This window comes from Methylobacterium ajmalii (genome assembly GCF_016613415.1).
GTDB classification, from domain to species: Bacteria; Pseudomonadota; Alphaproteobacteria; order Rhizobiales; family Beijerinckiaceae; genus Methylobacterium; species Methylobacterium ajmalii.
In genome coordinates this window covers 25679-107273 of record NZ_JACWCT010000072.1, presented here as the reverse complement: position 1 = coordinate 107273, position 81595 = coordinate 25679, and the positions used below count along the sequence as shown (strand labels likewise).

At 72.2% G+C, this 81595-nt stretch carries 78 protein-coding genes; 47 read left to right on the top strand and 31 right to left on the bottom strand.

Annotated features, from left to right (window positions below; genetic code table 11):
* The 3 genes from HPY23_RS13965 to crtI form a co-directional block, all read right to left on the bottom strand.
* Window positions 1–736 (bottom strand): ABC transporter ATP-binding protein (locus HPY23_RS13965; protein ID WP_200649628.1); only part of this gene is annotated, 736 nt, incomplete at its 3' end.
* Window positions 737–814: 78 nt separating this feature from the next.
* The gene (locus HPY23_RS13960) at window positions 815–1237 is read right to left on the bottom strand and encodes a DUF2141 domain-containing protein (protein WP_060847668.1); all 423 of its coding nucleotides are present in this window, start codon (window positions 1235–1237) and stop codon (window positions 815–817) included.
* Entirely contained in the window at window positions 1234–2805 is a 1572-nt protein-coding gene (gene crtI, locus HPY23_RS13955; protein WP_060847667.1) for a phytoene desaturase family protein, read from the bottom strand. The genes HPY23_RS13960 and crtI overlap by 4 nt, the downstream gene beginning before the upstream one ends.
* Before the next feature lie 195 nt (window positions 2806–3000).
* On the opposite strand from crtI, the gene HPY23_RS13950 reads away from it, so the two are divergent.
* On the top strand, window positions 3001–3195 hold the full coding sequence (locus tag HPY23_RS13950; RefSeq protein ID WP_091888579.1) for a hypothetical protein: 195 nt from the start codon (window positions 3001–3003) through the stop codon (window positions 3193–3195).
* On the top strand, window positions 3176–3598 hold the full coding sequence (locus HPY23_RS13945; protein ID WP_175540014.1) for a type II toxin-antitoxin system death-on-curing family toxin: 423 nt from the start codon (window positions 3176–3178) through the stop codon (window positions 3596–3598). The genes HPY23_RS13950 and HPY23_RS13945 overlap by 20 nt, the downstream gene beginning before the upstream one ends.
* Window positions 3599–4070: 472 nt before the next feature.
* On the opposite strand, the gene HPY23_RS13940 is transcribed toward HPY23_RS13945, so the two are convergent.
* Entirely contained in the window at window positions 4071–4877 is an 807-nt protein-coding gene (locus HPY23_RS13940; RefSeq protein WP_091888575.1) for a TrmH family RNA methyltransferase, read from the bottom strand.
* Between the two features lie 28 nt (window positions 4878–4905).
* Window positions 4906–5367 (bottom strand): 3-hydroxybutyryl-CoA dehydratase, encoded by a 462-nt coding sequence (croR, locus tag HPY23_RS13935; RefSeq protein ID WP_060847665.1) that lies wholly within the window; start codon window positions 5365–5367, stop codon window positions 4906–4908.
* A gap of 390 nt (window positions 5368–5757) precedes the next feature.
* Between croR and HPY23_RS13930 the strand changes: the two genes are divergently transcribed.
* Window positions 5758–7428 (top strand): methyl-accepting chemotaxis protein, encoded by a 1671-nt coding sequence (locus HPY23_RS13930; protein WP_091888573.1) that lies wholly within the window; start codon window positions 5758–5760, stop codon window positions 7426–7428.
* 70 nt (window positions 7429–7498) lie between these two features.
* Here HPY23_RS13930 and HPY23_RS13925 read toward each other — a convergent pair whose 3' ends face one another.
* On the bottom strand, window positions 7499–8620 hold the full coding sequence (locus HPY23_RS13925; protein WP_091888610.1) for an alpha/beta hydrolase: 1122 nt from the start codon (window positions 8618–8620) through the stop codon (window positions 7499–7501).
* A 249-nt stretch (window positions 8621–8869) separates the two neighbouring features.
* Between HPY23_RS13925 and HPY23_RS13920 the strand changes: the two genes are divergently transcribed.
* A complete protein-coding gene (locus HPY23_RS13920) occupies window positions 8870–9490 on the top strand; it encodes a cation efflux transmembrane domain-containing protein (protein ID WP_091888571.1) in 621 nt (206 codons plus the stop codon).
* Window positions 9491–9517: 27 nt separating this feature from the next.
* On the opposite strand, the gene HPY23_RS13915 is transcribed toward HPY23_RS13920, so the two are convergent.
* Window positions 9518–10057 carry an RrF2 family transcriptional regulator gene (locus HPY23_RS13915; RefSeq protein ID WP_244537630.1) on the bottom strand — a complete coding sequence of 180 codons (540 nt, stop codon included), beginning with the start codon at window positions 10055–10057 and terminating at the stop codon, window positions 9518–9520.
* Window positions 10058–10331: 274 nt separating this feature from the next.
* On the opposite strand from HPY23_RS13915, the gene HPY23_RS13910 reads away from it, so the two are divergent.
* The 5 genes from HPY23_RS13910 to HPY23_RS13890 all read left to right on the top strand — a co-directional run bounded on the left by HPY23_RS13910 (window position 10332) and on the right by HPY23_RS13890 (window position 15905).
* Window positions 10332–10568 (top strand): DUF6894 family protein, encoded by a 237-nt coding sequence (locus HPY23_RS13910; protein ID WP_060847661.1) that lies wholly within the window; start codon window positions 10332–10334, stop codon window positions 10566–10568.
* Window positions 10569–10694: 126 nt separating this feature from the next.
* The gene (locus HPY23_RS13905; RefSeq protein ID WP_091888567.1) at window positions 10695–12557 is read left to right on the top strand and encodes a glycoside hydrolase family 15 protein; all 1863 of its coding nucleotides are present in this window, start codon (window positions 10695–10697) and stop codon (window positions 12555–12557) included.
* Between the two features lie 129 nt (window positions 12558–12686).
* Window positions 12687–14246 (top strand): methionine--tRNA ligase, encoded by a 1560-nt coding sequence (metG, locus tag HPY23_RS13900; protein WP_091888565.1) that lies wholly within the window; start codon window positions 12687–12689, stop codon window positions 14244–14246.
* Window positions 14243–15082: a TatD family hydrolase gene (locus tag HPY23_RS13895; RefSeq protein WP_244537629.1), complete on the top strand. Its 840-nt coding sequence runs from the start codon at window positions 14243–14245 to the stop codon at window positions 15080–15082. Before metG ends, HPY23_RS13895 begins: the two co-directional genes overlap by 4 nt.
* Before the next feature lie 13 nt (window positions 15083–15095).
* Window positions 15096–15905: an MBL fold metallo-hydrolase gene (locus HPY23_RS13890; protein WP_091888563.1), complete on the top strand. Its 810-nt coding sequence runs from the start codon at window positions 15096–15098 to the stop codon at window positions 15903–15905.
* Here HPY23_RS13890 and HPY23_RS13885 read toward each other — a convergent pair.
* The 4 genes from HPY23_RS13885 to HPY23_RS13870 form a co-directional block, all read right to left on the bottom strand.
* Window positions 15872–16237, bottom strand: coding sequence for a cupin domain-containing protein (locus tag HPY23_RS13885; protein ID WP_091888561.1), 366 nt, complete (start codon window positions 16235–16237; stop codon window positions 15872–15874). The two genes, HPY23_RS13890 and HPY23_RS13885, sit on opposite strands and share 34 nt — an antisense overlap.
* Complete coding sequence (locus tag HPY23_RS13880; RefSeq protein ID WP_060847656.1) at window positions 16234–16428, bottom strand: type II toxin-antitoxin system RelE/ParE family toxin; 195 nt, start codon at window positions 16426–16428, stop codon at window positions 16234–16236. Before HPY23_RS13880 ends, HPY23_RS13885 begins: the two co-directional genes overlap by 4 nt.
* A gap of 307 nt (window positions 16429–16735) precedes the next feature.
* The gene (locus tag HPY23_RS13875; protein WP_091888559.1) at window positions 16736–17857 is read right to left on the bottom strand and encodes a carboxylate-amine ligase; all 1122 of its coding nucleotides are present in this window, start codon (window positions 17855–17857) and stop codon (window positions 16736–16738) included.
* Window positions 17858–17934: 77 nt separating this feature from the next.
* Window positions 17935–18378: an RNA polymerase sigma factor region1.1 domain-containing protein gene (locus HPY23_RS13870; protein WP_091888557.1), complete on the bottom strand. Its 444-nt coding sequence runs from the start codon at window positions 18376–18378 to the stop codon at window positions 17935–17937.
* Window positions 18379–18549: 171 nt separating this feature from the next.
* Between HPY23_RS13870 and HPY23_RS13865 the strand changes: the two genes are divergently transcribed.
* From HPY23_RS13865 to HPY23_RS13845, 5 genes are all read left to right on the top strand, one after another.
* Window positions 18550–19947: a cytochrome P450 gene (locus HPY23_RS13865; RefSeq protein ID WP_091888555.1), complete on the top strand. Its 1398-nt coding sequence runs from the start codon at window positions 18550–18552 to the stop codon at window positions 19945–19947.
* A 578-nt stretch (window positions 19948–20525) separates the two neighbouring features.
* The gene (locus HPY23_RS13860; protein ID WP_244537628.1) at window positions 20526–21410 is read left to right on the top strand and encodes a carbohydrate ABC transporter permease; all 885 of its coding nucleotides are present in this window, start codon (window positions 20526–20528) and stop codon (window positions 21408–21410) included.
* Window positions 21407–22255 carry a carbohydrate ABC transporter permease gene (locus tag HPY23_RS13855; protein WP_091888550.1) on the top strand — a complete coding sequence of 283 codons (849 nt, stop codon included), beginning with the start codon at window positions 21407–21409 and terminating at the stop codon, window positions 22253–22255. The genes HPY23_RS13860 and HPY23_RS13855 overlap by 4 nt, the downstream gene beginning before the upstream one ends.
* Window positions 22256–22269: 14 nt before the next feature.
* On the top strand, window positions 22270–23613 hold the full coding sequence (locus HPY23_RS13850) for an ABC transporter substrate-binding protein (RefSeq protein WP_091888548.1): 1344 nt from the start codon (window positions 22270–22272) through the stop codon (window positions 23611–23613).
* A gap of 228 nt (window positions 23614–23841) precedes the next feature.
* Window positions 23842–24669 carry a phosphodiesterase gene (locus tag HPY23_RS13845; protein WP_091888546.1) on the top strand — a complete coding sequence of 276 codons (828 nt, stop codon included), beginning with the start codon at window positions 23842–23844 and terminating at the stop codon, window positions 24667–24669.
* Window positions 24670–24911: 242 nt separating this feature from the next.
* Here the strand turns inward: HPY23_RS13845 and HPY23_RS13840 are convergent, their stop codons facing one another.
* Both HPY23_RS13840 and HPY23_RS13835 read right to left on the bottom strand, forming a co-directional pair.
* Window positions 24912–25577: a 3-oxoacid CoA-transferase subunit B gene (locus tag HPY23_RS13840; RefSeq protein WP_060847650.1), complete on the bottom strand. Its 666-nt coding sequence runs from the start codon at window positions 25575–25577 to the stop codon at window positions 24912–24914.
* Between the two features lie 21 nt (window positions 25578–25598).
* Window positions 25599–26354 carry a CoA transferase subunit A gene (locus HPY23_RS13835; protein ID WP_060847649.1) on the bottom strand — a complete coding sequence of 252 codons (756 nt, stop codon included), beginning with the start codon at window positions 26352–26354 and terminating at the stop codon, window positions 25599–25601.
* Window positions 26355–26669: 315 nt separating this feature from the next.
* On the opposite strand from HPY23_RS13835, the gene HPY23_RS13830 reads away from it, so the two are divergent.
* The gene (locus HPY23_RS13830) at window positions 26670–28535 is read left to right on the top strand and encodes an AsmA family protein (protein WP_091888544.1); all 1866 of its coding nucleotides are present in this window, start codon (window positions 26670–26672) and stop codon (window positions 28533–28535) included.
* A gap of 20 nt (window positions 28536–28555) precedes the next feature.
* Here HPY23_RS13830 and HPY23_RS13825 read toward each other — a convergent pair whose 3' ends face one another.
* Window positions 28556–29326 carry an NAD-dependent deacylase gene (locus HPY23_RS13825; RefSeq protein WP_091888542.1) on the bottom strand — a complete coding sequence of 257 codons (771 nt, stop codon included), beginning with the start codon at window positions 29324–29326 and terminating at the stop codon, window positions 28556–28558.
* A 229-nt stretch (window positions 29327–29555) separates the two neighbouring features.
* On the opposite strand from HPY23_RS13825, the gene HPY23_RS13820 reads away from it, so the two are divergent.
* Together HPY23_RS13820 and HPY23_RS13815 are read left to right on the top strand one after the other, a co-directional pair.
* Window positions 29556–30332, top strand: coding sequence for a hypothetical protein (locus HPY23_RS13820; protein ID WP_060847646.1), 777 nt, complete (start codon window positions 29556–29558; stop codon window positions 30330–30332).
* A complete protein-coding gene (locus HPY23_RS13815; protein WP_091888540.1) occupies window positions 30323–30994 on the top strand; it encodes an HAD hydrolase-like protein in 672 nt (223 codons plus the stop codon). Before HPY23_RS13820 ends, HPY23_RS13815 begins: the two co-directional genes overlap by 10 nt.
* Before the next feature lie 33 nt (window positions 30995–31027).
* Here the strand turns inward: HPY23_RS13815 and HPY23_RS13810 are convergent, their stop codons facing one another.
* Together HPY23_RS13810 and HPY23_RS13805 are read right to left on the bottom strand one after the other, a co-directional pair.
* A complete protein-coding gene (locus tag HPY23_RS13810) occupies window positions 31028–32068 on the bottom strand; it encodes a sensor histidine kinase (protein ID WP_060847645.1) in 1041 nt (346 codons plus the stop codon).
* Complete coding sequence (locus HPY23_RS13805; RefSeq protein WP_091888538.1) at window positions 32055–33608, bottom strand: ATPase domain-containing protein; 1554 nt, start codon at window positions 33606–33608, stop codon at window positions 32055–32057. The genes HPY23_RS13810 and HPY23_RS13805 overlap by 14 nt, the downstream gene beginning before the upstream one ends.
* A gap of 518 nt (window positions 33609–34126) precedes the next feature.
* Here HPY23_RS13805 and HPY23_RS13800 point away from each other — a divergent pair.
* The gene (locus HPY23_RS13800) at window positions 34127–34330 is read left to right on the top strand and encodes a hypothetical protein (protein WP_060847643.1); all 204 of its coding nucleotides are present in this window, start codon (window positions 34127–34129) and stop codon (window positions 34328–34330) included.
* A gap of 58 nt (window positions 34331–34388) precedes the next feature.
* On the opposite strand, the gene HPY23_RS13795 is transcribed toward HPY23_RS13800, so the two are convergent.
* Window positions 34389–34850 (bottom strand): DMT family transporter, encoded by a 462-nt coding sequence (locus HPY23_RS13795; protein WP_060847642.1) that lies wholly within the window; start codon window positions 34848–34850, stop codon window positions 34389–34391.
* Between the two features lie 317 nt (window positions 34851–35167).
* Here HPY23_RS13795 and kdsA point away from each other — a divergent pair, with 317 nt between their 5' ends.
* The 3 genes from kdsA (at window position 35168) to HPY23_RS13780 (ending at window position 37790) form a co-directional block, all read left to right on the top strand.
* Window positions 35168–36043, top strand: a complete 876-nt coding sequence (kdsA, locus tag HPY23_RS13790) for a 3-deoxy-8-phosphooctulonate synthase (RefSeq protein ID WP_060847641.1) — start codon at window positions 35168–35170, stop codon at window positions 36041–36043.
* Between the two features lie 10 nt (window positions 36044–36053).
* Entirely contained in the window at window positions 36054–37256 is a 1203-nt protein-coding gene (locus HPY23_RS13785; RefSeq protein WP_091888536.1) for an MFS transporter, read from the top strand.
* Window positions 37257–37457: 201 nt separating this feature from the next.
* Window positions 37458–37790 carry a hypothetical protein gene (locus tag HPY23_RS13780; RefSeq protein WP_091888534.1) on the top strand — a complete coding sequence of 111 codons (333 nt, stop codon included), beginning with the start codon at window positions 37458–37460 and terminating at the stop codon, window positions 37788–37790.
* A 78-nt stretch (window positions 37791–37868) separates the two neighbouring features.
* On the opposite strand, the gene queF is transcribed toward HPY23_RS13780, so the two are convergent.
* Window positions 37869–38333: a preQ(1) synthase gene (gene queF, locus HPY23_RS13775; RefSeq protein ID WP_091888532.1), complete on the bottom strand. Its 465-nt coding sequence runs from the start codon at window positions 38331–38333 to the stop codon at window positions 37869–37871.
* A gap of 194 nt (window positions 38334–38527) precedes the next feature.
* On the opposite strand from queF, the gene eno reads away from it, so the two are divergent.
* The gene (gene eno / locus HPY23_RS13770) at window positions 38528–39808 is read left to right on the top strand and encodes a phosphopyruvate hydratase (protein WP_091888530.1); all 1281 of its coding nucleotides are present in this window, start codon (window positions 38528–38530) and stop codon (window positions 39806–39808) included.
* Window positions 39809–39859: 51 nt separating this feature from the next.
* Here eno and HPY23_RS13765 read toward each other — a convergent pair whose 3' ends face one another.
* On the bottom strand, window positions 39860–40777 hold the full coding sequence (locus tag HPY23_RS13765) for a DMT family transporter (protein WP_060847636.1): 918 nt from the start codon (window positions 40775–40777) through the stop codon (window positions 39860–39862).
* Between the two features lie 175 nt (window positions 40778–40952).
* Here HPY23_RS13765 and HPY23_RS13760 point away from each other — a divergent pair, with 175 nt between their 5' ends.
* The 12 genes from HPY23_RS13760 to HPY23_RS13705 all read left to right on the top strand — a co-directional run bounded on the left by HPY23_RS13760 (window position 40953) and on the right by HPY23_RS13705 (window position 50614).
* On the top strand, window positions 40953–41849 hold the full coding sequence (locus HPY23_RS13760; RefSeq protein WP_175540013.1) for a helix-turn-helix transcriptional regulator: 897 nt from the start codon (window positions 40953–40955) through the stop codon (window positions 41847–41849).
* A 43-nt stretch (window positions 41850–41892) separates the two neighbouring features.
* Window positions 41893–42204 (top strand): FtsB family cell division protein, encoded by a 312-nt coding sequence (locus tag HPY23_RS13755; RefSeq protein WP_048428464.1) that lies wholly within the window; start codon window positions 41893–41895, stop codon window positions 42202–42204.
* Between the two features lie 171 nt (window positions 42205–42375).
* Window positions 42376–43368, top strand: a complete 993-nt coding sequence (gene pdhA, locus HPY23_RS13750; protein ID WP_091751467.1) for a pyruvate dehydrogenase (acetyl-transferring) E1 component subunit alpha — start codon at window positions 42376–42378, stop codon at window positions 43366–43368.
* A 103-nt stretch (window positions 43369–43471) separates the two neighbouring features.
* Window positions 43472–44935 carry a pyruvate dehydrogenase complex E1 component subunit beta gene (locus HPY23_RS13745; RefSeq protein WP_091888528.1) on the top strand — a complete coding sequence of 488 codons (1464 nt, stop codon included), beginning with the start codon at window positions 43472–43474 and terminating at the stop codon, window positions 44933–44935.
* 5 nt (window positions 44936–44940) lie between these two features.
* Window positions 44941–45225: a DUF5076 domain-containing protein gene (locus HPY23_RS13740; RefSeq protein WP_060847633.1), complete on the top strand. Its 285-nt coding sequence runs from the start codon at window positions 44941–44943 to the stop codon at window positions 45223–45225.
* Between the two features lie 8 nt (window positions 45226–45233).
* A complete protein-coding gene (locus HPY23_RS13735) occupies window positions 45234–45827 on the top strand; it encodes a Uma2 family endonuclease (protein ID WP_048428460.1) in 594 nt (197 codons plus the stop codon).
* Between the two features lie 4 nt (window positions 45828–45831).
* Window positions 45832–47310 carry a 2-oxo acid dehydrogenase subunit E2 gene (locus HPY23_RS13730; RefSeq protein ID WP_091888526.1) on the top strand — a complete coding sequence of 493 codons (1479 nt, stop codon included), beginning with the start codon at window positions 45832–45834 and terminating at the stop codon, window positions 47308–47310.
* A gap of 70 nt (window positions 47311–47380) precedes the next feature.
* Complete coding sequence (locus HPY23_RS13725) at window positions 47381–47776, top strand: endonuclease domain-containing protein (RefSeq protein ID WP_091888524.1); 396 nt, start codon at window positions 47381–47383, stop codon at window positions 47774–47776.
* Window positions 47777–49213 carry a dihydrolipoyl dehydrogenase gene (gene lpdA, locus HPY23_RS13720; protein WP_091888522.1) on the top strand — a complete coding sequence of 479 codons (1437 nt, stop codon included), beginning with the start codon at window positions 47777–47779 and terminating at the stop codon, window positions 49211–49213.
* 102 nt (window positions 49214–49315) lie between these two features.
* Entirely contained in the window at window positions 49316–49585 is a 270-nt protein-coding gene (locus tag HPY23_RS13715) for a hypothetical protein (RefSeq protein ID WP_063920113.1), read from the top strand.
* 137 nt (window positions 49586–49722) lie between these two features.
* Window positions 49723–50202, top strand: coding sequence for a nuclear transport factor 2 family protein (locus HPY23_RS13710; protein ID WP_091888520.1), 480 nt, complete (start codon window positions 49723–49725; stop codon window positions 50200–50202).
* 103 nt (window positions 50203–50305) lie between these two features.
* Window positions 50306–50614, top strand: coding sequence for a phage holin family protein (locus HPY23_RS13705; RefSeq protein ID WP_244537627.1), 309 nt, complete (start codon window positions 50306–50308; stop codon window positions 50612–50614).
* 392 nt (window positions 50615–51006) lie between these two features.
* On the opposite strand, the gene HPY23_RS13700 is transcribed toward HPY23_RS13705, so the two are convergent.
* The 4 genes from HPY23_RS13700 to HPY23_RS13685 form a co-directional block, all read right to left on the bottom strand.
* Window positions 51007–51984 (bottom strand): phosphoribosylaminoimidazolesuccinocarboxamide synthase, encoded by a 978-nt coding sequence (locus tag HPY23_RS13700; RefSeq protein WP_091888604.1) that lies wholly within the window; start codon window positions 51982–51984, stop codon window positions 51007–51009.
* Between the two features lie 11 nt (window positions 51985–51995).
* Window positions 51996–54431, bottom strand: coding sequence for a DNA topoisomerase (ATP-hydrolyzing) subunit B (gyrB, locus tag HPY23_RS13695; protein ID WP_091888516.1), 2436 nt, complete (start codon window positions 54429–54431; stop codon window positions 51996–51998).
* Window positions 54432–54763: 332 nt separating this feature from the next.
* Window positions 54764–55726 carry an aldo/keto reductase gene (locus HPY23_RS13690; RefSeq protein WP_091888514.1) on the bottom strand — a complete coding sequence of 321 codons (963 nt, stop codon included), beginning with the start codon at window positions 55724–55726 and terminating at the stop codon, window positions 54764–54766.
* Between the two features lie 10 nt (window positions 55727–55736).
* A complete protein-coding gene (locus tag HPY23_RS13685; RefSeq protein ID WP_060847624.1) occupies window positions 55737–56378 on the bottom strand; it encodes an MBL fold metallo-hydrolase in 642 nt (213 codons plus the stop codon).
* A 155-nt stretch (window positions 56379–56533) separates the two neighbouring features.
* On the opposite strand from HPY23_RS13685, the gene HPY23_RS13680 reads away from it, so the two are divergent.
* The gene (locus HPY23_RS13680) at window positions 56534–56890 is read left to right on the top strand and encodes a VOC family protein (protein WP_060847623.1); all 357 of its coding nucleotides are present in this window, start codon (window positions 56534–56536) and stop codon (window positions 56888–56890) included.
* A gap of 247 nt (window positions 56891–57137) precedes the next feature.
* On the top strand, window positions 57138–57926 hold the full coding sequence (locus HPY23_RS13675; protein ID WP_091888512.1) for a DUF2189 domain-containing protein: 789 nt from the start codon (window positions 57138–57140) through the stop codon (window positions 57924–57926).
* A gap of 16 nt (window positions 57927–57942) precedes the next feature.
* Here the strand turns inward: HPY23_RS13675 and HPY23_RS13670 are convergent, their stop codons facing one another.
* Both HPY23_RS13670 and HPY23_RS13665 read right to left on the bottom strand, forming a co-directional pair.
* A complete protein-coding gene (locus HPY23_RS13670) occupies window positions 57943–59160 on the bottom strand; it encodes a serine hydrolase domain-containing protein (protein WP_175540015.1) in 1218 nt (405 codons plus the stop codon).
* Window positions 59153–59707, bottom strand: coding sequence for a GNAT family N-acetyltransferase (locus HPY23_RS13665; RefSeq protein ID WP_091888510.1), 555 nt, complete (start codon window positions 59705–59707; stop codon window positions 59153–59155). The genes HPY23_RS13670 and HPY23_RS13665 overlap by 8 nt, the downstream gene beginning before the upstream one ends.
* Window positions 59708–59830: 123 nt before the next feature.
* Between HPY23_RS13665 and HPY23_RS13660 the strand changes: the two genes are divergently transcribed.
* From HPY23_RS13660 to HPY23_RS13640, 5 genes are all read left to right on the top strand, one after another.
* Entirely contained in the window at window positions 59831–60781 is a 951-nt protein-coding gene (locus tag HPY23_RS13660; RefSeq protein ID WP_060847621.1) for an NAD(P)H-dependent flavin oxidoreductase, read from the top strand.
* A 102-nt stretch (window positions 60782–60883) separates the two neighbouring features.
* Window positions 60884–62122, top strand: a complete 1239-nt coding sequence (locus tag HPY23_RS13655) for a Zn-dependent hydrolase (RefSeq protein ID WP_091888508.1) — start codon at window positions 60884–60886, stop codon at window positions 62120–62122.
* Between the two features lie 94 nt (window positions 62123–62216).
* Window positions 62217–62834, top strand: a complete 618-nt coding sequence (locus HPY23_RS13650; protein ID WP_091888600.1) for a hypothetical protein — start codon at window positions 62217–62219, stop codon at window positions 62832–62834.
* Window positions 62827–63186, top strand: a complete 360-nt coding sequence (locus HPY23_RS13645) for a winged helix-turn-helix domain-containing protein (RefSeq protein WP_060847619.1) — start codon at window positions 62827–62829, stop codon at window positions 63184–63186. Before HPY23_RS13650 ends, HPY23_RS13645 begins: the two co-directional genes overlap by 8 nt.
* Window positions 63187–63219: 33 nt before the next feature.
* Entirely contained in the window at window positions 63220–63918 is a 699-nt protein-coding gene (locus HPY23_RS13640; RefSeq protein ID WP_091888506.1) for a di-trans,poly-cis-decaprenylcistransferase, read from the top strand.
* A gap of 75 nt (window positions 63919–63993) precedes the next feature.
* Here the strand turns inward: HPY23_RS13640 and HPY23_RS13635 are convergent, their stop codons facing one another.
* Window positions 63994–65094, bottom strand: a complete 1101-nt coding sequence (locus tag HPY23_RS13635; protein ID WP_091888504.1) for an HBL/NHE enterotoxin family protein — start codon at window positions 65092–65094, stop codon at window positions 63994–63996.
* 182 nt (window positions 65095–65276) lie between these two features.
* A complete protein-coding gene (locus HPY23_RS13630) occupies window positions 65277–66248 on the bottom strand; it encodes a hypothetical protein (RefSeq protein WP_139234993.1) in 972 nt (323 codons plus the stop codon).
* A 399-nt stretch (window positions 66249–66647) separates the two neighbouring features.
* On the opposite strand from HPY23_RS13630, the gene HPY23_RS13625 reads away from it, so the two are divergent.
* Window positions 66648–68603, top strand: coding sequence for a sigma-54-dependent Fis family transcriptional regulator (locus HPY23_RS13625; RefSeq protein ID WP_091888500.1), 1956 nt, complete (start codon window positions 66648–66650; stop codon window positions 68601–68603).
* Between the two features lie 487 nt (window positions 68604–69090).
* Window positions 69091–70908: an NAD(P)/FAD-dependent oxidoreductase gene (locus tag HPY23_RS13620; protein ID WP_091888498.1), complete on the top strand. Its 1818-nt coding sequence runs from the start codon at window positions 69091–69093 to the stop codon at window positions 70906–70908.
* A 59-nt stretch (window positions 70909–70967) separates the two neighbouring features.
* On the opposite strand, the gene ggt is transcribed toward HPY23_RS13620, so the two are convergent.
* Window positions 70968–72704, bottom strand: coding sequence for a gamma-glutamyltransferase (gene ggt / locus HPY23_RS13615; RefSeq protein WP_091888496.1), 1737 nt, complete (start codon window positions 72702–72704; stop codon window positions 70968–70970).
* A gap of 149 nt (window positions 72705–72853) precedes the next feature.
* Between ggt and HPY23_RS13610 the strand changes: the two genes are divergently transcribed.
* The 3 genes from HPY23_RS13610 to HPY23_RS13600 all read left to right on the top strand — a co-directional run bounded on the left by HPY23_RS13610 (window position 72854) and on the right by HPY23_RS13600 (window position 77239).
* Window positions 72854–73816, top strand: coding sequence for an MBL fold metallo-hydrolase (locus tag HPY23_RS13610; protein WP_236012925.1), 963 nt, complete (start codon window positions 72854–72856; stop codon window positions 73814–73816).
* A 134-nt stretch (window positions 73817–73950) separates the two neighbouring features.
* Window positions 73951–74721 carry an NAD kinase gene (locus HPY23_RS13605; RefSeq protein ID WP_060847614.1) on the top strand — a complete coding sequence of 257 codons (771 nt, stop codon included), beginning with the start codon at window positions 73951–73953 and terminating at the stop codon, window positions 74719–74721.
* A 145-nt stretch (window positions 74722–74866) separates the two neighbouring features.
* Window positions 74867–77239: a PAS domain-containing hybrid sensor histidine kinase/response regulator gene (locus HPY23_RS13600; protein ID WP_091888493.1), complete on the top strand. Its 2373-nt coding sequence runs from the start codon at window positions 74867–74869 to the stop codon at window positions 77237–77239.
* A gap of 24 nt (window positions 77240–77263) precedes the next feature.
* Here HPY23_RS13600 and HPY23_RS13595 read toward each other — a convergent pair whose 3' ends face one another.
* A complete protein-coding gene (locus tag HPY23_RS13595; protein ID WP_091888491.1) occupies window positions 77264–78526 on the bottom strand; it encodes a class I SAM-dependent RNA methyltransferase in 1263 nt (420 codons plus the stop codon).
* A complete protein-coding gene (locus tag HPY23_RS13590; RefSeq protein ID WP_091888489.1) occupies window positions 78523–79266 on the bottom strand; it encodes a TlyA family RNA methyltransferase in 744 nt (247 codons plus the stop codon). Before HPY23_RS13590 ends, HPY23_RS13595 begins: the two co-directional genes overlap by 4 nt.
* Window positions 79267–79377: 111 nt before the next feature.
* Between HPY23_RS13590 and HPY23_RS13585 the strand changes: the two genes are divergently transcribed.
* Window positions 79378–79920, top strand: coding sequence for a superoxide dismutase family protein (locus HPY23_RS13585; protein ID WP_060847610.1), 543 nt, complete (start codon window positions 79378–79380; stop codon window positions 79918–79920).
* A gap of 44 nt (window positions 79921–79964) precedes the next feature.
* Here HPY23_RS13585 and dxs read toward each other — a convergent pair.
* Window positions 79965–81595, bottom strand: a 1631-nt coding sequence (dxs, locus tag HPY23_RS13580; RefSeq protein ID WP_236017670.1) for a 1-deoxy-D-xylulose-5-phosphate synthase, incomplete at its 5' end; no start/stop codon positions are given.

Genomic DNA, 81595 nt, shown 5'->3' with positions numbered 1-81595 from the left:
CCGCCGGGCCCGCTGCCTCGGCCAGCGCCACCTCGTGCTCGGGCGGGCCGGCGCGCAGGCGCGCGAGCAGGTCGGCGAGGCGCCCGTCGAGGCGGATGCGCCCGTCCTGGAGCACCAGGACCCGCCCGGCGAGGCGCTCGGCCTCGGCGAAGTCGTGGGTGGCGACGAGCAGCGCGGTGCCGGTCTCCGGCAGGCGCTCGAGCACCGCGTGGATCGCCGCCCGGGCGGCCTGGTCGACGCCCTGCGTCGGCTCGTCGAGGAGGACGAGGGCGGGCTCGCCGAGGAGCGCCGCCGCGATGTTGGCCCGGCGCTGGTAGCCGCCGGAGAGCACGCCGACGAGGCGTGAGGCGACGTCGTCGAGGCCGGTCCGCGTCAGCGCCCGGGCCACCGCCGGCGCCCGCGCCGCCCGGGGCAGTCCCAGGAGGCGGGCGAAGACCTCGAGGTTCTCCCGCACGGTGAGGCGCGGGTAGAGGGCGATCTCCTGCGGCACCCAGGCGATGGCGCGCCGCACCGCGGAGGAGCGCCCCGGATCGCCGCCGGCCACCCGCACGCTGCCGCGCTCCGGCACGAGGCGGCCGGCGAGGAGGCGCATCAGCGAGGTCTTGCCGGCGCCGTTGGGGCCGAGCAACGCCACTGTCTCGCCGCGCGCGAACACGAGGTCGACGCGATCGAGGACGCGCCGGTTGCGATACGAGAAGGCGAGGTCGCGGACGGTCGCCGCCGGATCGGGTGTCATGGTCCCGACCACAGCAGAGCTTTGCGGCATTCCCGGGGAGGGACGCCGGTGCGCAGGAGGACCCACCCTGGACAGGACCTACCGGGCCGGCAGGGCGCGGGTGAGCCGCACCCGCAGCGATGCGCCCGGCTCGCCGAGGCGGAAGGCGGCGGCGGCAAAATCCGGGCGGCCGCGCCGGCCGGCGCCGTTCGAGAAGCCGTAGGGCTCGGTCGGCAGGCCGAGGGGCGTGCGGCCGAGGCGCCCATCGCCGTCGAGGTCCTGGAACGCCGCCACCGCGTAGCTGCCCGGCGGCACGTCGGTGAAGCCGAAGCGCAGGCTCGGGCCCGAGGCCGGCCCGTTCTGGCCGATGCGGCAGGCCTCCTCGGCGAGCGACCCGGTGCAGAGCGCGACGAAGACCCGGCCGGCGCCGGGCTCGACCCCGTCGACCTCGATCGCGAGGTCGGCGGCCGACGCCGGACCCGCCAGGGCCAGAAGCGCTACCAGCGCGAGGGGGCCCCTCACGAGGCCTCCCCGAGGCTCGGGGCGGTCGCGAGCGGCAGGCCGCGGGCCGGCACCGTCCCGAGCGCCAGGTCCTCGGCCATCAGCCGGGCGGTGATGCGGGCGCCCTCGTAGATCACCGGCAGGCCGGAGCCCGGATGGGTGCCGCCGCCCACGAGGTAGAGCCCGGGCCCGAAGCGGTTGTGGGGCCGGAAGTAGAGCATCTGCAGGAGGTCGTGCGACAGGTTGAAGGTCGCGCCCTCGTACACGTCGAACTCGTCGCGCCACTGGGTCGGGTCGACCACGCGCTCGTAGCGGATGCGGGATTCGATGTCGGTGAGCCCGAGCTTCTCCAGCCGCTTGAGCACCAGCGCCCGGTAGGACGGGCCGACGCTCGCCCAGTCGATCCCGGCGCGCAGGTTCGGAACCGGCACCAGCACGTAGAGGCTGGTATGCCCCGGGGGCGCCATGCCGCCGTCGGTGTAGCCGGCGTGCTGGACGTAGACCGAGGGCTGCATCGGCAGCACCCCGTCGGAGACCTCGCGGATGTTGCGGGCGTAATCCTCCGACAGCAGGATGGTGTGGTGGCCGAGGCTCTCCGGCATCGGACCCTCGATGCCGAGATAGAGCATGTAGGTCGAGCAGGAGAGGCGGGCCTTCGCCACCTTGGCGTCGCGCCAGCGCGGCCGGCGCGCCTCGGGGACAAGCTCGGGCACGACCTTGGCGAAGTCGCCGTTGATGACGACCGCGTCGGCGGCGATGCGCTCGCCCCCGGCCTCGACCCCGACGGCGCGCTTGCCCTCGAACAGCACCCGGTCGACGCTCGTGCCGAGCTTGATCTCGACGCCCATGCGGCGGGCGAGGCCGGCCATCGCTTCCGACACCGCGCCGCAGCCGCCCACCGGGTGGTAGACCCCGTGCTCGTATTCGAGGAAGCTCAGGATGGTGAACAGGCTCGGGCAACGGAACGGCGACATCCCGAGGTACTTGGTCTGGAACGAGAAGGCGAGGCGGACCCGCGGGTCCTTGAAGTAGCGCGCCAGGTCGCGGTCGACGGTGGCGTGCGGGCGCAGCAGCGGCAGGGCTGCCAGCATCGCCGGCGAGGCGAAGCTGCGAAGCGAGTCGCAGGCCTGCTGCAGCACCGGGATGAAGGCCGCGAGCTTGTGGCGGTTGTCCTCGAGGAAGCGGCGCACGTTCTTGGCGTCGTCGGGCGCGATGCGGGCGATCTCGGCCTCGAGCCGCTCCACGTCCGGCGTCGCCTTGATCTCGCCGCCGCCCTCGAAGACGAGGTGGTATTGCGGATCGAGCCGCTCGAGGGTGAGGTGGTCCTCCAGCCGCTCGCCGCAGGATTCGAAGATGTCGGCCAGGATGCGCGGATAGAGGAAGAAGGTCGGCCCGATGTCGAACTTGTAGCCGCCCGGCGCGGTCACCGTGCGGGTGCGCCCGCCGACGCACTCCTCCTTCTCGATCACCGTCACCTGCACGCCGTCGCGCGCGAGCATCAGCGCCACCGCGAGGCCGCCCGGCCCCGCCCCGACCACCACCGCCCGCTGCCCCGACAGGGTGCGGTACCCATCCCGCGGCTGCAACAACGCTCCACCTCCTGCCAGACCGAAACGCATGTCCGTGCGTACGGCCTAGTTGTGGTGCGCGACGGTGAGTCGGCAATGGTTGCGCATTGTCGCGGCGGGGTCAGACGGGGTTTTTTGCCGGGGTGTGGCGGGGCGTTGACGAGCGGTCCGCCAAGGCCCATGTCCGAGGGCCGAGAGGGATCAGCAGGACCGATCATGGAGCGCTCCGAGCATCGGGATAATCCGTCGGCCGAGCCGGATCGTGCCGACCTGCGCGAGGCGGTGGGGACAACGGCCCGCGCGCGTCGTCCCCGCAAGGCCCATCCGCCGGCCGAGCGCATCGACGTCGCCGACGTGCATCGTGAACTGATCGCCCGCTATCCGAAGATCCGTGCCAAGCTCGCCGAGTGAGCCGCCGGATGAGCTTCGGTGGCTCACGGCCGACGAGATTATCGCGATCAATGCCCGAGAGGTCGCTGCGACCGGCGAGCCGTTCGTCGTCCTCGATCGGGGTAAGCTCGACGGCGCGCTCGCACGCCCGCTGAATGCGATGCTCTACGACGGGGTGGACGACATCCTCGCCCTGGCCGTGTCGTTGCTGATGGCAGTCGCAAAAGCCCATGCCTTTGCGCAAGGCAATAAACGCACGGCCTTCTTCGCCATGGGTCTGTTTCTGCGAGCGAACGGCTACGACCTCGGCCTGCCCGACCGGGCGGCATTCGGCGAGATCATCACGGCGGCCGTCGCGGACGAGATCGCCCCGCAAGATCTGGAGGCTGTCCTGGATCGCTATGTCGGCCCCGCTGCAGAATAGGAATTTTCCGAAGAAGTGAGAACCGGCCCATCGATAGGAAAATTGGCAAATCCAAATACATAGAGTAGCATCAGGTTGCAGTTCGATCGGGTCTTGATATAATATAGCGATAGATCGCATCTGAAACGAGATCTATGATACCCTGTTCGATCGACTCGCCCTGTCGATCTGGTGCCGACATCGCCGCTTCGCTGCGTCATCCTGGGGCCGCGCAGCGGAATCCGGGATCCATAACCGCTGGCGGTGGAGGATCAGGCGATCAGCGTTCCGTCTCTTCCTGCTTCGTCGGCGATTATGGATCCCGGGTTCCCGGCTACGCCGGTCCCCAGGATGACAATGGAGGGTTCTGGATCCACTCTCACAATTAAACAGGCTCTGATAGGATATGTTGCCAGCGCATAGCCGTACGATGATCCGGCATATCGTTCGTCGAAACATGCTCCAGCGGATGAGATCAAGGAAAGCGTCGATCTCAACTCTGCATGCCTGCCAGCCGCCCCCCGCCCAACCGGTGCAACGCCACCGCCCCCGCCACCGCCACGTTGAGCGAATCGACCCCCGGCGCCATCGGGATCGCCACCCGGCGGGCGCGGGCCATCAGCGCCTCGGGCAGGCCGGGGCCCTCGGTGCCGAGCAGGAGGAGCGCCCGGGGCAGGGGCGGCAAGCGCCCGATATCCTCGCCCCGCGGCGACAGGGCGAGGGGCGTGAGCCGGTGGCGCTCGCACAGAGCGAGGAGGGCGTCGCCGGTGGGCAGCCGCGCGAAGGGGACGGTCAGGCTCGTGCCGGCCGAGACGCGGATCGCCTTGCGGTAGAGCGGGTCGCAGGTTTCCGCATCGAGCAGCACCGCGTCGGCCCCGAAGGCGGCGGCGTTGCGAAACAGCCCGCCGACATTGTCGTGGTTGGCAAGACCCACGAGGCCGACGAGCAGGGCCGGGCCCGCCGGCACCAGGGCGTCGGGGTCGGGTTCCGGCCCGCGCAGGCCCACCGCCAGGACGCCGCGATGGATCGGGAAGCCCGCCACCGCGCCCATCACGGGTTTCGCGGCGACGTAGACGGGCGCGTCGAGGCCGGCGAGCGCCGGCGCCAGCCCGGGCAGCCGCTCGGGCGAGACGAGCACCGACTCGACCCGGAACCGGGCGGCGCCCGAGAGCAGCACCCGCAGCACCACCTCGCCCTCGGCGATGAACCGGCCCTCGCGCCCGACGAGGTCGCGCTCGCGCATCTGCGTGTAGGCGGACAGGCGCGGGTCGGCGGGGTCGTCGACGGGGATCGGCGTCATGCGGTCCGGGTTCTGGCCCTTTTGGGGATCAGCCCTTGCGGGCGGCGAGCGGGTCGGCCTCGGCCCGGGTCGGTACCTTCACCAGGGCCTCGCCGTCCAGCACCGTCTCGCCGTTGACCGCGCAGGTGCAGGTCAGGCGGGCGCGGCGGCGCTCCGGCACCAGCTCGGCCACCTCGACGGTGACGTCCACCGTGTCGCCGATGCGCACCGGCGCGCGGAAGTTGAGGCTCTGGCTGATGTAGATCGCGCCCGGGCCGGGCAGGCGGGTGCCGAGCACCGCCGAGATCAGCCCGGCGGTGTAGAGGCCGTGGGCGATGCGGGTGCCGAACGGGGTGCGGGCGGCGAAGTGCTCGGAGAGGTGGATCGGGTTGCGGTCGCCGGTGATCTCGGCAAAGCCGACCACGTCGGAGGTCGCGATGGTCTTCGACAGCGTCTCGGACAGCCCGACGCTCAGGTCCTCGAAGTACAGCACGCGCAGTTCGGGCATCATCGGCGTCGCTCCCGGTGGACGTCTTTGGGGGCCGCGGCCGGGCGCGCGGGGCTCCGCCGTCCCGCCGGGTCCCTCGGGGTCGCACGGGACGGGGGCGGAAATCCACTGGCGAAAGGTCGGAAGGAGCGGCGCCGCGGCGGCGGCCGGGCCGGGCGCCCGCGCCTCACCGAGAGAAAGGCGCCCGGCCGTGCGGCGTTGCTGGCGCGGGTCCGTCGCGTTCCGTTTCGTCATCGGCCCGGGTCGGGCACTATCAAGCGAGAAAGAATTGATCTCGTCTTCGTCCCATCGGCTATGTGACTTCATTTTGGCGTTGCGATGCATTAATAAAATTTTAGCGATGCCGGCGCGACAAGAGCGCGGTCCGACGATCGCTCACCCACGGCTTGTCCCATGCGTCTGTCCCTGAAGAGCAGCCTCACCGGCCTGTTCGGGATCCTCCTGCTGCTGACCCTGGCCCAGGGCGGCCTCTCCCTGTGGAAGCTCGGCTCGATCGAGGCCCGCATCGCCACGCTCGCCGACGACGCGGTGCCCTCGATCAACGAGGCGCACGCGATCAACGCCCTGGTGATGCGGGCCCGGCTCTGGCAGTTCCGGTTCATCACCGCCGACGGCGAGGCCGAGAAGGCGCTCGCCGCCAAGAGCTTCTCCGAGATGGACGCGGCACTGGGCGAGCGGATGGCGCGCTACCGGGGGTTGATCGACTCGCCGGCCGAGGAGGAGATCTTCGGGAGCCTGAGCGCCAGGATCGCGGCCTTCCGGGCCGACTGGGCCCGCCTCAAGGGGCTCCCGAGCCAGGCCGAGATCGACGCCTACTTCCGCGGGCCGATGAACGCGACCTACCGCGCCACGATCGACACCGCCGGCAAGCTCGTCGCCCTCAACGCCGCCGCCGGCACCGCCGCCGGCGAGGCCGCCCGGACCGAGCGGGCCGAGGCCACCCGCAACGCCGTCGCGATGCTCGCGGTGTCGGTTCTCGTCACGCTCGCGGCGGTGCTGTTCTGCCTCGTGCGCGTCGTCCGGCCCCTCGGCCGCATGACCGGCGCGATGCGCCGCCTGGCCGAGGGCGAGGCCGCGACCGCGATCCCGGGCGCCGGCCGCCGGGACGAGCTCGGCGCCATGGCGGGGGCGCTCGCGGTGTTTCGCGACAACCTGGTCCGCACCCGGGCGCTGGAGGAGGAGACGGCGCTCGCCCGGGCCGGCGCCGAGGCGCAGCGCCGGCAGGCGACCCGCGCGATGGCGGACGCCTTCGAGCGGGCGGTCGGCGGCATCGTCGGCGCGGTCACGGCCGCCGCCACCGAGCTGCAGGCGACCGCCCGGACCATGACGGTCACCGCCCGGGAGACCGCCGGCCAGTCGGGCGGCGCGGCGGCGGCCGCCGCCCAGGCCGCCTCGAATGTCGGCATGGTGGCGGCGGCGGCGGAAGAGCTCGGCGCCTCGGTGTCTGAGATCGGCCGCCAGGTCGACGGCTCGGCCCGGCTCGCCGGGGCCGCAGTCCGGGAGGCCGGCGCGAGCGCGGCCCAGGTCCAGGCGCTGACCGAGGCGACCCACCGCATCGGCGACGTGGTCGGGCTGATCTCGTCGATCGCCGCGCAGACCAACCTGCTCGCGTTGAACGCCACCATCGAGGCCGCCCGCGCGGGTGCGGCCGGCCGCGGCTTCGCGGTGGTGGCCGCGGAAGTGAAGGAACTCGCCGGCCAGACCGCCAAGGCGACCGAGGAGATCACCGGCCAGATCGCGGCGATCCAGGCCTCGACCGGCCAGGCGGTCGGCGCGATCGGCGGCATCACCGCGCGGATCGAGGAGATCGCGGGCGTCGCCACCGCGATCGCCGCGGCGGTCGAGGAGCAGGGCGCGGCGACCCGCGAGATCGTCCGCAACGTCTCGGAGGCCGCCACCGGCACCGGCGAGGTGACGGCGAGCGTCTCCGGCGTCGCCCGGGCGGCGGACGAGACCGGCGCCGCGGCGAGCCAGGTGCTCTCGGCGGCCTCCGAGCTGTCGCGCCAGTCCGAGCAGCTCTCGGCCGAGGTCGCCCGCTTCCTCGACACGGTGCGGGCGGCCTGACGCCCGCCCGGGACCGACGCACCGGAAGGACCGCCCCGGAGCCCGGGGCGGTCCTTCGTCGTTTCCGCGCTCAGTTCAGCGCCTGCGGGTCGGCCTCGGTCAGGAAGGCGGCGACCTCGCGGAAGAACTGCATCCGGTTCTTCTCCATCATCACCGTGTGGGTGCCTTCGCCAAGCTCCACGAAGCGCTTGTAGGGCGTGCGGGTGAGGCGGGCGAAGTATTCCTGGGCCTGGTAGCTCGGCAGGTCGGCGTCCCATTCGGCGTGGATGACGAGGGTCGGCACCCGGATCTCGCCGGGATCGTAGAGCGGCTTGCCGGCCTGCCAGTACTCCTGCGAATCGGCCACCACCCCGTTCGGCGCCCGGAGCACCGGGGGCGTCTGCGCGGCTCCGGCGGCGTCGGTCGCGAAGGTGGCGTCGGCCCATTGCTCGAACCAGCCGGGCGGGATCAGGTCCGCCTGCTTGTCCGCCGGCACGCCCTTGAGCCAGCGCTCCCTCGCGCTGTCCCGGCTCACGCTCCGGTAGGCGCCGAGCGGCCCGCTCGTGCCGAGGAGCGAGGGCGTGCGCGACAGCCATTGCGGCGCGTAGAGGACGAGGCGGTTGACCGTGTCGTTGTGGGTGCTGGTGTAGAGCCCCATGGTCGAGGTGCCCCAGGACCAGCCCATCAGGTCGATCCTGTCGACCCCGCGCCGCCGGCGGATGAAGTCGACCGCCTGGCCGACCACCGCGGCGGCGTCCCCCGTGCGCATGAAGGGCTGGCCGTCGGCGGCCGGGCGGCCCATCGCGGCGGGGCGGCCCGAGAGGCCGTAGCCCGGCAGGTCGACGAGGTAGACGTCGAAGCCCTGGCCCGCGAGGTAGTCCATCATCGACAGGCCGGCGAGCGGCAGGTCGAAGGCGGTCGAGGCCGGGTAGGTCGCGCCGTGGACGTAGAGCAGGATGCGGTCGGGTGCGAACCGCTCGGTCCCGGCCGGGCGCTTGTTGCGCAGGTAGACCGAGACCCCGTCCTCCGGGCCGGGGAGCCGGAATTCCTCCATCGCCAGACGGGGCGGGGCCGCTTGCGAGGCGGCGGGCGCCGCCGAGGCCGCGGACCCCGAGAGGGTGCTACCCAAGGCGGCGGGTGCCGCCGCGAGCCCGCCGAGGACGAGGCGGCGGGGCATCCGCCCCGGGGACGGGGGCGGTGATGAATGCGGCATGGTCGTCTCCTCCTGGCCCGCCGCTTCCCGGTGGGTGCTGCCCACCGCGTCTCGGTGGGTGCCCACCGTGTCCCGGCGGATCTCCGCCTGTGGCCGGCGGCTGACGGCAGTGAAGCCGGCGCGGGGGCCCGGTGCAACCGCCGGCCCGGCATGGCACCGATGCGGCGTCGTGCGGCGCGGGCGCGCCCTGGCCGGCGCCGCCCGGCCGGGGCATAGACGACCGGCCGCCATCCGCGCGAGGCCCGCCCCGTGACCCCCTCCGACACCGATCCCGGCCTGCGCGCCACCGTGGGCCGCGTCGCCCTGCTCAATCTCGGCTATTTCGGGATCGAGGCGAGCGTGGCGGTGGCGATCGGCTCGGTGGCGCTGGTGGCCGACAGCGTCGACTTCCTGGAGGATGCCGCGCTCAACCTGCTGATCGTCGCCGGCCTCGGCTGGCGGCCGGCGGCGCGGGCCCGGCTCGGCGCCGCGATGGCCGGCATCCTGCTGCTGCCGGGGCTCGCCGCCGCCTGGACCGCCTGGCAGAAATTCGGCGCCTTCACGGCCCCGGATCCGGTGCCCCTGACCCTGACGGGGCTCGGGGCGCTCGCCGTCAACCTCGCCTGCGCCGTGATGCTGGCGCGCCACCGCGAGGGCCGCGGCAGCCTGACCCGGGCGGCCTTCCTGTCGGCCCGCAACGACGCGGTCGCCAACGTGGCGATCGTGGCGGCCGGGCTCGTCACCGCCGCCACGCTGTCGACCTGGCCCGGTTTCGCCCCCTGGCCCGACCTGGTGGTCGGCCTCGGAATCGCGGCGATGAACGCCGACGCCGCCTGGGAGATCTGGCAGGCCGCCGCCGCCGAGCGCCGCGCCGCCCGCGAGGCGGCGTGAGGCGGCGATCCCCGGGCCGACGGGGTGCTACGCGCCCGGCTCTCCCGCCCCCTCGGCGTCGCGCCCGATCAGGTCGCGCAGGGTCGCCCCGGTCGGGCCGGCCAGCACGTCCGCCAGGGTGAAGCGGTCGAGCTCGCGGATGAAGCTCCGCTCGGCCGCGTCCAGCGCGGTCTTCAGCAGGCAGCGCCCGGCGAGCGGGCAGGGGCCGCGGCCGCACTCGACGAGGCAGCCGAGGCCCTCCAGCTCCGCCACCACGGCGCCGAGCCGCACCTCGGCCGGCGGCCGGGCCAGGCGCACCCCGCCGGAGCGGCCCTGCCGGGCCTCGATGTAGCCCGCCCCCGTGAGCCCGCGCGCCACCTTCTGGAGGTGGTTCAGCGACACCCCGAAGGTGCGCGCGACGGCGGGCGTCGTCGTCCAGCCGCCGCCCTCCACCGTCCCGAGATAGAGCAGCAGGCGCAGCGACAGGTCGGTGTAGAGCGAGAGCCGCAGGGCGCGCTGTCCTTCTTCGTCGGCGACGCCGGCGGCGAGCCGCGGATCGCCGGCGCACCCGGCGGGCGGGGAAACCACCCGCGCAACCCTATCGCCGGCCAGCGGAATTGACCAGGGCGCCCCGGCTGCGGGTCGCATGGGGCCGGCATTCGCGCCGGTCGGGACTGTCTAAACGTGGTAATCCAAGTGCTTGTTTGTCCCGCGGGAAAATCAGCGTTCAATAAACATTTGCGAGGGCAGGCGATGACGTTGCGTCTTAAGTGAAGCCTCGAGGCGCCCCGATCGGCGAGACCGGTCGGCGGGATCCGGGATCTTCCGCCCGGCGGCCTTCTCGACACTCCAGGGGCCGCCGGTGCCGCGCTACTTCTTCGACATCAACGACCACGACCTGTCGCACCGCGACGACGAGGGCAGCGAGTGGCCGAGCCGCGAGGCCGCCCAGGCCCACGCCATGCGGGTCCTGGCCGACATCGCCCGCGACGAGGCCCGGCGCCAGGACCGGCTGCACCTGTTCGTCACCATCCGGGACGAGGTCCGGGCGGTGCTCGGCGTCGCGTCGCTGGCGGTGTCCTGCACCTGGGTCGACTGACCCGGACCGAGGGACCTTGCCGGACGGCCGCCGGGGCGTGGTGCGGCGCAAACCGTCGCGCCCCGAAACCCTGCCCCCGACGGGCCGTTACCCCCGCGCTTTAACGTGTGTTGAGTGCGAGGCGACGTGACGGACCGGCCGATCGAGGACTACGCCGTCATCGGCGACACCTGCACGACGGCGCTCGTCGCCCGCGACGGGTCGATCGACTGGCTGTGCTGGCCCTGCCACGACAGCCCGGCGGTGTTCCTGCGCCTCCTCGACGAGGACAAGGGCGGGGCCTGCGAGATCGTCCTCGACGACGTGCGCGAGACGCGCCGGGCCTACCGGCCCGGCACCACCATCCTGGAGACGGTGTTCGTCACCGCGACCGGGACGCTCCGGCTCACCGACTTCATGCCGCTCCACCCCCTGGCGGAGGTGCCCGACGAGGGCCCGGACGGCGCCCCCCACGGCCGGATCGTGCGGATCGCCGCCTGCGAGGCCGGGACGGTGTCGGGGCGCTTCCGGGTGCGCCCGACCTTCGACTACGCCCGCGACGGCGCCGTCCTCGAGCCCGAGGCGGGGGGGACGGTGCTGTGCCGGCGCCGCTCGAAGCCGGAGGGCGTGCGGGTCGCCGCCACGGTGCCGCTCGCGGTCCTCGGCGACCGGGTCGAGGCGGCGTTCGCCCTGAGGGCCGGGGAGGGGGTGTCCCTGGTCCTCGCCCATCGGAAGGACGACGACGGCGACATCGGGCACGCCGCCGCGAGCCTGTCGGCGACGGAAGGCTACTGGCACGAATGGTCCGGGCGCTGCACCTATGACGGGCCGCACCGCGACAGCGTGCTGCGCAGCGCGCTGGTGCTCAAGCTCCTGACCCACGCGCCCTCGGGTGGGATCATCGCGGCCTCCACCACCAGCCTGCCGGAGGCGGTGCCGGGCACCCGCAACTTCGACTACCGCTACGTCTGGATGCGGGACGCGAGCTTCACCGTCACGGCCTTCGTCAATCTCGGCTACGTGCGCGAGGCGGCGGAGTTCCTGCGCTTCCTGCGCGACGCCGACCACAGCCGCGGCCGCGACCTGGAACTGATGTACGGCATCAACGGGCGCGTTCCGGAGGAGGAGATCCTCGACCACCTGCGCGGCTGGCGCGGGGTCGGTCCGGTGCGGATCGGCAACGCGGCCTCGAGCCAGCACCAGTACGACATCTACGGCGAGTTCCTGGTGGCGCTCCACGCCTTCCTGGACGCCGTCGACTACGACCCGCCGGTGAAGGTCAACGACCATCTGCCCGAGGCGCTCGGCCACCTCACCGACCACGTCATCCGCTGCCGCCACGCGCCCGATCACGGCATCTGGGAGCTGCGCGACGAGACGCGCCAGATCCTCCACACCAAGGGCATGCTCTGGGTCGCCCTCGACCGGGCGGTGCAGATCGCCGAGGCCGTCGAGGTGGCGCCCCCCGAGCGGGTCGAGGAGTGGCGGCGCGTCGCCGCCGAGATCCGGGCCGAGTACCACGACAAGGGCTGGAACCCCCGCGTCGGTGCCTACACCCAGGCCTACGGCTCCGACGACCTCGACGCCGCGGTCCTGCGCACGGTGCTGTTCGGCGCCTTCGAGCCCGATTCGCCCCGGGTCGCCGCGACGCTCGAGGCGGTGAGCGCCGGGCTCGGCGACGGCGACCTCCTCTACCGCTACCGCAACGCCGACGGCTTCGAGCACCCGGAGGCGACCTTCGCGGCCTGCGCGTTCTGGCGCGTCGGCTGCCTGGCGCTCGCCGGGCGCATGGCCGAGGCCGAGCCGCTCTTCGCCCGGTTGCTGACCCGCGGCAACGATCTCGGGCTGTTCGCCGAGGAGATCGACGCGGGGTCGGGCGAGCAGCGCGGCAACGTCCCGCAAGGCTTCACCCACATGGCGATGATCAACCACGCGGTGCGCCTCGACCGGGCGGCGCGCCACCGGGACGCGCCGATGGACGAGCCGTTCCGCCAGGCCGTCGGGGCCTGACGCGCGGCGGAGCGGCGGGAACGCCCTCGCGGGGGGGTGGGCACCGCTGCCCGAATTTGCTCTAAGGCACGGACGGGCGCCGCCTCGCGGGCGGGCCCGATCCGACTCCTTCATACCGGGAAACCAGCCGTGGCGGGCGAGCCGTTCTTCATCACCACCGCCATCTCGTACCCCAACGGGGTGCCGCATATCGGCCACGCCTACGAGGTGATCGCCGCCGACGCCATCGCGCGCTTTAAGCGCCTCGACGGCTACGACGTGTTCTTCACCACCGGCACCGACGAGCACGGCCTCAAGATCCAGCAGACCGCCGCCAAGGCCGGGATCGGCCCGCGCACCTTCGTGGACGACATGGCGCCGCGCTTCCGCGCCATGGCCGAGCAGCTCGACTGCTCCTTCGACCGCTTCATCCGCACCACCGACGCCGACCACGTCGCCGCCGCCCAGGCGCTGTGGCGCCGGATGGAGGAGAACGGCGACATCTACCTCGCCAAGTATGCCGGCTGGTACTCGGTCCGCGACGAGGCCTATTACGACGAGGCCGAGCTCGTCACCGCGCCCGACGGCAGCCGCCGGGCCGAGAAGACCGGCACGCCGGTCGAGTGGGTCGAGGAGGAGAGCTACTTCTTCCGGCTCTCGGCCTACGGCGAGCGCCTGCTCGCCCTCTACGAGGCGAACCCGGACTTCATCGGCCCCGACTCGCGCCGCAACGAGGTGACGAGCTTCGTCCGCTCGGGCCTGCAGGACCTGTCGGTCAGCCGCACCACCTTCGACTGGGGCGTGCCGGTGCCGGGCAACCCGGCCCACGTCATGTACGTCTGGGTCGACGCGCTGACGAACTACATCACGTCCTGCGGCTTCCCCGACGAGGGCGCGCCGCGCTGGCGCCAGTGGCCGGCGGCGCTCCACGTCATCGGCAAGGACATCATCCGCTTCCACGCGGTCTACTGGCCGGCCTTCCTGATGTCGGCCGGTCTCCCGGTCCCGCAGCGCGTCTTCGGCCACGGCTTCCTGCTCAACAAGGGCGAGAAGATGTCGAAGTCGCTCGGCAACGTCGTCGCCCCGACGGCGCTCGCCGAGGCCTACGGCGTCGACCCCTTGCGCTACTTCATGCTGCGCGAGGTGCCGTTCGGCCAGGACGGCAGCTACTCGCACGAGGCGATCGTCAACCGCCTCAACGCCGACCTCGCCAACGACCTCGGCAACCTCGCCCAGCGCTCGCTGACCATGATCGCCCGCAATTGCGGCGGCCAAATCCCCGCACCCTTCCCGCAAGCCGGCGAGCCGTCCGCCGCCGACCGGGCGCTGCTGGCGCTGGCCGACGCGCTGCCGGAGAAGGCGAGGGGGTTGATGCAGGACCTCGCCCTGCACGCGGTGCTGGCCGAGATCTGGGCGGTCGTGGCGGAGGCCAACCGCTACTTCGCCGGCCAGGAGCCCTGGGCCCTGCGCAAGACCGACCCGGCCCGGATGGAGGCGGTGCTGTACACCACCGCCGAGGTGCTGCGGGCGGTGGGCATCCTGGTCCAGCCCTTCATCCCGAGCGCCGCCGCCCGGCTCCTCGACCTGCTGGCGGTGGCGCCCGACGCGCGCAACCTCGCCGCTATCGGGCCGGATCACCGGCTCGCGCCCGGCACGGCCCTGCCGGCGCCGAGCCCGATCTTCCCGCGCTACGTGGAGCCCGAGGCGTGAGCCCGGTCGCCAGTCCCCGAGGCGTCAGCCTGGTCGACAGCCCCCGAGGCGTCAGCCTGGTCGACAGCCATTGCCACCTCGATTCGCCCGGCCTCGCCGAGCGGCTGCCCGAGGTGCTGGCCCGGGCGAAGAGCGCCGGGATCGACCGGATGGTGACGATCTCGACCCGGGTCGCCCGGTTCGAGACCTACCGGGCCTTGAGCGAGGCCCACCCCGAGGTGCTGTTCACGATCGGCACCCACCCGCACCAGGCCGGCGAGGAGCCGGACGTGCCGGCGGCCGAGATCGTCGCCCTGTCGCGCCATCCGCGCTGCATCGGCATCGGCGAGGCCGGGCTCGACTACCACTACGATTACGCCCCGCGGGACGTGCAGCAGAAGGTCTTCCGCACCCACATCGCGGCGGCGCGCGAGAGCGGGCTGCCGCTCGTCATCCATGCCCGCGAGGCGGACGAGGACGTGTCGGCGATCCTCACCGAGGAGATGGCGCGCGGGCCGTTCAAGGCCGTGCTGCACTGCTTCTCGTCGGGGCGGCGGCTCGCCGAGGTGGGGGTGGAGCTCGGCCTCTCCGTGTCGTTCTCCGGCATCGTCACCTTCCGCAACTCGGACGAGATCCGGGACATCGCCAGGGGCGTGCCGCACGACCGCCTGCTGGTCGAGACCGACGCGCCCTACCTCGCGCCGGTGCCGCATCGCGGCCGGCCGAACGAGCCGGCCTTCGTCGCCGACACCGCCCGGGTGCTGGCCGAGACCGTGGGCCTCGCGCCCGAGGCGCTCGCGGCCCTCACCACCGCCAACTTCTACCGCCTGTTCGACAAGGCCGCCGCACACAGCTGAGGGCTTCGACCGCATGCCGACCCTGACCCTTCGCATCCTGGGCTGCGGCTCCTCGGGCGGCGTGCCGCGGGTCGGCTACGGCTGGGGCGCCTGCGACCCGGCGGAGCCCAAGAACCGGCGCCGGCGCTGCTCGCTCCTGGTCGAGCGCCGGGAGGCCGGGGACGAGGCGACGACCGTGCTGGTCGACACCTCGCCGGACCTGCGCGAGCAGCTCCTCGATGCCGCGGTGGCGCGCCTCGACGGGATCCTGTTCACCCATTCCCACGCCGACCACACCCACGGCATCGACGACGTGCGCCCGCTGGTGATCCACATGCGCCGGCGCATCCCGGTCCATGCCGACGCCACGACCTCCGACCTGCTGCGCGCCCGCTTCGCCTATTGCTTCACCTCCCGGGAGGGCAGCCTCTACCCGCCGATCCTCGACCTGCACGCGCTCGAGGCCGGCGCGCCGGTGACCGTCGAGGGCCCGGGCGGGCCGGTGACCGCCACGGCCTTCGTCATGGAGCACGGGCCCGAGGAGAAGGCGCTCGGCTTCCGCTTCGCCGACGCGGCCTACGCGCCGGACGTCAGCACGATGCTGGACGCCGCCAAGGCACGGTTGCGCAACCTCGATCTCCTGATCGTCGACGCCTTGCGCGATTCGCCCCATCCGACCCATTTCTCGGTCTCGGACGCCCTGGCGCTGATCGAGGAGGTGGCGCCGCGCCGCGCCGTCCTGACCAACCTCCACACCGACCTCGACTACGAGACCCTGCGCCGGCGCCTGCCGCCCGGGGTGGTCCCGGCCTATGACGGGCTCTCGCTCGCGGTCGACGGCTGATCGGCCGGCCGGAGGTGGACCGCGAGCCAGACGGTCGCCTCGTCGGGGCTCGTCCACTCGACCCGGTGGCGCAGGCGGGCCGGGATCGTCAGGTGGTCGCCGGGTCCGAGCCGCCGCGGCGCCGGCTCGCCGTGCAGGTGCAGGCCGGCGCTTCCCGAGAGCAGCACGACCCACTCGTCCCAGGGCTGGTCGTACCAGAAGCCCGGCGGGCTCGCCTGGCCGGTGGAGACGATCCGCTCGACGCGGCCATGCGGGGCCTGCGCCAGGACGTCGGTCGTCTCGTCGGATTGCGGCGCGGCGGGCAGGCCGGCGAAGAGGTTGGCGGTCGTCATGCGGGTCGTCGTGGCGTGTTCGGCATCGTGGCGGGGTCGCGAGCGCCGTGCCGGATGCCGACTACGACGATCTCGTTCTCGGTCGCGACGTAGAAGATCAGGTAGGGGCTCGCCAAGGTCCTGCGCATGGGACGAAGCTCGGGCGAGAGGGTGCGGACGCGTTCGATGGCGTATTCCAGGAGTTCGGTCATGGTGGCATCGTGCACCCGATTCGCGTCGGCATGAAGGGAAACCGGGCGTGTCCCGGTCGGGCGTCCCGGCCTGCCGATCCCGGCCAAGTTCCATAAGATACATTATGCGATTCACGGCGGGAGGGTGGGATCCAGGACCACGTCTCTCTGTCGGCGGTGGTCCGCTCCGGGCGTGAGCGGCCCGAGGCGGTCGGGTGATCTCCGAAGCGGGCGTGGCCGCGATCGGCCGCCTGCAGAACGGAACCGCGACAGCACCGTCCGCCGCCGCGGGCTTTCGTCGGCGCCGCGGCGGGGACGCGCCCCCGCCCTACGCCGCCCGCCCCTCGGTCTCCCGTGCCAGCGCGTCCACCACCGCGGCGATTCCCGAACCGTCGCTCCTGCCCGCCGCCGCGTAGGCCGCGCGCTGGCGGTCGGCGCTGGTGCCGTCGCGGGCGATGCGGCGGGCGTCGTCGAGGGCGTCCTCGCACCCGAGCGCCGCCGCGTCCTCGGCGACGAGCGAGAGGATTTCCTCGATCGCCTCGCCGAACGGCACGGCGCGGCCGGCCCCGGGGTCGATCAGGGCGGCACGCACGCCGTCGCGCTGGGCCCGCCACAGGTTCTCGCGGATCACCGCCCGGGCGACCCCGTCGAGGGCGGCATTCAGGTCCGGCCGGCGCTCGGCGGCGCGCACGAGGCAGCGGTACAGGCTCGCGATCGCCACCGCGTCCTCGACCCGCGTGCAGCTGTCGGCGATGCGCAACTCGAGCGTCGGGTAGCGGATCGAGGGCCGCAGGTGCCACCACAGGAAGCTCGCATCCTCGATCGCCCCGGCAGCTTTCATCACCGACACGAAGCGCTCGAACTCCGCCGTGCTCGCGAACGGGTCCGGCAGCCCGGTGCGGGGCATCTCGCCGAACACGCTGAGGCGGTAGCCGGCAAGGCCCGTGTCGCGCCCCTCCCAGAACGGCGAGGAGACCGAGAGCGCCAGCAGCGCCGGCAGGAACGGCAGCAGCCGGTTCATCAGGTCGACCCGGTCGTCGGGCCGCGCCACCTCGACGTGGACGTGCATGCCGCTCACCAGCGTGCGCCGCCCGATCATCCGCACCGCGTCGAGGATGCCGTCGTAGCGCGCCCCGTCGGTCGGGGATTGCGCGTCCCAGGCCGCGCCCGGATGGGTGCCGGCGCCGAAGACCAGGATCCCGTGCGCCCGCCCGATCTCGGCGAGGCCGCGGCGCAGGGCCGACAGGCCGCTGCGCGCCTCCGCGGGCGTGGTGGCGGGCGGCGTCGCGATCTCGATCTGGCTCTGCAGCAGCTCGCGCTCGGCCGCCGGCAGCAGCGCCTTGGCGGCGGCGTGGAACCCCTGGACGCCCTGGCCCGGCGTGCCCCGGGTGGCGGCGTCCGCCAGGAAGAATTCCTCCTCGATGCCGAAGCGGTAGGCGGGGCCGGTCATGCGCGCGGAATCCTTGGTCGAGGGAGGGCGGGATATAGCGGCCACGCGGCGGCCGACCACGCCGGCCGGCCGCGCCCTCAGCCGCGCAGGGCCCACAGCGTCAGGACGAGGACGGCGAGCGCGAGGGCGGCGAGCCCCGCCAGGATCACCGCCCGGTGCGCGCCGCCACGGGCGGGCGGCGGCGACACCCGGTCCGGGGCAGATGTCGTCGCGGCTGTGGCTGCGGCGGGCGGCGGTTCCACCACGGGTGCCACCACGGGTGCGGCGGGGGCCGGTACCGGCGGCTCGGGCAGCCGGATCGCGCCGGCGGGCAACGGCGTTCCGCCGCCCTGCAGCAGGATCTCGTCGGGATCGACCGCGATCCCGGCCTCCTCCAGCTCGATCAGCACCAGCGCGATGTCCTCGGCGCTCATCCGGTCGACCGGCAGGGCCCGGCGCAGGTCGTCGGGGGTGAGTTCGCCCCGGCTGCGGCCCAGCGCGATCAGGCGGTCGAGGGTGGTCCTGTCGAAGGCGGCCTGCATCGGCGGATCTCCGGTCCGGCGGGCCCAGGTTCTCCCGTGACCGTGGCACCGCGCGCGATGTGCCAACGCGCACCGGCCGGGATGCGTTTCCCGGTCACGCTCGCGCCCAGAAGCGGGTAGACAACCTCCGGGCTCCCGGTGCCCGTCGGGACCACCGAACCCAGGCGAGCCATGAACGCGCATCCGTCCCACGTCCGTCCGGCCCCCGAGGGGGCCCGGCCGGTCCTCGCCCGGATCACGCCGCCGGCCCAGCCGCTCGGGCCGTGGCGCTTCCTGAGCACCGTGGTGCGCAACCCCCTCGAGGCCTGGCCGGAGACGATCTACCGCGAGCCGGTCTACACCTCGACCGTCCTGGGCAATTCCAGCCTGTTCGTGATGGCGCCGAACCTGATCCGCCGGGTGATGGTGGACGACGCCGACGCCTTCGAAAAGTCGGAGGTCCTGCGCCGCGCCCTCTCGCCGGCGCTCGGCGACGCGATCCTGACCGCCGACGGCGCGCGCTGGCGCTGGCAGCGCCGGGCGGCGGCACCGATCTTCCGGGCCGAGCGCATCCGCAGCTTCGTGCCGGCGATGATCGCGGCGGCCGAGCGCACCCGCGACGCCCTCGCGGCCGATCCGGGCGCCGAGGTCGATCTCGCCCAGACGATGATGCGCACCACCTTCGAGATCATCGTCGAGACCATGCTGCCGGGCGCCGGCGGGATCGACGCGGCCCGGGTCGAGCGCGGCATCACCGACTACCTCGAATCGACCAGCTGGGTCGTCGCCCTCACGCTGCTGCGGGCGCCGGCCTGGCTGCCGTTCCCGGGTCGCGCCAAGGCCGAGCGGGCCAAGACCTACCTGCGCGACGAGCTGCTGCGCCTCGCCGCCGAGGGGCGCCGCACCGGCACCGAGGGGCGCAACGACCTCTTGAGCCTCTTGCTCGCCGCCCGCGACCCGGAGACCGGGCAGGCGATGGACGACCGCGACGTCGCCGACAACCTGCTCACCTTCGTGACCGCCGGGCACGAGACCACGGCGCTCGCCCTCACCTGGGCGCTCTACCTGCTCTCCCACCACCCGGAGAGCGAGGCGCTGATCGCCGCCGAGGTCGAGGCGGCGACCGCCGGCGGGCCGCTCGCGCCCGAGCACGTCGACGCCCTCCCCTACACCCGCCAGGTGATCCTGGAGGCGATGCGGCTCTACCCGCCGGTGCCGGTGGTGGTGCGGGCCGCATTGCGCGACGTCGACCTCGACGGGATACCGGTGCGTGCCGGCACGCCGATCACGATCCCGATCTACGCCGTGCACCGCCACGCGGCGCTGTGGGACGAGCCGGAGCGCTTCGACCCCGCCCGCTTCGCCCCCGAGGCCGCCAAGGCCCGCGACCGCTACGCCTACCTGCCCTTCGCCGCCGGCCCGCGCATCTGCATCGGCATGGGGTTCGCGCTGTCCGAGGCGGTGGCGATCCTGGCGGTGCTGGTCCGCTCGCTCCGCTTCTCGCTCCGGCCCGGCTACCTGCCGGTGCTCAAGCAGCGCATCACCCTGCGGCCGTCCGAGGGCATGCCGATGCGGGTGAGCCGGCGCTGACGCGCCGAACTCCGGTCGTCCGACCTTCCTCGCCATCCCGGAGGCCGCCGAAGGCGGAAATCCGGGATCCATATCCGCCGCCGCTTCGAAACGAAGCGGTGCGCGTTCTGCCCGAGCCCGTCGGACATCCGCCGGACGGAAAGGCGCGACCGAAGGGCATCGGCATCTCCCGGGGACGGTCCGGTCCGCCCGATCCGGCACGATGATGCGCCCCCTCCTCTCTCCTGCCGATCGTCCCCGTCGGCGTCGACAGGCCCGGCTCCACCGGACTCTCAAGTTACGTAACGTGATATCCGTCTTGCGGGAGCGATTCGGCAAGATCTTGCATGTCGGATCGCGGCGGACGCCAGCAAGGGTTGTCGTTGATCCGGCGATTGCCACCGCGTGCCATTGTCGAAAATTCGTCTGAAACGGCCACCGGGCCGGGATCGTGGCGGCGGGAGCGCCGGAAACACGGTCGAGGGCGGATCGAATTTCATTCGCCTGTCACGAAACCGCCCGATGACGCGCCGGTCACGACATCTCCGGCGGACCCTTTGACCCACGTCCTCGATACGATTCCGGCCGTTCCGACGGCCGTGCCCGCCGCGGCCCGGCAGCCCCGGGCCGGCCTGCTCCTGCCGCTGGCGCTGCTGAGCCCCTCCCTCGTCTTCCTCGCCCTGTTCACCTACTGGCCGGTGGTCGAGGTTTTGTGGGACGCCACCCACGCGGTAACGCGGCGCGGCACCCGCTTCGTGGGCCTGGACAACTTCGCCGCCCTCTTCGCCGACCCGACCTTCCAGCGCGCGCTCCTCAACAACGCGCTCTACGCGGTCGGCACGGTGGTGCCGAGCCTGGTCCTGGCGCTCGCCTTCGCGCTGGCGCTGAACGGCGCCGGCCGGGTGCGGGCCCTGATGCGGGCCTTGTTCTTCCTGCCGGTGATGATCCCGCTGGTGGCGGCCGCCGCGCTCTTCCTGTTCCTGTTCCTGCCCGGCATCGGGCTGATCGATCATCACCTCGCCCGGCTCGGGCTCCCCGGCGCCAACTGGCTCGGCGATCCCGATCTCGCGCTCGCCGCCATCACGGTGCTCACCGTGTGGAAGAACGCCGGCTACTACATGCTGTTCATCCTGGCCGGCCTGCAGGCGATCCCCGACGAGGCCAAGGAAGCCGCGCTCCTCGACGGCGCCGGGCCGTGGCAGCGCCTGCGCTTCGTGACCCTGCCGGCGCTCCGCCCGACCTTCGCCTTCGTCGGGGTGATCGCGCTCCTGAACGCCGTGACGCAGGTCGACCACGTCTTCGTCCTGACCAAGGGCGGTCCCTCGGACGCGACGAAGCTCCTCCTGTTCTACATCTACGAGCAGGCCGCCGAGCGCTACGATGCCGGCCGCGCCGCCGCCGCGACCGTGGTGACCCTGGGCCTGCTCGCCGCCCTCACCACCCTGTCGCTCGCCCGCGGCCAGGGCCCGGAGGCGGCCCGATGAACGCCAAGGTCCAATCCGGCCCGGTGACCCGCGAGGTCACCCCGCAGATCGCCCGCCTCGTCGTCGCCGGCCTCGCGCTCGTCTGGGCGGTGCCGTTCTGGTGGATGCTGGTGGCGGCGTTCCGGCCGGCGGGATCGGGGGCGGATGCCTCGCTCCTGCCCTCCCTGACGCCGACGCTCGCCAACTTCGCCGAGGCCTGGGCCTCGGCCGACTTCCCGCTCTACTTCCTCAACTCGCTCGCGGTCTGCGCCGGCATCCTGGTCGTGCAGCTCGTCACGGCGTCGCTTGCCGGCTACGTCTTCGCACGCCTCGAATTCCCCGGCCGCGGCATCCTGTTCGCCCTGTTCCTGGTCCAGCTGATGCTGGTGCCGGTGGTGCTGCTGGTGCCGAACCTGAAGACGGTCGCGGCTTTGGGCCTCTACGACACCCTGCCGGGCGTCATGGCGCCCTACTTCGCCACCGCCTTCGGCACCTTCCTGATGCGCCAGAGCTTCCGCGAGGTGCCGCGCGAGCTGGAAGACGCCGCGATGATCGACGGGGCCGGCTGGTGGGCCCGCATCCGCCTCATCTACCTGCCGCTGACGAAGCCCGCCCTCGTCGCCTTCTCGATCGTCTCGGTCACCAGCCACTGGAACGAGTTCCTGTGGCCGCTGATGGTCATCAACTCCCCCGACAGGCGGCCCCTGACCCTCGGTCTCGCGAGCTTCACGCTCAGCGCCGAGGGGATGCAGGCCTGGGGGCTGATCGCGGCCGGCACCTTCCTGGTCAGCCTGCCGCTGCTCGCCGCCTTCCTGATCTTCCAGCGCCGGTTCGTGAACAGCTTCCTCGCCTCCGGCATCAAGTAAAGAGGACCGACAAGATGATTTCCTGGTGGAAGGGCGCCGCCCTCGCCCTCGTGGCAGCGGCCGGCCTCGCGGCGCCGCAGCCTTCGTTCGCGACCGACATCGAGCTGTTCTTCCCCGTCCCGGTGGACGGTGCGCTCGCCCGCAACATGTCGGGGCTCATCAAGGAGTTCAACGACTCCCACCCCGACATCAAGGCGGTCCCGGTCTTCACCGGCTCCTACGACGACACGCTCCTGAAGACCCGCGCGGCGATCAAGGCCGGCAAGCCGCCGGCGGCGGTCATCATGTCGGCGAACTTCCTCACCGACCTGTCGATCGAGCGCGAGATCGCCCCGATGGACGACCTGATCGCCAAGGGCGGCAAGGATCAGCCAGGAATGACGCCCGACGCCTTCATGGCCCAGTTCTTCCCGGCGCTGCTTCCCAACGCCGTGATCGACCGCAAGGTCTACGGCGTGCCGTTCCACAACTCTACGCCGCTCCTCTACATCAACGCCGACCACTTCAAGGAGGTCGGCCTCGACCCCGACAAGCCGCCGCGGACCTGGGCCGAGCTCGCCGACGCCGCCCGCAAGCTGACCAGGCGCGAGGGCGACCGCACCACCCGCTGGGGCCTGATGATGCCCTCAAACTACGATTACGGCGGCTGGATCCTCGAAGCCCTGACGATGTCGAACGGCGGGCGCTACTACAACGAGGAGTATGGCGGCGAGGTCTATTACGACACCCCGACGATGCTCGGCGCCCTCACCTTCTGGTCGGACCTCGTGCACAAGGCCAAGGTGCACCCGGCCGGCGAGCAGAAGGGCCCGGCGGTGACCGGCGCGTTCCTGGCCGGCCAGGCCTCGATGATGATCATCTCGACCGGCTCGCTCACCTTCGTCCGCGACACCGCCAAGTTCCCGTTCAAGGTCGCCTTCGTGCCGATGAACGTGCGCCAGGCGGTGCCGATCGGCGGCGCCTCGCTGGTGCAGCCGACCGGCCTCTCGCCCGAGAAGCGCGCCGCCGGCTGGACCCTGATCCAGTGGCTGACCTCGCCCGAGAAGTCGGGCTGGTGGAGCCGCGCCACGGGCTACTTCGCCCCCAACAAGGCCGCCTACGACCTGCCGGAGATGAAGGCCTTCCTCGACAAGAACCCCGACGCCAAGATCGCCGTCGACCAGCTCGCCAACGCCAAGCCGTGGTTTGCCACCTACCGCACCGTGCCGGTGCGCAAGGCGATCGAGGACGAGCTGCAGGCCGTGCTCTCCGGCAAGCGCCAGCCCAAGGAGGCGCTCGCCGCCGCCCAGAAGGCCGCCGACGCCCTGATGCGCCCCTACGTCGAGGACACCGCGCTCCGTCTGCCGGGCGCCGAGTGATCGCTTCGTCCTGATACCCTCCCCTTTCCCGGGCCCATGCAGCGATAGCGGAATGGGACCCGGGATCCGGCGCAAGACTTCGCGAAACGTCTGCCTGCCTGCAACGACGCAGTATTCAGAGCCGCTTCGCGGCACTTCTTCTGCTGGAGCCCGATCTCCTTCCGCTGACGCTTCAGTCGTCCGGGAAAGGGCGTCGCGCCTGTACAACAATCGACCGGACAAGCCCCCATGCTCATCGCCCAGATCACCGACCTGCACGTGCGCCCCCGCGGCCTGCCGGCCTACCGGGTCTCCGAGACCAACCGGATGGTCGCTCGCGCGGTCGCGCACCTCCTCGCCCTCGATCCCCGCCCCGACCTGGTGCTGATCTCCGGCGACCTCACCGATTGCGGGCTGGCGGAAGAATACGAGGAGCTGCGCGGCCTCCTCGCCCGCCTGCCGATGCCGGTCTACGTCATCCCCGGCAATCACGACCGGCGCGAGACCCTGCGCGAGGTTCTGCCGACGGCCTGGATGCCCGGCGTAACCGACGGGTTCGTCCAGTACACGATCGAGGATCACCCGGTCCGCCTGATCGCCCTCGACACGCTGGTGGCGGGCGCGAGCCACGGCGCGCTCTGCACCGAGCGCCTCGGCTTTCTCGAACGGGCGCTCGCCGGCGGCGACGGCCGCCCGACCCTGGTGTTCATGCACCACCCGCCCTTCGAGTGCGGCCTCGTCCACATGGACGAGATCCGGCTCCTCGACGGCGAGGCGCCGTTCCGGCGGCTGATCGCCGGTGAGACCTCGATCGAGCGGATCCTGTGCGGCCACCACCACCGGCCGATCGTGACCCGCTATGCCGGCACGATCGCGCAGATCGCCCCGAGCGTGACGCACCAGGTCGCCTTCGATCTAGACCCGGCGCACACGGGCGCCCTGGTGTTCGAGCCGCCGGCCTATCTGCTCCATCGCTACACCCCGGAGAGCGGGATCGTCAGTCACATGGTCTATGTCGAGAGTTTCGACGGGCCGTACCCGTTCGTGCTGGATGCGGCGTATCCGGGGCAGCACTGATCCAAGCCTGCCCGGCTACCTCGTCGACGCAGCTGACAGTCGCCATCGTCGTCCCGGGGCCGCGCAGCGGAGCCCGGGATCCATAACCGCTGACGATGCAGATGAAGTAGGACGGACGCCGCCTCATTCTCGAAGGTCGGCGGTTATGGATCCCGGGTTCTCGCCTGCGGCGAGCCCCGGGATGACTCAGTGACGTGTCGACGGTGTCGTTCGATCTGCCTGCTCGTGCAGGCAGACCGTCCTCAGCCGTTCTTCAGCGCCACCCGGTACTGGCCCTGCGTCTTCGCCCGCACCTCGTCCTCGGTGACGCCGTCGGCGAGTTCCACCAGGCTCATGCCGCCGTCACCCTTCTTGTCGATGGTGAAGACGCCGAGATCGGTGATGACCATGTCGACGACGTGGGTGCCGGTGAGCGGCAGGTCGCAGGCCTCGAGCAGCTTCGGCGATTCCGAGCCGTCCTTGGCCTTGGCGACGTGCTCCATCACCACGACGACCTTCTTGACGCCGGCGACGAGGTCCATCGCGCCGCCCATCCCCTTCACCATCTTGCCGGGGATCATCCAGTTGGCGAGGTCGCCGTTCTGGGCCACCTGCATCGCGCCGAGGATCGACAGGTCGATGTGCCCGCCGCGGATCATCCCGAACGAATCGGCCGACGAGAAGTAGCTCGTGGTCGGCAGCTCGGTGATGGTCTGCTTGCCGGCGTTGATGAGGTCGGGATCCTCCTCGCCCTCGTAGGGGAACGGGCCCATGCCCAGCATCCCGTTCTCGGACTGGAGCTGCACCGACATGCCGTCGGGGATGTAGTTCGACACCAGCGTCGGGATGCCGATGCCGAGGTTGACGTAGAAGCCGTCCTCGAGCTCGCGGGCGGCGCGGGCCGCCATCTGGTCGCGGGTCCAAGCCATGGTGGTCTCCTCTCTCGCTCGTCAGATGGCGCCGCCGCCCGTGGGGGCGGGCGCGGGCTCGGCGTTGGGGGCGGCCTCGGCACGCTTGCGGGTGGTGCGCTGCTCGATGCGCTTCTCCGCGTTCGGGACGTGGATCATCCGCTTCACGAACACGCCGGGCGTGATGATGTGGTCCGGGTCGATCTCGCCGGGGCGCACCAGGTGCTCGACCTGCGCGATGGTCATGCGCGAGGCCGACGCCATCATCGGGTTGAAGTTGCGGGCGGTCTTCCGGTAGACGAGGTTGCCCTCGTGGTCGCCCTTCCAGGCGTGGACCAGCGAGACGTCGGCGAACAGGCCGCGCTCCATCACGTAGGTCTCGCCGTCGAACTCCCGGGTTTCCTTGCCCTCGGCGATCAGGGTGCCGACGCCGGTCTTGGTGAAGAAAGCCGGGACGCCGGCGCCGCCGGCACGGATGCGCTCGGCCAGCGTGCCCTGCGGGTTGAACTCGATCTCGAGCTCGCCGGCGAGGTACTGCTTGGCGAAGGTCTTGTTCTCGCCGACATAGGACGAGATCATCTTCTTGATCTGGCGCGTCTCGAGCAGCACGCCGAGGCCGACGCCGTCGATGCCGGCATTGTTCGAGATGACCGTGAGGTCCTTGGCGCCGCTCTCGCGCACCGCGTCGATGAGGACGTCGGGAATGCCGCACAGGCCGAAGCCGCCGGCCATGATCGTCATGCCGTCCCGCAGGACGCCCGCCAGGGCGGCGGTGGCGTCGGGGTATACCTTCTTCATCCCTCGTTTCCCCAATCCATTCTGGTGCCGCCGGGGCTCGGATGCCCTCGTTCCCGCACGGATGCGGCGCCTCGCCGCCCTGTGTAGCACCGTTGCGGCGCCGCACCACCGGGCGGTGCCGGGAAAATGGTCCGCTCCGGCGGGGCCGGGGGCGGCGCGCCGGCCCGGGGAGACAAGACGCGCACGAGGGATTATACCGGGGCCGTCAAAGGGAAGTTTTGGGATGGCGCCCGCCGCCGGCAGGTCCGAGGGACCGCAGGCGGCGGCGGCCCGGGGGGGCATCGTCTTCTCGTCCACGCCGGCAGCCGGAGAGCGATGTCGCGCCGAACCATCCTGGCCCTGAGCGGCGCCGCCACGGCGGCCCTCGCGCTCACGGCCGCCTCCCTGCCCTGGACGATCGCGGCGCCGCGGGCGGTCGCCTTCGCCGAGCGGGACCTCGCGCGGCGCTACGGCCTCGGCCTCTCGGCCGCCGGGCCCGCCACCTTGACCCTGCTGCCGGCCCCGTCCCTCAGCTTCTCCCGGGTGCGGCTGCGCCGGGGCGATCACGACCTCGTCGAGAGCGCCGGCCTGCAGGTGCAGCTCGGCCTCGCCGGGCTCCTCGCCGGCCGGGCCGAGGTCACCGGCCTCGTCCTCGACCGGGCCCGGATCGCCCTGCCGGACGACGCGGCGGTCGACTGGGCTGAGCCGGCCGCGCGGCTGGCCGCCCGCGTCGCCGCCGGGCGCGGCCGCCACCTGCGCCGCCTCGTCCTCGTCGACGCCACGCTCTCCGGACGCGATCCCCGCACCGGCAGCCGCGAGACGGTCACCGGCCTGAACTTGGTGGCGAGCTGGCCGCGCCCGAGCGCCGGGCTCGACCTCTCGGCCGCCTTCACCTGGCGCGGCGTGCCGGCGACGCTCACCGTGTCGGGCCTGCGCCCGCCCGCGCTCGCGGCCGGCGCCGAGACCCCGCTCACCGCCGCCCTGACCTGGGTCGCCGGCCCCGGCATCGACGGACCCTCCGCGGAGGGCAGCGCCGAGATCGAGGGCAGCCTGGTCTGGGCCGGGACGACCGCCGCGAATTCTCCCGCCGCGAATGTCCCTGCCAACGAGGCGTCCGCGGGCCCCGCCACGGACGGCCCGCGCCTGTCCGGCCAGGGCCGGTTCACCACCCCGGCCCTGGCCCGCACCCTGGCCTGGCTCGGGGTCGAGCCCGGTCCCGCCGCGCTCGCCGGCCCGGTCGGCGTCGAGGGGCGCTTCACGGCTCGTCCGGGCGGCGTCGAATGGCCCGAGATCCGGGTGCGGTTCGGCGACAACCGGCTCGAGGGAGCCGGCGCCCTCGCCCTGGCGCGGGGGCGGTTGTCCGTCAGCGGCACCCTGGCGGCCGAGAGGCTCGACCTGTCGGGTCTCCTGCCCGACGTCGAGCCCGGCGGCGGCTGGAGCCGGGCGCCCCTCGGCCTCGACGCCCTCACCCGGGGCGACCTCGACCTGCGGCTCTCCGCGGCCTCCGCCCGCCTCGGGTCCCTGGAGGCGCAGGACGTCGCCGCCGGCCTCCTGGTGCGCGACGGCACCGTCGAGGCGACGCTCGGGCGCGCCACCGTGCAGGGCGGCACCGTCAAGGGGCGGGCGGCTTTGGCCGCCCTGCCCTCCGGCCTCGACGCCCGCCTCCAGGGCAGCGCCGACCGGGTCGACCTCGGCGGCCTGTTCGCCGATCTCGGCTGGCCGCGCTGGATCCTCGGCCGCGGCCAGGGCTCGGCGGTGCTCGACACGGCCGGATCGAGCCTCGCCGACCTCGTCGGCCGCCTCGGCGGGCGCGCCGTCGCCACGGTGGAGGGCGGCGAGATCCTCGGCCTCAACCTCGCCGACCTCGCCCAGCGGCCCGATTCCACCGCCGTCGCCCTGCGCCGGGGCGGCCGCACCCATTTCGAGCGCGCCCGGGTCAGCCTGACGGTGGCCGACGGGGTCGCCGAGATCGGCCAGGGCCAGGTCCGCGGCGGGGGGATGACGGCGACCCTCGGCGGCCGGGTCTTCCTGGCCGAGCGCCGCCTCGGCGCCGAGGCGAGGATCGAGCCCGGGCCCGACGGGCGGCCCGCCGGGCACTTCGCCATCGAGGGCCCCTGGCTGCGGCCGGTGCTGCGGCCGCTCGCGGCACGGCCGCTCCCGGCCCTGTCCCTGCCGGCGGCCGCCAGCGCCTACGCGCCCTGACCGTCCCGCCCGGAGGAAGGTCACGCCTCCCGTCCGCCGTGCCGGTCCCGGCCCGGCCCGTCTCTGCCCGGTAGATCTTCGTCGAGAAGCTCCGCGACGAAGTCCGGCACCGCCCGGGTGGCCGGGCCGTAGGTGGCCTCGTCGAACAGGCCGGCGGTGTCGGAGGGCGCGAGGTTGATCTCCCGGGTCGGGATCCCGGCGGCCCGGGCCTGCGCCACGAAGCCCGCCGCCGGATAGACCGCCCCGGAGGTGCCGATGGCGACGAACAGGTCGGCCGCCGCGAGAGCGTCGCCGATCGCGTCGAGGTGGAGCGGCACCTCGCCGAACCACACCACGTCCGGGCGCATCCCGCCCCGCCGCCCGCAGGCCGGGCAGGCGGTGTCGAGACCGAGATCCTCCGCCCAGGGCGCGGCCGCGCCGCAGGCGGTGCAGCGCACCCGCATCAGTTCGCCGTGCATGTGCACGACCGACCGCGAGCCGGCGCGCTCGTGCAGGTCGTCGACGTTCTGGGTGCACAGGAAGAGCCCGCCGCCGCGGGCGGCAAGGCCCGCCTCCAGCCGCGCCAGCGCCGCGTGGGCGGCGTTGGGCGCGGCCTCCCGCACCCCCTGCCGGCGCAGGTTGTAGAAGGCGTGGACCTCCTCGGGCTCGCGGGCGAAGGCCTCGGGAGTGGCGAGCCGCATCGGGTCGAAGCGGCGCCACAGCCCGCCCGGATCCCGGAAGGTGCCGAGCCCGCTCTCGGCCGAGATCCCGGCTCCCGTGAGCACGAAGACGCGGGCGACCGGCCGGCTCACGCGCGGCCTCCCGCCGGGACACGGCACGACTGCGACACGATTGAGTCAAATCTCGCGGCCGACAGAACATTGCGGACGCCAGACCATCGGGATGCCGTCACTGTGACCTCCGTTGAGACTTTATCAATTCTTGCCATGGACAATTCCCCTAACCCATCCTAAGTGAGGATCGTGCCCGCGCGCATGGCCGCGGGTGATTGATTCCGAACAGATCGCTTCAGGACATTCAATGACGCGCCACCGCGCGAGACCGTCATTCACGGTCGAGATCAAGCGCAGCCGCACATCCCCCTTGATCGCCACCCCCGACAGCGAGCGGCCCCAGAGCGAGCGCCCCGCAAGCAAGCCCCCGGCGAGCCCCGCCGCGACGGGCGAGCCCGAGCGACGTCCCGCCGCCCCCGGCCGCAACCTCTGGGCCGGGACCGGCCTGTTCGAGGAGGCCGCCGCGGCGACCCAGTCGGGCCGTTTCGACCCGCCGGAGGCCCCGGCCTTCGCCAAGGACTCCTCCCTCAAGTCGCCCGCCGCGAAGGATTCGTCGGCGCGGGACGCCCTGGCGAGAGACGTCTTCTCCAAGCCTTCGCCGGCCGCCGCGTCCGACCCCAGGAACGCCGGCGCCAAGCGCGTTCTGCCGAGCCTGATCGCCCCGCCGGAGCCCGAGCCGGAGCCGGAGGCGGCGCCGGAACCCGAGCCGAAGCTGCCGCGGGTGCGCCGCTACCGGACCGCCGCCCCGGCGCAGCGCCGCACGCCCGGCCCTCGGCCGGCCTTCGTCTGGCCCGAGGACTGGCCCGACGAGGCGCCGATCCAGACCCCCGCCCCCATCGCGCTGCCGGCCGCCCCGCGGATCCAGGCCGCCGCGCCCCAGCCCGAGGCACCCCAGTCCAAGGCTCCGGTGGCCGAGGCGGCCGAGACCGGCGAGATGCGCCTGCGGGCCAAGCGCCGCGCCGGCGACGAGGACCTGCGCGTCGGCCAGCGCTGGAAGCGCCGGCTGCCCCGCGTGTGCTGGTAGCCGACCGGGACGGCCCGCCGTACCGGCTGGTCGTCCTCGATTTCGACGGCACGCTGGCCGACACCTTCCCGTGGTTCGCCGGCGTCCTGCCGGGCGTCGCCGACCGCTACGGCTTCCGCCGGCCCGCGCCCGACGAGGTCGAGGCCCTGCGGGCGCTCGACGCGCGGGGCGTGATGCGGCGCCTCGGCGTCCCCGGCTGGAAGCTGCCCTTCATCGCCCGCCACATGCACGGCCTCGCCGCCCGCGACGCCGGCATGCTGGCGCCGTTTCCCGGCATCCCGGCCCTGCTCGGGCGGCTGCGGGAGGGCGGGATCACGCTCGCCCTCGTCAGCTCGAACCGCGAGGACGTGGCGCGCCGGGTGCTCGGCCCGGATTGCGCCGGCCTGATCGGGCACTACGCCTGCGGCGCCGGCGTGTTCGGCAAGGCGCGCCGGTTCGCCGCCGTGGTGCGCGCGAGCGGCATCCCGCCGTCCCGCGTCCTGTGCCTCGGCGACGAGCTGCGCGACCACGCGGCCGCCGCGCGGGCGGGCCTCGCCTTCGGGGCGGTGACCTGGGGCTACACGCGCGGGCCGGCGCTCGCGGCCGCCGGGCCCGATCACCTGTTCGACAGCCCCGCGGCGGTGGCGGCCGCGCTCCTGCCCGCCGCCGTCCGGGCGGCGTGAGGACGCTCCGGACGCAGGCGTCCGGGGGGCGCGTCAGTAGTGCGGCACCGTCCGGTGCTCGACCAGCGGCGCCTCCATGCGGAAGTGCAGCCCGGTCGGCTTGAAGTCGAACTTGATGTCGGCGCCGCACTGCATGGTGAGCACGCGCTGCAGCAGGGTCGAGCCGAAGCCCTTGCGGGTCGGTTCCGCGGTCCGCGGTCCGCCGCGCTCGGTCCAGTCGAGCCGCAGGCGGCGGCCGGCCTCGTCCTGCGCCACGTCCCAGGTCACGGTGATGCGCCCCTCGGGCACCGAGAGGGCGCCGTGCTTGGCGGCGTTGGTGGTCAATTCGTGGATCGCCATGCCGGTCGGCACCGCGAGGTCGGCGGTGAGCTCGACCAGCGGGCCCTTCAGGGCGATGCGCTTGCCGGCCTCGTCGTTGTAGGGGCCGAGCTCGTTCTCCAGCATCTCCTGGAGCGAGGCCATCTGCCAGTAATCTTCCGTCAGGAGGTTGTGGGTCTTGGCGAGCGAGATCACCCGGGCCGAGAAGCCCTGGTAGAACTCGTCGACGCTGGTGGCGCCCCGCGCCGAGGCCCCGAGCAGCGCCTGCACGGTGGCGAGCGTGTTCTTCACCCGGTGGTGCAGCTCGCGGATCAGCAGGGCCTGGCGCTCGGCGGTCTGCTGGCGCTCGTGCAGGAAGGCCGCGGCCTCGCGCTGGCGCCGGCGCGCCCGGACGGCGAAGCGGGTCGCGGTCACCAGGGTGGCGGGGTGGAACGGCCGTTCCAGCAGCGTGACGTTGCCGAGGGATTCCATCAGCCGCGCCTCCGGCGGGGTGCCCCGCAGGGTGAGCAGCACGAACGGATAGTCCGACCACGGCTCCTGCCCGGCGAGGTAGGCGGCGAGCCCGTGCCGGTCGGAGGCGCGCAGGGCCTCCTCGGTCAGGACGGCGCAGCTGCCCTCGTCGAGCCGGGCGACCAGCGCCGGCAGGTCGGCGCAGACCTCCGCCCGCAGGCCGGCCTCCTCGAGGATGCTCGACGCCACCTCGGCGTCGCGGCCCGTCGGGGCCAGGATCAGGACCGGGGGATCATTCTCTCTCATGGCTGTCCCGATCGGCTGACCCCACCGGCAGATCCCGCTCGGGTCCCGCGCCCTCGGCCGGCAGGCGGCCCTGGAAGACCGGCACGCCGGTCAGGACGCCCCGGAAGCCCACCAGCGGCTCGCCGACACGCAAACCGTCGCCGTCGATCCGGAGTTCCCGGATGGTAGCCTCGTGCGGCCCCACCCTCTTCTTGACCACCGACACCGCCCGGCGCAAGTGCCCGTCCGCCTCGAAGTACCGGAACAGCACCACGGTGTCGCTGAGGTAGGTGAGGTCGACCGCCGCCGACATCTGGCCGACGAGCCCGTGCTGGGCCAGTACCAGCAGCGTCGTCACGCCCTGCTGGTTCAGGTATGTCAGGATCTCGTGCATCTGCAGCAGCAGATACTGCTCGCCCGGCATCGCGTTGTGGTAGCCGGTGAGCGAATCGATCAGCACCACGCGCGCGCCGTCGCGCTCGACGGCGTTGCGCACCATCGCGGCGAGCTCGCCCGGCGAGACCTCCGCCGGGTCGATCTGCTCGACCCGCAGGCGGCCGTCGGCGATCGGCCCGTCGACGGCCATGCCGAGACCGGCGGCCCGACGCCGCAGGATCCCGGTCGGCTCGTCGAAGCTGAGGATCAGCCCGCGCTCGCCGCGCGCCAGCGCCGCCGTGACGTAGGCCAGCGCCGTCGACGACTTGCCGACCCCCGAGGGTCCGAGCAGCATCGTGCTGGTGCCCCGGTCGAGCCCGCCGCCCAGCAGCGCGTCGAGGCCCGGATTGCCGCTGCCGAGCCGGTCGATCGCGTAGGAATGGCCGTGCTCGGCCGCGACCAGGCGGGGAAACACCGTGAGGCCGCCGCGGCGGATGACGAAGTCGTGGAAGCCGCCGCGGAACCGCGTGCCGCGCATCTTGATCACCCGCAGGCGACGGCGCTCGCCGCCGTAGAGCGGGGCGAGCTGCTCGAGCTGGATCACCGCGTGGCAGAGGCTGTGCAGGTTGAGGTCGTCCTGCTCCGCCGTGAGGTCGTCGAGGAGGAGCGCGGTGGCGTCGTGGATGAGGAGGTAGCTGCGCAAGGCCAGCACCTGGCGGCGGTAGCGCAGCGAGCCCTGCGAGAGCAGCCGGATCTCCGAGAGGCTGTCGAACACCACCCGCTGCGGCTTGACCCGGTCGAGTTCCGCGACGGCGAGCCGCACGGTCTCGCCGAGCTCGAGGTCGGAGGAATGGACGAGGCTCTGCTGCTGGCGCGGGTCGAGGCTGAGCTCGGGCGGCACCAGCTCGAAGATCTCGATGCCGTCGAGCGACCAGCCGTGGCGGGTGGCGACCGAGATCAGCTCGCGCCGGCTCTCCGACAGGGTGATGTAGAGGCAGCGCTCGCCGAGCCGCGCCCCGTCGATGAGGAATTGCAGCGCCTGGGTGGTCTTGCCCGAGCCCGGCCGGCCCTCGATCAGGTGGGCGCGGTTGGCCGCGTAGCCGCCCTCCAGGATCGAATCGAGGCCCGGCACACCGGTCGGGATCGGGGCGGCGTCGTCGGGTGGCGAAAGCTGGGGATCGGGCATGGACGGCGGGCGGGCCTTCGGCAGACGGGTCTCGTGACGATCCGATCGTCGGGTATCCCCGGACAACGCCCGGTCGCGGCCGATCGCCCGTTCGAGGCGGCGGCATGCGGCGGGAGGTCTCGGTGAGGCGCCCCGCGATCGGCGACGGGTCGTTCTCGCCCGGCAGGGGTCGTATCGGCTTGTGGCAAAGAAATGCGGCGAGAACAAAGGGATCGTGCGGGCCGTCCGCCGGTTCCGGGGTGGGCGTGGCGTCGCGCCCGGGCGCGCCTGCTGCACCGCGATAAAAACTCCCGCCTCCCCCTTGACGTCGGATGGGTTCGCACGCATGTGGCGCTGGTCCGCGTGGGGTCCGACGACTCGGCGCTGCGCGGCATCACCGGAATCCTGAATCCCCCATGCCCAGCGACAGTAGTCGACGGACCGCGCCGCCTCGGTGCCGCCTCGCGTGACCCGCGCCTGATCGCTGATCGGGCTCGCCCGCGACCGGCGCCGATGCGGCCGGTCGAACGAGGTGAGCCATGACCCTGACGACGATGACCGCCCGCTCCGGCGGCGCCGCCACCCGCGACCGCAGCGTCGTGGTCGTTCTGCTTCTCATGCTGGCGCTGGTCTTCGGACCCGCCATCGGTCTGCACGTCGCCGTCAACCTGCTCGGCCCCGGGCCGTCGCCGGACGGCCTCGCCGCCACCGCCACCGAGGCGCCCCGGGGCGCCCGGGGCTGACGGCCAAGGGCCAGCCGGGGTGGCGGCCGACGGGGCGGTCTCGTCCGTCCCCATTCCGTCACGCCGTCCCCCGCCCGCGCAGGACCAAGACCGCGCCGACGACGAGCAGCGCGGCCCCGATCCAGGTCTGCCAGCCGAGCGGGGCCTCGATCCCGCTCCGGCGCCCGGTCAGGCCGGCCGCGTCGGCGGCGATCCCCGCCGCGAGCTGGCCGGCCACCACCATCGTCACCGTGACGGTCGCGCCCTGCTGGCGGTAGCCGTACAGGCAGGCGGCGACGAACAGCGTCCCGAGCAGCCCCGGCACCACGAACCACGGCTCCACCCGCTCGATCAGCCGCAGCGGAAAGGCCGGCCCGCTGCGCCAGGCCTCGACGAGGCCGAGCAGCGACAGCCCGACCAGCGAGTTGCACAGGAGCGCTCCGGTCAGCCCGGCGCCCCGCGCCGCCATGGCGCCCATCAGCGCGTTCTGCACCACCAGTCCCGCCCCGGCGACGAGGCAGAGGATCGCCGCGCCGGTCATCGGGCGACACCGGTGGATGGTGGCGCGGGATCGGGACGTGTTGGCATGGCGCGGCTCCTGTCGTGCTGCGATCATCTCCTATGATGGACGATTGTCAAATACCAGATACGTCAGCGGGAGGGTGCCGCGGGCCTTCCGGGCGACCGGTGGTGGGGGCCGGCCGCCGGTCACGGACCCGAGGGCGCGGTCCTCCCGCATCGGGACGGGTGGGATCCCGCGGGTCGGACCCCGACGGATCGCCCGCCATGCCGCGCGAGTGCGTGCCCTGCGGCCCGCCACCTTCCCGCGCTCCCCGAAACCCGCTACGCCTCCCCACCATGTCGACCCCATCCCCTTCGGCCTCGCCCGTCACCGTCGCCGCCGGCTCCGTCCGCTTCGGCAACCACCTGCCGCTCGGCCTGATCGCCGGCCCCTGCGCGCTGGAGAGCCGGGCCCACGCCCTCGAGGTCGCCGGCGCCCTCAAGGAGATGACGGCGCGGCTCGGCATCGGCCTCGTGTTCAAGTCGTCCTTCGACAAGGCCAACCGCACCTCGGCCGGGTCGAGCCGGGGCCTCGGCTTGAGCCAGGCGCTGCCGATCTTCGCCGAGATCCGCGAGACCCTGGGCCTGCCGGTCGTCACCGACGTGCACGAGGCCGGGCATTGCGCCGAGGCCGCGCAGGCCGTCGACGTGCTGCAGATCCCGGCCTTCCTGTGCCGGCAGACCGACCTGCTGCTGGCGGCCGCCGCCACCGGGCGGGTCGTCAACGTCAAGAAGGGGCAGTTCCTCGCCCCCTGGGACATGGCCCACGTCGCGGCCAAGATCACCGGCGCGGGCAACCCCAACGTGCTCCTCACCGAGCGCGGCGCCTCGTTCGGCTACAACACGCTCGTCTCCGACATGCGCGCCCTGCCGATCATGGCGCAGGTGAGCGGCGGCCTGCCGGTGGTGTTCGACGCCACCCACTCGGTGCAGCAGCCCGGCGGCCAGGGCGCCACCTCGGGCGGCCAGCGCGAGTTCGTGCCGGTGCTCGCCCGGGCCGCCGTGGCGGTGGGCGTCGCCGGCGTGTTCATCGAGACCCACGCCGATCCCGACCGGGCGCCCTCGGACGGGCCCAACATGGTGCCGTTGCGCCAGATGCCGGCCCTGCTCGCCGAGCTCCAGGCCTTCGACCGGCTCGCCAAGGCGCGAGCGACCGACGGGGCCGGCGGCTGAGGCGGGGGCGATGCAGGCCGCCGAGACGCCGCAGCAAGGATCGCTCCAACACGGGTCGCCCGCCCGCCTGATCGCGGTCCTGGCCGCCGGGGGCTTCGCCAGCACCTTCGCGGGACGGGTGGTCGAGCCGCTGGTCGGCGTGCTCGCCCGCGACCTCGCGAGCCCGCCCGCCACCGTGGCGCTCCTCTCCACCGCCTTCGCCCTGCCCTACGCGCTGATCCAGCCGATCCTCGGCCCGGTCGGCGACGCGCTCGGCAAGGAGCGGGTGGTGGTCACCTGCCTCGTGGTGATGAGCCTCGCGCTCGCCGCCTGCACGGTGGCGGGCGACATCGGCACCCTGTTCGGCCTGCGCATGGTCGCGGGCGCGGCGGCCGGCGGGGTGATCCCGCTCTCGCTCGCCATGATGGGCGACCGCATCCCGATGGCCCAGCGCCAGGTGGCGATCGGCCGCTTCCTCGTCGCGGTGATCCTCGGCCAGCTCTCGGGCTCGACCATCGCCGGGCTGATCGAGGGGGCGATCGGCTGGCGCGGCGTGTTCGCCCTCGCGACCGGGGTTGGGATCGTCGGCCTCCTCGGCGTCGCCCTCGGCTTCGCCCGGCGCCTGCGCGCGCCCGGGGGTCGCTTCGCCCTGGCGCCGGCGCTGGCGCGCTACCGCACGATCCTGCGCACCCCCCGCGCCCGGGTGCTCTTTGCCGCCGTCTTCGTCGAGGCGGTCGCGGTGTTCGGCATCTTCCCGCACCTCGCCCACCTGATCGAGGCCCGCGGCGAGGGCGGTCCCCGGGAGGCCGGGCTGGTGCTGGCGGGCTTCGCGGCCGGCGGCCTGACCTACTCGCTGACGGTCGGGCTCCTGCTGCGCCTCCTCGGCCAGACCCGGATGCTGATGGCGGGCGGCGCGGTCTCGGGCGGCGCCCTGCTCACCGTCGGCCTCGCCGGCGCCTGGCAGACCGACGCCGCGGCGCTCGTGGCCCTCGGCCTCGGCTTCTACATGCTGCACAACACCTTCCAGGTGCAGGTGACCGAGGTGGTGCCGGAGGCCCGGGCCTCGGCGGTGGCGCTGCACGCTTTCTCGTTCTTCTGCGGCCAGGCCATCGGCGTGGCGGTGCTGGGCCTGGGCCTCGAGACCCTCGGCCAGCTGCCGGCGCTCGCCCTGTGCGCCGCCACGATCCTCGCCGTCGGCCTCGTCACCGCCCGGCGTCTCGCTCGGCCGGGCTGACGTCCCGGTCGAGCGCCAGTTCATCCCGAGTTCAGGCGGCGGCCGCCAGGATCAGCGACAGTCACGTCCCCCGTGGCGGGGACCGGACGACCGGTCCATCGCCACGTCGGCGGGCGGACCCGGGCCGAGCGATTACGGGAACCCTTCCCGGCCGAGCTCGTTGTTCGGGTCAATCGCTTGAACGAAAGCAGGAGATCAACGATGCGCAAGCTGGCGATCATCCCGGCCCTCGCGGTAGCCCTCGGCGCCGTGTCCACTGTCGCCCCCTCCCCGGCTCAGGCCCAGGGCTGGCGCGGTCACGGCTACGGCCACCATTACGGCCACGGCTACGGCCGCGGGTATGTCGGCCGGAACTACGCCTATGGCGGGCGCCGCCGCGGCATCTCGCCGGGCGCCGCCGTCGGCCTCGGCATCGCCGGTGCCGCCGTGGGCGCGATCGGCGCGGCCGCCGCAGCCGATGCCGCCCGCCGCAACGGCTACGGCTATGGCTACGGTGCTCCGGCCCCGGCCTACGGGTATGGCTACGGCTACTGAGATCGCAGCCGATCCGAGATGACGAAGGGCGGCCGGGGTGACCCGGCCGCCCTTTCGTTTGCTCAGCCCCTCTCTTGCTCAGCCCCGGGCCCGGTAGGGCGGCACGCCCTGGTCGGGCAGCCAGATCGAGGCCGGCGGGGTGCCGGTCTGCCAGAACACGTCGATCGGGATGCCGCCGCGCGGGTACCAGTAGCCGCCGATGCGCAGGTAGCGCGGCTCCAGCAGGGCGGTCAGCCGGCGGCCGATGCCGACGGTGCAATCCTCGTGGAAGGCGCCGTGATCGCGGAAGCTGTGCAGGTAGAGCTTCAGCGACTTCGACTCGACGAGCCATCGGTCCGGCACGTAGTCGATCACCAGGATGGCGAAGTCGGGCTGGCCGGTCACCGGGCAGAGCGAGGTGAATTCCGGCGCGGTGAAGCGGGCGCAGTAATCGGTGTCCGGATGCGGGTTCGGCACCCGGTCGAGCTGGGCCTCCTCCGGCGAGCGCGGCTGGGCGATGGGCTGCCCGAGCTGCCGGGCATGGTCGGTGATGTCTTGCGTCATGCCTGCCCTATAGACCCGCGCGGGCCCGCGCGAAACCGGCTGCCCCGCGCACGGTCTTCCCGACGATCGCCGGCCGTCCCTTCGTTCGCCGGTCCCCAGCCCTGGCCGGTCTCGACCCTCGGGCGGCTTGCCGCAGGCGGCATCTTGGCCGATAAGCCGCGCGAACGCTCGATGCCTGCCCGAGAGATCCTCTCATGACCGCGATCACCAACATCGCCGCCCGCCAGATCCTCGACAGCCGGGGCAATCCCACGGTGGAGGTCGACGTCCTCCTGGAGGATGGTTCCTTCGGCCGCGCCGCCGTGCCGTCCGGCGCCTCGACCGGCGCCCACGAGGCGGTGGAGCTGCGCGACGGCGACAAGTCGCGCTACGGCGGCAAGGGCGTGCTGAAGGCGCTCGAGGCCGTCAACGGCGAGATCCTGGACGCCATCGGCGGCATGGACGCCGAGGAGCAGGCCGCCATCGACGAGGCGATGATCGAGCTCGACGGCACGCCGAACAAGGCCCGTCTCGGCGCCAACGCGATCCTGGGCGTCTCGCTCGCCGTCGCCAAGGCCGCCGCCGAGGCCTCCGGCCTGCCGCTCTACCGCTACGTCGGCGGCACCCAGGCCCGGATCCTGCCGGTGCCGATGATGAACATCATCAACGGCGGGGCGCATGCCGACAACCCGATCGACTTCCAGGAATTCATGATCATGCCGGTGGGCGCCGAGTCGCTCGCCGAGGCGGTGCGCTGGGGCGCCGAGGTGTTCCACACCCTCAAGGGCGCCCTGAAGAAGGCCGGCCACAACACCAACGTCGGCGACGAGGGCGGTTTCGCCCCCAACCTGCCCTCGGCCGAGGCCGCGCTCGACTTCGTGATGGACTCGATCCGCGCCGCCGGCTTCGAGCCGGGCCGCGACATCGTGCTGGCGCTCGACTGCGCCGCCACCGAGTTCTTCAAGAACGGCTCGTACGTCTACGAGGGCGAGGGCCAGACCCGCGACCCCGAGGCCCAGGCGACCTACCTCGCCAAGCTCGTCGATTCCTACCCGATCCTGTCGATCGAGGACGGCATGTCGGAGGACGACTGGGCCGGCTGGAAGGCGCTCACCGACAAGGTCGGCAACCGCTGCCAGCTCGTCGGCGACGACCTGTTCGTGACCAACGTCACCCGCCTGTCGGAGGGGATCTCCAAGGGCACGGCGAACTCGATCCTGGTGAAGGTCAACCAGATCGGCTCGCTCACCGAGACCCTGGCCGCCGTCGACATGGCCCACCGCGCCGGCTACACCGCGGTGATGTCGCACCGCTCCGGCGAGACCGAGGACGCGACCATCGCCGACCTCGCCGTCGCGACCAATTGCGGGCAGATCAAGACCGGCTCGCTCGCCCGTTCGGACAGACTGGCGAAGTACAACCAGCTCATCCGCATCGAGGAGGGCCTGGGCTCTCAGGCCCGCTACCTCGGCCGCGCCGCGCTGAAGATCGGCTGACCACCACATCCGGAGGGGCCGGACGGCCCCTCCCCGATCCTCCGAGGGATCTCACGCGTCGCAGGCCGCCTCCGGGCGGCCTTTTTGCTGGCCGCGCCACCGCCGCAGGGGCGCGAAAACCGCGACGTTCCCGGCCAGCACCAGGGCGAAGCCGAGGCCCGCCAGCGGCGTCACCCGGTAGCCCTCGGCGAAGACCGAGATCGTGAGCGCCACGACCGGAAACAGCACGGTCATGTAGGCGGCCTTCTCGGGGCCGATCCGGTGCACCACCGTCAGGTAGGCGGTGAAGCCGATCACCGAGCCGGGGATCGCGAGGTAGAGGAGCGCTCCGACATAGGCCGGCGAGGGGTCGAAGCCGAACGGCACCCCGCGCGACGCCGCGACCCCGGCCACCAGGGCGGCCCCGATCAGCATCCCGTAGGCGTTCACCGTCGCGACCGGCAGCCCGTGGCGCTGGTTGCGGGCCGAGACGAGGTTGCCGGCCGAGAAGAACCAGGTGCCGAGGAGCGCCAGGGCGAGGCCGATCGCGGTGTCCCGGTCGAGCGCCGTGCCGGCGAGCGTGTCCCGGAACAGGCAGGCGATGCCGAGGAGCCCGATCGACGCCCCGGCGAGGATCCGGGGGGCGGGCCTGCGGCGGTGGAAGAGGTAGGCGTTGGCGACGTTGAAGATCGTGGCGGCGGAAAACACCACCGAGACGATCCCGCTCGGGACCGAGCGCGCGGCGAGGTAGAAGCAGGCGAAGTTGCACGAGAACAGGCACACGGCCTGCAGCGCCACGAAGGGCAGGTGCCGCCGCGGGATCGGCGCGAGCCGCCCGGAGAGGATCAGCGCGCCGGCGAGCACGGTGCCGGCCAGCGCGAAGCGGTAGGCGATGGAGGCCTCGAAGGCGACGGGGCCGAGCTGGTGCTTGATGGCGATCCAGGTCGTGCCCCAGATGAGGACGGTCAGGGCGTACAGGAAGGCGGTCACGGCGTCGGGTTCCGGCGGGCTCGGACGCCCGGCATAGACCGGACGCGGACCGGGCGGCTTCCCGGTTCCGGCGGCGGCGTTGCCCGTTCTTGGGGTTTCGTGCCCCCCGCCCCGTTGCGGGCGGCGGGCGCCGGCCCGTACAGTTCCCCGGCACACTCGTCCTGGCCCCGAGACCGTGACCGCGCCGAATCCCGACGTCCGCGACGCCCTCTCCCGCACCGGCGCGGCGCTCCTGCGCAGCGCCGATCTCGGCCGCGGGCTGTCGCTCGCCGAGTGGCACAACCGCGACAACCGCGCCCGCTACGACCGGCCGGGCCACCACACGCTGAGCCTCTACCTCGAGGGCGGCGAGGGCGTGGTGCGCGAGGACGGCGCGGTGTCGGGCGGCGGGCCGGACAAGCTCTGCCTGCTGCCGGCCGGCCACGAGAGCCGCTGGCTGATCGGCGGTCCGCTGCGGATGCTGCACCTCTACGTCGCGCCCGAGACCTTGGCCTACCAGGCGGCGAGCGCCCTCGACGTCGACCCCCGCGCCATCGCGCTGCACGAGCTGACCTTCGCGGAGGACCCCGCCACCGCGATGCTGATGCGCGGCGCGGTGCTGCCCCTCGACTGGACGGCGGGCGCCGACCGGATGGCGCTCGGGAGCGCCTGCCACCTCCTGCTCCACGCCCTGCTGCGGCGCCATGCCGGCGCCCGGGGCGCGCGGCCGGTGACCGGCGGCCTCTCGCCGGCGATCCGGCGCCGGACCGCCGAGGTCATCGAGGCCCGCCTCGCCGAGGCCCTGTCCCTCGACGACCTCGCCGAGGCCGCGGGCCTGAGCCCCTTCCACTTCGCCAAGATGTTCAAGGCGAGCTTCGGCGTGCCGCCGCACCGCTACGTGACCGAGCGGCGGATCGCCAGGGCCAAGGACCTGCTGGGCAAGGGCCTGCCGGGAGAGGATTTTTCGGCGGCGGGCCGGGAGAGCCTCGCCGAGGTCGCGCTCGCCTGCGGCTTCGCCTCGCAGAGCCACTTCACCCGCCGCTTCAAGCAGGCGACCGGGTTCACCCCGGCGGCGTGGCGGGGCGCGGCGTGACGCCTTGAGCCTTCCTTAACCCTCCCGCCCCATTCTCCCCGGCATGGTAGTCCGTCGTCGCGCCCGTGCCATCCTGTTGCCGCTCGGCCTCTACGCCGTGTCGATCCTCGTGGTCGGCTACTTCCTGCACGAGGCCGAGAGCGGAAGCCGCGGCCTCGAGGCCAAGCGGGCCCTGAAGATCCAGGCCTACGGCCTGCAGCAGGAGCTCGACGCCACCAAGGCCGACCGGACCGAGTGGGAGCGCCGCGTCGCGCTCCTGCGCAGCGACCAGATCGACCGCGACCTTCTGGAGGAGCGCGCCCGGGTGGTGCTCGGCCGCGTCCATCCCAACGACGTCGTCATCATCAACCCCTGACGCGCCGCGTCCGTCGTCCCCAACCCATCCCCAGGCCAGCGGCTTTCGGTCCCAAAGCGCTCGATTTGCGCCCCCGCCTGCCCTAAAAGCTCTCCCATAAAGGTAGCAGCCGGGAGGGTGCCGATGGATGCCGCGAAAGAGGCCCACCGCGGGAGCGACGAGGCCCGCGAGATGGCGGCGCTGCCGCCGGCCTCGAACGTGCCGGCCTTCAGCCGGGACGAGGATCTTCACGCCTATCGCGAGATGCTGCTGATCCGCCGCTTCGAGGAGAAGGCCGGCCAGCTCTACGGCATGGGCCTGATCGGCGGCTTCTGCCACCTCTACATCGGCCAGGAGGCCGTGGTGATCGGGGTCCAGATGGCCTCGAAGGACGGCGACCAGGTCATCACCGGCTACCGCGACCACGGCCACATGCTGGCCTGCGGCATGGAGCCGAAGGGCGTGATGGCCGAGCTGACCGGCCGCAAGGGAGGCTATTCCCGCGGCAAGGGCGGCTCGATGCACATGTTCTCCCGCGAGAAGAACTTCTATGGCGGCCACGGCATCGTCGGGGCGCAGGTGTCGCTCGGCACCGGGCTCGGCTTTGCCAACAAGTACCGCGGCGACGGCGCGGTCAGCCTGACCTACATGGGCGACGGCGCGGCCAACCAGGGCCAGGTCTACGAGAGCTTCAACATGGCGCAGCTGTGGAAGCTGCCCGTGGTCTACGTGATCGAGAACAACCGCTACGCCATGGGCACCTCGGTCTCGCGGGCCTCGGCCCAGACCGACTTTTCCAAGCGCGGCGTCTCCTTCGGCATCCCGGGCGAGCAGGTCGACGGCATGGACGTGCGCGCCGTGCGCGAGGCGGCGACCCGCGCCATCGCGCATGCCCGCGACGGCGAGGGCCCCTACATCCTCGAGATGCAGACCTACCGCTATCGCGGCCACTCGATGTCCGATCCGGCCAAGTACCGGACCAAGGACGAGGTCGCCCGCATGCGCGAGGAATCCGACCCGATCGAGCAGGTCCGCAAGCGCCTGCTCGGCGCCCACAAGGTGCCGGAGGACGAGATCAAGGCGGTCGACGCCAAGGTGCGGGCGATCGTCAACGAGTCGGCGGACTTCGCCACCAGCGATCCCGAGCCGGATCCCTCCGAGCTCTGGACCGACATCCTGCTCTAGCGCCCCTCCCCGCGCGCCCTGGCCGTCCGCCCCGCGGACGGCTCCCCTCGCCTTCGGCCGGCGCCCGACCCGGCGCCCCTCTCCCGGATCGACAGAGCACCCTATGGCGACCGACATCCTGATGCCTGCCCTCTCGCCGACGATGGAGCAGGGCAAGCTGGCGAAGTGGCTCAAGAAGGAGGGCGACCCGGTCAAGGCCGGCGACATCCTGGCCGAGATCGAGACCGACAAGGCGACCATGGAGGTCGAGGCGGTCGACGAGGGCGTGCTCGCCAAGATCCTCGTCGCCGACGGCACCGACAACGTCGCGGTCAACACCCCGATCGCGGTGCTGGCCGAGGAGGGCGAGGATCCGGCGGGCGTCGAGGCCGGCGGCGGCCAGTCGAACAGCAAGCCGAACGGCAAGGCCGAGGGCGAGGTTCAGAAGGCCCCCGCCCCCGACATGCAGGCGGAAGGCCAGGCCGAGCGCCCCGCCCCGGCGGCCAAGACCGAGGACGACAAGCCGGTCGAGAAACCCGCCGCGCCGGCGGTGATCACCAACCGCGGCCAGGATCCGGCGATGGCCGAGATCCCCGAGGGCACCCAGATGGTGACCCAGACGGTCCGCGAGGCCCTGCGCGACGCGATGGCCGAGGAGATGCGCCGGGACGAGAACGTCTTCGTCATGGGCGAGGAAGTCGCCGAGTACCAGGGCGCCTACAAGATCACGCAAGGCCTGCTGCAGGAATTCGGCGCGAAGCGCGTCGTCGACACCCCGATCACCGAGCATGGCTTTGCCGGCGTCGGCGTCGGCGCGGCGTTCACGGGCTTGAAGCCCATCGTCGAGTTCATGACCTTCAACTTCGCCATGCAGGCGATCGACCAGATCATCAACTCGGCGGCCAAGACCCTGTACATGTCCGGCGGCCAGCTCGGCTGCCCGATCGTGTTCCGCGGCCCCAACGGCGCGGCGGCCCGGGTCGGCGCCCAGCACAGCCACGACTACGCCGCCTGGTACTCCAACGTGCCGGGCCTGAAGGTGGTCATGCCCTACACCGCCTCGGACGCGAAGGGCTTGCTCAAGAGCGCCATCCGCGACCCGAACCCGGTGGTCTTCCTCGAGAACGAGATTCTCTACGGCCAGTCCTTCCCGGTGCCGCAGCTCGACGACTTCACGGTGCCGATCGGCAAGGCCAAGGTGCATCGCGAGGGGAAGGACGTGACGATCGTCTCGTTCGGCATCGGCATGACCTACGCGCTGAAGGCCGCGCACGAACTCGCCGAGGCGGGCATCGAGGCCGAGGTGATCGACCTGCGCACCATCCGGCCGATGGATTCGGAGACGGTGGTCGCCTCGGTGAAGAAGACCGGCCGCTGCATCACCGTGGAAGAAGGCTTCCCGCAATCGGGCGTCGGCGCCGAGATCGCCGCCCGCCTGATGGTCGACGCCTTCGACTACCTCGACGCTCCCGTGCTGCGCATCACCGGCAAGGACGTGCCGATGCCCTACGCGGCGAACCTCGAGAAGCTCGCGCTGCCGAACGTCGCCGAGGTGATCGAGGCGGCCAAGGCCGTCTGCTACCGGTGAGCGGCATGACCGACGACGAGCCCCGCTTCGAGGCCCTCGACATCCCGCCCGACGCCCTGGAGCAGGGCGGGATCGAGGTCTTGCGCGCCGCCGTGGTCGACGGAGCGGTGAGCATCGCGCTGCGCCGCTCCTTCGACGACCCGGCCACCTGGGGGCGCCTCTTCATTGACCTCGCCCGCCAGGCGGCCGTGGTCTACGCCCGCGAGACCGAGATGTCCGAGGAGGAGGCCTTCGCGCGCATCCGCGCCGGGATGGAGGCCGAGAGCCTCGATCCCGAGAGCTTCAACTGAGGCTCCCGATGGCCGAGGCCGCGCCGCGTTGGGCCACCTATGCCGATCTCGAGGCGGTGCCGGACCATCTCGTGGCCGAGATCGTCGATGGGGTGCTGGAGACGCACCCGCGACCGCGGATGCGTCATGGCACGGCCGCCGGAGAACTCTATGCCGAGCTGACCTTGCCGTTTCGGCGCGGGCGCGGCGGGCCGGGTGGCTGGATCTTCGTGATCGAGCCGGAGGTGCATCTCGGTCGTCACGTGGTCGTGCCCGACATCGCCGGCTGGCGCCGCGAACGGCTGCCGGCCGAACCCGAGACCGCCTATACCGACATTCCCCCGGATTGGGTCTGCGAGATCCTGTCCCCCTCTACCGCTCGCCTCGATCGCGGGCCGAAGCGGCGGATCTACGCCGAGGCCGGTGTCGGTCATCTCTGGCTGCTCGATCCCACGGACGGCGTGCTCGAAGGCTTCGCCCTCACCGGCGGCCACTGGCTGTTGCTTGGCACCGTCGCGCGTGGCGAGACAGTGACCCTGCCGCCGTTCGACGCCGTCTCCTTCCCCCTCGACGACTTGTTCCCCTTCGACGATCCGGCCGCCCCTCCTCCCGCCGAGACCTGAATCCATGCCGATCAACGTCCTGATGCCCGCCCTCTCGCCGACCATGGAGAAGGGCAACCTCGCCAAGTGGCTCAAGAAGGAGGGCGACGCGATCAAGTCCGGCGACGTGCTCGCCGAGATCGAGACCGACAAGGCGACCATGGAGGTCGAGGCGGTCGACGAGGGCGTGCTCGCCAAGATCGTGGTGCCGGAGGGCACCGCCGACGTGCCGGTCAACGAGCTGATCGCGCTCATCGCCGAGGAGGGCGAGGATCCCGGCAGCGTGACGGCCGGCGGCGCCCAGCCGGAGAAGACGGCGGATGCGCCCGCCAAGGCGGATAAGCCCGACGCGGCGAAGACCCAGGCGCCCGCCGGCAACGAGACGCCCGGCGGCGGCACGATGTCGTACGAGCGGGTCGACACGGCCCCGGAAGGCGCGCGCCCGGCGGGCGGCAAGACCGCGGACGGCGCTCCTGCCGGGCAGCCTGAGGGCGGCCGCCGGTTCGCCTCGCCGCTCGCCCGCCGCATCGCCAAGCAGGAAGGCGTCGACCTCGGCGCCGTGCAGGGCTCGGGCCCGCACGGCCGGATCATCGAGCGCGATGTGCGCGCCGCCCTCGAAGGCGGGACCGCCAAGACTGCGTCGAAGGATGCTGCGTCGAAGGCCGCATCGACCTCGGCGCCCAAGCCCGAGAATCGGGAGGCCCCGGCCGCCAAGGAGACCCCCGCGGCGAAGCCCGCTCCTGCGGCGGCCGCACCGTCCGGCCTCACGGCCAAGCAGGTGATGGGGATGTTCGAGCCGGGCTCCTACGAGGAGGTGCCCCTCGACGGCATGCGCAAGACCATCGCCAAGCGCCTGGTCGAGTCGAAGCAGACCGTCCCGCACTTCTACCTCTCCCTCGACGTCGAGCTCGACGCGCTGCTCTCCCTGCGCGAGCAGGTCAACGCCGGGGCGACGAAGGACAAGGACGGCAAGCCGGCCTTCAAGCTTTCGGTCAACGACTTCGTCATCAAGGCGCTGGCGCTGGCGCTGCAGCGGGTGCCGGCGGCGAATTCCGTCTGGGCCGAGGACCGTACCTTACGCTTCCGCCACTCCGATGTCGGCGTCGCGGTGGCGATCGACGGCGGGCTGTTCACGCCGGTGATCCGCAAGGCGGAGCAGAAGACGCTCTCGACCATCTCGGCCGAGATGAAGGATCTCGCCGCCCGCGCCCGCACCAAGAAGCTCAAGCCCGAGGAGTACCAGGGCGGCACCACGGCGGTGTCGAACCTCGGCATGTTCGGCATCAAGTCGTTCGGCGCGGTCATCAACCCGCCGCACGGCACCATCCTGGCGGTCGGCGCCGGCGAGGCCCGGGTGGTGGCGAAGAACGGCGCCCCCGCGGTGGTCCAGGCGATGACGGTGACGCTCTCCTGCGACCACCGGGTGGTCGACGGGGCGTTGGGCGCCGAGTTGCTCGCCGCCTTCAAGGGCCTGATCGAGAGCCCGATGGGCATGCTGGTCTAGCACTTTCCCCTCCCCACAAGGGGGAGGGGAAGCGCTCTACTTTCGTGCCGATCGGCGGAAGAGATTGTGGATGCCCTGGAACGGATCGCCCGATCAGTCGGCATCACCGCGCGCAAAAGCGAATGCCAAGGTTATGCGGCACGCTCTCACGCCTGCGGAAAAGCGGCTGTGGTGGCACCTGCGCCACCGGCTGCCGGTCGAAGGGTCCCATTTCCGTAGGCAGGTCGCCATAGGCTCCTACGTCGCCGATTTCTGCTGCCTCGGAGCCCGGCTGATCGTCGAGGTCGATGGCGGCCAGCACGGTTTTGACGACCACCAAGCCTACGACGCCGCACGCACGGCCGCCCTCGAAGCGCGCGGCTTCCGGGTCCTGCGCTTCTCAAACGCGGATGTCATTTTCGCGATCGACGACACGCTCGACACGATCATTGCCGCCCTGGCCGCCCCGCCCTCCCCGGAGACCTGAATGTCCGACACCTACGACGTCCTCATCATCGGCGCCGGTCCCGGCGGCTACGTCGCGGCGATCCGGGCGGCCCAGCTCGGCTTCAAGACGGCGGTGGTCGACCGCGAGCACTTAGGCGGCATCTGCCTCAACTGGGGCTGCATCCCCACCAAGGCGCTGCTGCGCTCGGCCGAGATCTACCACTACATGCAGCACGCCAAGGATTACGGCCTGACGGCGGACAACGTCGGCTTCGACGTCTCCGCCATCGTCAAGCGCTCGCGCGGCGTGTCGGCTCGGCTCAACGGCGGCGTCGGCATGCTGTTGAAGAAGAACAAGGTCGACGTGATCTGGGGCGAGGCCGCGATCGAGGTCGCGCCGAAGGGCAACGAGCCCGGCCGGGTCGTGGTCAAGGAGACCACGCGCGCCGAGGCCCCGAAGGGCGCCAAGGCGGCGGGCACCTACCAGGCCAAGCACATCGTGGTGGCGACCGGCGCCCGGCCGCGGGCGATTCCGGGCATCGAGCCGGACAGACGCCAGATCTGGACCTATTACGAGGCCATGGTCCCGGAGAGGATGCCCAAGAGCCTGCTGGTGATGGGCTCGGGCGCGATCGGCATCGAGTTCGCCTCGTTCTACCGCACCATGGGCGCGGAGGTGACGGTGGTGGAATTGCTGCCGCAGATCCTGCCGGTGGAGGACCACGAGATCGCGGCGCATGCCCGCAAGCGCTTCGAGAAGCAGGGCATCAAGATCCTCACCGGCGCCAAGGTGACCAAGGTCGCGAAGGGCGATGCGGTCACCGCCACGGTCGAGACCGAGGGCGGCAAGACGCAGGAGATCAAGGCCGAGATCCTGATCTCGGCGGTCGGCGTCGTCGGCAACATCGAGAGCCTCGGCCTGGAGAAGCTGGGGGTCGCCATCGAGCGCGGCATCGTCGCCACCGACGGGCTCGGGCGCACGAATGTGCCGGGGATCTACGCCATCGGCGACGTCGCCGGTCCGCCGATGCTCGCCCACAAGGCCGAGCACGAGGGCGTGACCTGCGTCGAGACCATCAAGGGCCTGCACACCCACCCGATGGACAAGGGGAAGATTCCGGGCTGCACCTATTGCCAGCCGCAGATCGCGTCCGTCGGCCTGACCGAGGCGAAGGCCAAGGAGCAGGGCTTCGACGTGCGGGTCGGCCGCTTCCCCTTCGCGGGCAACGGCAAGGCGATCGCGCTCGGCGAGCCCGACGGTCTGGTGAAGACGATCTTCGACCGCAAGACCGGCCAGCTGCTCGGCGCCCACATGGTCGGGGCCGAGGTGACCGAGCTGATCCAGGGCTACGTCGTCGCGATGAATCTCGAGACCACCGAGGAAGAGCTGATGCACACGGTCTTCCCGCACCCGACGCTCTCGGAGATGATGCACGAGAGCGTGCTCGACGCCTATGGGCGGGTGATCCACGCGTGATCGCCCCCCGGCCCTTCCGGCAACGCAATCCAGCTGTGCCGCGAACCGGAAGGCCGGGCTCGGTGTTGACGCCTCGGAAAGACCCGGAGACGTCGAATGTGGATGCCGTTGACCCGTGCCGCCCGCCTGGCGGCGGCGGTTGGGGCCGTTGCGATCCTGATGCCCGCCCTGGCGAATGCCCAGGGCACCGAGCGGCAGCGCCTGGCCTGCATGACGGACGCCATGACGCTGTGCTCGCGGGACGTGCCCGACACGCGGCGCATCGAGCGCTGCCTGCGTCGCAACTACGACCGCATCAGCGCGCCCTGCCAGAGCGAGCTCGATGCCGCCGGTACGGCCACCGGCGCGGGCGCGCCTCCGTCCGGCCGCTGAGCGCGGCCAGCCCTCCCCCTGCCGTCCGCCGGCGCGATGGTCAGCGCCCGCCTCCGGCGCTAAGCTCGAACGGCGCGAGACGGCGCGGCGCCGGCGGCTTCAGGCCGCCCGGCGACCTGACGAGCGGGAGGACGATCATGGAACGGACGACGATGGGCTCGCGGCGGGGCCTGCTGGCGGGCCTCGCCGCGGGTGTGGCGGCGCCGATGCTCGCGACCGGCGCGAGCCCGGCGCGGGCCGCGGACGAGAGCGAGGCGGTGGGCCGCCGGCTCGAGGCCCTGCGGGCCGCGATCGTCGAGGGCGACGCCAAGGCCCTCGACGCGCTGACCCACCCGCAGCTGAGCTACGGCCATTCGAGCGGGCGCAAGATCGAGACCCAGGCGCAGTTCGTCGCCAGCCTCGCCGGCAAGACCAACTACAAGTCGCTGACCTTCTCGGAGCAGTGGTTCCAGGTCGTCGGCGACACCGCCATGGTCCGCCACGTCTGGGACGGCGCCGACATCCTGCCGAACGGCGAGACCGGGCGCTCCTACATCGCGGTGCTGCAGGTCTGGCTCAAGGAGGACAGCACCTGGCGGCTGCTCGCGCGCCAGAGCTGCCCGCTCAAGCCGGCCTGACGGAGACCGGGAACGACGGTCAAGCTCGGGCGTTCTCGCTCGCGCCGCGATGTTCGGGACGCGGGGCGAGCGGGAGCGTGGAGCGGTGCGGTCCGACCGGCAGGTGAGCACGATCAGGTTGGTCGCCGAGGCGGTACGCCTCGCCAGCAACCTCGCCGTCAAGGAAATCACGCTGTTCTCGAGCGAGGTCGACCGGATCGCCCGGGTCGTCTCGACCTGGACGCTGTGGGGCGGCCTCATCGTGCTGCTCGCCTGCGTCAGCGGGTTCCTGCTGCTGATGGCCCTGGTGAAGGGCCTCGGCGCGCTGATCGGCTCGGAGGCCATCGCCGCGGTGATCGGGGCGGCGCCCTTCGTGCTCGCGGCCGTGTTGCTGACCGTCTGGGGCCTGCGCAAGATGGACGTGCGGCGGTAGCGCGATCGACGTCCCCGCGACGGCTCGATTCGGCGATGCCGCAAGCCGTACTTTCGCGCGGTCATGCGCCGCGAGCATGACCGTTGTGCGGTGCAATCGATTGCACTGTGCGCCGCAACATGGGAGAAGGATGACGCACCGCAGCGATGGCGTCGCGGCGGTGCAGCCCTCTTTGGGCGTTTCCTCCCTAGACTTCGGGCCGCCTCGCAAGGGCGGCCTTTTTTCTTATGCTGGTCGTTTTGGGCCGCGCGGTCTTGCCCGGACGACCACTTTCTCGACAGGCACGACCCTGCGTGTTCCGCCTCGGCGTCCGGACGAGGTTCGGCATTGCCGCGTCGAGAGCCGCACCGGTGCGGCTCCCCTGGGTTCATCGGGATGAATGCCCCAGCCCGTCAGGCCGCCAGGTAGGCCGCGATGTTGCGGCGAATGCGGTCGAGCGGCGCCTCGCGCGTGTCCGGCAGGGCGAAGCGCTCGCCCGTGATCGTCTCGAACGCGCTGACATAGGTGGCGGCGGTCTGCAGCACCACTTCGTGCGGGATCTCCGGTACGGCGTCGCGGTAGGGGTCGCAGCGGGCCGCGACCCAGTTGCGGACCACGTCCTTGTCGAAGCTCTCCGGGAGGGTGCCGGCCTCGAAGCGCTCGGCATAGCTCTTCGCGAACCAGTAGCGGCTGCTGTCGGGGGTGTGGATCTCGTCGGCGAGCACGATCCGGCCGTCGGAATCGGTGCCGAACTCGTACTTGGTGTCGGCGAGGATCAGGCCGCGCTCCGCCGCCAGCGCCTGGCCGCGGGCGAACAGCGCCAAAGCCGTCTCCGACAGGGTGCGCCACTGCGCCTCCGTCAGCAGTCCCCGCTCCAGGATCTCGGCGGCGGAGAGCGGCGCGTCGTGGTCGCCGTGGCCGGCCTTGGTGGTGGGGGTGATGATCGGCTGCGGCAGTTGCTCGTGCGGGCGCATCCCGTCCGGCAGGCGGTGGCCGTACATCTCGCGCTGGCCGGCCTTGTACAGGGTCAGGACCGAGGTGCCGGTGCTGCCGGCAAGGTAGCCGCGCACCACGATCTCGACCGGCAGGATGGTGAGGCGCCGCCCCACCACCACGTTCGGGTCGGGATAGGCCAGCACGTGGTTGTCGCAGATGTCCCGCGTCTTCTCGAACCAGTAGCGCGCGGTCTGGGTCAGGACCTGGCCCTTCAGCGGGATCGCGGCGAGCTCCCGGTCGAAGGCGCTCAGGCGGTCGCTGGTGATCAGGATCCGCCGCCCGTCGGGCAGGTCGTAATTGTCCCGCACCTTGCCGCGGTAGTGACCCGGCAACTCCGGCAGGGTCGCCTCGGGCAGGACGTAGTCGGAAAAGGGCGCCAGCGTGGCCGTATCCATCGATCTCACCATCACACGTCGAGATTGGCCACGTTGAGGGCATTCTCCTGGATGAATTCCCGGCGCGGCTCGACCACGTCGCCCATCAGCTTGACGAAGAGGTCGTCGGCGTCGGTCGTGTCCTTGACCTTCACCTGGAGCAGCGAGCGCACGTCGCGGTCGAGCGTGGTCTCCCAGAGCTGCTGGGCGGTCATCTCGCCCAGGCCCTTGTAGCGCTGCAGCTGCAGGCCCTTGCGGCCGAGCGCCATCATGCCCTCGAACAGGGCCACCGGGCCGTACAGCATGGTCTGGTCGCCGCGCCGCACCAGCGTGACGGGGGCGCCGTAGATCTCGCTGAGGGTTTCCGCCCGCTCGTCGAGGCGGCGCGCCTCCTGCGAGTGGATCAGGGCCTCGTCGAGCACCGCGACTTGGCGCACGCCGCGTAAGGTCCGCGACAGCACGTAGCCGCCGTCCTTCGCCTCGCCCTCCCAGCCCTGCTCGATCTCGTCCGCGATGGCGTTGAGGCGCCGGGCGATCTCGTCGGCCACCACCTCGGCCTCGGCCGGGTTGCCGGCCACCGACGGGCGCAGCGCCCCGGCGATCGCCGCCTGCTCGACCACGACGCGGTCGTAGCGCGAGTGCATCCCGTGCAGGATCTGGCGCACGCCGCGCGCCTCGTCGACCAGCGTCTTCAGCTGGGCGCCCCCGAACTCGGTGCCGGTGGCGAGCTTGAGCACCGCCCCGTCGACGCCGCCGTCGATCAGGTAGTCCTCGAGCGCCCGGTCGTCCTTGAGGTAGAGCGCGGTCTTGCCCTTCTGGGCTTTGTAGAGCGGCGGCTGGGCGATGTAGAGGTGGCCGCGGTCGATCAGCTCCGGCATCTGGCGGAAGAAGAACGTCAGCAGCAGGGTACGGATGTGCGAGCCGTCGACGTCCGCATCGGTCATGATGATGATGCGGTGGTAGCGCAGCTTGTCGGGGTTGAAGGCGTGGGCGCCGTCCCGGCCGATGCCGGTGCCGAGCGCGGTGATCAGCGTGCCGATCTCCTGGCTCGACAGCATCTTGTCGAGCCGCGCCCGCTCGACGTTGAGGATTTTTCCGCGCAACGGCAGAACAGCTTGGAACGTTCTGTCGCGGCCCTGCTTGGCCGAGCCGCCGGCGGAGTCACCCTCGACCAGCAGGATCTCGCATTTCGACGGGTCGCGCTCCTGGCAGTCGGCGAGCTTGCCGGGCAGCGAGGCGATGTCGAGGGCGCCCTTGCGGGTGGTGAGGTCGCGGGCCTTGCGGGCGGCCTCGCGGGCGGCCGCCGCCAGCGCAACCTTGGCGGCGATGGTGCGGGCCTCGCTCGGATGCTCCTCGAGCCAGCTGCCCAGGGTCTCGTTGAGCACGCCCTCGACGGCGGGACGCACCTCCGAAGAGACGAGCTTGTCCTTGGTCTGGGACGAGAATTTCGGGTCCGGCACCTTGACCGAGACCACCGCGGTCAGCCCCTCGCGGCAATCGTCGCCGGTCAGGGAGACCTTCTCGCGCTTCGTCACCCCGCTCGATTCGGCGTAGCCGGTGATCTGTCGCGTCAGGGCGGCGCGGAACCCCGCGAGGTGGGTGCCGCCGTCGCGCTGCGGGATGTTGTTGGTGAAGCAGAGGACGTTCTCGTGGTAGCTGTCGTTCCACCACAGGGCGACCTCGACGCCGATGCCGTCGCGCTCCTGGCGCAGGACGATCGGCGCCTCGATCAGGGCGGGCTTCGCCCGGTCGAGGTAGCGCACGAAGGCCTCGACGCCGCCGTCATAGACCAGCTCGTCGCGCTTGTGCTCGGCGTGGCGGGCATCGGTCAGCACGATGCGCACGCCGGAATTGAGGAAGGCCAGCTCGCGCAGGCGCTTCTCGAGGGTCGCGTAGTCGAACTCGACCTGCGTGAAGGTCTCGGTCGAGGGCAGGAAGCTGACCTCGGTGCCGCGCCGGTCGTTGGCCGGGCCGACGGCGGCGAGCGGCGCCACGGCGTCGCCGTGGCGGAACTCCATCGCGTGCTCCTGGCCGGCGCGCCAGATGCGCAGGCGCAGCCAGGACGACAGGGCGTTCACCACCGAGACGCCGACGCCGTGCAGGCCGCCCGAGACCTTGTAGGAGTTCTGGTCGAACTTACCGCCGGCATGCAGCTGGGTCATGATGACCTCGGCCGCCGAGACGCCCTCCTCCGGGTGGATGTCGGTCGGGATGCCGCGACCGTTGTCGGAGACCGTGCAGGAGCCGTCCGCGTTGAGTGTGACGGTGACGTGGGTCGCGTGGCCGGCCAGCGCCTCGTCGATGGCATTGTCGACGACCTCGTACACCATGTGGTGCAGGCCCGAGCCGTCGTCGGTGTCGCCGATATACATGCCCGGCCGCTTGCGCACCGCGTCCAGGCCCTTGAGGACCTTGATCGAGTCGGCGCCGTAGGTGTCGGGGGTCTGATCGCGGGCGGGTTCGGCCATGTCGGTTCCTGGTGCGGGCGGGCGCGCGTCGCGGGGTGGCGCGGCCGGCGCGGGCGCCGTGTCTCGCCCCGGCGCCGTCTGGGTCTCGTGTCTCAAGGGTCGGGGGCCGCCGAGGGGGCGGTCCCGCATCTGCCTGATGTAAGCATTCCGCCTTGAAATTGCATCGGTTTTCGGCGCCGTACGGGCGCTTTTCCAGGGTCCGGCGGGGGCTGGACAGAGCCCTCGCGTCCCTCCCCCGGCCGACCATACCGGAGGTCATCTTTCGCCGCACCCCGTTAAGGATCCGCGAACGGGCCGCGCCGGCCCGTGAGCGGGTCCCGGTTCGCCGATGGTCAGCTCTTGAGCGAGCCGCGGCTCGCCTCGTCGAGCCGCGCGACCGCCGCCGGATCGAGGGCGAGCCGCACCCCGCCCAGGAGCTCGTCGAGCTGCGCCACCGAGGTCGCGCTGGCGATCGGCGCGGTGAGGCCCGGCCGGGCGATCAGCCAGGCGAGGGAGACCTGCGCCGGCGTCGCGCCGTGGTCGCGGGCGACCGCGTCGAGGAGGTCGAGGAAGGCGAGCCCGCGCGGGTTGAGGTAGGGCGAGACCCGGGCCTCGCGGGCGCGGCCGGCGGCGGCCCCGGCCTGCCGGTACTTGCCGGTGAGGAAGCCCGCCGCGAGGGAGAAGTAGGAGATCACCCCGATCCCCTCCTCCCGGCACAGCGGCTCGAGCTCGGCCTCGTAATCCTCGCGGTCGGCCAGGCTGTAGCCGGGCTGCAGGCTCTCGTAGCGCGGCAGGTTCTCCCGCGCCGCGACGGCCAGCGCCTCGCGCAGGCGGGCGGCGGAATAGTTCGAGGCGCCGATCGCCCGCACCTTGCCGGCCCGGATCAGCCGGTCGTAGGCCGAAAGCGTCTCCTCCAGCGGCGTCTCGGCATCGTCGGTGTGGGACTGGTAGAGGTCGATCCGGTCGGTCCCGAGCCGGCGCAGGGAGGCCTCCACGGCCTCCTCGACGTAGGCCGCCCGCAAGCCCTTGCGGCCCTCTCCCATGTCCATGCCGACCTTGGTGGCGATCGTCATCCGGTCGCGGGCGCCGCGGTCCTTCAGCCAGCGCCCGATCACCGCCTCCGACTCGCCGCCCCGGTGGCCCGGCGCCCAAGCCGAATAGACGTCGGCGGTGTCGACGAAGGTGAAGCCGGTCTCGAGCAGGCGATCGAGCAGGGCGAAGGAGGTCGCCTCGTCGGCGGTCCAGCCGAAGACGTTGCCGCCGAAGCAGAAGGGCGGGACCGAGAGGCCGGAACGGCCGAGGGGGCGCAGATCCATCAGGGGGCTCCTATCGCAGGAAGGGGTTCGACAGCCGCTCCTGGCCGATCGTGCTCGTCGGGCCGTGGCCGGGGATGAAGGCGACGTCGTCGCCGAGCGGCAGCAGCTTCTCCTTGATCGACGCGATCAGGGCGGCGTGGTCGCCCCCCGGCAGGTCGGTGCGGCCGACCGAGCCGCGAAACAGCACGTCGCCGACCTGGGCGAAGCGGGCGTCCCGGCTCACCAGCACGACGCTGCCCGGGGAATGGCCGGGGCAGTGCAGCACGTCGAAGGTGAGTTCGCCCACCGTCACCGTGTCGCCCTCGGACAGCCAGCGGTCGGGGGTGATCACCTTGGCGCCGTCGATGCCGTAGGCCGCCCCGGTCTCGGGCAGGCTGTCGAGGAGCGGCTTGTCGGCGCGGTGGGGTCCCTCGACCGGCACGCCCAGCGCGTCGCGCAGGTCCGCCGCCCCGCCGGCGTGATCGATGTGGCCGTGGGTGAGCAGGATCTTCTCGACCGTGACGCCGGCCTTGGCGATCGCCGCGCGGATCCGGTCGAGGTCGCCGCCCGGATCGACCACCGCGGCCCGCTTCGTCGCCTCGCACCACAGCAGGGTGCAATTCTGCTGGAACGGGGTGACCGGGATGATCGCGGCGCGGGGCGTGCTCGGCATGGTCGGCCTTGGATGAGGAACGGGTCGCGATCCTTGTAGCGTGGAAGCGGGCGGTGGTGCACCCCGGGGCGGGGCGCACCGGAATCGGCCGGCGGACGCGGCCTCGACAGGCAGGGGCGTTCGGGCTCCGATGCGACGCGACGAGGGAGCGGGCCATGGCCGTGAGGCGTATCGTGACCAACATCCCGGCGACGCGGCTCGATGCGGCGCGGGGCTTCTACGAAGGGGTGCTCGGCCTCGACCTGGTCATGGATCACGGCTGGATCCAGACCTTCGCGGCCTCGGGCGCGTCGGCGCCGCCGCAGGTCAGCGTGGCCTGCGAGGGCGGATCGGGGACGCCGGTTCCCGACCTCTCGGTCGAAGTCGACGACCTGGAGGCCGTGCTCCGGCGCGCGACGGACGCCGGCCTTCCGATCGAGTACGGCCCCGTGGACGAGCCGTGGGGCGTGCGGCGGTTCTACGTCCGCGACCCGTTCGGGCGGCTCGTCAACATCCTGGCCCATCCCGGGTGAGCGGGCCCGTTCCGGGGCCCGTCGCGCGATCGTGTGCGGTCCCGCCTTGGCGTCCGGCCCGCGCCCGCGCTACCGTCGGGCGACGCGGCGGATGTCGTCCGCCCGGTACGAGTAGTCCAGTCTTGATGCGACCGATCCATCCGGCGCCCCCGCGGGCCGGACCGGGCGCCTGAAGGACCGCCGACACGACGGCCCGAACGCGGCCCGGCCTTTCCCGTCGCGGGTGCCCTCCCCCGGAGGACACGCGATGTCGAGTTCGTTCCCCCTCTCCCACGGCTTTACCGCCGCCCGCCCCGCCGTGCGGCGGATCGGCGTTCAGGATCTCAAGGCCGCCCTGTCGCGCGGCGTCGACGATTTCTTGGCGATGCCGACCCACGTCCTGTTCGTGGTGCTGATCTATCCGATCGCCGGCGTGCTCGTCGCGGCGGCGACCTTCGAGCAGAACCTGATCCCGATCCTGTTTCCGCTCGCCGCCGGCTTCGCGCTGATCGGGCCGTTCGCGGCGCTCGGCCTCTACGAGCTGAGCCGGCGCCGGGAATGGGGCCTGCCCGCCGCCTGGACCGATGCCTTCGCGCCGCTCCACGGGCGTTCGGCCCGGGCGGTGATGGCGGTCGGCGTGGTGCTGGCGCTGATCTTCGCGGCCTGGCTCTGCGCCGCCATGGGGCTCTATTGGTCGCTCTACGGCGGGGTGACCGAGCCGTCGGTCTCCGCCTTCCTCGGCGACGTGCTGACCACGCCCCGGGGCTGGACGCTGATCCTCGCCGGCAACCTCGTCGGCGGCGCCTTCTCGCTCCTGGCGCTCGCGGTCAGCGCCGTCTCGATCCCGCTCATCATCGACAAGGACGTGGAGGCCGGCACCGCGATCGAGACCTCGCTGGCGCTGATGCGCGAGAATCCCGGCCCGATGCTCGCCTGGGGCGCGATCGTGGCCGGGATGCTCGTGCTGGGCATGGTGTCGCTGTTCGTCGGGCTGGCGGTGGTGCTGCCGGTGCTCGGCCACGCCACCTGGCACCTCTACCGCCGGGCGGTGGGGTGACGCCCCGGCGCCGCGATCACCCGGTGATCGCCGCGTAGGTCAGCACCCGCAGCTCGCGCCGGATCGGCCAGGTCGAGGACGGCATGAGCTGCGTCAGCATGATCACGAACAGGTCCTCGGCGGGGTCGATCCAGAACGCCGTCGAGGCCGCCCCGCCCCAGGCGACCTCGCCCGAGGTGCCGAGGATCTGGGCCCTGGCCGGATCGAGCATCACCGAGAAGCCGAGCCCGAAGCCGATGCCGCTGTAGCTCGACTCCGAAAAACGCGGCTGGCCCATATCGGCGAGGTCGCCGCGCAGGTGGTTGGCCGTCATCAACTCGACGGTCTTGGCGCCGAGAAGCCGCACGCCGTCGAGCTCGCCCCCACCCAGGACGAAGCGGCAGAACCGGGCGTAGTCGGCCGCCGTCGCGACGAGGCCGCCGCCGCCCGACGGCACCGTGCGGGGCCGGGCGTAGCGGCCCTCGCGGGCATCGTCGATCAGGGTCAGCCGGCCGCCCTCGCCGAGCGCGTAGTTCGAGGCGAAGCGGGAGATCTTCTCCGCGGGCACGTGGAAGTCGGTGTCGACCATGCCGAGCGGCCGGATGATCCGCTCGCGCAGGAAGTCGTCGAAGGATTTTCCCGAGATCACCGCCACGAGGTGGCCGAGCACGTCGGTGGCGATGCTGTAGTTCCACTCCGCCCCCGGCTGGGCGAGGAGCGGCAGGCTCGCGGCCTTCCCCACCACCGCGGCGAGCGAGGTCTCGGCGGTCTGGAAGTCGACCCCCTCCTCCCGGTACATCCGGTCGACCAGCGTCGCGTCCATGAAGCCGTAGCTGAGACCCGACGTGTGGGTCAGGAGATCGCGGAACGTGATGTCGCGCTCCGCCGGCACCGTCTCGGGCTTCGCCCGGCTGCCGCCGACGAGCACCCGCATGTCCCGGAACTCCGGCAGGAAGCGGGTGATGGGATCGTCGAGCTGAAACAGGCCCTCCTCGTACAGCATCAGGATCGCCACCGAGGTCAGCGGCTTCGTCATCGAGTAGATGCGCACGATGGTGTCGGCCTCCATCGGCAGGCCGCGGGCGAGGTCGCGCAGGCCCTCCTGGTGGGAAAACACCACCTGGCCGCGCCGGGCCACCGTCACCGACAGGCCCGGCAGCTTGCCGGCCTCGACGTAGCCCCGCATCCACGGGACGATCCGGCCCAGCCGCTCCGACGAGAGGCCGACTGCCTCCGGGGTTCCGATCTCAAGCACCACGCGGGCTCTCCTGGTGATGGGCGTCGAGTGGTTCTAACGCGGGATCGGCCGCGAGGACGAGTTCCATCAGCACCTCGTCGTGGTAGCGGTCCCCGATCTTCAGGGCCCGGCGCTCGCAGCCGTAGGGGCGAAAGCCCAGCCCCTCGTAGAGCCGCAGGGCCGCGCGGTTTTCGGCCTCGACGGTCAGGCGCAGGGCCTCGACCCGCGGGCGGGCCTCCGCGATGAGCCGATTAAGGAGCGCGGCGCCCAGGCCCAGCCCCCGCGCCTCGTCCCGGACGTAGACCCCCGTCACGTCGCCCTTGTGCCGCAGCTTCGCGCCCTCCTGCAGCACCAGGGTGGCGGTGCCCAGCAGCACCTCGCCCCGGACCGCCCCGAGGGTGAGGTGCTGCTCCAGCCGCGCCCCGAACCAGTCCGGTCCATGTCCGGCGACGTCCCCTAGGGCGGTGCCGAACGAGGCGGGGTGCCGTTCCAGCGCCTCCAGGCGCAACGAGCGGAAGGCCGGGCCGTCGGCGGCCCGAAGGCGGCGGATCGCGATCGCGTGCATCGCCCGAGGGAGTCCGACGGCTCGGGGTCCCGTCAAGCCTCCCGTTGACCACGACCCGGACCTGGTGCGATGCCGGAGCCCAACGAGACCTCTCCAACGAGTTCCCCGGGAGCCACGCCGCCGATGTCCCTGCCCGACAGCCTCCGCCACGCCCTCGCCCTGCCGGTGATCGCCTCGCCGATGTTCATCGTCTCGGGGCCGGAGCTGGTCATCGCCCAGTGCGTCAACGGCATCGTCGGCTCGTTCCCGGCCCTCAACGCCCGGCCGAAGGAGGCGCTGGACGAGTGGCTGACCCGGATCGACGCGGCGCTGGCCGAGGCCAAGGCCGCCGACCCGGAGCGGATCGTCGCGCCCTACGCCGTCAACCAGATCGTCCACGCCTCGAACGACCGGCTCGAGCACGACCTCATGGTCTGCGGCAAGCACCGGGTGCCGATCATCATCACGTCTTTGCGCGCGCCCGACGCGGTGGTCTCGGCCGTGCACGGCTGGGGCGGCGTCGTCTTCCACGACGTGACCACGGTGCGCCACGCCGAGAAGGCGCTGGAGGCCGGCGTCGACGGGCTGATCCTGGTCTGCGCCGGGGCCGGGGGGCATGCCGGCACGCTCTCGCCCTTCGCGCTGGTGAGCGAGGTGCGGCGCTTCTTCAAGGGACCGCTGATCCTGTCGGGCGCCATCAGCACCGGCGACGCGATCCTGGCCGCCCAGGCGATGGGCGCGGACCTGGCCTACATGGGCACCCGCTTCATCGCCACGCAGGAGGCCAACGCCGCGCCGGCCTACAAGGAGATGATCGTCGGCACGACCGCCGCCGACGTGATGTACACCCCCTACTTCACCGGCGTGCCGGGCAACTACCTCAAGCCCAGCGTGACCGCCGCCGGCCTCGATCCCAACGCCCTGCCGGAGGTCGACAAGACCAAGATGAACTTCGGCTCGGGCACCACCAAGGCCTGGCGCGACATCTGGGGTGCCGGCCAGGGCGTCGGCACCATCGACGACGCGCCCGCCACCGCCGTGGTTATCGACCGGCTGAAGGCGGAATACGCCGCGGCGCGGGCGCGGCTGGGATAGGGCGCTCCCGCACACCCCCCTTGCGCCCGGCGCTTGTCCGCCGGGCACGGCCCTCGCATCCTGGCGCACGCATCTTCCCCGACGCGTAGCGTGAGGCCCGCGATGACCACCAACCTCTCCGTGAACGGCAACCGGCTGTGGGACACCCTGATGGTGTCGGCCGGCATCGGCACCGGACCCCGGGGCGGCCTGCGGCGCCTCACCCTGACCGAGCCCGACCGGCTGGTGCGCGACCAGCTCAGAAGCTGGGCCGCGGAGGGCGGCTACCCGCTCACCGTCGACGGGCTCGGCAACATGGTGCTGCGGCGGGCGGGCTCCGAGCCCGACCTGCCTCCGGTGGTGATCGGCAGCCACCTCGACACGCAATGGGCCGGCGGTCGCTTCGACGGCATCCTCGGCGTGCTCGCGGGGCTGGAGGTCCTGCGCACCCTCGACGACCTCGGCATCGCCACGAAGCGCACGATCGAGGTGGTGAACTGGACCAACGAGGAGGGCGCGCGGTTCTCGCCGCCGATGCTGTGCTCGCTCGCCTGGTCCGGCCAGGCGACGCCGGACTGGGTCGAGAACCGGCGCGACCGCGACGGCATCCGCTTCGGCGACGCCCTCGACGGCATCGGCTATCGCGGGCCGGAACCCGTCGGCGGACGCACCATCGACGCCTATTTCGAGCTGCATATCGAGCAGGGCCCGGCCCTCGACCGGGCCGGCGTGCCGGTCGGCATCGTCACCGGCGGCTATCCGAGCTGCGGCATGCGCATCGCCGTCGAGGGCGCCACCGCACATACCGGACCGACCCCGATGGGCGAGCGCCACAACGCGCTCGTCGGCGCCGCCATGGTGGCGGTGGCGGTCAACGACATCGGCTGGGCCCATGCCGACACCGACGCCAAGGCCACCGCCGCCCGGCTCGACCTGGTGCCGAACCTCCCCGGGACGCTCTCGGAATACGCCGAGCTCTTCATCGACATGCGGGCGCCCGAGCTCGAGACCCTCGAGACCATGAAGGCGTCCTTGCGCGCCGCCCTGCCCGACTGCGCCGCCCGCTCGCTCACGCAGATCTCCATCGCCGAGGAATGGGGGTTCGGGGTCTTCTCCTTCGACGACGGCCTGATCGGCACCCTGCGCGAGACCGCGGAACGCCTCGGCATCCCGACCATGGACCTGCGCTCCCAGGCCGGCCACGACGCCTACCACGTCGCCCGGGTCGCCCCCGCCTGCATGATCTTCACCCCGTGCCGGGACGGCATCACCCACAACGAGGCCGAGGATATCTCCCTGGAGCCGACCCTGCCGGGCGTGAACCTCCTGCTCCACGCCGCCCTGGCGCGCGCCAACCGCTGAGACCCGGACGGGCGGCGCGGAGCGCCGCCCGATCCCGCTTGCGCGACTTTGCACATCGGCGTACTTTGCATCGGAAAGTTGATGCGGGATGCCGATGCGCGACCTCGACAGGGCTGACCTCGACCGGGTGCTGGCCGACATCACGGCGATCCGCAGCCAGGTCGCCGCCGGCACCGCCTTCCAGGGCTACGGCCCGACCGCTTTGGCGGCGACCGGCGCCCTGGCGCTCGCCGCCACGGTCGCGCAGGCCGCCCTCCTCGACGACCCGACCGGCCGGCCGCTGACCTTCCTGGCCGGCTGGATCGCCGTCGCGATCGTCTCGATCGGGGCCGAGATGCTGGCGCGCAGCCGCCGGCACCATTCCGGCCTGGCCGACGCGATGATCCTCAACGCGGTCGAGGCCTTCCTGCCCGCGGGCGCCGCCGGGGCGCTGCTGCTCCTGGTCCTGGCGCGCCTCGCCCCCGAGAGCCTGTGGCTGCTGCCGGGCCTGTGGCAGGTGCTGGTCGGCCTCGGGCTGTTCGCCTCCCTGCGCGCCCTGCCGCGGCCGGTCGCCCTGGCGGCGGGCTGGTACGTGGTCGCCGGGCTCGGCACCATCGCGGCCTCGGTCGAGGGGCATGCGCTGTCGCCCTGGACCATGGGCCTGCCCTTCGCCCTCGGCCAGGGGCTGCTCGCCCTCATCCTCCATCGCGCCCCGGGAGGCGACCATGAGTGAGCCCGCTCCCTACGCTTATGACGGGCTCGACCGGGTGCTGCACGAGCGGGCGCGGCTCAGCCTGCTCACCTCGCTCGCCGCCCACCCGAAGCCCCTCGCCTTCTCCGACCTCAAGCAGCTCTGCGGCCTGACCGACGGCAATCTCAGCCGCCATCTCGGCGTGCTGGAGGAGGCCGGGCTCGTCGAGATCCACAAGGGCTACGAGGGACGGCGCCCGCTCACCACCTGCCGCCTCACCCCCGCCGGGCGGCAGCGCTTCGTCGCGTACCTCGCGGTGCTGGAGCGCGTGGTCCGCGATGCCGCCGAGGCGGCCAGGCAGGGCGATCGCGGCCCCGAGCCCCTTCCCGCCTGACCTCCCTTCCCTTTTTTGCCCGGAGACTTTGCAATGCAAAGCGGTTCGCTTCACCAAGACAAGCTCCATGTCGGCCTGATCATGGACGGCAACGGTCGATGGGCGGAACGCCGCGGCCTGCCCCGTTGCGTCGGGCACGAGGCCGGGGTCGGCACGGTGCGGCGGGTGGCGCGGGCCGCGCCCGGCCAGGGCATCGGCACGCTGACGCTCTACGCCTTCTCCGCCGACAATTGGCGCCGCCCGGCCGCCGAGGTGGCGGGGCTGATGGGCCTGCTTCGCCTCTACCTCGCCCGCGAGGTCGAGGTCCTGCGCCGCGACGGCGTGCGCCTCACGGTGATCGGCCGGCGCGACCGCCTGCCCGGCGGCCTGGCGGAGGCCATCGCGGCCGCCGAGGCCGCGACCCACGACGGGGCCGGCCTGCACCTGCGCATCGCCCTCGACTACTCGGCCCGGGACGCGATCCTCTCCGCCGCCCGCGCCGCGGACCCCGCCATCACCCGCGAGGCGTTCGACCGCCTCGTCACCGGCGACGGCGCCCCGGCGGTCGACCTCGTGATCCGCACCAGCGGCGAGCAGCGCCTGTCCGACTTCCTGCTGTGGGAGAGCGCCTATGCCGAGCTGCACTTCACGCCCTGCGCCTGGCCGGATTTCGGCGAGGCGGAACTCGCCGCGGCGATGACCGCGTTCCGCGCGCGCCAGCGCCGCTTCGGCGGGCTGCCGGCGGCGGCGTGACACCGGCCGTTCGACGGCGAGGCCGGGCCGAGGCCCGGCCTCGCGCGCGCCGCGGTGACCCGCGCGCCCGTTGGCTCAGGCGGCCGCCACCGTGGCTTGCTGCACGTCGACGACCTCGCCGACGCGCTGCAGCGTGACGGCGAAATCGGTCAGCTGCTGCCAGGCCTTGCGGCTCGCCTCGACGCGGGTCAGCTGAGCCAGGATCGCGGTGCGGTCCTTGGCGATCCGCAGGTCCTTGACGACGGCATCGAGCCGGCTCGCCAGGGTCGCCCACATCTTGCCGACGTCGTCGAGGTAGCTCAGGGCCTTGTCGCACGAATCCACGAGCGCTTCGATCGACTGGTCGAAGAGGCTCAGGGCGGCCGCCTGAGCCTTCTCCGCGCTCAGGGCGCTCAGCTGCTTCTGCAGCTCGGCATACGACGAGGAGATGTCGTTGCCGCTCGCCACGAACTCGTAGGTGCCGGCGCCCGTACCGACGACCGCGACCGCGAGCGCCAGGGGGGCCAGGAGGCCGCCGGACGCGACCGTCAGCGCGAGGGCGGCGACGCCGACGAAGAGCCCGAGGCCGATCCCGATCCCGGAGAGCGCCCGCGCCTGGTTGGCGCTCTCGATCTCCTGGCGGATGCGCTTCATCTGAAGCGTGATCTTCTCGATCTCGTTCTTCGCGATGCCGGCATCCGCGTGCGCGGCCGCCCTGGCGGTCCGGAAATTGACCTGGTCGGCGAGGATCAGGCTCCGGAAATCCTTCAGCCGGCGGCTGAGCGCCGCGATCTCGGACGATTGCTCGTTCAGCTCCGTCGACAGCTCCTTGAACAGGAGGTCGATCTTCTCGGCCTCGGCCGGGGTGAAGCTGCGGCTCGCCTCGGCCGCATCGTTCATGATGTGGACCAGGTGGGACGTCGAGGCGGAGAACAGGTTGGCGTAATCGAGGATCGATTGCGGCACCTTCGAGAACAGTTCGGGCCCGAGCGTGTCGGTCCACTCCACGGCGTGCGCGCGCGCACCCTCGAGGTCGCCGCGGAACTTCACCGCCCAGCCGGGTTCCGTGGGGAATTGCGGCATCTGGAACTGGCTGACCTCGTGGATGTAGCCCCAGATCGCGGCCTTCTTGCGAAAGCCGGCCTCCAGCTTGCCCTTCGTGTCCGCGGTATCGGGAACCAGCGCCAGATCGGCCATGGGTGCGCTCCTGTGATGTCGCGATGCGGGTCGGCCGCGTCCCGACGAGGCCGACACGGCCTCGCCGTCCCGGGGGCGGCGTGATGGAATCGGTTTCAGGACGGTCGCGCCGGTCGTCCCGGCGCATGCCGCGGATCGTCGGACGGGGAGGCGCCGACGACCGGGTGTCTCGCGGGCGAGGTCTACCGGCCGAGATCCATGGTCTGGACCTCGAGCTTCAGGCTCTGCCGGTCGGCGGCATCCTGCGCCAGGCCCTGCCAGGACTTTGCCGCGAATTCGAGGCTGCGCAGGTCGCCGTAGGCGTCGATGTCCGCGATCGGCTGGGACACGATCTCGCACGCCGTCTGAAGCTTGTCGATCAGGTGGCTCCAGATCAGGTCGACGCTCTCGATCCCGGTCGCGGCGCGCTGGTTCTTGTCCTCGATCTGCGCCAGGAGGCTGTCGACCTGGCTCATCGCCACGACCTGCAGCCCGATGTCGCCGAGCTGGTTGGTCAGCGTCGTGATCTCCGCGAAGGTCTTGCGATAGCGCACCATGAGCGACTTCAGCTTGTAGGCCTCGTAGCCCAGCATGGCGAAGCCGACGACCGCGGAGCCCGACAGCGCGCCGGTCGCCCACCAGAGGCCGAAGGTGAGCGCGTAGACGCTCTTGGCGGAGCCCTTCATGGTCGAGTCGGTCGAGGATTTCTGCGCGGCCACCACGACCGCGAGCTCCTCGCGCAGGGATGCGATCCTGCCCAGGATCTCGTCGGTCTTCTTCTGCTCGGCCGCGTCCGACGTCTTGATGCGCGCGAGGATCGGCCGCAGCCCGCCCGAATGGGCGTCCATCCGGCGCCGGAACGCCTCAAGCCGGTCGCGATGGCTTCGGATCGTCGCGTGCTGGTCCTTGGCCTCCGCCAGGAGCTCGGTGAGCAGCGTGTGCAGCGCGTCCCGCTCCTCCCCGGTGAGGGCGCCGCCGCGGGCGCGCGCCGCGGCGAGCGGGCCTTTCAGCCGCTCGGCGCTGGCACAGAACAGGTTCGCGAAGGTGAGATGGGATTGCAGGCAATCGGCGAAGAGCCGCGGGCCGCAATCCAGGACCCAGCCGTGAGCATCCGCCACCGCCGCCGACAGCTTGGCCTGCGCGTCGGCATACCATTCGGGCGCCGAAGACGGCATCGGAGGCAGGACGGCATCCGTGATGGCCTTGCACCATGCGACCGCCTCGGTATTCGCCACGATCAGATGATCGATCTGTGCGACCGTACGCGATCTGTCCGGAGCGAGCATGATGATCCTCCCAAAATTATAGGTGGGCAAAATCTATAGCTGGCACAAGAATTTAGTATGTGCTTGGCGCTGAAAGCCTGAGTTTTTGTAGGTTGGGCCTGGTTTTGAGTCCGTTAATGGACGGATATTCGATGGGTCTGACACCTCGGCGCTCGGAGCAGTCTTAACAGCATGTTATCGAGCGCGCCGCCGCGGCGGAGCAAAGGGGGGCGGGCGCCCCGCGCCGCCGATCTTTCCCGATTCGCGGTTCGCGCGCAGAATGGCCCGAACAGGGTCGGGGAGGATGCGATGCGGTCTGCCGTGATGGCCCACATCGACGAGCTCGTCCGGGCGGCGAGCGGCGGCGAGGCTGTGCGCGACCCGCTCATCAACCAGTCGTGGCAGCGGTGCCTGGCCGAGTACCGGCTCGATCCCGCGGCGCCCCGGCGGGCCTACATCCACACCCAGGCGCGCCTGCGCGAGCACCGCGACGCCCTCGACGACCTGATCCGGGTGGCGCGCTTCGGGGTCGAGGCGCTGTACCGGCAGGTCTCGGGCCTCGGCTACGTGCTGATCCTCGCCGATGCCCGCGGCGTCGCCGTCGACTTCATCGGCGATGCCGGCCGCGACGGCGACCTGCGCCGCGCCGGCCTCTATCGCGGCTCGGACTGGAACGAGCACCTCGCCGGCACCTGCGCGGTCGGCACCTGCATCGCCACCGGCGAGGCCCTGTCGGTCCACCTCGACGACCACTTCGCCGGCGACCATATCGGGCTCACCTGCACGGCGGCCCCGGTCTACGCCGCCGACGGCACGCTCGCCGCGGTGCTCGACATCTCGGCCCTGCAGGCGCCGGCCCCGAAGGCGAGCCAGCACCTCGCGCTCCAGCTCGTCACCTCGTTCGCCCACCGCATCGAGACCGCGAGCCTGCACAACGGCTTCCGGCGCGAGTGGATCCTCCACCTGTCGCGCTCGCCGGAATTCGCCGACATCGAGCCCGAGCTGGCGCTGGCGGTCGATGCGGGCGGGCGCATCCTCGGTTTCAACAGCCGGGCCCGGGCGCTGATCGACCGCGCCCTGCACCGCCCGCGCGGGCCCTCCGACCTGGCGCATGCCGGCCTCGGGCTGCGCCTCGACGCGCTGTTCGAGGCCTCGGTCGACGACCTGCCGCGCTTCACCCGGGCGGTGCCGGTGGAGCGGCGGGTGCTGCGCCTGCGCGGCGGCGAGCGCTTCTACGCCCTCGCTCTGGAGCCGGCCGCCGCCCCTGTGCGCACCCCGCCCGCCGCCCCCGCGCGGCCCGCCGCCCCGGACTTCGCCGGCGGCGACCCGGTGCTGGCGCGGATGGCCGGCCAGGCCGCCCGCCTGTTCGAGGCCGGGGTGAGCCTCCTCGTCGGCGGCGAGACCGGCACCGGCAAGGAGTTCTTCGCCCGCGCCCTGCACGGCGCGTCGCGGCGCGCCGACAAGCCCTTCGTCGCGGTCAATTGCGCGGCCCTGCCCGAGACCCTGATCGAGTCCGAGCTGTTCGGCCACGAGGCCGGCGCCTTCACCGGGGCGGCCAAGGCCCGGACCGGCCTCGTTCAGCAGGCCGATGGCGGCACGCTCTTCCTCGACGAGATCGGCGACATGCCGCTCTCCGCCCAGACCCGCCTGCTGCGCGTGCTGGCCGAGCGCGAGGTGACGGCGCTCGGGGCCGCGAAACCGTCTCCCGTCGACATCCGGGTGATCGCCGCGACGCATCGCGACCTCGCCGCCCTGGTGGCCGAGGGCCGCTTCCGCGAGGACCTGCTGTACCGCCTCGCCGGTGCCCGCTTCGTCCTGCCGCCCCTGCGCGAGCGCGCCGATGTCTCCGCGCTGGTCGCGCGGCTGCTGGCGGGGCGGCCCGGGTCGCCACGCCTCTCCCCGGCGGCCGCGGCGGCGCTCGCCCGCCATCCCTGGCCCGGCAACGTGCGCGAGCTGGTCGGCGCCCTCGACTACGCCTGCGCGCTCGCCGAGGGACCGGAGATCATCCCCTCCGACCTGCCGCCGACGGTCGCGGCCTGGCGCCCCGACCCCGCGCCGCCCGCGGCGGCCCCGGTCCGGGACGAACCGCCCGCCGGCCCTCTCGCCGACGCCCTTGCCGGCGTTCTTGCCGATCCCCTCGCCGAAGCCCTACGCCGGCGCGCCTGGAACGTCTCGGCGGTGGCCCGCGACCTCGGGCTCGACCGCTCCACCGTGCACCGGCGCATGCGCCGCCTCGGCCTCGTCTCGCCCAACCACGCGGGCTGAGGCGCCCCACCTGTGGCGAGTGCCCCACCTGGGGCGGGGCGTCCGCCACAGGTGGGGCGCCTCAGGTGTGGCGTCGGGCGTGGCGCATGAGGTGCCGGGCCTCCGGTCCAGGGGATGTCAGGAACACCCTTCTTCCGGGTCTCGCCTCTCTCGGAGCGTATTCGGCCGATGGGTCCGATGTCGCGAGGAGCGTTCTACCCCGCCATCGAGCTTATCCCGGCGGATGTGTCGATCTGCGATCGATCGATCTTGGAGGAGGGTTCGAAAAATCGCCGAGCATGTTGGAGCTTTCCTTCAGGGCCGGCCCATCGTCGATGGGCCGACGCCTCGGGATGAGGATGTGTGTTGGATGGATGCCGATTCGGGCGATGGGGCATCCCGGCGTCGATCCTCCTCGGGCTGAACCCCACCGCGGCGCGGCGCTCCGGTTCCGCCGCTGGCACACCCCTTGCGCCTCCTCCCCCATAACAAACGAGGAGGAACCCCGATGGACGCCGTGGTTGGAAAGCTGGAGCGGCTGTCGCCCGCCGACGAGCGGGTGATCGGCTGGCTCGACCGGTTCGAGGCCGCCTTGAGCGCGCGCGACGCCGCGGGCGCGGCGGAGCTGTTTTCCGAGACGTGCTTCTGGCGCGACCTCGTCGCCTTCACCTGGAACATCACCACGCTGGAGGGCCGGGGCGCCATCCGCGACATGCTGGCGGCACAGCTCGGCGCGGCGGCGCCCGGGAGCTTCACCCTGGAGGAGCCGGCGAGCGAAGCCGACGGCGTCACCGAGGCCTGGATCGCCTTCGAGACCGCGACCCTGCGCGGGCGCGGCTACCTGCGGCTCAAGGGCGAGGAGGCCTGGACGCTGCTGACCGCGGCGCGCGAGCTGAAGGGATTCGAGGAGCCGGGCGGGCCGCGGCGCGAGCGCGGCGTGCATCACGGCGTCGAGCCCGGGCGGCGCTCGTGGTCGGAGCGGCGGCGCGACGAGGAGGCCGAGCTCGGCCGCACCCGCCAGCCCTACGCGCTGGTGGTCGGCGGCGGCCAGGGCGGCATCGCGCTCGGCGCCCGGCTCAAGCGCCTCGGCGTGCCGGCCCTCATCGTCGACAAGCACGACCGGCCCGGCGACCAGTGGCGCAGCCGCTACAAGTCGCTGCACCTGCACGACCCGGTCTGGTACGACCACCTGCCCTACCTGCCCTTCCCCGATCACTGGCCGGTCTTCGCCGCCAAGGACAAGGTCGGCGACTGGCTGGAGATGTACACGAAGGTTATGGAGCTGAACTACTGGTCGAGGACCGAGGTCCATTCGGCCCGCTACGACGAATCCGCCGCCGAGTGGGTGGTCGAGCTCACCCGCGACGGCGAGCGGCTGACGTTACGGCCGAAGCAACTCGTGCTCGCCACCGGCATGTCGGGCGTGCCGAACCTGCCGCACTATCCCGGCATGGAGCGCTTCGCGGGCGAGAGCCACCATTCGAGCCGGCACCCGGGCGGCGAGGCCTATCGCGGCAAGCGCGCGGTGGTGATCGGCTCCAACAACTCGGCCCACGACATCTGCGCCGACTTCTACGAGAACGGCGCCGACGTTACGATGGTGCAGCGCTCCTCGACCCACATCGTCAAGTCCGACACGCTGATGGAGCTGGCGCTCGGCGGCCTCTACTCCGAGGAGGCGCTCGCCAAGGGGATCACCACCGACAAGGCCGACATGCTGTTCGCCTCGGTGCCCTACCGCATCATGCACGAGTTCCACGTGCCGGTGTACGAGCAGGCCAAGGTCCGCGACGCCGACTTCTACGCCCGGCTCGAGAAGGCCGGCTTCCGGCTCGATTTCGGCGACGACGGCTCGGGCCTGTTCATGAAGTATTTGCGGCGCGGCTCCGGCTACTACATCGATGTCGGCGCCTCCGACCTGATCGCCGACGGCAAGATCAAGCTGGCGCACGGCAAGGTGCAGGAGATCGCCGAGGACGCGGTGGTGCTCGACGACGGCACGCGGCTCCCTGCCGACGTGATCGTCTACGCCACCGGCTACGGCTCGATGAACGGCTGGGCGGCGAAGCTCATCAGCCAAGAGGTCGCCGACCGGGTCGGCAAGTGCTGGGGCCTCGGCTCGGACACCACCAAGGACCCGGGCCCGTGGGAGGGCGAGCTGCGCAACATGTGGAAGCCGACCCGGCAGGACGCCCTGTGGTTCCACGGCGGCAACCTGCACCAGTCGCGCCACTACTCGCTCTACCTCGCGCTCCAGCTCAAGGCCCGCATGGAGGGGCTGGACACGCCGGTCTACGCGCTGGCCGAGACGCACCACGCGGCCTGAACGCGGGTGGGACCGGCGCGGCGGCTCGCGCCGCGCCGGTCCGCCATCCCGGGGGCCGCTCAGTACCCCTGCGCGCTCCCGGTGTTCCGGCGCGGGTCGTTGGCGCCGTAGTAGCGGAAGGCCCCGACCGGCTTGCCGCCGAGCGTCGGCGCGCCGATCAGGATCGCCGCGAGGTGGTTCGCCGGCTGGGCCGGGCCGAACTTGTGGCCCATGCCCTCCAGGATCCGCTGGGTGTCCGGCGACAGGGCGAAGCGCTCGACATTGGTCACGTCGGGCATCCACTGGTTGTGGAGGCGCGGCGCGTCGGCGGCCTCCTGCACGTTCATGCCGTAATCGATCACGTTGAGGATGCTGTGCAGCACCACCGTGATGATCCGGCTGCCGCCCGGGGTGCCCGTCACGAAGACCGGCTTGCCGTCCTTTGTGACGATGGTCGGGCTCATCGAGCTCAAGGGCGTCTTGCCGGGGGCGACGGCGTTGGCCTCGCCCTGGAGCAGGCCGTAGATGTTCGGCACGCCGACCTTGGCGGTGAAGTCGTCCATCTCGTTGTTGAGGAGCACGCCCGTGCCCTCCGCGGTGATCCGCACGCCGAACCAGTCGTTGAGGGTGTAGGTCACCGAGACCGCGTTGCCGGCCGAATCGACGATCGAGTAGTGGGTGGTGTTGCTGCCCTCGTGCGGGGCCGTGCCGGGCTTCAGCTCGGCCGAGATGCCGGCCTTCTGCGGGTCGATCGCCGCGCGGATCTTGCCCGCATAGGTCTTGTCGGTCAGCCGCTCGACCGGGTTCTTCACGAAGGCCGGGTCGCCCAGGTAGGTGTTGCGATCGATATAGGCGTGGCGCATCGCCTCGATCTCGTAGTGGACGGCCTGCGCCGAGCCCCAGCCGAGCTTGGCGAGGTCGTAGCCCTCGAGGATGTTCAGCATCTCGCAGATCACCACGCCGCCGGAGCTGGGCGGCGGGGCCGAGATCACCCGGTAGCCGCGGTAGTCGCACTCGATCGGGGGCAATTCGCGGGTGGCGTAGCGGTCGAGGTCGGCCTGGACGATCAGCCCGCCCTTCGCCCGGCTCGACGCGGTCAGCGCGTCGCCGACCGCGCCCTTGTAGAAGCCGTCGGGCCCGCGCTCGCTGATCGCCCGCAGGGTCCCGGCGAGGTCCGCCTGGACGAGCCGGTCGCCGACGCCGTAGGGCCGGCCCTGGTTCAGGAAGATCTTGGCCGAGGCCGGGTCCTTACTGAGATCCTCGGTGGCGGTGCCGAGCATGTCGACGTCGCCCTGGTCGAGCACGAAGCCCTCCTGCGCCAGCCGGATCGCCGGCGCCATCAGGTCGGCGCGAGGCTTCGTGCCGTACTTCGCCAGGGCGTAGTCGAGGCCCGACACGGTGCCGGGCACCCCGACCGCCAGGAAGCTCTTGGTGCTCGCGCCCTTGATCACGTTCCCGTCCTTGTCGAGGAACATGTCGCGGGTGGCGGCGAGCGGCGCCTTCTCGCGGAAGTCCAGGAAGGTCCGGCTGCCGTCGGCGCGCTGGATCGTCATGAAGCCGCCGCCGCCGAGGTTGCCGGCCGCCGGGTAGACCACCGCCAGGGCGTAGCCGACCGCGACCGCCGCATCGATGGCGTTGCCGCCCTGCCTCAGGACGTCGACGCCGACCTGCGTGGCGTCATGCTGTGCCGTCACCACCATGCCGTGCTCGGCGGCGACCGGCGCCCGCGAGGCGGCGAGGGCCGGCCCCCCCGGGACCGCCACGACGAGGAACGCGGTGAGGAGCGTGGTGCCGATCGCGGCGAGCCTGTGGCGCATGGCGGATCCCTGTTGATTCGCCGCCACGGTACACGAGGGCGGCGCGCCGCTGAATCGCGCGCGCGACTTATCTCTTGTGAGACCCATCCCCTTCCGCGCCTCGCGCTCTAGCTGCGGGACGAAGACGCAACCGGGAGGCCTCCATGTCGATGAACCGTCGCACCCTCATGGCCGGAGGCATCCTGGCCGGCCCGGTGCTCGCCAGCGCGCCCGGCCTCGCCGGGGGCGGCGCCGCGCCCGTCGCCGACCTGCCGGGGGCCTACCGGTACGGCGTCGGCGAGGCCTCGGTCCTGGCCCTGCACGAGGGCGGGGTGAAGCGCCCGCTCGATGCGGGCTTCGTGCGCAACGCGCCCCTGCCCGAGGTGCAGGGCGCCCTCGCCCGGGCCTTCCTGCCGACCGACACCCTGCCGATCACCTTCACGCCGCTCCTCCTCACCCTCGGGGGCAAACGGGTGCTCGTCGATGCGGGCTTCGCCGACCAGGGCCCGCCCGGCACCGGCGGCGTGCTGCGGGGGCTCTCCCTCGCGGGGATCGACCCGGGCACGGTCGACGCGGTGGTGATCAGCCACTTCCACCCCGACCACATCCTCGGCCTCAAGCGCAAGGACGGCAGCCCGACCTTCCCGAACGCCCAGGTGCTGGTGCCGGAGCCCGAGTGGCGCTTCTGGATGGACGACGGCCGCATGGCGAATCCGCCGGAGGCGCTCAAGGCCAATCTCGGCGCCGTCCAGAAGACCTTCGGGAGCGGTCTCAAGGTCGAACGCTATCCGTGGGACAAGGAGGTGCTGCCGGGCCTCACGGCGCTGGGCACCCCCGGCCATACGCCCGGCCACACCTCGTTCCGCCTCGAATCGGGCGGCAAGCGGCTCCTGATCGCCTCCGACATCACCAACCACCCGGCCCTGTTCGTGCGCCATCCCGACTGGTCGGCGCTCTTCGACATGGATGCCGACCAGGCGCGGGCCACCCGCCACAAGATGCTGGCGCTGATGGCCGACGAGCGGGTGCCGGTGGCGTTCTACCACGCTCCCTTCCCGGCCGCCGGCCACATCGCCAAGGCCGGCGCAGCCTACGAGTTCGTGCCGGTGCAGTGGGGGTTGGATCCCGTCTGAGTCCGGCCGGCCGCTGGACGCAACGCCTCCCCCGCGTGCTATGCCTCGTGCCGACGCGGCCGGCGACGGCCCGGCGGCCGTGCGCGTCGATGGAGGCGCGGCGGGATCATCGTTCGGCGGTCGGGACATCCCACATGGCGCGGCGCTTCAACCAGATCGCCTTCATCGCGAGCCCGACGCCCGACGCCCGCGAGGCGGCCGAGATGCTGATGCAACGCTACGACCACGTCCCGCCCGAGGAGGCGGACGTGGTAGTGGGACTGGGCGGCGACGGCCTGATGCTGCAGGCGCTGCACCGCTTCATGGGTACCGGCAAGCCGATCTACGGCATGAACCGCGGCACCGTCGGCTTCCTGATGAACGAGTTCCACCTCGACGACCTGATCGAGCGGCTGGAGGTGGCGCAGCGCAGCATCGTCCACCCGCTCCTGATGGTGGTGACCGACGTGCTCGGCCTCACCCACACGGCGCGGGCGGTCAACGAGGTCTACATGCTGCGCCAGACCCACCAGACCGCCAAGCTGAAGATCTCGATCGACGGCCAGGTCCGCCTGCCCGAGCTGATCGCCGACGGGGTGCTGGCGGCGACCCCCGTGGGCTCGACCGCCTACAACCTCTCGGTCGGCGGGCCGATCCTGCCGATCTCCTCGCAGCTCATCGCGCTCACCCCGATCTCGGCCTTCCGCCCCCGGCGCCAGGGCAGCGTGCTGCTGCCCAACCACGCCCGCATCCGCATCGAGGTCAAGGACCCGGAATACCGCCCGGTCGCGGCGGTGGCCGACCACACCGAATTCCGCCGCGTCGCCCGGGTCGAGACCCAGCTCGACCGCTCGACCGACCTCGTGATGCTGCACGATCCCGGACAGGGCATGGACGAGCGCATCCTGCGCGAGCAGTTCGGCTGAGGCCCGCGACGCGAGGTCAACGGAGCGCACTGGAAGCCGGCCCGCGCCCGCTTAGTTCCGTCGCCTGGCCCCCTGTCGGGGCCTCGCCACGGAGCCCCCGGATGCCCGACTGCCTGCCCTCGCACCCCGTCCGGGGCCGCGCCCGATGAGCGAGAGCGCCCTGCAGCCGGACGATTATCGCAATCTTGCCGAATCGCTGCCCCAGCTCGCCTGGATCGCCGAGGCCGACGGCGCGATCATCTGGTACAATCAGCGCTGGTACGACTACACCGGCACCACCCTCGAGACGATGCAGGGCTGGGGCTGGCGGACCGTCCACCACCCCGACCACCTCGATCGGGTCGAGTCGCGCTTCCGCCGCGCCTTCGCCAGCGGCGAGCCGTGGGAGGATACGTTTCCCCTGAAGGGCGCCGACGGGGTCTTCCGCTGGTTCCTGTCGCGGGCCCAGCCCTCGCGCGACGCCTCCGGGCGGATCCTGCGCTGGTACGGCACCAACACCGACATCACCCGGCGGCGCGCCGCCGAGGAGCGCCTGCGCCACGCCCAGGAGCGCTTCCGCGCCCTCGTCGACAGTGCCGCGGCGATCATCTGGTCGACGGACGCTAACGGCGAGCTCTCGATCGGGCAGTGGCGCTGGACCGCCTATACCGGCCAGAGCGACGAGGAATGCCAGGGCTGGGGCTGGGTCGAGGCGGTGCACCCGGACGATCGCGCCCGGGCCGCCGATGCCTGGGCCCGGGCCGTCGAGACGCGCACGCCCTTCGAGATCGAGTACCGGATGCGCCGGCGCGACGGCGCCTGGCGCCACATGGAGGTGCGGGCCGCCCCCGTCATCGCCGAGGACGGGTCGTTGCGCGAATGGGTCGGCATGCATGTCGACATCACCGACCGCAAGGAGGCCGAAGCCGAGATCGACCGGGCGCGCCACGCGGCGGAGGCCGCCAACCGCGCCAAGAGCCAGTTCATCGCCAACATGAGCCACGAGCTGCGCACGCCGCTCTCGGCGGTGATCGGCTACTCGGAGATGCTGGCCGAGGAGCTGGAAGATCTCGGCCAGGCCGAATTGCTGCCCGACCTGCGCAAGATCGAATCGTCGGCGCGCCACCTGCTGGGCCTCATCAACGATGTCCTCGACATCTCGAAGATCGAGGCCGGCCGCATGACCGTGGCGGGGGAGGACTTTTCCATCCGCGACATGGTCGACGACGTGGTGGCGGCGACCGATTCCCTGGTCGGCAAGAAGCGCAACCGCCTGGTGCTCGACATCCCCGACGATATCGGCGCGATGCACCAAGACCAGGGCAAGCTGCGCCAGGGCCTCGTCAACCTCCTGGGCAACGCCGCGAAGTTCACCGAGGACGGCACCGTCACCCTCTCGGCCCGGCGCGAGAGCGTCGAGGGGGCCGACTGGCTGACCTTCGCGGTGACGGATACCGGCATCGGGCTCACCGAGGAGCAGTGCGGGCGCCTGTTCGAGCGCTTCGCCCAGGCCGACGAATCGACCACCCGGCAGTTCGGCGGCACCGGGCTGGGCCTCGCCATCACCCGCGCCTTCTGCCAGCGGATGGGCGGCGACATCGCCGTGACCTCGACCTACGGCGAGGGCGCGACCTTCACCATCCGGCTGCCGGCGGTGCTGCCGGCCGCGGACGACGAGCCGACGCCCGAGGAGGTGCGGGCGGTCGCCGAGGCCAAGGCGGAGGCCCAGCGCCACGACGTGGTGCTCCTCGTCGACGACGACCCGGCGGCCCGGGAGCTCCTGTCGCGCTTCCTCGAGCGCGAGGGGTTCCGGGTGCGCACCGCCAGCGACGGCCGGGCCGGCCTCAGCCTCGCCCGGGCCCTGCGGCCGCGGGCGATCCTGCTCGACATCGAGATGCCCCGGATGGACGGCTGGTCGGTGCTGCACGCGATCCGCAAGGATCCGGACCTCGCCGCCACCCCGGTGATCATGACCTCGGTGGTCAACGAGCAGGGCCTCGGCCGGGCGCTGGGGGCCACCGACTACCTCGTCAAGCCGATCGACTGGGACCACCTGAAGGCCCTGATGGAGCGCTACCGCCCGGCCGACGCCCCCGGCACGGTGCTGCTCGTCGACGACGACGCGGATGCCCGCGAGCGGATGCGCCGCAGCCTGTCGCGGGACGGCTGGACCGTGCGCGAGGCCGAGAACGGCGCCGCCGGCCTCGCCCGCCTCGACGAGGGCCGGCCGTCGCTGGTCCTCCTCGACCTGATGATGCCGGTGATGGACGGCTTCGACTTCCTGACGAAGCTGCGCGCCCGGCCCGACGGCGGCGACGTGCCGGTGGTGGTGCTCACCGCCAAGGACATCACCCCGGCCGAGAAGGAGCGGCTGGGCCGCGACACCGAGCGGGTGATCGTCAAGGGCAGCGTGTCCCTCGGCGAGATCGGCCGGCTGCTGCGGACGATGTATTCCGACCGGTCCGAGGAGCCCGTGCCCCCGGCGATCCAGGGCTTGATCGAGGAATTGCAGGCGCGGACGGAGCCGGGGGACGGCTGAGCCGTCCCCCGCCGGGCGGCGGGCTCAGCGCTTCTTGCCCGGCCGCTTGAACACGCCGACGATCTCGACATGCGGCGAGTGGCGGAACTGGTCGACAGGGGTCACGGTCTCGAGCCGGTATCCGCCGCGCACCAGGAGCGCCGCGTCGCGGGCGAAGCTGCCGGCGTCGCAGGAGACGCCGACCACCACCGGCACCTTCGATTCGGCGATGCGCGCGCTCTGCGCCTCGGCGCCGGCGCGCGGCGGGTCGAACACCACCGCGTCGTAGCGGTTGAGTTCCGGCGCCAGGAGCGGCCGGCGGAAGAGGTCGCGGCGCTCGGTCGTCACGGTGCGCAGGCCGCCGGTCTCCCGGAAGGCGCGGTCGAGCGCCTTGAGTGCCCCGTCCTCGCCCTCGACGGCGTGGACGGTGTGGCCCTCGGCCAGCGCCAGCGAGAAGGCGCCGGCGCCCGAGAAGAGGTCGACCACGCGTTTCGCCTTGCCGACCCCCTCGACGACGAGGCGGGCGAGCGTCGTCTCGCCCTCCTGCGTCGCCTGCAGGAACCCGCCGGAGGGCGGGACCAGCCGCGAGCGGCCGGCCGGGATCTCGGGCGGGCGGCGCACGATCAGCACCTCGCCGTGGAGGGAGAGCCGGGCGAGGTCGAGCTCGCCGGCGATGAGCACCAGGGCCTGGCGCGCCCGGTCGGAGGCCGGGCCGTGGCCGCGGATGTCGACGTCGAGGCCGCCCGCGGTCGCGGTCACCTGCACGTCGAGGGGCTTGCCGCCGCCGCCGCCGAGCGGTCGGCTGACCCGCCGGGCGATCTCGGGCGCGCGGTGCAGGGCGGCTTCCGTGACCGGGCAATGGTCGATCGGGACGAGCGCGTGGCTGCGCGCCGCCATGAAGCCGGCCTGCGGTCCGCCGTCCGAGGCGCGCACGTGCAGGGTGATGCGGCGGCGCCCGGTGCCGTGGGCGTCGAGGAGCGGGCCGACCAGCGCCTCGATCCCCACCCGCGCGAGCGCACCGACGACGAGGTCGCGCTTCCACGCCGCGTAGGGCGCGAGCGCGAGGTGCTGGACGGCGCAGCCGCCGCAGGTGCCGAAATACGGGCAGAACGGCGCGATCCGGTCCGGGGACGGTGTCAGCACCGCGTCGAGCCGCGCGCGGGGCGGGCGGGTGCCCTCCTCCGGCGCCGCCCGCACGGTCTCTCCCGGCAGGGCGCCGGGCACCACTACGCCGTCCGCCGTCACCCCGTCGCCGCGCAGGCCCAGGCGGGCGATCTCGCAGGTCGTCGTCATGGTCGCCTCGCTCATCGCCCGGTCTCCCGCACGGCACCGATCAGGAATTCGCGGTTGCCGTCGCCGCCCTCGACCGGCGACGGGATCAGACCGCGGACCGAAAAGCCGAGCGACGCGACGAGGTCCTGGATCGCCGCGCAGACCGCGTCCTGCACCGCCTCGTCCCGCACCAGCCCGCCGCGGCCGACATGCTCGCGCCCGGCCTCGAATTGCGGCTTGATCAACGCCGCCAGGGCGGCGCCGGGCGCCAGAAGCGGGACCAGGGGCGGCAGGACCAGCCGCAGGGAGATGAAGCTCACGTCGATCACCAGAAGGGAGGGCGGCTCGGGAAACGGGGTGAGGGAGCGGGCGTCGGTCGCCTCGCGCGCCGCGACCCGCGGATCGGCCGCGAGGCTCGGATGGAGCTGGAAGCGGCCGACATCGACGGCGTGGACGAAGGCAGCCCCGCGGCGCAGCAGCACGTCGGTGAAGCCGCCGGTCGAGGCGCCGATGTCGAGGCAGGTCCGCCCGGCGGGATCGATCCCGAAGGCGTCGAGGGCGGCGGCGAGCTTGAGCCCGCCGCGGGAGACGTAGGGGTGCGGCGCCTCGGCGACGATGGCGGCACCCCGGGCGATCATGTCGGAGGCGCGGCGCACCACGACGCCGTCGGCCCGCACAAGCCCGGCCTCGATCGCGGCCTGCGCCCGCGACCGGCTCTCGAAATGGCCCGCCTCCACCAGGAGGCGGTCGGCCCGCTGCCGCTCGCCCGTCGTCATCACCGTTCCGTTCTCGATCGACTACGACCGGCCCGTCGTCTTGCAGGCAGGTCGTCCCCGCGGGCGCCGCGCGCCCTAGCTATGGGGCGGCACACGAGGAGAGTTCATTCCATGAGACATATCGTGCTCGCGAGCGCCATGGCCTTCGGCCTCGCGGCTCCCGCCCTGGCGCAGGACAAGCCCGCCCAGGAGGCGCCGGCGGCGCCGACGACCTACGACGCGCCGATCGTCAACAACAAGGGCGACACGATCGGCAAGATCGCGATCCGCGACGGCGCCAACACCCTGGTGATGCGGGTGACGATCCAGCCCGGCGGCCTGCCGGCCGGCTGGCACGGCATCCACTTCCACGCGGTCGGCAGCTGCGCCGATACCGACAAGTTCCAGGAGTCCAAGGCGCACGTCAATCACGACAACGCCAAGCACGGCCTGCTGCACCCGGAAGGGCCGGACGAGGGCGACATGCCGAACGTCTTTGCCGCCGCCGACGGCTCGGTGAATGCGGAGGTGTCGAGCGACACGCCGCTCACCGGCGAGGGCGGCCTGAAGGACAACGACGGCTCGGCCCTGATCATCCACGCCAACGAGGACGACCACCTCACGCAGCCGATCGGCAATGCGGGCGCCCGCATCGCCTGCGCGGTCATCAAGTAACGGCGACCGGGCCGCGTCCGCCGGACGCGGCCCGATTTCGCACCTCAGCGCTGGCGGCGCGCGACGCTGACGACGTTGCTGGCGGTCGCAGCCTTGGCCTCGCGGGCCGGGAGGATCTCCTCGACGACCTTGACGATCGACGGGGCGTCGAGGCCCGCCTCCGCGTACATCCGCTCCGGCGTGTCGTGGTCCTGGTAGCTGTCCGGCAAGGTCAGCGTGCGAACCCGCACCCGGCCATCGTCGAGAGCCCCGCGCGACGACAGCAGGTGCAGCACCATCGCGCCGAAGCCGCCCACCGACCCCTCTTCCAGCGTCACCAGAACCTCGTGGTTTGAGGCCAGGTCCAGGATCAGGGCCTCGTCCAGCGGCTTGGCGAACCGCGCGTCCGCCACCGTCACGCCGATGCCCGCCGCCTCGAGCCGCTCCGCCGCCTTCAGCGCTTCCGCCAGGCGCGTGCCGAGGCTGAGCAACGCCACCCGCGCCCCTTCCGGACGCTGGATCACCCGGCCACGGCCGATCGCCAGCACCTCGCCGCGATCGGGCATCTCGACGCCCACGCCCTCGCCGCGCGGATACCGGAACGCGATCGGCCCGGTGTCGTGCGCATGCGCCGTCGCCACCATGTGCACCAGCTCGGCCTCGTCGGCCGCCGCCATCACGGTCATGTTCGGCAGGCAGCAGAGATAGGCGAGATCGAACGCGCCCGCATGCGTCGCCCCGTCGGCGCCCACAAGTCCGGCGCGGTCGAGCGCGAAGCGCACGGGCAGGTTCTGCAGCGCCACGTCGTGCACCAGCTGGTCGTAGCCGCGCTGCAGGAAGGTCGAGTAGATCGCGCAGAACGGCTTGAAGCCTTCCGTCGCCAGGCCGGCCGCGAAGGTCACCGCGTGCTGCTCGGCGATGCCGACGTCGAAGGTCCGGTCGGGATGCGCTTTTGAGAACAGGTCGACGCCGGTGCCCGACGGCATCGCCGCGGTGATCGCCACCACCCTGTCGTCGACGTCCGCCGCCTTGATCAGGCTCTCGCCGAACACCCGGGTGTAGGCCGGGGCGTTGGGCTTGGCCTTGGTCTGCTTGCCCGACACCACGTCGAACTTCACCACCGCGTGGCCGCGGTCGGCCGCGGCCTCCGCGGGGGCGTAGCCCTTGCCCTTCTGGGTGACGACGTGGATCAGCACCGGGCCGTCGGGGGCGTCGCGCACGTTCTTGAGGACGGGCAGCAGGTGCTCGAGGTTGTGGCCGTCGATCGGGCCGACGTAGTGGAAGCCGAGCTCCTCGAACATCGTGCCGCCGCCGGCCAGGATGCCGCGGGCATATTCCTCGGCGCGGGCCGCGGTGTCGTAGAGGGCCTTCGGCAAGAGGCGGCCGAACTGCTTGGCGGTGTCGCGCAGGCTCCGGTAGGTGTCGCCCGAGACGAGCCTGGCGAGGTAGGACGACATCGCGCCGACCGGGGGCGCGATCGACATGTCGTTGTCGTTGAGGATGACGATGAGGCGGCTTTTCAGCGCGCCGGCATTGTTCATCGCCTCGTAGGCCATGCCGGCCGAGATCGAGCCGTCGCCGATCACCGCCACGACGTTGCGGCGCGGGGGCGTCTCGCCGCGGGCGCGTGCCGCGGCGTCGGCGAGGTCGCGGCCGATCGCCATGCCGAGGCCGGCGGAGATCGAGGTGGAGGAGT

Coding starts and splice junctions, on each gene's coding strand:
- HPY23_RS13675 (WP_091888512.1), top strand. CDS start 57,138: ATGTCGAGTTCGTTCCCCCTCTCCCACGGCTTTACCGCCGCCCGCCCC.
- HPY23_RS13655 (WP_091888508.1), top strand. CDS start 60,884: ATGACCACCAACCTCTCCGTGAACGGCAACCGGCTGTGGGACACCCTG.
- HPY23_RS13585 (WP_060847610.1), top strand. CDS start 79,378: ATGAGACATATCGTGCTCGCGAGCGCCATGGCCTTCGGCCTCGCGGCT.
- HPY23_RS13950 (WP_091888579.1), top strand. CDS start 3,001: ATGGAGCGCTCCGAGCATCGGGATAATCCGTCGGCCGAGCCGGATCGT.
- HPY23_RS13680 (WP_060847623.1), top strand. CDS start 56,534: ATGGCCGTGAGGCGTATCGTGACCAACATCCCGGCGACGCGGCTCGAT.
- HPY23_RS13610 (WP_236012925.1), top strand. CDS start 72,854: ATGAACCGTCGCACCCTCATGGCCGGAGGCATCCTGGCCGGCCCGGTG.
- HPY23_RS13780 (WP_091888534.1), top strand. CDS start 37,458: ATGCGCAAGCTGGCGATCATCCCGGCCCTCGCGGTAGCCCTCGGCGCC.
- HPY23_RS13795 (WP_060847642.1), bottom strand. CDS start 34,850: ATGACCGGCGCGGCGATCCTCTGCCTCGTCGCCGGGGCGGGACTGGTG.
- HPY23_RS13685 (WP_060847624.1), bottom strand. CDS start 56,378: ATGCCGAGCACGCCCCGCGCCGCGATCATCCCGGTCACCCCGTTCCAG.
- HPY23_RS13730 (WP_091888526.1), top strand. CDS start 45,832: ATGCCGATCAACGTCCTGATGCCCGCCCTCTCGCCGACCATGGAGAAG.
- queF (WP_091888532.1), bottom strand. CDS start 38,333: ATGACGCAAGACATCACCGACCATGCCCGGCAGCTCGGGCAGCCCATC.
- HPY23_RS13600 (WP_091888493.1), top strand. CDS start 74,867: ATGAGCGAGAGCGCCCTGCAGCCGGACGATTATCGCAATCTTGCCGAA.
- HPY23_RS13940 (WP_091888575.1), bottom strand. CDS start 4,877: ATGACGCCGATCCCCGTCGACGACCCCGCCGACCCGCGCCTGTCCGCC.
- HPY23_RS13640 (WP_091888506.1), top strand. CDS start 63,220: ATGCAAAGCGGTTCGCTTCACCAAGACAAGCTCCATGTCGGCCTGATC.
- HPY23_RS13630 (WP_139234993.1), bottom strand. CDS start 66,248: ATGCCGTCTTCGGCGCCCGAATGGTATGCCGACGCGCAGGCCAAGCTG.
- HPY23_RS13820 (WP_060847646.1), top strand. CDS start 29,556: ATGACGCGCCACCGCGCGAGACCGTCATTCACGGTCGAGATCAAGCGC.
- eno (WP_091888530.1), top strand. CDS start 38,528: ATGACCGCGATCACCAACATCGCCGCCCGCCAGATCCTCGACAGCCGG.
- HPY23_RS13660 (WP_060847621.1), top strand. CDS start 59,831: ATGTCCCTGCCCGACAGCCTCCGCCACGCCCTCGCCCTGCCGGTGATC.
- HPY23_RS13735 (WP_048428460.1), top strand. CDS start 45,234: ATGGCCGAGGCCGCGCCGCGTTGGGCCACCTATGCCGATCTCGAGGCG.
- HPY23_RS13890 (WP_091888563.1), top strand. CDS start 15,096: ATGCCGACCCTGACCCTTCGCATCCTGGGCTGCGGCTCCTCGGGCGGC.
- kdsA (WP_060847641.1), top strand. CDS start 35,168: ATGTCGACCCCATCCCCTTCGGCCTCGCCCGTCACCGTCGCCGCCGGC.
- HPY23_RS13690 (WP_091888514.1), bottom strand. CDS start 55,726: ATGGATCTGCGCCCCCTCGGCCGTTCCGGCCTCTCGGTCCCGCCCTTC.
- HPY23_RS13755 (WP_048428464.1), top strand. CDS start 41,893: ATGGTAGTCCGTCGTCGCGCCCGTGCCATCCTGTTGCCGCTCGGCCTC.
- HPY23_RS13875 (WP_091888559.1), bottom strand. CDS start 17,857: ATGACCGGCCCCGCCTACCGCTTCGGCATCGAGGAGGAATTCTTCCTG.
- HPY23_RS13855 (WP_091888550.1), top strand. CDS start 21,407: ATGAACGCCAAGGTCCAATCCGGCCCGGTGACCCGCGAGGTCACCCCG.
- HPY23_RS13710 (WP_091888520.1), top strand. CDS start 49,723: ATGGAACGGACGACGATGGGCTCGCGGCGGGGCCTGCTGGCGGGCCTC.
- HPY23_RS13885 (WP_091888561.1), bottom strand. CDS start 16,237: ATGACGACCGCCAACCTCTTCGCCGGCCTGCCCGCCGCGCCGCAATCC.
- lpdA (WP_091888522.1), top strand. CDS start 47,777: ATGTCCGACACCTACGACGTCCTCATCATCGGCGCCGGTCCCGGCGGC.
- HPY23_RS13605 (WP_060847614.1), top strand. CDS start 73,951: ATGGCGCGGCGCTTCAACCAGATCGCCTTCATCGCGAGCCCGACGCCC.
- HPY23_RS13645 (WP_060847619.1), top strand. CDS start 62,827: ATGAGTGAGCCCGCTCCCTACGCTTATGACGGGCTCGACCGGGTGCTG.
- HPY23_RS13595 (WP_091888491.1), bottom strand. CDS start 78,526: ATGAGCGAGGCGACCATGACGACGACCTGCGAGATCGCCCGCCTGGGC.
- HPY23_RS13880 (WP_060847656.1), bottom strand. CDS start 16,428: ATGACCGAACTCCTGGAATACGCCATCGAACGCGTCCGCACCCTCTCG.
- HPY23_RS13930 (WP_091888573.1), top strand. CDS start 5,758: ATGCGTCTGTCCCTGAAGAGCAGCCTCACCGGCCTGTTCGGGATCCTC.
- ggt (WP_091888496.1), bottom strand. CDS start 72,704: ATGCGCCACAGGCTCGCCGCGATCGGCACCACGCTCCTCACCGCGTTC.
- HPY23_RS13715 (WP_063920113.1), top strand. CDS start 49,316: ATGCCGTTGACCCGTGCCGCCCGCCTGGCGGCGGCGGTTGGGGCCGTT.
- HPY23_RS13830 (WP_091888544.1), top strand. CDS start 26,670: ATGTCGCGCCGAACCATCCTGGCCCTGAGCGGCGCCGCCACGGCGGCC.
- HPY23_RS13835 (WP_060847649.1), bottom strand. CDS start 26,354: ATGAAGAAGGTATACCCCGACGCCACCGCCGCCCTGGCGGGCGTCCTG.
- HPY23_RS13700 (WP_091888604.1), bottom strand. CDS start 51,984: ATGGATACGGCCACGCTGGCGCCCTTTTCCGACTACGTCCTGCCCGAG.
- croR (WP_060847665.1), bottom strand. CDS start 5,367: ATGATGCCCGAACTGCGCGTGCTGTACTTCGAGGACCTGAGCGTCGGG.
- HPY23_RS13785 (WP_091888536.1), top strand. CDS start 36,054: ATGCAGGCCGCCGAGACGCCGCAGCAAGGATCGCTCCAACACGGGTCG.
- gyrB (WP_091888516.1), bottom strand. CDS start 54,431: ATGGCCGAACCCGCCCGCGATCAGACCCCCGACACCTACGGCGCCGAC.
- HPY23_RS13635 (WP_091888504.1), bottom strand. CDS start 65,094: ATGGCCGATCTGGCGCTGGTTCCCGATACCGCGGACACGAAGGGCAAG.
- HPY23_RS13590 (WP_091888489.1), bottom strand. CDS start 79,266: ATGACGACGGGCGAGCGGCAGCGGGCCGACCGCCTCCTGGTGGAGGCG.
- HPY23_RS13840 (WP_060847650.1), bottom strand. CDS start 25,577: ATGGCTTGGACCCGCGACCAGATGGCGGCCCGCGCCGCCCGCGAGCTC.
- HPY23_RS13845 (WP_091888546.1), top strand. CDS start 23,842: ATGCTCATCGCCCAGATCACCGACCTGCACGTGCGCCCCCGCGGCCTG.
- HPY23_RS13805 (WP_091888538.1), bottom strand. CDS start 33,608: ATGCCCGATCCCCAGCTTTCGCCACCCGACGACGCCGCCCCGATCCCG.
- pdhA (WP_091751467.1), top strand. CDS start 42,376: ATGGCGGCGCTGCCGCCGGCCTCGAACGTGCCGGCCTTCAGCCGGGAC.
- HPY23_RS13810 (WP_060847645.1), bottom strand. CDS start 32,068: ATGAGAGAGAATGATCCCCCGGTCCTGATCCTGGCCCCGACGGGCCGC.
- HPY23_RS13625 (WP_091888500.1), top strand. CDS start 66,648: ATGCGGTCTGCCGTGATGGCCCACATCGACGAGCTCGTCCGGGCGGCG.
- HPY23_RS13725 (WP_091888524.1), top strand. CDS start 47,381: ATGCCCTGGAACGGATCGCCCGATCAGTCGGCATCACCGCGCGCAAAA.
- HPY23_RS13740 (WP_060847633.1), top strand. CDS start 44,941: ATGACCGACGACGAGCCCCGCTTCGAGGCCCTCGACATCCCGCCCGAC.
- HPY23_RS13800 (WP_060847643.1), top strand. CDS start 34,127: ATGACCCTGACGACGATGACCGCCCGCTCCGGCGGCGCCGCCACCCGC.
- HPY23_RS13650 (WP_091888600.1), top strand. CDS start 62,217: ATGCGCGACCTCGACAGGGCTGACCTCGACCGGGTGCTGGCCGACATC.
- HPY23_RS13850 (WP_091888548.1), top strand. CDS start 22,270: ATGATTTCCTGGTGGAAGGGCGCCGCCCTCGCCCTCGTGGCAGCGGCC.
- HPY23_RS13870 (WP_091888557.1), bottom strand. CDS start 18,378: ATGCAGGCCGCCTTCGACAGGACCACCCTCGACCGCCTGATCGCGCTG.
- HPY23_RS13745 (WP_091888528.1), top strand. CDS start 43,472: ATGGCGACCGACATCCTGATGCCTGCCCTCTCGCCGACGATGGAGCAG.
- HPY23_RS13925 (WP_091888610.1), bottom strand. CDS start 8,620: ATGCCGCATTCATCACCGCCCCCGTCCCCGGGGCGGATGCCCCGCCGC.
- HPY23_RS13665 (WP_091888510.1), bottom strand. CDS start 59,707: ATGCACGCGATCGCGATCCGCCGCCTTCGGGCCGCCGACGGCCCGGCC.
- HPY23_RS13865 (WP_091888555.1), top strand. CDS start 18,550: ATGAACGCGCATCCGTCCCACGTCCGTCCGGCCCCCGAGGGGGCCCGG.
- HPY23_RS13620 (WP_091888498.1), top strand. CDS start 69,091: ATGGACGCCGTGGTTGGAAAGCTGGAGCGGCTGTCGCCCGCCGACGAG.